Here is a 115343-nt window from a genome sequence, read left to right as displayed (position 1 = left end):
GGAGTTGGTTATAAAATAGCGCCTAATTTTAGTATAGGTGCAGATGCGCACTACAATTTCGGTAAAATAGAAACGAATAGCTTGGAGTTTATTACTAACGTGCCTGTTGGTACCCGTGAGCTTAATACAGCTGATTTATCGGGTGTGAATTTCAATATTGGAACAATGTATCAAGCTAAAATAACCAAAAAACTAAGTCTTTATACAAGTTTGAATTATGCTTTAGAAAGTACTTTAACTTCTAAAAATACTAGGAATATTTCTAGTGTTAGATATAGTTCAGGATTTGATGTGCTTGTTGTTGATGTTCTTGCAGACCAAAATGAGCAAGTAAAATTGAAAATGCCAAGTAAAATATCATTTGGTGCGGGAATAGGTGAATCAAAAAAATGGCTTATTGGAGGAATGGTTTCGTATCAAAAAACTTCGGGTCAGGAAAATAGTTATAATAAAGCTTCTAATGTGGGTTATGGAAAATACGGAAGCGTTAGTTTAGGAGGGTATTATATTCCAAGTTATAACTCTTTTTCAAGTTACGCCAAAAGAATTGTTTACAGAGGAGGGATCAAATATGAAAAAACAGGTTTGATGATTAATTCAGAATCTATTAATGATACGGGGTTCACCTTAGGGTTAGGTTTGCCAATTACGGGTAGTTTTTCTAACATAAATTTAGGTTTTGAATTAGGAAAAAGAGGAACTACAAATGCAAATCTTGTTCAAGAGAATTATGCTAACTTTAGTGTTGGTTTTTCTCTTAATGACAAATGGTTCGATAAAAGAAAATTCAACTAAAAACTCTAATCGAGTACACATAACCACATTACTTTGTTAAGTATAGCGTATGCCTTTACTAAAAAAATATATATTCTTTCCAGTAGTCACAGTTTTAGCTGTGACTCTGTTTTTTGGGTGTGAAAGTAATTTTAAAGAGGTGCAGAAAATAAACTTTTCTGAGTTTGTTCCCAGTGGAGATGCTGATGATGTCAACTTGAAATATACGGATTCGGGATTGATTAAAGCAATTCTGGTTAGTCCTAAAATGTTAGACTTCTCCAGTATAGATTTTCCATTTACTGAATTTCCAAAAGGTATTGATGTTACTTTGTATGATAATAAAGCGAAGAAAACATTTATAACTTCAAATTATGCGGTGTCTTATAAAATGACCGGGATAATTGATTTACAGGGAAAAGTAAAGATTAAATCTGAAAATGGTCAGATGCTAGAAACGGAACAGTTGTACTACGATCAAAAAAACGAATGGTTTTTTACAGAAAAAAAGTTTAAATTTACGGATAGTAAAGGAGCTTCAAATGGACAAGGAATTGATTTCAGTAAAGACTTTAAAGTAATTAATTCACAAAGAATAGCTGGTGAAATTCAAACAGCTGAATAATTGTATAGATTCAAATAAATTATGACTTACTTAAAATACACCCCTTATCTTTATCTTGTTTTTGGAGTCTACTTCATTTATGATGGCGTTACAAAGTTTAATTCACCTGATGGAACTCCTTGGTTGAGTTTTATTATTGCAGGATTAGCAATTTTTATGTTTTTCTTCCGAATGAAATTTGCTAAAAAATTTGAAGATCGAAATAAAAAATCCTAGCACATGGAAATTAGTATTATAATACTGTGTTTAATACTATGTGCCTTTTTTTCAGGAATGGAAATTGCTTTCATTTCTTCGAATAAAATTTATCTTGAAATAGAAAAAAAACAAGATAACTTCGTCTCTAAAATACTTACAAAACTTACCGAAAAACCTTCTAAATTTATTGCTGCTATGCTTATTGGAAACAATATAGCGTTAGTTGTTTATGGGTTTTTTATGGGCGAATTATTAATGAATTGGATTGATAGCTTCGGATATCATTTTTCAAGTTTATTGAATTTGTTTCTTCAAACATTGCTTTCGACATTGATCGTTTTAATAACTGCAGAGTTTTTGCCTAAAGTTTTTTTTCAAATTTATGCGAATACCTTAATAAAGTTTTTTGCTATTCCGGCTTATGTCTTTTATATCCTTTTTTATTTTATCTCTACTTTTTTTATCTGGGTTTCGGATTTTGTATTGAAAAAATTCTTTAAAACAGAAGGAGATCAAGTGCAGCTGTATTTTAGTAAAGTGGAACTTGGCAATTATATTACGGAACAAATGAGTACTGTGGAAAATGATGAAGAAGTGGATTCTGAAATATTAATGTTTCAAAATGCATTAGAATTTTCCGGGGTAAAGGCTAGAGATGTTATGAGTCCCAGGACTGAAATCGTAGCAATTGATTTATATGATTCTATTGAGGAATTGAATAAGTTGTTTATTGAAACAGGGTATTCTAAAATTGTCGTTTATGAAAATTCATTGGATGATATTGTGGGATATGTACATTCATTCGATTTGTTTAAAAAGCCAAATACTATCAAAGAAATTGTAATTTCTGTTGAATTTGTTCCGGAGACAATTTACATTAAAGATGCAATGAATTTGTTGACCAAAAAAAGAAAAAGCGTAGCAGTTGTTTTGGACGAATATGGCGGAACTTCTGGAATTATAACCATAGAAGATATTGTAGAAGAGCTTTTTGGTGAAATAGAAGATGAACACGATTCAGAAGAAGAATTAATTGAAAATGAACTCGGAGACGATACCTATATTTTTTCAACGCGACTGGATGTAGAGTATTTAAATCAGACCTATAAACTTCATATTCCGGAAAGCGATTCTTACGGAACGCTTGGTGGTTTCATAGTGGATCATACGAAAGAAATTCCGCAAAAAGGAGATGTAATTGCAATAGGAATCTTTCATTTTGTTATAGAAGAAGCCACAAACAAGAAAATTGAATTAGTTAAAATGTCGTTAAGAGACTGATTTTTTTTAGAAAATTGAAATTTCTTGTAAAATAAAACGCTACTACTATAATTATTAATTAGATAATTGTATTTTCGCAAACTGAATATAAAAATTAACAACAATAAAAATGGCAGTTTTAGCAAAAATTAGACAACGTTCCGCCTTATTAATAGCAGCTATTGCTATCGCATTATTTGCATTTATAATACAAGATCTTATCGGTAAAGGTGGCCTTGGTCAAAATACCAAAGATGTAGGAAGTATTGATGGAAAAGATATCGCATTTGAAGATTTTAGAATCAAAGTGAGTAATGTTGAGAAAAGTCAAGAAGGAATTACTTCTACGGCTGCGGCTAACAGAGTTTGGGATCAAGAGGTTTCAATCGCTTTACTGACTTCAGAATTTGATAAATTAGGATTAAGAGTAGGTGAAAAACACTTATTGGAAGTTTTGAAAGCAGATCAGAACATTGGAAAAAACCCATTGTTTTTGAATGCAGCAGGAATGTTTGATATTGCAAAATTTAAGGAATATTTCAAATCAAATCCAGCTCAAGCACAATACTTGAAAGACAGAGAAAAAGACGCAGAACTAAATGCGAAATATCAAATTTACAACACTTTGGTAAAAGCGGCAGTTTATACTACTGAAAGTGAAGGAAAGTTGAAATATGAAATGGAAGCAAACAAAGTAAATTTTGCTTACGTTGCAGGTTTGTATTCTACAATAAAAGACAGTGATGTAAAAGTTACGGATACTGAAATTGTAGATTTCATGAAGAAAAATGAAAAAAAATATAAAGCTGATGAATCTCGTGAAGTAGAATATGTTTTGATTGAAGATAAAGCTTCAGCTGCAGATGAAAATGAAGTTAAATCTAAAATTAACGGATTGTTAAGCGGAAGTGTAGTTTACAATCAAGCAACGGGTAAAAATGATACTTTGCCAGGATTTAGAGCAGCTACAAATAATATCGAGTTTGTAAATTCAAATTCTGATGTTCCTTATGATTCAACTTATGTTGCTAAGAAAGATTTGCCTGCAGTTGATGCAGATAGATTGTTTAATCTTGCTCCAGGTGAAGTTTATGGACCTTATATGTTTGGTAAATACTACTGTATTTCAAAATCTATGGGTAAAAAATTAGGTGTAAATGCAAAAGCAAGTCACATTCTAATTAGTTATGAAGGAACACAAGTACCTAATCAAAAAGAAAAAAGAAATAAAGAGCAAGCTAAAGCAAAAGCAGAAGCAATATTAGCTCAGGTGAATGCAAATCCAGAGAGTTTCTTGATGTTGGCTTTCACTAATTCTGATGATTCATCAGCACAACAAGGTGGCGATTTAGGTTATTTTGGTCAAAACCAAATGGTGAAACCTTTTAACGATTTCGTTTTCAATAATTCAATTGGTAAAGTAGGATTAGTTGAAACACCTTTCGGATTTCATATCATCAAAATCACAGATAAACAAGACGGAATTCGTTTAGCAACTGTAGCACAAAAAATAGAAGCTTCAGAAGCTACTTCAGATAAAATATTTACACAAGCAACTAAATTTGAAATGGATGCTACTGATAAAGATTTTGAGAAAGTGGCAAAAGAAATGAAATTGACAATTGCTGCTCCGGTTACTGTAAAAGCAATGGACGAAACTTTTGGTCCTTTAGGAAATCAAAGAACAATCGTAAGATGGGCTTTTGAAGGTGATACTAAAGTTGGTGCTGTAAAAAGATTTGAAGTGGCTAATCTAGGTCATGTTATCGCTAAAGTTAAAAGTATCGATAAATCTGGTTTAGTATCAATTACTTTGGCAAGACCTTATGTAGAGCCAATTCTTAAAAACAAGAAAAAAGCGGAATTGATCAAAGCTAAAATGACAGGAACTTCGCTTGAAGCAGTTGCTAAAGCTACAGGTTCAACGGTACAACAAGCTACAGGAGTTACAATGGAAAATCCAATGTTAGTTGGTGCTGGTCAGGAGCCCCAAGTTGTTGGAAATGCATTTGCATTAACTGCAAACAAATTATCAGCTCCAATTGAAGGAAATACAGGTGTCTATGTAGTGAAAAACGTAAGCACAGTAAAAGCTCCAGCTTTGAAAAGTCATGAAGCTTACGTAGCTAAATTGAAAGCACAAAGCGCTTCAGATGTAAATAGAGTTATTCCTGCATTGAAAGGGAATGCTAAAATTGAAGACAACAGAAAACAATTCAATTACTAATAGTATATAAGTAGTTATTTTTTCATCATAAAAAATCCCGATACTTCAGTGTATCGGGATTTTGTTTTTAATATAATTTTTGTTTGAAAGCTGGATTAGAATTTAAGATGAAAATTGAATTGTAGCATTAAGATAAAATCATTTCGACATAAGGAATAATCGTTTTATATCCTTTTGAGCTAAAATAATCACTAGGATTTTTAGCTGCAATTGCCATTACAAAATCGCCTCCCCAAGCGCCAAGACTTTTGATTACACCATTGAATTCAGGAAATAAAGATTCTTTTACGGTTTCCATTTCCAGAATGATACTCATTTCAGTTTCGTGTTTTTCTAATGCTGTGGCAAATGATTTAACGGTTGTAGCTTTTAAAACTTCGAAAGTTATTTTGTCATTTAAAGCAATAGTTCTGGTTAGATTATTTTTTTTATTGATGTTATAGGTAGCTATTGCACTTTTACTGTTTTGCTTTTTGTTGAGATATACAAAATAAATATTTTCAGTAAATAGCGGATTAAAAGCTACTTTGTCAACAATTGGTTTTCCGTGTTCTAAATGGTATAAAATAGGAGTGTCGTTTTGAGCGCAAGCAATATCATAACCGCTTCCCCCAAAACTGTTTTTAAGCAGTGTAAAGGCATCAATTTGCAACCATTGAGCAATATTGTTTATTAAAGTAGAGGAGGTGCCTAAACCCCAGCTTTTAGGAAATCCAAGTTCTGTAGTAATTGTATATCCTTCGGAATTAGTAATGAAATTAGGATTTAACACAAAAGCTTCGTGGAGAATGGTTGTTAATGTAGATTTAACGGATTCGCTTTCTGAATTGCTATCATTTGAAATATCAGAAAATGAAATGGAATCTTCAAACCAAATGCTTCCATCAGCATCGTAGCTTTTCCAAATGATTTCTTTATTGGTTCCTTTTTCTATAATCAGGTTTTGTCCTAATTTTGTGGGTAATGCAAAAGCTTTTGCACCATCTAAAACAAGGTATTCTCCTGTGATTAAAAGTTTTCCGTTACTGTAAAAGGTTTGTTTCATGTGTTTTTTTTAGCCCCGCTGTACACTATATCTTTTGTGACGGGGTTCGGCACAAAAGATATAGTGTACAGCGGGATTAAGCTCCTGATAAATAGGATTTTATTTTCTTAAATTTTCAATAAAGTCAACTACTGCACTATGTGAAATAGTATGTTTTTTGAAATATTTATGTATCAAAATTCGTTCATCATCATTGGCTTCAAACTGATTGATGATGTTGTTTAAGTGCATTTTCATATGGCCTTCTTGAATTCCGGTTGTTGTCAAAGAGCGCAAAGCGGCAAAATTTTGTGCTAAACCTGCTACAGCGACCACTTGCATTAATTCTTTAGCCGATGGGTTTTCAAGCATTTCTAATGATAATTTCACTAATGGATGCAAAGAGGTTAGTCCGCCAACTGTACCTAATGCCAACGGTATTTCTAACCAAAAAGTGAATATTCCATTCTCTATTTTGGCATGTGATAAACTGGAATATTTTCCGTTTCGTGCTGCATAAGCGTGAATTCCAGCTTCTACTGCACGGAAATCATTACCCGTAGCCAACACAACGGCATCGATACCGTTCATGATTCCTTTGTTGTGTGTTACGGCACGATACGGTTCCACTTCGGCAATTTGAACTGCTTGCAGGAAACGCTCCGCAAATGCTGTAGGATTTGGAATGTGTTTCTCTTTTAAATCTTCAACAGGACACGAAACCTCGGCCCGTACGATGCAATTAGGAACATAATTCGAGAGAATGCTCATGACTATTTGAATGTCTTTCTCGGTTTCAGTGAATAAATCATTGATTAATGCTTCGTCTCTTAATGTTTTGGCAAATTGCTCCAAACACGAATTGATGAAATTAGCGCCCATACTATCTTTGGTTTCAAATGTAGCATGAAGCTGAAAGTAATTCGGTAATAAGTCAGTTTTGTCTTTTAGGACAATATCAAGAATTCCACCACCCCGTTTTTGCATGTTTTTTGTGATGGATTCTGTTTCAGAGAAAAATTTTGTTTTGATTTGAACAAAGAATAATTTTAGTTTTGAAACGTCACCTTTGAAAATAAAATGCACCTGGCCAATTTTTTCCGTGTTGATAACAGTAGCTTTAAAACCTCCTCGAGTGGACCAAAATTTTGCTGTTTTTGAGGCCGCAGCGACCACGGAACTTTCCTCAATTGCCATCGGAATGGCACTGTATTTGTTGTTGATTAGGAAATTTGGAGCGACTCCTAGTGGAATATAGAAATTGGTTATCGTATTTTCTATGAATTCATCGTGTAATTTCTGTAATTTTTCATCTGAATTCCAGTAATTTTTAAGTAATGCTATTGCTTCAGAAGGAGTTGAAAAGTATTCTTTGGCAATCCAGTTTATTTTTTCTTCTTTGGATAATTTAGAAAATCCGGCTACGGCGTTATTCATTCTCAATAGATTATAATATGTATACGTGCAAAGATACGCTTTTAGCCGTTTTATTTACTATCAGATTATCCTCAATAAATAGGTGCGTTTAATATTGTTTTTAACATTTAACACATCAAATGTGAAATAATTGTAAATTTTTCACTAAAATTGACGGTTTTTATATTTAAATGGATATCATGAATTCGAACAAAATTACAGTCTTACTTTTATTCTTGTGTTTTACCGTTTTTGGTCAACAAAAAATCACAATTGATGAAATTTTTAATGGTGCTTTTACTGCCAAAGGAATGGATGAATTAGAGTCCATGAAAAATACCAATCAATATACGGTATTGAATTTTGACCAAACGTCAAGAAGCGCACAAATTGATTTGTATGATTTTGCAACGTTGAAAAAAGTAACTACACTTATAGATACAAAATCGCAAAAGGATTTGTCTAACGGGATTGACAGTTATACGTTTGATACTTCCGAAAAGCTGATTTTATTAGCGTGTAATACCAATAAAATTTTCCGTCATTCTTTTACTGCCGATTATTATTTGTACAATATTGGAACCAAAAAATTAATTAAATTATTCGATTTTCAGGTTCAGGAGCCTACATTTTCCCCAGACGGTAAAAAGATCGCTTACGCAAAAGAGAACAATCTGTATGTCTATGATTTGGCTACAAACAAATCGACTCCTATTACTACAGACGGAAAGAAAAATAATACTATCAATGGAATTACGGATTGGGTTTACGAAGAAGAATTTGCTTTCGTAAGAGCATTCGACTGGAGTAAAGACAGTAAAAAAGTGGCTTATATCCGTTTTGACGAAAGTCAAGTTCCGGAATTTTCCATGTCTGTATTTGGAAAGGATTTATATCCGAAAATTGAAACATTCAAATATCCAAAAGCAGGTGAGAAAAATTCGGTAGTGTCTTTGCATATTTATGATGTTACCGCAAACTCCACCAAAAAAGTAAATCTTGGAAACTACACTGATTTTTATATTCCAAGAATAGAATGGACAAATGACGCCAATGTTTTGTCCGCGAAAGTATTGAACCGTCATCAAGATAATTTGGATTTGTTGTTTGTTGATGGAACAACAGGAGCTGCTAAAGTGGTTTTAAATGAAAAAGACAAAGCGTACGTAGATTTTACTGATACTGATAACCTTACTTTTTTGAAAGACAATAGTTTTATTTGGACTAGTGAAAAAGACGGTTTCAATCATATTTATTTATATGATAAAAACGGAAAATTAAAAAACCAAGTGACCAAAGGAAATTGGGAAGTGACTTCTTATTATGGATTTGATGAGAAAACCAATACTGTTTTTTACCAATCAGTTGAGAATGGATCGATTAATAGAGATGTATATAGAATTGGTCTTGACGGAAAAAATAAAGTGCGATTGTCTAAAAATGTTGGGACAAGTGCCGCTACTTTTAGTCCAAATTTCCAATACTATATCAATACGTTTTCTAGTGCTTCGCAACCAACAATTTATTCTTTGAACGAAGCGAAGACAGGAAAACAAGTTCAAGTTATTGAAAACAATGAAGCATTAGCAGTAAAATTGAAAGCGTACAGTTTACCCGCTAAAGAATTTTTTGTTTTGAAAACTGCAAAAGGAAATGAGCTGAATGCTTGGATTTTGAAGCCGAAAGATTTTGATTCTACGAAGAAATATCCAGTTTTTATGGTTCAATATTCTGGACCTGGATCACAGTCAGGAGCCAATCAATGGAATGCTTCCAATGATTATTGGGCTATGATGTTAGCACAGCAAGGTTATATTGTTGGATGTGTTGACGGGCGTGGAACGGGTTATAAAGGAGCTGAATTTAAAAAATGCACTCAAAAGGAATTAGGAAAATATGAAGTGGAAGACCAAATTGATGCTGCTAAAGTTATAGGAAATTATTCTTTTGTGGATAAATCCAGAATTGGAATTTGGGGGTGGAGCTTTGGAGGATTTATGGCTTCGAATTGTATTATGAAAGGGAATGACGTTTTCAAAATGGCAATTGCAGTAGCTCCGGTAACGAATTGGAGATTTTATGATAGTGTTTACACCGAGCGTTACATGCAAACACCTCAAGAAAATCCAAGCGGTTACGATGAAAACTCTCCAATAAATTATGTAGATAGATTAAAAGGGAAATTTCTTTTAATTCATGGTTCTGGGGATGATAATGTGCATGTCCAAAATTCGATGCAAATGATGGAAGCATTAATTCAAGCCAATAAACAATTTGATTCGCAGATTTATCCCGATAAAGATCACAGTATTAGAGGCGGAAAAACTAGAATTCAATTGTATACTAAAATGACCAATTTTATTAAAGAGAATTTAGGGAATACAAATGCTCCAAGTAAAGAAACGAATTGATCTTCAAATTTATCAGAATAAAAATCAGCATTCAATCAAATAGTAAATAGACTAACTTTATAAAAGAAAATTTATAAATAAATATGGATACAAAGCTAACTATAGAGCAAATTCAGAATTTTAAAGGGAAGTATCCTAAACAATTATGGTACTTGTTTATGGTTGAAATGTGGGAACGGTTTTGCTTTTATGGCATGAGAGGGGTTCTTACTTTTTTTATGGTAGACCAACTTTTATTAAAAGATGAGGCGGCTAATTTGCAATATGGTGCAATACAGGCTTTTGTTTATGCTTTTACCTTTATTGGAGGAATTTTTGCTGATAAAATTTTAGGTTTCAGAAAATCACTTTTTTTTGGAGGTATTGTAATGATATTAGGGAATCTTTTAATCGCTTTTTCTCCTCAAGACATGTTCTATTATGGAATTGCTTTCTCTATTATTGGAACCGGTTTTTTTAAACCTAATATCTCTTCGATGGTTGGGGAATTATATCATGAAAGTGATCATCGTAGAGATGCAGGTTATGGGATGTTTTATGCAGGAATCAATATAGGTGGTCTTTTAGGAGGTGCATTGTGTATTTATTTGGGTAAATATTATTCTTGGAAATTATGTTTCTTGTCTGCGGCAATTGTAATGGTTTTTGGTCTACTTACTTTTTTATTCACAAAAAAACATCTTGGTCCAATAGGCGATTCTCCTTTGCTAAAATTGACTTCAAGCAAAAGAAAAATTAGAGAAATTTCTGTTTATGCCTGTTCGCTATTGAGTATTCCACTTATATTTATAATGGTAAAGAATACGGAATACACCGATTATTTTATGTACACCATCGGGATTATTGCAATTTCATATTTCATTTTCGAAGTGATTAATTTGAAGCAAATCAATCTTCAAAAAAAGTTAATTGCAGCATTTTTGTTCATATTTTTCTATTTCTTATTCAATGCTATTTACGAACAAAGTGGAGGTTCATTATCGCTTTTTGCAAAAGATAATTTGAATACTAGTTTGTTGTTTTTTAATATTGATCCAAACGTTGTCAATAATAGTTCGAATACTTTTTTTGTAGTTGTTTTTAGTCCAATTATTGGATTACTTTGGTTATGGATGGCAAAAAAGAAAATAGAGCCCAATACCGTAATTAAATTTGGAATTGGATTTTTGTTTCTTGGTGCATCATTTTATATCTTTTATTATACTCGTTTTTTTGCAAATGCTAAAGGAATTACGTCTTTGAATGTTTTTACTTTTGCTTATTTAGTCACTACGATTGGGGAACTATGTTTAGGTCCAATAGGGATGTCTATCATTACAAAGCTTTCGCCAAAACGATTGTTTGGGATGATGATGGGTTTATGGTTTTTAGCGAGTGCCTTCGGGCAATTGGCGGCAGGAAAATTAGGTGCTGAAATGTCTAGATCAAATACAGGAACAACTTTAGTTTCTAAACTTCAATCGTATACAGAGGGCTATTATCAATTAGCAATCTATTCGATTGTTGCAGGAGTTTTTTTAATAGTTATGACGCCATTAATTAAAAAATTAATGCAAGAGGTTAAATAATTAAAACTAAATTAAATGTCAGATTCAAATTCAAATGATTTTTTTAGAAACCCAGTTTTAGGTCACCCGGCTGGTTTATTTGTAATCTTTTTTACAGAAATGTGGGAACGATTTTCATACTACGGAATGCGTGCTTTGTTGGTTTTGTTTTTAACATCTTCAATAATGGGTGACAATCCCGGATGGGGCTGGCCTAGAGAACATGCCTTGGCTATTTATGGGTCTTATACTGCATTGGCCTATTTAACGCCTATTTTAGGCGGGTATATTGCCGACAAAATCATTGGATATCGTTGGGCAGTTATTTATGGTTGTTTGTTAATGACTTTAGGGCATTTGTCAATGGCTTTGGAAGAAGCAAGTCATGCTTTTATGTACCTTGGATTGTTTTTCTTGGTCTTAGGAATCGGTTTGTTTAAGCCTAATATGACTTCGATTTTGTCTCACATGTATAAAGATAAAATAGAGAAGAAAGATGGTGCTTTTAGTATTTTTTATATGGGAGTAAACTCGGGAGCATTTTTAGGAATGCTTTTATGTGGTTACATTGGTGAAAGCGAAAATTGGGGCTGGAGTTACGGTTTTGGACTTGCAGGAATATTTATGTTCATTGGGATGCTTCAATTTTATTTTACTCAAAATATTTTTGGAGATATTGGTCTAAAACCTGTTAAAAATGAAATTGTAAACTATAATGAAGATGCATCTATCGCAAAATTAAACCCGTTTTCAGCTTTTGATCTTTCAATAATTGTTTTGGTTTCGGTACTTGGTCTAGCTTGGATTATTAATGACCCAGTATCTAAAATATCCAATTTTAATTTGTTTGATTTTAATGTAGGAAGCCTTTCTGGAAGTAATTTTATAATTCTATTTTCATTATTGCTTTTTGTTTTTGTTTTAATAAAAAGAATTACACAATATACTCCTGTTTTAAGAGACCGAATGATAGCGGTAATAATTTTGGCATTTATAACCGTATTTTTTTGGGCATCGTTTGAGCAAGCAGGTGGTTCAATGACCATTTTTGCGAGTGATTATACAAATAGAATTTTAGTGGGAAACTCTAAAATTATTTTTAATATTGTAAATACCATTTTGACGGTTACCCCAATGGCCATTATTACCTTTGTTTTAATGAAATTATATAAGCAAACGTTCAAAAAATATGCTTTAGGAAATGTTGTTTTAGCGATCGGTTTTGCAATTATTTGGTTTTTGGTAATTTACATGCTCAAAGACCAGTATTCACAAGTTAAAGCTGAAATTCCTGCTACTTGGTTTGGGATTCTCAATTCTTTATTTATCATTACATTTTCACCATTGGTGGCTAAATTATGGGAGAGCAAATACAACCCGCCAGCGACAATTAAAAATGGATTAGGAATGATTCTTTTGGGAATTGGTTTTGGTGTTTTGGCTTTTGGATCAAGTACTATTCCTGCTGGTGCCAAAGTAGCGTCAGTAAGTTTGATTTGGTTGGTTCTGGCTTATTTTTTTCATACTATGGGTGAATTATTTATATCGCCTGTTGGGCTTTCTTATTTAAGTAAATTAGTACCAAGCAGAATGATTGGTATTATGTTTGGAATTTGGTACCTAGCCATTGCAATTGGTAATAAAATTGCGGGTACAATGGGTGGGATGATTGACGAAATTACATCACAATATTCTATGACAACATTTTTCTTAATTTTTACATTAATCCCAATAGGGATAGGTGTATTAATTATGCTTTTAACTCCTGTTGTAAAAAAATTAATGCATGGAATACATTAATTCTGGTATTATTTTTGTTTAAATTTGTATTAAAACAAATCGATTATGAGAAAAATATATTTAATAATAGTATTCTTTATAGGGATCGCTTCTTTGCAGGCGCAAGAACTTAATTGGCATACAAATGTAAAAGAGGCAATTGCCATTGGGAATAAGGAAAAAAAACCATTATTGCTGTTTTTTACAGGTAGCGATTGGTGCGGATGGTGTATCAGATTGCAAAAAGAAGTATTGAAAACGCCAGAATTTGCTGTTTGGGCAAAGGAGAATGTGGTTTTGGTGGAATTGGATTATCCAAGAAGAACACCACAAACAACTGAAATAAAAGCGCAAAATAACGAATTACAACAAGCTTTTTCAATTCAAGGTTTCCCTACAATTTATTTTGCAAATGGAACTGATAAAGAAGGAAAAGTAAATTTTGAAGGACTAGGAAGTACAGGATATGTAGCAGGTGGACCAACCGCTTGGCTTGAAGTTGCCAATGGAATTCTGAAAAAGAAATAATTATCAATTTAATTTATAAAATCCCTTTTCACCAGTTGCGTGAAAAGGGATTTTTTGTTTACTGCAAGTGGCTTTCCAATATTTTTGTACTGTTTTATAATTTGATGCATCAGCGATAACTATTTTAGGCTGTATGGATTGAAACAAACGGTCTAAGTTTATCTTTGGGGATTGTGTAAGTAATAAAATATCAGGTTTTATATTTTTAGGATAAATTCCCAAACTATCCAAAATCAGAATTTTTTTTCCGTTGAAAAAAGCGATGCTTTCAATTCTTCTTTTAGCTTCTAAAGCACTAAAATTTCCAACTAAATAGGAGGTTAGAATGTTGTTTTTTCGGCAAGTTGTCAAAATACTGTCATTAGCATATATCGTAACTTTTTCTCCGTTTCGTTCTGTAATAAGTGTGTTTTTCTTCGAATTGAAAACGACCCATTCTTTTTGGTTTCTTACATCAGATCCGTTTTTTATATATGAAATTTGTAGAACAATTATTGAAATTAAAACCATTACCAGTTTGTTGAAACTTGGTTTTTTGAACCAAAGGACAGTACTTATAATTATCAAATAGAAACTGATTAAAAAATAGAAATTGAAAGGAATGTTCTGAATTATAAATTGTTCCAGTGAAGCAATGGAATTGATGATTTTATTCAGATAAAAGATGCTCCATTCTAATGGTTTGGAAAGAAATAAAGGAACATATCCGAAAGCAGCCAATGCCATAACTAAAACACCTAAAATCATTACAATACTAAGTAATGGAATGATAATTAAATTGGTCACAAAGAATAAACCGGGGAATTGATGAAAATAATAGATACTCAACGGCAAAGTGCCTATTTGTGCCGCAAAAGAAACGGTGAGGATATCCAAAATGTATTTTAAAATTTTATTTTTTGGTAGCCAGATAGAAGCTAAAAGTGGTTGTAGCCAAATGATGAAAAATAGCGCCATATAACTCAACTGAAATCCAACATCAAACAAAAAGGAAGGTTGGAAAAGTAAAATAAGTAGCATCGACACCAAAAGAGTATGGTAAATATTTACACTTCTTCGCAAATGGCTCCCTATTGCAACAAAAGAAAACATAACCACCGAACGAACCACAGATGGCGCTAAACCGGCAATTAATCCAAATAAGGATAACGAACCCAGAATGATTATCAGCTTGATGAAAGAGCCACGTTTTGTATTGGGTAATGGTTTGAGAATGAAAGTGACAAAGAGCAATATAAACCCAATATGCAATCCTGAAACGGATAGAATATGTACCGCACCGGCATATTGATAATCCCGAATAATTTCTGGAGAAATGTCTTGTTGTTGTCCCATAATCAACGCAACAGCTACATTTAATTCGGTTTTGTGGAAGTTGTTTTTCTCTAAGTTATGAATAATTTTTGTTCTTAATCGAGAGGTATAATACCAAATATTCTTGTCTGTTTCTGAACTTATGCTAATCTCATCAGTATCTGCATACAGTTGGGCATAGATTTGTTTGTTCTCCAAATAGTTGCTGTAATCAAATTGGTTGGGATTATTGGGGGGACTGTTTTTATACAAAGTGCCTTTAATTCGTAGTTGAGTTCCAATTTCGAATTGACGATTCAAGCTGTCTTTTCGGATATTTAAGATTATTCTACCCGAACTTTCTGTTTGATCAATGCGGTTTACTATGGCGATATAACGATCGTTAAAATTAGAATTTTTTAATTTTTCGCGTAGCGTGACAGAAATCAGATGTGGTTTTTTAAAAATAGAATTATAATGGGTATAATTACTTTTTTGGTAATAATCAGTATGAACAATTAATGTTATTGCTCCAATAAAAAAGGAAAGTACGTAAGTGGAAATACCGAAATAAGTATTTTGTGTGGAATTCTTTTTGGATAAAAAATAAAAAAAGATAAAAATGATGACGGAAATAAATAGTAAGGCAAAAACAATTTTAGGTTCAGGTTTCAAACAATAAGGAAATAGAATCCCTAAAATAAAACCAAATGTTATTCTCGCTAAAGGAAATTGCAGCACTTTCATTTATCTAAAGTACAATTTTTTAGTAAGAATAACTTTATTTTTTTTATAAAAAATGATTCAGGTATTTATCTGATAATTCTATTTATTTGTGCAAAGGAGCTTTGGTAATAGGGTTCCTTTGTGGAGGAGATTATTACACCTTTGGAAGTAGAAGAATGAATAAATTTTACATCATCGTCAGCAACATCGATTACCATTCCCACATGATTAATTTGAGATTTTCTATTGGTTTTAAAAAATATTAAATCTCCTTTTTTAATATTATCCCTTTCTTTATCAATGATTAAACCCAATTTTGATTGTTCGAAAGAGGAACGTGGAAGTTGAATATTATAAGAATTAAAAACAGAATAAATTAATCCGGAACAGTCAAAACCTGCTTTAGTCGTGCCTCCACTTTTATATTTAATACCAAGATTTTCAGACGCGGAATGAATTAATTGCGCTATTAAATGCTTTGTTCTATCCGTTTCTACCTCTGTTTTTTTTTCAGGAATAATTACTGAAGTTGATTTACAGGCCGTAAAAAAAATAAGAACCAATAAAAGGTAAAGTAGGTGTTTCAAAAGAGTTGTTTTTTGCAGATTTTATAAGAATTGGTGTCAATGCAAATCAGCCACAATCAATTTTGCTGTTTTTTCGCTGGCACCAGTTCCGCCAAGTTTTGCTTCTAGAACGTTATATTTCTCTAAAAGTTGTTTGCGATGACTAGATTCCAGAATTTTTTTCAATTCTTCCCGAATACGTTTTGTTGTGCAGTCTTCCTGAATTAATTCGGTGACTACTTCTTCATCCATAATTAAATTCACTAGCGAAATGTATTTTAGCGTAATGATTCGTTTTGCAATTTGGTATGAAGCCCAGCTCCCCTTGTAACAAACCACTTCCGGAACTTTAAAAAGTGCCGTTTCCAGCGTTGCTGTTCCTGATGTAACTAATGCAGCAGTTGCGTTTTGCAATAAAGCATAGGTTTTATTGGATATGAATTTTATGTTTTCATTGGATATAAAATTCTCATAAAATGAATATTCCTGACTTGGAGCACCAGCAATGACAAATTGATATTCAGGGAAATCATTAACAACGCTTAACATTACCGATAGCATTTTAGTGATTTCTTGTTTTCGGCTGCCAGGTAAAATGGCTATAATAGGTTTTCCATCTAATTTATTTTCTTTTCTAAAAATCGATGCATCTATCGGTGTTTGGTTATGGATTGCGTCAATCAATGGATGACCAACAAATTCAACAGGAAAATGATGTTTGTCTTCGTAAAAACTTTTTTCGAAAGGCAAAATCACATACATTTTGTCTATATCACGTTTGATTTCTGTAATGCGGCTTTCCTTCCATGCCCAAATTTGGGGTGAAATATAGTAATGGGTTTTTATACCTAATCCTTTTGCCCACTTTGCAATTCGTAAATTGAAACCTGGATAATCGATGAATATAAGAACATCCGGTTGAAATTTCAGAATGTCATTTTTGCATATTTTTATATTGTTCAAAATAGTTTTCAAATTGAAAATTACTTCAATAAATCCCATAAAAGCCAATTCGCGATAATGTTTCACCAAAGTTCCGCCAACATTTTGCATCAAATCACCTCCCCAAAACCGAATCTCAGCATTTGGATCTTCTTTGTAAAGCGCTTTCATTAAATTAGAACCATGCAAATCTCCCGAAGCTTCTCCAGCAATTATGTAGTATTTCATGTTTTTAATTTTTGGTATTAGTGACGAATTTGGAGTTTTTAATATTAAAATTTTATGTTTAACAAAGGCATGAATATTGTTTTTTTTTAAATAAATAGTGACACAATAGTCATGATAATTACCGCTAAAACAACTCCGCGAGCCATGAGCTCTTTGTTTAATTTAAGTAAAATTCCAAAAGCTACCAAGTCAAGAATAGATCCCAAAGTGATTATTTTACCTAGTTTGCCTTCAAATCTCATAATTTGGATACCGTTGATAAAAGTGAAGTCAGTGAAGAAAGTGATGAAAAGATAACTTCCCAATATTGAAGCTAAAATCCCAATTATAAATCCTGTTAATAAATCTATTTTATTCATTCCAATTCCAGGTGTTAAGTTGTTGTGTTGCATGATGGGCTGTCAAATCAAATTGGACTGGAACTATAGAAATATATCCGTTTTTTAATGCCCATTCATCAGTATCTTCACCATTGTCTTGGTTTACAAATTCTCCGGTAAGCCAATAATAATCTCTGCCTTGCGGGGTTTTACGTTTGTCGAATTTTTCCATCCAAATTGCTTTAGCCTGACGGCAAATTTTGATTCCTTGGATCTCTTTTTCTTTCAATTTTGGAAAATTTACATTCAAAACAACTCCTTCGGGTAGTTTATTTTCAAGAACTTCCAATGTTATTTTTCGAATAAAGGACTTTATGTTTTCAAAATTGGCATTCCAGTCGTAATCTAACAAAGAAAATCCAATGGCTTGAATTCCTTCGATACCAGCTTCAACAGCAGCACTCATAGTTCCGGAATAGATTACATTTATCGAAGAATTAGAACCGTGATTGACACCTGAAACACACAAATCTGGTTTTCTTTTCAAAATTTCGCTCACAGCAAATTTCACACAATCTACTGGAGTTCCAGAACAACTGTATTCGGTTATGGGATCGTTTTCTTTGGAAATTTTATTTAAATAGAGTGTGTCATTGATTGTGATTCCGTGGCCTGTTGCACTTTGCGGAGCGTCAGGAGCGACTACAACAACTTCTCCTATTTCTGCCATAACGGCTATTAATGCTCTAATTCCCGGAGCAGAAATTCCATCGTCATTTGTAACTAATATTAGTGGCTTGGAGTGTTTTGTCATTTTATGTTTTAAGAAAGGATTTCTAATTAAAGATTTAGATAGCAAATGTACTCACACAAAACGAAATTCTATAAACAAAGAAAATAAAATTTATCAACTTAGAATATTTAACCCAGATGAAAAAAAACAATTTTATATCTTTAACAAAAAATTATGCAGCCCTTGTTATAGTTGGCATAGTTTTTACCGTAATTTAGTTTAAAAATTGATGAATACTATTACTGACTTTATGAAAAGAAATTATAAAATACTTCTTGTTGTTGTTTGTCTCTCAGCAACACTGTTTGCATTTAAAATTAATGCATCAAAAGAGGAAGATCCAGATAAAGATAAGTTGCTATTAGAATTATTAACGTTTGTAATTCAAAAAGGACATTATAATCCCGCAGCTATAGATGACACTTTTTCCAAAGGAATTTACAAAGATTATATCCAGGCTTTAGATCCTTCTAAACGATTTTTCTTGCAGTCAGATATTGATGAATTTTCAAAATATGAGACTGAATTAGATGATGAATTGTTAAATAAAGATTTGACTTTTTTTAATCTTACTTACGATCGTTTGATGAAAAGAATGGAAGAAAGTAAAAAGATATACAAGAGTGTCTTGAGTCAACCATTTGATTATAATGTTGATGAGAATTTTAATACGGATTATGAGAAAGCGCCTTATTCAAAAGATGAAAAAGAGCTCGCTGATAAATGGCGTAAACAAATCAAACTGTCAACACTTTCATCATTGACAGACCGTTTGAAAATTCAAGAAAATAAAAGCAAAGGTATTGTTGAACAGGAAGATAAAGCCGCTTCTGATCTTTTGAAACAAGGAGAGAAGCTCAAAGTTGACATTATTAATCCTGATAAGGAGAAAAGCAATAAAACTGCTGATACCAGCAAGCCTAAAACTTTCGCAGAATTAGAAAAAGAAACAAGAGGTAGTGCTTTGAAATCATTAGATGAGTATTTTGGATTTATGAAAGATTTAGATAGAAATGATTGGTTCTCTGTTTACATCAATTCAATTACTGCACGATTTGATCCGCATACCAGTTATTTTGCACCGGAAGAAAAAGAACGTTTTGATGTAAGTATTAGCGGAAAACTGGAAGGAATAGGGGCTCGTCTTCAAAAGAAAAATGATTTTACTGAAATATCTGAACTTATTTCTGGCGGTCCGGCTTGGAGAGGGAAACAACTTGAAGCAGGGGATTTAGTAATGAAAGTTGCTCAAGGAAATGATGAGGCTGTAGATGTGGTTGGGATGCGTCTAGATGATGTGGTTAAGAAAATAAAAGGACCAAAAGGAACTGAAGTTCGTCTTACCGTGAAAAAAGTTGACGGAACAATTAAAATCATTTCAATAATCAGAGATATTGTCGAAATTGAAGAAACCTATGCTAAATCAAGTATCGTTAATAAAAACGGATTGAAATACGGGGTTATTTATTTGCCAAAATTCTATATTGATTTTGAAAATAAAGACGGTAGAGACGCTGGAAAAGATATTGCTAAAGAAGTGGAACGTTTAAAAAGTGCTGGTGTAAACGGGATTGTATTAGATGTTCGTGATGATGGAGGAGGTTCATTATCAACAGTAGTAGATATTGCAGGTCTGTTTATTGAACAAGGCCCAATAGTTCAAATAAAATCGGCCGGAAGAAAGAAAGAAGTTTTATTTGATAAAGATAAAAAAATTGAATGGGATGGTCCATTAGTAATTATGGTGAATAGTTTTTCAGCTTCTGCATCTGAGATTTTAGCAGCTGCAATTCAAGATTATAAAAGAGGAATTATCATTGGTAGTAAACAAACTTACGGTAAGGGAACGGTGCAAAATGTAATTGATTTGAATCAGTTTGTTCGTAATAGTGCTGTTGGTGATTTAGGAGCGGTAAAAACAACTACGCAAAAATTCTACAGAATCAATGGTGGTTCTACGCAACTTGAAGGAGTCAGCAGCGATATTGTGATGCCAGACAGATACGCTTATTTAAAAATGGGGGAGCGTGATGTAGACAATGCTATGCCTTGGGATAAAATAGACCCTGCTGATTATACTGTTTGGAATAAAAACGCTAATTTTAATCAGGCTATTGCAAATAGTAAGAAAAGAATCTCTCAAAGTTCACAATTTCAGTTGATTGAGGAAAATGCTAAATGGATTGATAGTAGAAGTGAAGATAATAACTATAGTTTGAATATTGATAAATTCAAAACTGCTCAAAATGAAATTGAAGAAAAAGCTAAAAAATACAAACCTTTAGCAGATTATAAAAATACACTTAAGTTTACATCATTGCCTTATGAGGTGGATGAAGTTAATAAGGATGTAGTTTTAAAAGAAAAAAGAGACAGATGGCATGAAGCATTGTCAAAAGATATTTATGTTGAAGAAGCGTTAAATGTTTTAGATGATTTACAATTGAAATCAATAGTAAAAAAGAGTTTGCCTGCTAAATTAAAAAAAGACAAATTAGCTAAGTCATAAGTTTTTAGCATTATAGTTAATTGCTAATGCGCTCCAGTTATTCTAAATAGAATTTCTGGAGCGTATTTAGTTTTATTATGTTTTGTTTTTTCTTTAATTTAGGGTTAATTAATAAAATTAGAAGATATGCGAAATCACCAGTTGTTTTATTCAGTTGCTATTCTGCTTAGTTTGAACTTTTTTTCTTTCTGTAAAAAGAATTTAGATGCCGATAATGCTGTTGATAGTTATAGCTTACAGCAGAATCAAAAGCATCTTGAAATGGCAGATGTATCTTTTGATTTTTTGCCATCTTCAACAACCAATCAAATTGTAAAACACGATTATTTCACTTTATCGTATAATGAAAAGTATGAGTAAGCGGAATGGGTTGTTTATGAATTAAAGAAAAGCTATCTAATCAATAATAGTTTTAAGCGCCCTTTTTTTATTGAAGACCCTAATGTGGAAACGGGATCAGCTGATTGGAGAAATTACAAGAAATCAGGTTTTGATAAAGGGCATTTGTGTCCGGCAGGAGATATGGAATTTTCTAGAAATGCTTATAATGATACTTTTTTTACATCTAATATTTCTCCACAATTGCATGGTTTTAATGATGGAGTTTGGAACAGATTAGAACAAAAAGTTCGTTATTGGGCTGCAAAATACGATGGAATCTATGTAGTTACTGGCGGGATTTTAGAGTCTTCACTTAAAACGATAGGCAGGGAAAAGGTTTCAGTCCCAAAATATTTTTATAAAGTCTTGCTAGATAAATCTAATGGAAAATACAAAATGATTGCTTTTCTTGTTCCAAATGAAGCAAGTGATAAACCTTTGTATGATTTTGTGGTTTCAGTTGATAGGATCGAAAAATTGACCAGAGTTGACTTTTTTTCTAAATTAGAGGATAAGTTAGAAAGTCAATTGGAAAAAAGTAGTGATTATAAAAGCTGGAGTTTTAATTAGCCTTGATATTAATGAAAAACTTTTGATGGCTCGTTTATTAGTTTTTATATTTTTTTAAAGCGACTGGAGGAAGCTCTTGAAAAAATAATTAAAACTTTAACGAGGCGAAAAACTTGAAATGAATAGCAGGATTTAGCTCCCAATATGACATTCCATTTACCACTCATTTACTTTATTGGCATCCATTTTAATAAATATAAAAAGTAAAATGGTAAACCCCCAAAGTCCTGATCCTCCATAAGAAAAGAAAGGTAACGGTACTCCAATTGTTGGGAAAACCCCTATGACCATTGCGATATTTACAAAGAAATGAATGAATAAAATACCGGCTACACAATAGCCATATACTCTACTGAATTTTGTTTTTTGTCTTTCGGCAAGATATATTAATCTCAAAAATAACCCTACAAAAAGTCCGATAACAACAAGAGAGCCTATAAATCCCCATTCTTCACCAACCGTTGTAAATATATAATCGGTATGTTGTTCCGGTACAAAACCTCCTTTGGTTTGTGTGCCTTCAAGAAAGCCTTTGCCTAGCCAACCTCCAGATCCAATTGCTATTTCGGATTGATTAGTGTTATAACCAATCCCTTTCATATCTACAGATTTTCCTAATAATATATTAAAACGGTCCCTGTGGTGTTGTTTAAATACATGCACAAAAACATAATTTACTGATAAGACAAATCCTGAAATTAAGGCAAACAAAATTCCGCTTAGGAGCATATTTCTATCGGATAAGCGTGATTTGAAATGTATAATGATTAGAACTAATAATGCAATCAAAATCACATATTGTGGCTGTAGTACTAATGTTAGTACAAATAAAAGAATGGTAATGAATCCTGTCCAAACGTACCAAGAAGGAAGTCCTTCACGATACAAAACGATGATGAAAATGCTGTAAATAAGTGCGCTTCCCGGGTCAGGCTGTGGTAAAATGAGCATAACAGGTAAAAATACGATGGCAAGTGCCTGTATTTGCCTGTTAACATCTTTCAAATTTATTTGAGGATCACTTAAGTATTTGGCTAATGCTAAGGCTGTAGCTGCTTTAGCAAATTCGGAAGGTTGTATTGTGAAACTTCCAATACCATACCAACAACGTTGTCCCGCTATGGTCTTACCAAAAGCAAATAAACCAACTAATGTTAATAATGATATTCCAAAAATAATACTGGCGTATTTTTCGTAAAATTTACCATCAACATAAAGTACAATAAAAATTAAAGGAATAGTTAATATGATGAATATGAGTTGTTTGTCGGAAGTGCCTTCCATAGAGGATAAGGAAGAGGAATAAATGTTTAACCAACCCATTATTACTAATAAACAATAGATAATGATACATATCCAGTCAAGATTGTTCGTTACGCTTTGGTTTTTCATTTGAAATAGGTTGCTTATTAGTTTTCTTTAGTAGAATCTATTGTAATAATTGGGCCTGCCGTTTTAATTATTGGACTTGCTATTTTTTTACTTAGAAGAGAATCTTTAGGGACTGTTTCTATTAAACTAGCTTCTTTCATTCCGCCTAATTTTGCATATCTATCCTGTAAACTTCTTTCAAGTATTCTCTTTTCTAAATCAGTTCTGGTTATTTTTTTTCTAAGATATTTTTCAATCATTAAACTGGCAATAGGCCCTGCTATTGTTGCCCCAAAACCACCATTTTCTACTAAAATTGCTATTGCAATCTTGGGATTGTCTTTTGGCGCAAAAGCAACAAATATGGAGTGATCCTCAAGTTTTACTCTTTTTCCATCGATTTTTGCATAATTCTCAGCTGTTCCAGTTTTACCACAAATATCAATTCCGGGTACATTTAATCCATGTGCTGTCCCAAAATTATACACATCAAATAAACCGCTAATCATGGGTTTGTAATATTTTTTGTCTATTGTGGTAACATGCTTGGTCGTGAATTTTTTATCAATTTTGTGACCTTCAATTTTTTTGATGATATGAGGGGTGTAATAATATCCTTCATTTGCAACAGTTGCCATCATATTAGCAAGCTGTATAGGAGTCATTAAAACTTCTCCTTGACCGATCGAATTGGATACGATTGTTGTGCTACGCCAACCGCCATTTGGATAGATTTTTTTGTAGGTTTTAGAATCTGGAATATTTCCTTTTTTACCAGTAGGTAAATCATAACCCATAAATTGTCCTAGTCCAAAACTTTTTACGTGATTGCTCCAAACATCAACAGCATAAGCTGGTTTGGCGTATTTATTAATAGTTAACATGTAGGCACTCGCAAAATAGGTATTACAAGAATTGTAAATACCATTATGTAATTGATGAGGGCCAAAACCATGGCATTTCATAAATCGGCCTCTTGCATAACTAAAACCATGATGACACATGAAAGTAGTCTGTTCATTTATAACGCCTTCTTGAAGAGCCACAAGTCCAGTCAGTATCTTAAATGGAGATCCCGGAGGATATTCAGCTAATAGTCCTCTGTCATAAAGTGGTTTTGCAATGGAATCATGATATAGTAACGTGTAGTTTTTAGAACGCTGTCTCCCTACAAGTATTCCTGGGTCATAAGATGGAGCTGTAACTAGAGCTAATATCTCTCCAGTTTTTGGTTCAATAGCTACAATTCCTCCTCTTTTATTGATCATTAATTGCTCGCCATATTTTTGAAGTTCGGCGTCAATAGTAAGGTTTATATCTTCCCCTTGAACAGCAATAGTGTCGTATTTTCCTTCTTTGTAGGAACCAATTTCTCTATTATATTTATCTTTTTGGAAGTATTTTACTCCTTTTATTCCTCGTAAAATATCTTCGTAGCTTTCTTCAACGCCTTGTCTTCCAATTAAATCGCCACTATTGTAATAAGGATTTTTGGCAACTAATTTTTCGTTCACTTGCGTGATAAATCCAAAAACGTTAGCGCCATAGTCTACTTCGTAATCACGTAAAGAACGTTTTTGAAAGTAGAAGCCTTCATATTTTCGTATTTTTTCCTGAAAAGCAGCAAATTCGCTTTTATTTAATTGTGGTAAAAAAACAGAAGGTAATCGGGGACTATATACCTTGGCTTTTGCCATTCTTTTTATAAAATCTTCTTTTGTTACATCTAGCAGTTGACAAAATTCCAATGTGTCAATATTTTTAACATCTCTTGGGATAACCATGATGTCATAAGAAGCTTGATTGGCAACTAATAATTTGCCATGTCTATCATAAATATAACCTCTTTCCGGATAGTCATATTTTATTTTTATGGCATTATTGTCTGATTTTAGTTTGAACGAATCATCTATAATTTGTAAATAGAATATCCGTATTACTAGCAACGATGCTGCAACAATGATTAAGGAAGGCAGCAATAATTTTCTCATCTTTTGTTTGGCTTAATAAGATATATTATTATAATGCAAATTAGTATTGTAAATACGCTACTGAGGAGGGTTCGCAGTAAAACGTCCAAGATAAAACTAAATTGAAATGCTTCTAGTACGAATAATACTAAGTGATGAATTACAACGGACATTAATATAAAAGAGAAACGCTCCGGAGTTAAAACATCATTTAATCGCACCGTTTGATATTCATAGCTTAATCCAAATGAAAATTTAAAGATATAAGGTCTGAAATAGGCTAAAAGGATACATGCAGTCGTATGTATACCTCCAGAATTACTGAACATATCCATAATAAGACCTAAAAAGAAACTAGCGATCAACAATCCAGATTTATTACCGTTTACGGGATATAATATTATAAAAAGCAGGTATGGAAATGGACTTATATAGCCCAAAAAATTCATATTATTGAAAATAATAATTTGAACTGCTAATAGCAAAACAAAACGGAAAATATTGACTAACAACGTGCTATTCATCTTTTTTTCCTTTTTCTAAATTAATAAGTTCGTCGCGTTCTTTACTTTTTATGATGTAAACATGACCTAAATTTGTCATGTCATTAAACAGTTTTACATCTAGAGTATAATAATTGGTTTGATTGTCAATATAAATTTTAGCAATAGTTCCAATATTAATATTCTCAGGAAATATAACGGATTGTCCTCCGGTTACAATTGTGTCCCCTTTTCTGATAGCCGCTAATCTTGGTACATCTATCAATTGAACAAAACCAGTACTTTTTCCATTCCAAACCAAAGACCCAAAATGATTTGATTTTTTAATCTTGGCGTTAATTTGAGATTTTTTATTTAAAATGCTAATTACTGTCGCATAATGTGGAGAAGTATTGTCAATGATTCCTACGATTCCTAAGCTATTTATCACACCCATATCTGGTTTTACACCTTGTAATTCACCTGAATTCAATGTTAAATAATTTTCATAAACATTGTATGAATTGTGTATCACCTTTGAAACGATGATGTCATCTGCTTTTACACCTTTTAAGCTATCTAATTTTTGTACGGCAGTTGTGTCTTTGCGATTAAAGAGAAAACTTTTTAATTCGGCATTTTCTTGTGCTAACGCATCATTTTGAGTTTTTAAATTCAAATACTCATTTACAGAATTAACTTTTTCGTAAACTCCGCCACTTAAAAAGTTAGCAGAACTTATTATTTTACTTCTGTGAAAAGAATGAGATTGAATGGTGAGCACGAGTGAAATGCCCAAAAGCAGCAAAAACAGTAATCTATTACTGTTTTTAAATATAAAATTAAATATTTGCTGCATGTACTATTGGTTATTTTGTTTCAGGTTCTATCTTAAATTTCTACTTACAAAACTAAACCGAGGTTTAAATTATCTAATATTATTTAAATTAGCAATAAAAACCTTATTTTATCAAGATACTTTTAAATTTTGTAATGTTTTTCAGTGCCATACCAGTTCCTCGAACTACAGCTCTTAATGGATCTTCAGCAATATAAACTGGTAAATCTGTTTTTTGAGAAATTCTTTTATCAAGACCTCTTAACATAGAACCGCCACCTGCAAGATAAATACCAGTATTATAAATATCTGCTGCTAATTCTGGAGGTGTTTGAGATAAAGTTTCCATTACGGCATCTTCAATTCGTTGAATCGATTTGTCTAATGCTTTAGCAATTTCACGGTAAGACACTTCTACTTGTTTTGGTTTACCGGTAAGTAAATCTCTTCCTTGAACTGACATGTCTTCTGGAGGAGTTTCTAAATCTTCGATTGCGGCTCCAATTTGGATTTTTATTTTCTCTGCAGTACTTTCTCCAACAAAAAGATTGTGTTGGGTACGCATGTAATATACGATGTCATTTGTAAATACATCACCGGCAATTTTCACCGATTTGTCACATACAATTCCGCCTAATGCAATTACAGCAATTTCAGTTGTTCCACCACCGATATCAACAATCATGTTTCCTTTAGGTTGCATAATGTCAATACCAATACCAATAGCTGCTGCCATAGGTTCGTGTATTAGATATACTTCTTTTCCGTTAACTCTTTCACAAGATTCTTTAACCGCTCTCATTTCCACTTCGGTGATACCGGAAGGAATACAAACAACCATTCTTAATGCGGGAGTAAACATTCTTTTCTTTAATGCCGGTATGCTTTTTATAAACATACTGATCATTTTTTCAGAGGCATCAAAATCAGCAATTACACCATCTTTCAATGGTCTTATCGTCTTAATGTTTTCATGTGTTTTACCCTGCATCATGTTTGCTTCTTTCCCTACAGCAATGATTTTGCCTGAAACTCTATCACGAGCAACTATTGAGGGACTGTCAATTACGACTTTATCATTATGTATGATTAAAGTATTAGCGGTACCAAGGTCTATCGCGATATCCTCGGTCATGAAATCAAAAAATCCCATAAGTTTTTTAAGGGTTAAAAAGTTATAAATTTGTGACGGGCAAAGTTAAACAAATTAATGTTTAAAATGACGAGTTCCTGTAAATACCATTGCAACTTTATTTTCATTACAATAATTGATGCTTAATTCATCTTTAATGGATCCTCCGGGTTGAATTACAGCAGTTATTCCTGCTTTTTTAGCTATTTCCACGCAATCAGGGAAAGGAAAGAACGCATCGCTTGCCATAGACGCACCATGTAAATCAAATCCAAAAGTTTTTGCTTTTTCAATGGCTTGTAATAAGGCATCAACTCTTGATGTTTGCCCTGTACCAGACGCAATAAGTGTGCCGTTTTTTGCAAAAACAATCGTGTTTGATTTTGTATTTTTACAAATTTTAGAAGCAAATATTAAATCTTGAACTTCTTGTTCAGTTGGTGCTGTAGTTGTAACGGTTCTTAAGTCTTCTTTATTGTCAGTTATATTGTTTCTTTCTTGGACTAAAATTCCGTTTAAGCAAGTTCGTACCTGTTTTTGTGGTAAAGCTACTTCGTTTTGAATTAATATAATTCTGTTTTTCTTCTCTTGTAAAATTGCCGCAGCTTCGGTGTCATATTCCGGAGCAATAACTACTTCACAAAATAATTTGTTTATTTCTGTTGCAGTTGCTACGTCAATTTTAGTATTGGAAATTAAAACACCCCCAAAAGCTGAAGTTGGGTCACAAGCCAATGCTACATTATAAGCTTCACTAATAGTTTTTCTAGTAGCTAAACCACAAGCATTATTGTGTTTTAATATGGCAAAAGTAGGGCCGTCATTCTTGAATTCATTAATCAAATTTACGGCAGCATCTACATCTAATAAATTATTGTAAGACAATTCTTTTCCGTGAACTTTTTTGAACATAGCGTCAAAGTCACCAAAGAAAAATCCTTTTTGATGTGGATTTTCTCCATATCTCAAGACTTGACCGTGAGCAATACTTTGTTTATAAACGGTTTCGTCTGTATTGAAATAATTGAAAATTGCGGTGTCGTAGTGTGATGAAACATGAAATGCTTTTGTAGCCAATAATTTTCTGTTGGCAAGAGTAGTAGCTCCGTTTTGATCTGTGATTAAATCTAAAAGTAAACTGTATTCATCAACAGAAGCTACAATTACAGTGTCTTTAAAGTTTTTTGCGGCAGCACGAATCAAAGAAATTCCACCAATATCTATTTTCTCAATAATATCTGATTCACTTGCTCCTGAAGCAACTGTTTTCTCAAATGGATATAAATCAACTATAACTAAATCAATTTGTGGGATATTGAACTCTTGCATTTGTTGCACATCACTTTCATTATCCTGACGGTTTAGGATTCCTCCAAAAACTTTTGGATGTAATGTTTTTACTCTTCCACCAAGAATGGAAGGATAAGAAGTTACGTCTTCAACAGGAACTACAGGGATTCCTAAATTTTTTATAAAATCTTCGGTTCCTCCAGTAGAGTAAAGTATAACATTTTGTTCGTGCAGTTTTCTTACAATTGGTTCAAGACCTTCTTTTGAGAATACCGAAATTAATGCAGATTGAATAGTTTTTGTTGTGTTCATTGTGTAGTTATAATTATAAAGTGCAAAAATAGTTTTTTTTTGATTATAAAATTCAATGAATTTATGTAACATTATCTTAAAAAAATATACCAATTGGTAGGTGGGTTTTTATTAGGTTTATGAAAAATATAATGTAGAATTTTACCTTAACGCAAAAAAGATTTTATGATAGTCTATCTTCGGTTATTAAAAGAGAGTTTTGGTTTTGCAATGAATGCTTTGCAAAACAACAAATTGAGAACTTTGCTTTCTTTATTAGGGGTTACTATTGGTATATTTTCAATAATAGCCGTGCTTGCAGCTGTAGATTCATTGGATAGAAAAATCACCAAAGATTTAAGCAGCCTTGATAAAAACACGATCTATTTGATGAAATTTTCTTTCGGGCCTTCGGATATTCCACAATGGAAAAGAGAACAGTTTCCTAATGTAAAGTATGACGAATATACTTATATGAAAGGGGTTATGACTAATACGGATCAAATGGGATATCAAATATTTACCAAAAGAGAATCTATAAAATACGATTCAAAAACAGTTAGTGATGTTAATATTGTTCCAGTTTCCCATGAATTTATTGATATTCAGGGATTAGAATTTGAAGAAGGGAGATTTTATAATGAGTCTGAAGCTAATTCTGGTGCTACGGTAATTGTTTTAGGGGACGAAATTGCTAAATCCTTATTTGAGAATATTGATCCAATTGGAAAAAACGTACGTTTATATGGTAAAAGATTCACCGTTATAGGTGTTTTGAAAAAACAAGGAGCAGGATTGTTTGGGGATAGTAATGATACTTCTGCTTTTATTCCGGTTAATTTTGTTCGACAATTGTATGGTGATAATAATACTTCATTGACTAATGTAATCATTTTTAAGCCAGAAAGAGGAGTGGATATGGATGCATATAGAGGCGAAATTTCTCAAAAATTAAGAAGTTATAGAGGTTTGAAAGCAGGTGAAATTGATAATTTCTTTGTTAATGTGTTTTCTGGATTTACGGATTTTATAGACGGTATTATAGGACAAATGAATGTAGTAGGGTGGATTATCAGTGGATTTTCATTGCTTGTTGGTGGTTTTGGAATTGCAAATATTATGTTTGTTTCAGTAAAAGAACGTACCAATTTAATAGGAATCCAGAAATCATTGGGAGCCAAAAATAAATTTATATTGTTTCAGTTTTTATTCGAAGCTATAATACTTTCAGTAATTGGTGGAATAATTGGACTTTTATTAGTTTGGATAATTTCAGTGATTTTAACCAGCGCACTGGATTTCGAATTTGTTTTAGGCATGGGAAATATTCTTTTAGGAACTGGACTTGCTGCTATCATTGGTTTGATTTCAGGAATACTTCCAGCAATTGCCGCTTCAAAATTAGATCCAGTAGAGGCAATTAGAACGGGAATGTAAAACTGACTGACTTTGAAAAAGAATCTGAATTTTATATAAAAAAGGCTTTCAAAATTATTTGAAAGCCTTTTTGTTTGAATCTTAAAAAGATGAAATTTAAAGTATAAAAAATCCCGATTGCTCGGGATTTTCGTTTATCTGATATTATTGTTTTGAATCAAATCAATGTACAAGTTAATCTTGTCTTTCAATTCTTTTCTAGGTGTTATAAAGTCTAAGAAACCATGTTCAAGAACAAATTCAGCGGTTTGAAAGCCTTCTGGTAAATCTTTACCGGTTGTGTCTCTTACTACTCTTGGTCCTGCAAATCCAATTAATGCACCTGGTTCAGAAATATTAATATCTCCTAGCATAGCATAAGAAGCAGTTGTTCCTCCTGTTGTTGGATCTGTACATAACGAAATGTAAGGCAATTTTGCTTCAGCAAGTTGAGCCAGTTTAACAGATGTTTTAGCTAGCTGCATCAAAGAATAAGCTGCTTCCATCATTCTTGCTCCACCAGATTTAGAAATCATCACAAATGGTAATTTGTTTTGAATAGCGTGATCGATTCCTCTTGCTATTTTTTCTCCCACAACTGCTCCCATAGAACCACCAATAAAGGCAAAGTCCATACAGCAAATTACTAATTCTTTTCCTTTAGATTTTCCAACTCCAGTGCGCACTGCATCTTTAAGTTTGGTTTTTTCCATAACATCTTTTAATCGATCTGCATATTTTTTTGTGTCAACAAAATGCAAAGGGTCTTTAGAAGTCATGTTTTTATCTAATTCAACAAATTCATTGTTGTCAAATAAAATTTGAAAATATTCTGCACTTCCAATTCTAACATGAAAACCATCCTCGGGACTTACAAATAAGTTACGAGCTAGTTCATCGGCATCAATAATTTTTCCAGTTGGAGATTTGTACCAAAGCCCTTTTGGGATATCCATCTTGTCTTCGGTAGCAGTAGTAATCCCTTTTTCTTTTCTTTTAAACCAAGCCATTTTTCTAGTGTTCAGTGTTCAGTAATCCGTTCCTGTAGTTTCTGGTTTAGATTTCAAATCCCGATGGTTACATCGGGATTCAAAAACTTTAAACTTAATTTTATTATAGTGTATTCACATTGTTTAAGTCAGCAAATGCTTGCTCAAGTCTTGTGTTGAAAGTAACTTCACTTTCACGTAACCATTTTCTTGGGTCGTAATATTTTTTGTTTGGAGCATCAGAACCTTCTGGATTTCCAATTTGAGTTTTCAAATAGTCAATATTTTTCACCATATAATCACGAATACCTTCAGTAAATGCAAATTGCAAGTCAGTGTCAATATTCATTTTTATTACACCGTAGCTAATACCTTCTCTGATTTCTTCCAATGTAGAACCTGAACCACCATGGAAAACGAAATCTACTGGATTAGATCCTGTGTTGAATTTGTTTTGTACGAAATCTTGAGAATTTTTTAAGATTTTTGGAGTCAATTTTACATTTCCGGGTTTGTAAACACCGTGAACGTTACCAAAAGCTGCAGCAATTGTAAATCTTGGACTTACTTTTGAAAGTTCTTCGTATGCGTAAGCAACTTCTTCTGGTTGCGTATATAATTTTGAGCTATCAACATCAGAGTTGTCAACACCATCTTCTTCACCACCTGTAATTCCAAGTTCGATTTCCAATGTCATTCCCATTTTGCTCATTCTTTCTAAATAACCTTTGCAAATTTCGATGTTTTCTTCGATAGGCTCTTCAGATAAATCAATCATGTGAGAAGAGAATAATGGTTTTCCAGTTTTAGCAAAATGTGCTTCTGAAGCGTCTAATAAACCATCAATCCAAGGTAATAATTTTTTTGCACAATGGTCAGTATGTAAGATTACAGTTGCTCCGTAAGCTTCCGCCAAAGTGTGAATATGTAATGCTCCAGCAATTCCACCAGCGATAGCTGCTTTTTCACCTGCATTGGAAAGTCCTTTTCCAGCGTTGAATTGTGCTCCTCCATTAGAAAATTGGATGATAACTGGTGCGTTTAATTTAGCTGCAGTTTCAAGAACACCATTGATGGTATTTGATCCCGTAACATTTACTGCCGGTAATGCAAATCCTTTCTCTTTAGCATAGTTAAAAATTTCCTGAACCTGATCTCCTGTAGCTACGCCTGGTTTTATGTTGTGTGCCATTGTAATTCTTTTAGTTATTTTTTAGTTTTTAGTTTGCAAAAATAAGAATTAATTAGCATTAGAACGGATAATTTATACCAAAATTTAAAACAGAGTGTCCAAAATTGTATTCTTGGAACCATCGTTTGTTAGTTTCATTGGCTGGATTATAGGTTTTAAACCCTAAATCAAACCGAATTACAAAAAAACTTAAATCGTATCGCAACCCAAATCCAGAGCCAATTGCTATATCTTTTAAATTTTTTAAATTTTTAAAAGTTGATTTTTCATCAGTCACATTGTCGAGTACATTCCATATGTTTCCTGCATCTGCAAAAAGAGCTCCTTTTAAACTGCCTAATACTTTAAATCTAAATTCACCGCTAAAGGCAATTTTCATGTTTGCTTCATTAAAATCATTTGAAGCACCGCTGCTTCCGGGACCAAGGCTATAGGGTTGCCATGCTCTGTTGTCATTAGAACCACCTGAAAAATAACTTCTTGAAAATGGAACGTTATTTGAATTACCAAACGGTATGGCTATCCCAAAGAAAGTTCTAACGGCAAATACTTTTTCTTTTGTCAGATCCCAATGTTTAATATAATCGAACTCCGTTTTTATATATTCGGAGTATTCTAAATTAAATATTTGATAATTGTTATCTGAATTTTTAGGCAAATTTGTTGCTTTCGAAAGTAAGGATAATAAAGTTCCGGCAGATTCAATTTTTGTTCTAAAGAGATAAAAATTATTATCCAGTAAGTCAGTTTTAGTGGTTTTGGAAAAACTATAACTTGTAGCCAGGATAAAATCATTCTCGGTAAGTCTAACTCTTCGTTCTTCAATACTTTTTACGTTTTCATAATTTTTATCAGTTGGGACCAATGAAGTGTTTCCAGTCAAAACATCATTAGTGAATCCTAATGTCCCGTCTTCGATTATTAAATCTTTATCTTTGGAATTATTATAATATGATGAGTTTGTATTGTATACTTTTCCTATAGCATTCAAAGCATTATAGGATGATCTATACACATTGAAATAATTTTGTGGATTTAGATTGCGCACAAATTGTGCATTGAATAAATCAAAACGAGCTGTATTATTTTTCTTTGGAGTCCAATTATAGGATAACGCTCCGGTAAAATTCTCTTTATCCAAACCGATATTCCTTTGTTTTGCAAAACCAACAGTAATAAGGGTCGAAGGAATCATGCTTTTTGGAATGATTTTTTCAGTTCCAAAAGGGATGAAAATTCTTGGAAAATTTAATTTTAAATCTACTCCGTATTCTGAAACATTAAAAAAGTTATTATTAGGATTTGCTAAATCTTTAGAAGATCCTATATTTCCACGAGCAGCTATTTCTAACGTTTCAGCGCCATTAAATACGTTTCGTATGGTTTCTGAAGCGCTTAACCCAATACCAATATCTTGGATATTAGAATGTGTCACATCAAACGTGGTACCGAAACTGTATTTTTTTCGTGGTGTCAGGTATACTTTTGCAATTAAAGAATGTGCAGTTGAGTCTCTTTTGTCTATTTCGTATTGTATAGACGGATAATTGAAAATTTTCAAATTATTCAAATAGCGAGTAGTTAAAACAGTTTTAGAATCAGCAAACAATGTTCCTTTTGTAATGAAAATGGCATTCGTTATTGCCCGAGGTTTATATCTTATTTTTTCGTAACCATACAAATTAAAGTTGTTGTAGGTGATGCTATCAGTGATTTGTCTGTTATTGCCATTAGGGGAATAATCAGTATATATATTTACATCACTTATTTTGTACATTTTGAAAGGTTCCGTTTTACTGGAGTCTTGTTGTTGATACGAATAATTATTGATGACTAAATTTACATTTGCTTTATTGACTTTTTTAATCGTGTCCAAGTCAAAAGAGATGTAATTAGGTTGGAAATAATAAACTCCGTTGTTTCTAAAGTGTGTAGTTATTCGGTTTTTTTCATCTTCAAAATCAGATGTTTTATACTGGTTTCCAGATTTAATAAGGGTTTTATTTTTGGTAGCTTCGTACATTGAATCCAATACAGGAGTCGAAATGGAAGTTCTTAATGAATCCAATAAATATGGCTCAAGTGTAGTTATTGCATATTTTATTTTAGCCTTCTTTGTTTTTAAAGTATCTATGGTATAGGTAGCTTTAACATTGAAAAATCCATTATTAAAGTAATAATACTTCAATCGTAATATCGATTTGTCAGTTTTAGTTTTATCAATAATTATAGGTGGTTCCCCTGTTTTTTTTAGGAAATCATGAATGCCGTGGTAAAAAAAAGATTTTCCAAGTCTGTCTACTTGTTTTGCTGAAAGCAATCTTGATTGCCTTTCATATTTTTCGGGATTATTGGTAAACTTTGCTTGATAGGTAGAGTCTGGATTTAGATTGGCTAAATTGTATAAATTCAATCGCAAACGATACCCTAGAAAGGTGCTATTTGGTTTTTGATACAATTGATTGAAGATGATTTCTTCTTTTGTGGCTTTGTTATTTACTGAAATTTCATTTTTAGTAAGTAAATGTTTGCCCTCTGGAACTCTTTTTACAGCGTTACATGCACATATAAATATTGCAATTAGAATAAATGCTGCTATTTTTGTAGAAATCTTTTTCAAGTGTTATAAAATATTTAATTCAAAAGTACATTATTTTATGGTTAGTAAAAACCAAATAAAACTTATAACGAGTTTACAGCAAAAAAAATATAGGTTCACCAATAAATTATTTTTTGCCGAAGGCGTGAAAGTAATTCAGGAATTATTACAGTCAAATTTTGAACTGGATCATTTGTATACGACACAAAACGATTTTGAAGAAGTTTTAAACGGAAAAAAGACGTTGATTGATGACGGTGATTTAAAAAAAATAAGTGCTCTTTCCTCGCCTAATTCTTGTTTAGCAGTTTTTAAGATGCCAATTGAAAAAGAAATGATTGAATCCGGATTGATTCTAGCTCTTGATAGCATTCGTGATCCCGGAAATCTAGGAACCATATTGCGATTATGCGACTGGTTTGGGATTCATCAATTAGTATGCTCAAAGGAAACCGTTGATATTTATAATCCAAAAGTGGTGCAGGCTACAATGGGCTCCATTGCAAGGGTGAATGTTTCTTACGTTGACTTAAATGCTTTTATTTTACAAACTAAATTACCAGTTTTTGGTGCTTTTATGGATGGAGAGAATATTTATAAAACGACTTTGCCGCAGGAAGGAATAATTATTATGGGAAATGAAGCTAATGGCATTTCATCAGAAATTGAAAGACTAGTTCAAAACAGACTTACGATTCCTCGTTTTGGAGAAATTCAAAAAACGGAAAGTTTGAATGTTGCTACTGCAACGGCTATTATTCTTAGTGAGTTTAGAAGAAATTCGCTATAAAATAAAGCGTAATAACTGTTTTTTAATGGAAGGTGAAATTGATAAAAACGGCTCGTGACTTTATTGATTCGATATTACTTGTCCAAGGACTATTTGGATCTTTGTCTCTAATTAATTCATCTTTAAGGCCAAAGACACCTCTTATAGAAGGGGAGAATATAAAATATTCTGAAAATAAATCAATTCCAAAACCTAATTCGTAATTTGTTGTCCAAGGTTTTACTCTAAAACGTTGTTCTAAATTATCGTCTATAGATTTTGAATTGCTCGATAAATTTAAAGTTGTCGATAATCCTCCTTCAATATATGGACGTACATTACCGGTTCTAAGTGAAGAGAATTTCAATAGTAAAGGGAAATGAATATAAGTACTGTTTACTTCTCTTAGCTCGTCTATTTTTTTTGTAAAACCAGGATAGTATAAATCTCTTTTTGTGTAGTATAATCCTGGCTCAAATCGCAAGTTAATGTATTCATGAAGTTTTAAATCACCTACAATTCCAACATTGAAACCTGTTGTTTTTTTTACCTGAATATCAGGGCCAACTGTTTTATAGTCAATTTTAAAATCAAAAGAATTGAAACCTAGATAATATCCAAAATAAAGTCTTTTATTTTGAAAATTTTCCAAGTTAATAATCGGATCCTTACTAAACATACTTTTAGTAAACTGTGAGAATCCGTTCAGAGTGAAGGTTAATAAAATTAAAACAACTATTTTTTTCATCTTATTTTTTAGAAGCAGAATAAATGGTGGCTACGCCAAATGTTTGTGGCATTGCTATAACATCTATAAACCCAATTTTTCTCAAAATATTGTTCAGTTTTTCTCCATAAGGAAATGCTGCTGAGGATTCGGATAAATAGCCATAAGCAACATTATCTTTAGAAAATAATTTGCCTATAATAGGAAGGATGTTTTTGCTGTAAAAATTATAGCCTTGTTTATAAGGTGTTTTTTCAGGAACAGAGGTTTCCAGAATTACAAAGACACCGTTTGGCTTTAAAACTCTTAAAATTTCTGCCAAACCTTTTTCAAGCGTTTCAAAGTTTCTAACTCCAAAAGCGACTGTTATGGCGTCAAAATAATTGTCTTCAAAAGGCATATTCTCAGAGTCTGCCAAAAGCATCTCAATAATATTAGATAAATTTTTAGATGCAATTTTTTTTACACCTACTTCAAGCATACCAGCAGAAATATCTAACCCGATGATTTTTTCAGCATTAGTTTGTGCTAATAGAATAGCTAAATCTCCTGTGCCAGTTGCGATATCCAGAATTATTTTTGGATTAGATTTAGCAACAATTCCTAAAACTTTTTTACGCCATTTAATATCTATACCAAAAGAAATGACACGATTAAGATTGTCATAATTTCCAGATATGGTGTCAAACATTTTTGCAACTTGTTCCTTCTTGCCTAAAGTGGAATCTTTATAGGGTGTTATATTTTTTGACATTTTTTTAATTTCCACAAATATAATACAAACTACACAAACTAAAAATGGGTTTGAGTATTAGGTCGAAACTTTATTTATAATAAGATAAAGAGTACTCTTTTTGGAAAAAAGCTATAAATTCAAAATATCACTAAAAGTGGGTATTGTATCAACGTTTTTAATTGTTCAATTTTGAATTAATATTTTTAAATTATTTTTTCAATGATTAAAAGGGATTCAATGACCCAAATCAAATGGTTGTTTCTTGCGTTAACTTTATCATTTGTTCTTGTAAGCTGTGTTGAAAGTACTATTTTACAAAGTAGTATTGTATTTAAAGCGCAACATACGTTCTTAGGATTAAATTTGTTTTTGGAAATTTTAATTTTCTTTGTCTTTAGTACCTTCGTGGTATTTGGTATTAAAGGCTTTTTTGAGATGTATTCTCAAAAATCATCAAATACTATTATCTTCATTTCTGGAGTATTATTAGTGTTTGTGATTTTTATTTTATGTTATCAAATACTGTTTCAAGAATAGGTCATTCTCTTATCATTGATTAAAAAAAAACATCCCATATGGGATGTTTTTTATTTTCTGGAAAAAGTTTGATATGTATAATCGTAAAGATGCTTTTCATCTTTTTGATTAAATTCAGATGCTATGATTTCCCATTCATCAAGATTAATTTCAGGAAAAAAAGCGTCAGCTTCAAAATTATGATGAACTCTCGTGATTTCAATTTTATCTGTAAAAGTAAGGCCCAAGTTATAAATTTCTCCGCCTCCTATAATGTATGATGTTTCATTTATAGGGCAAATTTCTAATGCCTTTTGCATACTATGAACTACAATACAGCCTTCCGGTTGGTATCCTTCTTGTCTTGAAATAACAATGTGGATTCTGTTTGGTAGTGGTTTAGGGAAACTTTCAAATGTTTTGCGTCCCATTATGATATGATGTCCTGATGTCAGTGTTTTGAATCTTTTGAAATCATTAGGAAGATGCCAAACTAATTCATTATTTTTTCCAAGAGCATTATTTTCGGCAACTGCCGCAATCATTACTATCATAGTTCTTTAAATTTTATGTAGAGGATTCTTCGTTAATCTTTGTTTGTAATTGAGTTATTTTTTTTTGCTGTAAAGTTACAAGTCTATCTATTTGTTCTCTTTCCCAATTTTTATTCATAAAACGGTCTGTAATGTAAACTTTTATAAAATGTAATATGAATATAAAAAACCAGATTGTAATTCCCCAAATGTACCAATCAGCTTCTACATCAATACCAAAAAATTTATTGGCTACAAATAAAAAAAAACTTCCTAAAAGGAATAAAACAAAATGGAAATACAACCTCTTTTTTTGCTTAATTCGTCTTCTAGCATACTCATATTGTTGGTGTTGTTCTTTTTCCATAGGTTAAATTTTGTTTATAAAGATAAATTTTATTTTGAAAAGGCACAATTTTGATTCGGGATTATTTAGTAAGAAAACGTTTTCTTATTTTGGAAATAAAATTATAAACTTGTTAAATTAGCAATTTGTTTAAAAATTAACATAGTTTGTAGCTTTATGCTAAAACTTCATGTGCTTTGTCGAAACTTCAATTGAATTTATTTTCTTTGTCACATAATTCTAAAAATGAAATAGTTATGTCAATAAAGAAACAATTTGTAAAAACAAAACCGGTTTGTAAAGTTACATTTTCGGTAGAAGCAAAGCAAGCTAAAGCAGCGTCTGTGGTTGGTGATTTCAATAACTGGAATTTAGCCGAAGGAGCTTTAAGTAAATTGAAAAATGGTACTTTCAAAGCTACATACGACTTGAATAAAGATGCCTCTTATGAGTTTAAATATGTAATTGATGGAGAGTTTGTTAATGAGCCTGAAGCAGATTCATTTATATGGAATGACTTCGCTGGTGCTGAAAACGGTGTTTTATCTGTCTAAACTAGTATTAAAAAATTCGCTGTAAAGCGGATTTTTTATTTTGTTTTATCGGTAATTGAATTTTAAACAGATGCTGTTTTATACTGCAACAGTTCCTTTTATTAGGGCATGTGGCTCATAGCCTTCTAATGTAAAATCGTCAAAATCAAAATCGAATATATTTTTTATTGCTGGATTCAAAATCATTTTTGGTAATGGTCTTGGCTCGCGTGATAATTGTAATTCCAGTTGTTCAAAATGATTGTTGTAAATGTGTGCGTCTCCAAAAGTGTGAATAAATTCACCGATTTCTAATTCACAAACTTGTGCAATCATCATGGTCAATAATGCATAAGAAGCAATATTAAAAGGAACGCCCAAGAAAATATCGGCGCTTCTTTGGTATAATTGACAGGATAATTTGCCGTCGGAAACATAGAACTGAAAAAAAGCATGGCATGGCGGTAACGCCGCTTTGTTATTGGCTACATTTTCGTCAAATGATTTTTTTGTGTCTGGAAGTACAGAAGGATTCCAAGCTGAAACAAGCATTCTACGGCTGTTTGGATTGGTTTTTAGTTCCGTAATTAGTTCGGTAATCTGATCTATTTCTTCGCTATTCCAGTTGCGCCACTGATGACCATAAACAGGGCCTAAATCCCCATTGGCATCAGCCCAAGCATCCCATATTTTTACGCCGTTTTCTTGAAGATACTTAATGTTAGTGTCTCCTTTGAGGAACCAGAGCAATTCATAAATAATAGATTTTAGATGTAGTTTTTTGGTGGTAACCATTGGGAAACCTTCACTTAAATCAAAACGCATTTGATAACCAAATACACTTTTAGTTCCTGTTCCGGTACGATCTCCTTTTTGGCAACCGTTTTCCATAACGTGTTGCACTAAATCTAAATATTGCTTCATTTTATTTGGGGATTAATCGGTTAATCGGTTTTAGTTTAATCGTGAAACGGATGCTGGATTAACAATTAAACAAATTACGATTCTCTTTTTGAAATTTCATCTCTAATTTTAGCGGCTTTTTCATAATCTTCATGCGATACAGCTTGGTCCAGTAATTCGTTCAATTCTTGTAAACTATGTTTAGAATAGGTTTCACCAGATTTATTGCTTTCTTCTTCATGGCCAAAAGTGTCTGGATTAGAAAGGACATCGTCAATTTCTTGAGAATCTTTATTGGCTTCAAGCGGATTTGCCTTCAAATAAATTCCAGCTTTATCCAAGATGTTTTTATAGGTAAAAATTGGCGCATTAAAACGTAGTGCCAAAGCAATTGCATCGGATGTTCTTGCGTCTATAATTTCTTCAATTTTATCTCTTTCACAAATGATACTGGAGTAAAAAACACCATCAACTAATTTATGGATAATGACTTGTTTTACAACGATATCGAAACGCTCAGCAAAATTCTTGAATAAATCATGTGTCAAAGGGCGAGGTGGTTTGATCTCTTTTTCTAAAGCTATAGCGATAGATTGGGCTTCAAATGCTCCGATTACTATAGGTAGTTTTCTTTCTCCATCAACCTCATTCAAAATTAGAGCATAAGCTCCGTTTTGGGTTTGACTATATGAAATTCCTTTTATAGATAATTTAACTAAGCTCATAGTTGTGAAAATGGGAAAGTACGCTGTACTTGTTTTTTTAATAAAAATCAGCAGCATTTTTTTACAAAAAAATGCTACCTAAAAGCAAAGATACAAATATCTTATTTTTTAGGTAGCAATTTATATAGATTTGTTGAATTATGAGTGCTGAGCTTTAAAAGCTTTAAATTTCTCAATCAATTTTGGTACAATTTCAAAAGCATCTCCTACAATTCCGTAATCAGCTACTTTGAAGAACGGTGCTTCCGGGTCGCTATTGATGACTACTTTTACTTTAGAAGAGTTGATCCCTGCAATGTGCTGGATAGCTCCCGAAATTCCTATTGCAATATACAAGTTAGTTGCAACTGGTTTTCCTGTTTGTCCTACGTGCTCACTATGAGGTCTCCAACCTAAATCTGAAACTGGTTTTGAACAAGCTGTTGCAGCACCAAGTACCGAAGCTAATTCTTCAATCATTCCCCAGTTTTCAGGTCCTTTCAAACCACGTCCACCTGAGACTACGATGTCAGCATCGGCAATAGAAACTTTTCCAGAACCTTTTTCTACGGATTCTACTTTTACGCCAAAATCATTATCTCCAATTGTTGGATTGAAATTTTCTTCGGTTAGAGTGGATGCGTTTTCAAAAACTCCATAAGAGTTTTTCGCAAGACCAAGTACTTTTATATCAGTCGCAATTTCAGTGATATTGAAAGCTTTGTTTGAAAAAGCATTTCTTTTTACTTGAAAAGGAGCTGTGCTTACTGGTAAACCTACCACATTTGAAGCAAATCCAGCTTCCAGAGCTACTGCCACAAGTGATGAAAGGTAAATACTGTCTGTTGTAGATGAAAGCAAAATTAATTTAGCACTTTCTTTTTGAGCAGCTTGTTTGATGACATCAGCATACGCTTTTGCAGTAAACCCGGATAATTTATCATTGTTTACTTTTAAAACTTTGTCTACTCCGTATTTTGATAATTCGGAAACATCACCAGCGTTTACGGTTACGGCTGTAACAGTTGTTCCTAATGATTCGGCTACTTTTTTTGCATAAGAAGCTAATTCGAAAGCTACTTTCTTGAATTTTCCTTCTGCGTATTCTGCATATATTAATATTGACATAATAATTTTAGATTTTAGATTAACGATTTTAGATTTTTGATGTGAATCAAATGTTGAATTTTAGATTTAAATAATGCGTTCTGCAATCTTAAATCTGAATTCTTCAATCTTAAATCACCTTTGCTTCGTTGTGTAGTAAATTGATTAATTCATCTAAATTGTCAGGTGAAATTAATTTCACTGCTGATTTAGGCGCTGGTTTTTCAAATTTCACCGCTTTAGTGTTTACTGGAGATTCAACAGGTTCCAGTATGGTCAATACTTTAGTCCTTGCAGTCATAATTCCTCTCATGTTTGGAATACGCAAGTCCTTTTCTTCCACTAATCCTTTTTGTCCACCAATGATTAAAGGTAAAGAAGTGCTTACTGTTTCTTTTCCACCATCAATCTCACGAACTGCTTTTACATTAGTTCCATCAACAGTAAGGCTTGTGCAAGAATTTAGGAAGTTATAACCTAGAATTCCGGCAATCATTCCAGGAACCATTCCGCCATTATAATCAAGCGATTCTTTTCCGGCTATGATAATATCGTATGCGCCATTTTTAATTACTTCGGCAAGTTGTTTGGCAACAAAAAATCCGTCTGTAGGAGTTGCGTTTACACGAATGGCTTCGTTTGCGCCTATTGCCAATGCTTTTCTTAAAGTTGGTTCGGTTTCTGGTCCTCCTACATTGACAACTGTAACAGTTGCGCCTTGTTGTTCTTGGAACCAAATAGCACGTGTCAAACCAAATTCATCATTTGGATTGATTACGTATTGTACGCCATTAGTGTCGAATTCAGAATCACCATTGACGAAGTTAATCTTTGAAGTAGTATCAGGAACGTGACTGATGCAAACTAATATTTTCATAAGTATGTTTTTTATTATTCTAAATTTCTTTTACAAAATTAGAATAATATTTTGAATAATTTACTATGCGCGCATAATATTTTTAGATACTATTACGATTTCGCAATTTTGTAATAAAAGTGGGATTTTTTTTTCATAAGAGAAAGGTTGCTTATAGATTTGAATGAATTAATGAAAAAAATTAAACAAAAAGCAATCAAATTGTTGCTTTCAGCTTCTCTATTTAATGTCTAAATTAAGGAGGGAAGTTGCTTGAAATGTGCAAATTCCCAATATTACATCGATTTCGTAGCCCGGATAGCAGCGGTATCCTTCCTGTGGTTCCTTTAACCACAGGAAGATATAGCGTATAGCCGGAAATAGCTCCTGATTATTTTAAAGTGATTTATGCTTTTAAGTGGTTTAAAATATTTATTTTTGCTTTTCGAAAATTACACACATACAACATACAACTATGAGAACTATACAATTTAGAGAGGCCATTTGCGAAGCTATGAGTGAAGAAATGCGTCGCGATGAGTCCATATACTTAATGGGTGAAGAAGTTGCAGAATACAATGGTGCCTACAAAGCATCAAAAGGAATGCTTGCTGAATTTGGCGAAAAAAGAGTTATCGATACTCCGATTGCGGAACTTGGTTTTACTGGTATTGCAGTAGGTTCAGCAATGAACGGGTGTAGACCAATTGTGGAATATATGACTTTCAATTTCTGTTTAGTGGGGATTGATCAAATAATAAATAATGCTGCTAAAATGCGTCAAATGACTGGAGGACAATTCAATGTGCCTATCGTTTTTCGTGGTCCAACGGCTTCGGCAGGACAATTAGGAGCGACACACTCACAAGCACTTGAAAACTGGTTTGCTAACACTCCAGGTCTTAAAGTAGTTGTTCCATCTAATGTTTATGATGCGAAAGGATTATTGAAATCAGCTATTCGTGATAATGATCCTGTGATTTTCATGGAATCAGAACAAATGTATGGTGACAAAGGGGAAGTTCCAGATGGTGAGTATACGATTCCAATTGGTGTTGCTGATATCAAACGTGAAGGAACGGACGTAACGATTGTGTCTTTTGGGAAAATCATCAAAGAAGCGTATATCGCTGCCGATGAGTTAGCAAAAGAAGGAATTTCCTGTGAAATTATCGATTTAAGAACGGTTCGTCCTTTGGATTTCGAAACGATTTTGACTTCTGTGAAAAAAACAAACCGATTGGTGATTCTTGAAGAAGCGTGGCCTTTTGCAAGTGTTTCTTCTGAGATTACTTATTTGGTTCAAGAGCGTGCTTTCGATTTTCTGGATGCACCGATCCAACGTATCACTACAGCAGATACTCCGGCACCTTACTCTCCTGTATTGCTTAAAGAATGGTTGCCAAACGCTGGTGATGTTGTAAAAGCAGTTAAAAAAGTATTGTATAAAAAATAGATTTTTGAAGAATTTGATTTTTAAATGAAAATTTAACATTCAACAGTGAATTATAGAATAATCTAGATTTCTAAATACCTATATTTGAAACTTCATCAATTGTTTATTTGATGAAGTTTTTTTTTGAATGATTATGAAAAAACCTCTCTTATTTAGCCTGTTTTTTTTGCTGATTAGCGCAAACTTCCTTTTTGCGCAAACTAAAGTTAGTGGTATAGTTTTGGACAAAACAAATCAGCCTATTCCATTTGCCAATGTTGTTTTTAAAGATTCCAATGAAGGTGTCGTTTCTAATGAAGACGGACGTTTTTACATTGAATCAGCTAAAACCTATACAGCTATAATAATTTCATCGGTAGGATTTTCTGAAAAAGAAATTACTTTAAATAAACCAGTGAATTACAATTTTAAAATTCAATTAAACGAAGCCGAAAGTTTAAAGGAAGTTGTCATTTTTACGGGTAAAACTTCTAAAAAGAACAATCCAGCACTTGATATTCTTAGAAAAATTTGGGAGCACAAGCGTAAAAATGGATTAAATTTATTTGCTCAATACCAAATGGAGAAGTATGAAAAAATAGAGTTTGACATGAATACCATTGATAGTGCTTTTATGAAAAATAAGCTGTTCAAAGGAATGGAATTTATTTTCAAGCAAGTAGATACTTCTAAGATTACTGGAAAAACGTATTTGCCTATTTTTATCAATGAATCATTGTATGATGTGTATGGAGACAATAAACTGAAGAAACTAAAAGAGAAAATAAAAGCCAGTAAAACTTCTGGTTTTAATGGGAATCAACAAATTTTATCTTTTGTAAAAGACTTGTATTCAGATTATAATATTTATGACAATCATCTTACTTTTTTTGATAAAAGTTTCACCAGCCCACTGTCTAAAACAGGAATTGATGTCTATAATTATGTTTTAAAGGATAGTGCAGTCATTGATAAAAAATGGTGTTACAATATTATTTTTTATCCAAGACGAAAAAATGAATTGACTTTCAAAGGTGATTTTTGGGTGAATGATTCTACCTATGCGATCAAAAAAATTAATATGGCAGTCACAAAAAGTGCTAATATTAACTGGGTTAAGGATATTTATCTAGAGCAAGAATTTGAAGTGATGAACGATTCTGTTTTCTTGTTGACTCGTGATTATCTGATGTCAGATTTTGCATTAAATAAAAAAGAGAAGTCAAGAGGAGTCTATGGAAAGCGAACCTCTTTTTATAGAAACCATGAATTCAATAAAGAAAAACCTGTCGCTTTTTATAAAGATGAGGTCAATTATATGGATAATGACGTCTATAATAAATCAGACGATTATTGGCATGAAAACCGATTTGAAAATTTGAGCAAAGATGAATTAGGCGTTTATAAAATGCTGGATACTTTGCAAACAGTAAAGAAATTTAAACAATTATATAGTTTAGTCCAAATACTTGGCAGCGGTTATCTACCCATTGGGCATTTTGATTATGGTCCTATTTTTTCATCGTTTGGTTATAATGAAGTAGAAGGCGTTCGTTTGAGAGCAGGAGGAAGAACCTATTTTGGTCCTAATGATGCTTGGCGAATACAAGGGTATACTGCTTATGGTTTTAAGGATGATAAATTTAAATATGGATTTTCTGGAAAGTGGATGGTCGATAAAAAAAACAGAGTTATTTTGTCAGGAGGAAACAGGCGAGATGTGGAACAGATAGGCGCAAGTTTGACTTCTACAAGCGATGTTTTGGGCAGAAGCTTTGCTTCGTCATCTGTTTTTTCAACGGGTAGCAATGGAAAACTAACTAATATAAATTTGAGTAATATTAGTGTAGAAATAGAGCCGGTTAAAAATCTAACCTTTCAAACCGGATTTTCGTATCGAACATTACAATCGGCATCTAAGACTTTTAGTTTAGATTATTACACTGATGCGGCACATACAATAACAAAAAGTGATGTGAAACAATCAGAGGTGAATTTACAAATTGAATACACGCCTAAGAGAAAGACCATAGGGTTTGCAGTAGAAAGAGAGAATGTAGACAGTCCTTATAGTCGCTTTTTTGTTAACTATAGTCACGGTTTCAAAGGACTTTTGGATAGCGATTTTCAATATGAAAAAGTACAATTGTATTATAAGCAACCTATCATTATTGGGCCATTAGGACGTACGAATATAATTATGGAATTAGGTAAAACTTTTGGAAAAGTTCCTTTGGGATTAATGAGTGTGATTCCTGGAAATCAAACGTATTTTACAATTGAGAATACTTTTAGCAATCTTAATTTTTATGAATTTGTAAGCGATCAATACGCAACTTTAGAATGGAACCATAACTTCAACGGAAGAATTTTTTCCAGAATTCCATTTATGCGAAAGCTCAATTGGAGAGAAATTATTGGTGTCAAAGGAGTTTATGGAACTATTTCGGATGCTAATAAAGCCATTAACGCTTCTGGTTTAATATACAATGCACCCGAAAAAGTGTATTGGGAATACAGTGCAGGAATTGGTAATATCTTCAAGGTATTTCGTATCGATTTTGCTTGGAGAGGAAATTATTTGAATACACCGGATACACAAAAATTTTCAGTAAAAGGATCGTTTGGATTCTATTTTTAATCTGAACTTGTTTCAGATTCTGTTTATACTATTTTTTATTTGAAGCCATTTCCAGCTGTGCACTATATCTTTTTATAAGGCGAAGAAAAATCGCCTTATAAAAAGGATGCCGTTTCCATCCGGGCTAAAAAAAATGAGATTATGCAAAAAGCTATTGAATATCTTTTAGAAAAAGACATCATTTTCAAGTCAATCATTGAACAATATGGGATGCCAACTATTCCCATAAGACCCCAAGGATTTGAAACTTTAGTGTTGTTAATTTTAGAACAACAAGTATCTATAGATTCAGCAAAAGCGACTTTTTTAAAGTTAAAGGCCAAAGAAAAGAACTTTGTCCCTGTGGCACTTCTTGATTTATCAGATGAAGAATTTAGGAATCTTGGCGTAAGCCGTCAAAAAACGTCTTATATCAAAGCGTTGTCAACGGCAATACTGAATAAAGATATTAATTTGGAAAGTTTACCAACCAAAACAGCGGAGCAAGTTCGAGAAGAACTCATTAAGATCAAAGGAATAGGAAACTGGACCATTGATATCTATTTAATGTTTTGTCTTCAAGAGCCAGATTTGTTGCCGTTGGGAGATATTGCGGTCGTAAACACAATAAAAGAATTACTGGATATTCATAATAAAAAAGATATGGAAGTCCATACTATAAGATGGAGTCCGCATCGTTCCGTGGCTACCTATCTTTTGTGGCATCATTATTTGAACAAAAGAAATCGAACGGTGGTTTACTAAAGTGCTGTTTGTTACAATTTAATCCACAGATAACCTAATTTTTTCATTGTTGAAAGGGATTCTTTACTTATTTTTGCAGCCATAAATATAGAAAAGAAAACTAAAATGACTGCAGACAAAATAAACACTTTCGATGTTCTTATCGAAATTCCAAGAGGAAGTAGAAATAAATACGAATATGATTTCGAAATCAAAAGAATGCGTTTTGATAGAATGTTATTCTCTTCCATGATGTATCCGGCTGATTATGGATTTATTCCGGAAACTTTAGCTTTAGATGGAGATCCATTGGATGTTTTGGTATTGATAAATGAACCAACTTTTCCCGGATGTGTTATAGAAGTGAAACCAATTGGGGTTTTCCACATGGCAGATGATAAAGGACCGGATGAGAAAATTATTTGTGTACCGGTTTCTGATCCAATTTGGAATTCATTAAACGATTTGTCAGATATCAATCCACACTTATTAAAAGAAATTGAGCATTTCTTCCAAGTATACAAAGACCTTGAAAACAAACAAGTGGATGTAGAAGGTTGGGGAGATTTGAGCGAAGCAAAAGCGATTATCAAAGAATGTACGGATCGTTTTAATCAAATTGAAAACAAACCAGAAGGATTATTTAGTATTAAATAATTTTCACCTATATTTTTTACAAAAAAAGCAATATTCCGTTAGGAGTATTGCTTTTTTGTTTAAATTCGTTTTGGAACATTATCAATACTAACCAAAAACCAAAAGAAATTTATGAATACAATAATGATTTACTTGCCAATAGTTATGGCAATTGTAGGACTTCTGTACATGTGGATCAAAAGAGCTTGGGTGTTAAAACAAGACGCTGGAGATGGTAAAATGAAAGAGATTTCAGATTATATTTACGAAGGTGCCTTGGCGTTCCTTAAAGCAGAATATAGGTTATTGGCTTTCTTTGTATTGGGAGCAAGTATCGTTTTGGCCGGAGTGTCATTTGTAGTTCCTACAACACATATATTAATAGTGGTCGCTTTTGTTTTCGGAGCATTTTTCTCGGCTTTGGCTGGAAACATGGGAATGAAAATTGCGACAAAAACCAATGTTAGAACCACGCAAGCCGCCCGTACCAGTTTGCCACAAGCCCTTAAAGTTTCTTTTGGTGGTGGAACAGTAATGGGATTGGGTGTTGCTGGTTTAGCCGTTCTTGGTTTAACCTCTTTCTTTATTTTCTTTTTCCATTTTTTTATGAATGGCGTATGGACTTCTTCTGAAGACATGACCAAAGTGTTGGAAACATTAGCAGGATTCTCTCTTGGAGCGGAATCTATCGCTTTGTTTGCGCGTGTTGGCGGTGGAATTTACACTAAAGCTGCCGATGTTGGTGCTGATTTAGTGGGTAAAGTAGAAGCCGGAATTCCAGAAGATGACCCTCGTAATCCTGCTACAATTGCGGATAATGTGGGCGATAATGTGGGTGACGTTGCCGGAATGGGTGCCGATTTATTTGGTTCTTATGTAGCGACAGTTTTGGCAGCCATGGTGCTGGGTAATTATGTTATCAAAGATATGGGCGGAAAAATCGAGGATGCTTTTGGCGGAATCGGACCTATTTTATTGCCAATGGCAATTGCTGGTTTCGGAATATTATTTTCGATCATCGGAACCATGTTGGTAAAAATTACAGATACTAATGCCAAAGAAAAACAAGTCCAAAAAGCATTAAATATTGGAAACTGGGTTTCTATAGCTTTAACGGCAATTGCTTGTTTCTTTTTAGTTCAATATATGTTGCCTCCAACCATGAAAATGGAATTTTTTGGAGAAGGAATACAAAATATCTCATCTATGAGAGTTTTCTATGCGACTATCGTAGGATTAGTGGTTGGAGCTACAATTTCATCTGTTACAGAATATTACACGGGATTAGGGACTAAACCAGTAATGGCAATTGTACAAAAATCGAGTACTGGAGCCGGAACAAACGTAATTGCAGGTTTGGCCACCGGAATGATTTCTACATTTCCAACTGTTTTATTATTTGCTGCTGCCATTTGGATTTCTTACGCTTTAGCAGGATTTTATGGGGTGGCTTTAGCGGCTTCAGCGATGATGGCAACAACGGCGATGCAATTAGCAATCGATGCTTTTGGACCCATTTCGGATAACGCAGGAGGAATTGCTGAAATGAGTGAATTACCAAAAGAAGTGCGTACTAGAACGGATATTTTGGATTCTGTTGGAAACACAACTGCTGCAACCGGAAAAGGTTTTGCGATCGCCTCGGCTGCATTGACTTCATTGGCTTTATTTGCGGCGTATGTAACGTTTACAGGAATAGACGGAATCAATATTTTCAAAGCGCCTGTTTTAGCGATGTTATTTGTTGGGGGAATGATACCCGTAGTTTTCTCTGCTTTAGCGATGAATTCTGTTGGAAAAGCAGCTATGGATATGGTGTATGAAGTACGTCGTCAGTTTAGAGAAATTCCAGGAATTATGGAAGGAACCGGAAAACCGGAATATGCTAAATGTGTCGATATTTCAACCAAAGCCGCTTTACGCGAAATGATGTTGCCGGGAATTTTGACTATCGGTTTCCCAATAGCAATCGTTTTACTTGGTAAATTAGTTTATGGAGACAACAACCAGTTAATTGCTGAAATGTTAGGCGGATATATGGCTGGAGTTACTGTGTCTGGTGTACTTTGGGCTGTTTTCCAAAACAATGCGGGTGGTGCTTGGGATAATGCTAAAAAATCTTTCGAAGCAGGAGTTATGATAAATGGAGAAATGACATACAAAGGTTCAGATGCGCATAAAGCTGCGGTAACTGGAGATACGGTTGGAGATCCATTCAAAGATACTTCGGGGCCGTCGATGAATATATTAATCAAATTGACGTGTTTGATTGGTCTTGTAATTGCACCAATTTTAGGTAACGGAAGTCATACTATTTCTAATAAAGCGTCTTGTTGCGTGGCTTCAGGAAAATGCACCTCAATGTCAGCGGAAGAATGTAAAGCAAAAGGCTGTACAAATCCAACCTGTGAACATATGAATGCAGGAACGATGTCGACTCATATGATTTCTAAAGAAGTTTCAATTCAAAAAACTAGTACCAATGGTGTGGTTGTGGCTACAGTAACGACCACCATAAATGGTAAAGTGGATACGCAAGTTTTCGAGGGAACTGAAAAAGAAGTTCAGGCGAAAATCGATGCTTTGAAATAAAATAATTTATTATTTGATAGTTAAAATGCCCTGTTTTCACAGGGCATTTTGCTTTTTATCAAACGATGAATTGTTGTGCAAATAGGTGTTTTCTAAAGATTCAATGTGCCCCAATCGGTAGTATCCCAATTAGAAAGTTCTATAGCTGCGACAACTAAAAAAACAATCCCTAATGGACCTACAACAATGACCACATTTCCTATTGTGGTTTTTGTTCGGTCTAAAATACGAATTGTTTTTAAATCACTTTCAGTCAACGGTCTTTTTTCAATTTTATGTTTAGTCTTTATATAGCCGTAATAATTGCCGTCAATTTTTTCAATGTCAATGAGCTTTAGTTTAGTATTGTCCGTTTTTACAACTAAAATTTTTCTATTTGGAACTACTGCCTCATCTAAAGTTACAGGCGCTTTTTGATAAACAACGCAACTTTGCAGACTAAGTGCAATAAAAAATAGAAAACAGACAGTTTTGTTCTTTAAGTTGGTGTGTCTCATGATTTTTAGATTTAAATTAATAATCAGGAAAATCAGTTGATTAATGTTTTTATGTGGTAAACTAAGGGAGGAAAAGAAATTAGTTTAATTTGTATTAATATTAACGTGTTGATTTATAAAGGTTTGAAAATAAAAAATACCTCACAATTTATGAAGTATTTTTTTTGTCTTATTGTTTTGTTGATCTAAAATAACCCATTTAGTTCCGCATCGATACGATTAAAAATGTGTCCTAAATCTTCAGGATTGTCAACAAAGTTAATATTATCAACATCAATAATTAATAATTTACCTCTATCGTAAGTGTGAATCCAGGCTTCATAACGCTCATTCAATCGGCTTAAATAATCAATAGAAATGGTAGATTCGTATTCACGACCACGTTTGTGAATTTGCCCAACAAGATTTGGGATAGAGCTTCTCAAATAAATTAATAAATCGGGAGCTTTAACAGTTGATTCCATTAATTCGAAAAGAGAAGAATAGTTTTGAAAATCACGATTTGTCATTAAACCCATAGAGTATAGATTGGGAGCAAAAATATGTGCATCTTCATAAATCGTTCTGTCCTGAATGATTTTTTTACCACTCTCCCGAATTTGCATTATTTGGCGAAAACGACTATTCAAGAAATAAATTTGTAGATTAAAAGACCAACGCTCCATTTGATGATAGAAATCATCCAGATATGGATTGTCAACTACATCCTCAAAATGGGGTTCCCACTTAAAATGTTTAGCCAATAATCGTGTTAAAGTTGTTTTTCCTGAACCAATGTTTCCTGCTACTGCTATGTGCATTACGGTATTGTGATTTTATAATTTGTAATTCCTTCTGATGTAAAAATAGATAAAATTTGGTCTTTGTAGTTGAATTTTTTAAACGTTTTTTCTAAAATTTCAATTTCGAATTTTTGATTCTTTACAATGTCTTCAATAGTAAGAATGGAGTTCTTGGAAATGATAAATTGATAGTCGTTGATGATTTCTATCGAATCAAAATCGGATATTTTTCCCTTCTTTGTTATTTTTCCAAAAATGTCACAGGAGAACCAATTGTTTTTATCATCTATCCAATAAAAAGCATTGAAATTTGATTGATAGTATTTTATGCTTTCCGGGAATGAAGTGGAAATTATTTTATAGTCATTTTTTAAATAATCATAAAGTCCAATTTGCTGATTCAAACTGTTGTAAACCCACAATTGGTTTTGAGAAGCTATTCCTATAGCGTTCACAAGTATTGGGATTATGTTTTCTGAAAAATTTATTTTTTGAGTTTCATTCAGTTGATTGTCAAGTAAGATAACGGTATTGAAATTTTCGTAAAACAAAACAATTTTTAATGGATTCAGTAGATCTACTTTCGTGATTTTGCCCAAAGAAATATTTTTATATTCTAAAGTTTCGTTATCTTTTATTTTAGAAAAAACATTGTTCTTAACAGTGTAATAATATCCAAATTGATCGTATCCTAAAAATTGATCAGCATCAATAGTTACCTGATTTATCTTCGAAGCAAATAGTTTTTGGCTATATGCAGCTGAGGACAAGGCCAAAAAAAATACTATAATAAGGTTTTTCATAATGTAAGCAAATTATAAAAAAAAAGATTGATGTTACCTGATTCGAAAAAGTTCATAAACCCAAAAAACCATTCGCACGTGTCGAATGGTTTTCTAGGTATTAATAATTTCAGATAATTACAATCCGAAAGCTGTTTTAACTTGGTCAACAAAATCTAATTTTTCCCAAGTAAATAATTCAACAGTAACGGTTTTTACGTTTCCTCCTGGAGCAGAAAAAGTTTTAGTTACCGTTTCTGGTGTACGACCCATATGTCCGTAAGCTGCAGTTTCACTGTAAATAGGATTTCTTAATTTCAAACGTTGCTCGATAAAGTAAGGACGCATATCAAAAATTGCTTCTACTTTCTTGGCAATTTCGCCATTGGTCAAATTCACTTTTGATGTTCCGTACGTATCGATAAAAATACCCATTGGTTTTGCAACACCAATGGCGTAAGAAACCTGTACTAAAATCTCGTCAGCAACACCTGCCGCAACTAAGTTTTTAGCGATATGACGGGTTGCATAAGCAGCACTTCTGTCTACTTTACTTGGGTCTTTTCCAGAGAATGCACCACCACCATGAGCTCCTTTTCCACCGTAAGTGTCCACAATAATTTTTCTTCCTGTAAGTCCAGTATCTCCGTGTGGTCCTCCAATTACGAATTTCCCTGTTGGATTAATATGGTATTGGATTGAATCATTGAATAAATGAGCATGCGCAGGATTTTTAGCAATAATCCTTGGAATCAAAATTTCAACGATGTCTTTTTTGATTTTTGCTAACATTGTAGCTTCTTCGTCAAAATCATCGTGTTGTGTTGAGATTACAACAGCATCAATACGAGTTGGCTTATTATCATCACTATATTCTAAAGTTACTTGGGATTTTGCATCAGGACGTAAATAAGTAATTTCGTTGTTTTCGCGTCTTAAAATAGCTAATTCCTGCAATAATTTATGTGATAAATCAAGTGCCAATGGCATGTAATTTTCTGTTTCATTAGTGGCATAACCAAACATCATTCCTTGGTCACCAGCTCCTTGTTCTTCAGGATTTTTTCTGTCAACCCCTTGATTGATGTCAGCAGATTGTTCGTGAATAGCAGAAAGGATTCCACAAGAATTGGCTTCAAACATGTATTCGCTTTTTGTGTAACCAATTTTCTTGATTACGTCACGAGCGATTTGTTGTACGTCTAAATAGGTGTTAGATTTTACTTCACCAGCCAAAATTACTTGACCAGTAGTTACTAAAGTTTCGCAAGCTACTTTTGAGTCAGCATCAAATGCTAAAAAGTTATCGATTAACGCATCCGAAATTTGATCTGCAATTTTGTCTGGATGTCCTTCGCTTACAGATTCTGACGTAAATAAATAGGCCATAATAATTATTAGTTTAAAATTAAGCGAGAAAAAATAATTGCTGAAAAAGACTAAAGAAGAGTTTCTGCTTTAGCATTTTTTCTACTGAAAAATTTTCAGCATTCATAATGAATTCGTTTCATTATGAAGAGGTTGCAATCAGTTCAAATTTTTCCTCTTGTATTCGGGTGCAAATGTATGAAACCATTTTGAATTGCAAATTAATCTTTTGTTTTTTTTAATTTAAATGAAGAAATTTAACATATTCTACTATTTCTATAGAGTTTATAAAATAAATTGATTTTTGTTTGGTAGATTCAAAAAAAGTTTGCAATTTTGCTTCATCAAATAAGGAAAAAATGAAATTAGTTACTATCAATATGTGTTGCATGATGCCGGAATCTTCCGCAGAGCGTACTATTGTATAGTTTTAAATTTTAAAAATATATAAGTAAGACCTCTGCTAACCGCAGAGGTTTTTTTATTTTATGTTGAATCCATGATTTGAAAATTTGAAGAAATAAAAGAAAGATAAATTCAATTTTGTCAAACTGATAAATAAAATCCAATGATTAAAACAGTAGTAAATAAAATGATGGTGTGTTGTATGATGCGTATATGCATCCCAATTTGCTATTGCCAAAAGTGAAAGATATAATCTTTGTTATAGTTCCAACTATAAGTCCTTTTGGTAAGCCATCCAAAAGGACTTTTTTTTTACTCAATAATCTGAAAATACAATAAGTATCACAATCTAAAAATTAATAACAAAATAAATTAATATTAAAATCTAAACATCATGAGCACAAAAAAATTTGCAACAAATGCATTACACGCAGGACACGACGTAACAAAAAACGCAGGAACCAGAGCCGTTCCTATTTATCAAACCAGTTCTTATGTTTTCAATAACTCGGAACATGCCGCCAATCTTTTTGGTCTTGCAGAACCCGGATTTATTTATACCAGATTAAATAATCCTACGAATGACATTCTGGAACAACGGTTGGCGACTTTAGAAGGCGGGATTGGAGCAGTAATTACCGCATCAGGAACTGCCGCAATTGCGACAACATTATTAGTATTGCTAAAAGCCGGAGATCATATCGTGGCTTCAAACAGCTTGTATGGCGGAACGTATAATTTATTAAAAGTTACGTTGCCAAGATTAGGTATCACTGCCACATTTGTAGATCCATCTGATCCGGGTAATTTTAAAAATGCTGTGAAGGAAAATACCAGAGCATTCTTTGTGGAATCTTTAGGAAACCCCAAATTAGACGTGTTGGATTTGAAAGCTATTTCGGCTGAAGCCAAAGCATTTAAAGTACCTTTTATTGTGGATAATACGGTTGCGTCTCCGTATTTACTGAACCCAATTCAATACGGAGCCGATATTGTCATTCACTCTTTGACGAAATACATAACAGGTAACGGAACTTCGCTGGGAGGTGTTATCATTGATGCCGGAAATTTTGATTGGACCAATGGTAAATTCCCGGAATTCACTGAGCCTTCTGCGGGGTATCACGGATTAGTGTATCACGAAGCCCTTGGAAATGCCGCTTTCATTGCTAAAGTTCGTATCGAAGGGTTACGGGATTATGGCGCTGCTTTGAGTCCGTTCAATGCCTTCCAGATTATTCAGGGATTAGAAACGTTGCCTATTCGGGTTCAAAGACACAGTGACAATGCTTTGGCTTTAGCCCAATGGTTAGAAAGTCAGCAAGAAGTGGCTTGGGTGAATTATCCAGGATTAAAATCGAGTAAATATTATCTTCTAGGTCAGGAATATTTGCCGAAAGGGCAAAGCGGAGTAGTCACTTTTGGATTAAAAGGAGGATTTGAAGCTGCCAAAAAAGTAGCCGATGGAACTAAAATATTCTCTCTTCTGGCGAATATTGGCGATACAAAATCACTGATTATCCATCCTGCCAGTACCACGCACCAACAATTATCTGACGAGGAACAAATTGCAACAGGAGTTTCTAAAGATTTAATCCGACTTTCTGTTGGTTTAGAAGACATAGAAGATTTGAAAGGGGATTTGAAAGCCGTTTTCGAAACTATAAAAAAATCTCAATTGGTATAAAAATTTGTTTTTTGGTGGTTAAACTGTCTTCGGTTCTTGGTCAGGCCAAAGGAAGTTTTTCTTAAAAAAGAAATGTGTAGCATGAATTTGTCACCGTCAAAATCAAATTTTAATCCATTCAATCTTAAAAATTATTTAAAATGAAAAATATAGAAAAAATAGATCTCTTTAATTTCGATTTAGAAATAGGGAAGCAGAAGCCATACATTTCTTTATCGTATCAAGTTTTTGGTCAGCCTATTGGCAGTTATCCAATTATTGTAGTGAATCATTCTTTAACCGGAAATTCAAATGTTAGTGGTGAAAAAGGTTGGTGGAATGGCATAATAGGGAAAAACAAAGCCATTGATACTAATTATTTTACAGTTATCACTTTCAATATTCCTGGAAATGGATATGATGATGTCCTAGAGAATCTTATCGATAATTACCGGGATTTCACCGTGCGGGACATGGCTAGGATTTTTTGGGAAGGATTGTCTTTTTTGAAAATAGAAAAACTTTTTGCCGTTATCGGTGGAAGTCTGGGAGGGGCAATTGCATGGGAAATGGCAGTTTTACAACCTGATAAAATTGAAAATCTAATTCCTATTGCTACAGATTGGAAAGCTACGGACTGGGTAATTGCTAATGTTTTGATTCAAGATCAAATACTGAATCACTCTGATGATCCCATTGTTGACGCTCGATTGCATGCTACATTATTGTATAGAACCCCAGAATATGTAAATCAAAGGTTTCAAAGAAATAAACTTGACAGCTCCTCTATTCTCCAAATCGAAAATTGGCTGCTCGATCATGGGTTAAAATTAAAAGACCGGTATCGATTAGCAGCTTATAAATTGATGAATCATTTGCTGAAAACGAATGATATTACCCGCAATAGGAAAGATTTTTTGGCTGTAGCCAATACCATTCAAGCGAATATTCATTTGGTTGCAATTGATTCGGATTACTTGTTTATTGTCGATGAAAGCCGCAAAACCTACTTTGGATTGAAAAATATAAAACAAAATGTTTTTTACCACCAAATCCAATCGATTCATGGGCACGATGCTTTTTTAATAGAATTCAATCAATTGTCCGATATTTTAAACCCCATTTTAAGCAATCACAAACAGCCAAATTACGTCAACGCTTAATAAACGGAGTCATTACAGCAGCTTATGGAAATTCAGCAATACTTTTAAAGAAGAATGTTGCATTGCGTTTTCTAAATAATACCAATTCCAATTTGATTAATTTTTTTTTAAAATTTATTTGGATAATTCAAAAACAATTAGCATATTTGTTACAAGAAAAAAAGACAACGATGAAATTTAATGTGTGCAATATGTCAAAAGCCATTCAGGAAGTATCCTGCGGGTCGCTTATTGCTTAAATTTAAATTAAAAATTTATATAGCAAAAGCCTCCCGCACAACGGGAGGCTTTTTTTTTTGAAATGCATCGGTCGTAATTTTTTAAACATAAAAAAACAAGAATAGAATGAATACATCAAAGCAACAGAAAATAAATAATTTCAAGGTCAAAAACAGATTTTGTGCTAATGCCATTATGTGTATTCACGTCTGTTGATTCCAAAAGTATAAGTTTATAACACAACTTAAAACCCTTTTGGATATGAATCTAAAAGGGTTTTTTCATTTAGTCTGAATTGTTTCAGAGTCTATAATTAATTAAAATAAAAAAATATCATCTAATATCTTTCAATTATGAGCACAGCAAAATATTTCCCAAGAACCTTTCGGTTGCTAAAGAAAATTAATTTCAGCAACAAAACAGAAAACGGTACCGATTCAAGAAACGAATTGATTCATCCGAGATTTGAAATATCAAAAAATGATTCTCTAACGCAAAAAAAAGTGTCCAATTCTTTGCTTTTTTTAATGTATTCAAAAGAAAATGAAGCACTTTTTATTTAAAAAATCGAATTTGAATCGCAGTTTTGATTTGCCTGATATTCGTACTAAAAGTTGTTGTTTCGGCGAAGGGTAAAATCCACTTAATGGGATTCTTCCTTCGTCGAAAAGACAATTGTGAGTTGCTTTTTCTAGATTGTTTTTCAATGAAAGAATTAGAATCAATTCACATAAAATTTGGTTGTTAAAAAAAATAGTAGTTAATTTGTGCCTTTAAGTTCAAAAACGTATTGAAATGTTATAAAGAAAGGCAGAGGGATTAGACCCGATGAAGCCTTAGCAACCCTTCGGTAAATCGAAGAAGGTGCTGCATTCTACCTTTGTTCTGATTTTTTTCAGAAGCTAAAGGAAAGATAACACAAAGAATTCTTCTAGTTTACTTCTAGCTTTCTTTCTAATATTTCCAGACACAAATCAAAAATCATAAAAGATTTGAAATTGGAAAATAAACCAACATCTATTACATTACAAAATTTCACCACCGAAAGTGGGGCTTTTTATGCTACCTTAAACTTAAGTTTTCAAGTTTTTGGTCCAGCTTTACATACCGCTCCAATAGTTTTGGTAAATCATGCATTGACTGGAAATTCCCAGGTTATGGGAGATGGCGGTTGGTGGAATGATTTAATTGGTGAAAACAAAACCATAGATACAAATAAATACACGATACTGGCTTTTAATGTTCCCGGAAATGGTTTTGATGACGCCATCATTGAAAACTACTTGGATTTTAACGCCAGAGATATTGCTAGAATTTTCATAAAAGGGGTTAATTTACTGAAAATCAAACAACTGTACGCGATTATTGGCGGTTCAATAGGAGGTGGAATTGCTTGGGAAATAGCGGCTTTGGAACCAAAAATCACACAACATTTAATTCCTATCGCAACCGATTGGAAATCGACAGATTGGTTGATTGCCAATTGCTTTTTGCAGGAGCAAATTCTTAATAATTCTTCGAAACCTATTGAAGATGCAAGGATTCATGCGATGCTTTGTTATAGAACGCCAGAATCTTTTGCTGCAAAATTTCAGCGAACTACCAATGCCGAATTAGCGGTTTTTAACGTAGAAAGTTGGTTGTGTCATCACGGTGAAAAACTTCAAAAGCGTTTCCAAATTTCGTCTTATAAAATGATGAATCAATTGCTCAAAACAATAGATATCACCCGAAACAGTGGGTCATTTGAAGCAATTGTATCGAAAATTGAAGCCGATATTCACATTATCGGAATCGATTCAGACTTGTTTTTTACGGTAAGTGAAAACAGAGCAACTTATCAGGAATTAAAAAAATATAAAAATAATATTACCTATCAAGAAATTGTTTCCATTCACGGACATGATGCTTTTTTGATAGAATACAAACAATTAGACAATTTGCTGGCCTCCATTTTTTAGGGGCGACACCATAAAAACATGCACAATGAAAATATTAAAATTTGGAGGTAAATCTTTATCGAATGGCGAGGGAATCAACAAAGTAGTCGCTATTATTACTGATAAAGTAAATCAAGGAGAAAAAATTGCTATAGTAGTTTCGGCAAGAGGAAATGCTACAGATGAACTGGAAGAAATTTTAGGAGTTGCTTCTAAAAATGGTAATTATAAAGAATTATTTGAAGACTTTAAAAAATACCAACAAGACGACTATGATGAAGTTGATTTGTCAGAAGAATTCAATGTTCTTGAAAAACTTTTTGAAGGTGTAAGTTTAATTGGTGATTACAGTAATAAAATTAAAGATCAAGTACTTTCTAAAGGAGAGTTGCTTTCTGCAAAATTACTGACGGCTATTTTAATCAAAAATGGAGTTAACGCACGTTTTGCTGATTCACGAGAATTGATTAAAACGGATTCGAAATTTGGAGACGCACAACCTTTGGAACAACTTTCGAAGAAAAACGTAATCAATTATTTCAAGCAAAATAACGGAACAACCGTGAATATTGTTACTGGATTTATTGGTTCAAATAGCAAGAACGACACCACGACTTTAGGAAGAAACGGCAGTAATTATACCGCTTCATTAATTGCGAATTATATTGATGCCGAAGAACTACAGAATTACACGCATGTTGACGGAATTTATACCGCTAACCCGGATTTAGTTCCTGATGCCAAAAAAATAGACCATTTGACTTTTAACGAAGCGAATGAATTGGCTAATTTTGGAGCAACGATTCTTCATGCCAAAACGATCATTCCTTTATTGGAAAAAAACATTCCGCTTCGGATTTTAAATACTTTCAATCACGAAAATAAGGGGACATTAATTACTTCTAATTCTAACAAAGAAGGAATTAAAACGCTTTCAGTTCTTGAAAATGTGTCGTTGGTAAATCTGGAAGGAAGAGGATTACTTGGTAAAACAGGAGTTGATGCCCGTATTTTTAGAGTGATGGGCGATAATGATATCAGTGTAAGTATTATTTCTCAAGGTTCTTCTGAAAGAGGAATTGGGTTGGTAGTTGATGCCGATAAAGCTACAAAAGCAATGATTGAACTGGAGAAAGAATTTGAAAATGATTTCTACTCGAAGGATGTGAATAAAATTACGGTTACTGATAATGTTTCGGTGATTTCTATCATTGGGCAGGATTTAAGTACGTTTCATAAGCCATATACGGCATTGATAAAAAATAAAATTGTCCCTATACTTTTCAATAACACGGTTACGGGTAAAAACGTGAGTTTGGTAGTTAAAAAATCGCAACTTCACAAAGCGTTGAATGTGATTCACGGGGAGATTTTTGGAGTTTCTAAGAAAATTAATATTGCCATTTTTGGACATGGATTAGTAGGCGGAACTTTGATTAATCAAATCCTGGAATCAGCAGCGACGATTGAGAAAAGAAAAGATATAAAACTGAATGTTTTTGCAATTGCAAATTCTAAAAATGTTCTTTTAAATAAAAATGGCGTTACTCCAAATTGGAGAAATGAAATTCAAAATAATGGTTTCTCCTACACAATTGATGATATAATTGCATACGCAAATGAACATCATTTAGAAAATTTAATTGCTATTGATAATACAGCAAGTCCTGCTTTTGTAGAAAATTATATTTCTTTGGTAGAAAGTGGTTTCGATTTGATTTCGTCCAATAAAGTAGCAAATACTTTAAGTTATAGCTTTTATAAAAAACTGCGAAAAGTGTTGACGGATAATCAAAAGAGTTATTTGTATGAAACCAATGTTGGAGCTGGATTGCCATTAATAGACACAATAAAATTATTGCATCTTTCAGGAGAAAATATCACAAAGATTAAAGGAGTTTTCTCCGGTACTTTGAGTTATTTGTTTAATAATTTCTCTGCGAAGGACGTTCCGTTTAGTGAAGTTTTAAAAGAAGCTATCGATAATGGATATACGGAACCAGATCCAAGAGAAGATTTGTGTGGAAATGACGTAGGTAGAAAATTATTGATTTTAGCAAGAGAATTAGACTTGCAAAATGAGTTTGAAGAAATTGAAATCCAGAATTTAATTCCAGAACATTTACGCGAAGGCGATGCTTCTAATTTTTTAAATAAACTGACGGAATTTGATCCAATTTATGCCAAAATAAAAGCGGAGCAAAAACCAAATCACGTGTTGCGATACATAGGTGAATTATCAGGTGATTTGCAAAATGACAAAGGGAATCTAGAAGTGAAGTTAGTTTCGGTACCTTCTGATACGGCTTTGGGTGGATTAAAAGGTTCTGATTCTTTCTTCGAAATTTACACGGAATCGTATGGTGACAGACCAATTGTAATTCAAGGGGCTGGAGCTGGATCTGCAGTAACGGCGAGAGGGGTTTTTGGAGATATTTTGAGATTGTCGGATAAGGGATAAGGATTTAAGATTTCAGATTGCTTCGCCAGTTCGAGCAAGCTCTCGGGTTACGATTTTTGATTTAAGATATATAAAAGTAAAATCTGAGTTTGAAAACCGTTTTATCCGCGTCTGAACAAATATAATTAGTAAAAAAGGGACTGCCTCCAGTCTTGGCTTCTTTCTCTTCGGGGAGGGTTGGGGAGGGGAATAATATGAAAATAACATTAGACAGAGTAAACGAAAACTTCCACTTCGAATTAAAAAACGAACGTGGACATATAGTAAATGTAGATGCCAGACCTGATTTTGGAGGCAATGATATGGGGCCAAGCCCAATGGAGTTAATATTGATGGGTGTAGCAGGTTGCAGCGCAATTGATATGATTTCGATTTTGAAAAAACAACGTCAAGAAATCACTTCTTTCAAAGCTGAGGTAGAAGGTGAGCGTGTACAAGTAGGCGAGGCAAAACCGTTCAAAGATATTTATGTGGTTTTTTCACTTAAAGGGAATATTAAAGAAGATAAAGCTGCAAAAGCGGCTCAATTGTCTTTTGATAAATATTGCTCGGTTTCTAAAACATTGGAACCAAATGCAACGATACATTATAAAGTAGTTTTGAATGGAGTAGAATTAGCCAAAATCTAAATTTGCCCTAGGCATACAATTAAAAACAATTTGAATTCGTGCAAATTTGTGCAATTCGTGTTAAAAATTAAAAAAAATGAACGAACAAGAATTTGGTTTTGAAACCCAAGCGATACGCACCCAATTAGAACGCACTCAATATTTAGAGCATTCAGTGCCTTTGTACTTAACCTCTAGTTTTGTATTCGAAGATGCCGAAGATATGCGTGCCTCATTTGCCGAGGAGAAAGATAGAAATATTTACAGTCGGTATAGCAATCCAAATACCAACGAGTTTGTGGATAAAGTTTGCCAAATGGAAGGCGCAGCGGCTGGTTTTGCTTTCGCTTCTGGAATGGCTGCAGTATATTCTACCTTGGCGGCTTTGTTAAACTCTGGTGATCACGTGGTTTCGGCAGGTAGTATTTTTGGCGCAACGCACTCTTTGTTTGTTAATTATTTTCCAAAATGGGGGATTGAAACTACGTATTTTGATATTAACAAACCCGAAACGATTGAAAGTTTTATTAAACCAAACACTAAAATTCTTTTTGCTGAATCGCCTACAAATCCAGCTGTAGATATCATAGATCTTGAATTGTTAGGTGCCATTGCCAAAAAACACAATCTGGTGTTAATTATTGATAACTGCTTTGCAACACCTTATTTGCAACAACCTATAAAGTGGGGCGCACATTTGGTCGTTCATTCAGCTACAAAATTAATGGACGGTCAAGGTAGAGTTCTGGGCGGAATAACTGTTGGTGATGCCGAATTGATCCAAAAAATCTATTTATTTTCGCGACTTACGGGGCCTTCTTTATCGCCGTTTAATGCTTGGGTATTGTCGAAAAGTTTAGAAACTTTGGCAATTCGTTTAGACAGACATTGCGAAAATGCCTTGAAAGTAGCTGAGTTTTTAGAACAGCATCCGAAAGTTAATAAGGTGAAATATCCGTTCTTGAAATCACATCCTCAATATGCCATTGCTCAAAAGCAAATGAAATTGGGAGGAAACATTGTTGCTTTCGAAATTAAAGGTGGCCTTGAAGCAGGAAGAACATTCTTGGATAAAATAAAATTATGTTCGTTGTCTCCCAATTTAGGTGATACGAGAACCATTGTAACGCATCCAGCCTCTACAACACACAGTAAATTGTCTGTGGAAGAACGTTTGGCAGTAAGTATAACGGATGGTTTGGTCCGTGTTTCAGTAGGTTTAGAAACAGTAAAAGATGTCATTGCTGATTTAGAGCAAGCACTTTCATAGGGATTTTAGAATGATGATTAACAATTTTTGATTGTAGATTTAGTACCTGTCAAAAATCGTTAATCTCCATTCGCCATTCTTAAATCAAAAAGTATATTTTTGTTGTTACAATAAAAGACATGTAGATTTCGGATTACTTTAAAATTTGAAATCAACAATTGTTAATCAACAATCTTAATTCACTTCAATATGCTTTCAAAAAAAACAAAATACGGAATAAAAGCTTTGTCATTTTTGGCTCGGCAAGAGAACCAAACCCCGGTTCCAATTTCGGATATTGCAAAAAGTGAAAATATTTCTATTAAGTTTTTGGAAAGTATTTTATTGCTTTTACGCTATTCTGGTTTTTTGGGAGCAAAAAAAGGAAAAGGTGGAGGTTATTACCTGATTAAAGAACCAAAAGATATTAATATGGCTCATGTATACCGCATTCTTGAAGGGCCTATAGCGCTATTGCCTTGTGTAAGTCATAACTTTTATGAAAAATGTGATGATTGTATTGATGAGGTAAATTGTTCCGTTCATAAGCTAATGACTGAAGTGCGTGACAATACCTTAATGATATTGGAAAACAATTCATTAGCTGATATTACTTTTTAGTCTATTCTGTCAAATAAAATAGCATAAAAAAGACCATTTCATTGGGTTAATTCAATGAAATGGTCTTTTTTTATAAAAGATTAAGGTGGCTAAAAATGGATTATTGGACCATTTTTATATCAATTTCAATTAAAATATTTCGTCATAAAACCTAAAAAACCAATTTATACCCCACGAAAAATAACATTATTGCAATGGCATTTCGAAGGAACAAATCAGGTACTTTTCCACTCAACATACTTCCTATAAAAATCCCAGGAAGTGATCCTATTAATAACTGTCCTAGTAGCCCTAAATCTAAATTTCCCATTGAGGCGTGCCCTATTCCTGCAACAAGAGTTAAAGGAACAGCATGAGCAATCTCCGTTCCAACCAATCTCGGAGTTGGCAAAAGCGGGTACAAGAAAAATAAAGTAACGGTGCCTAAAGCGCCCGCTCCTATCGAAGTCAGGGTCACAGTTGCTCCCAGCATTACACCGATAGCGACAGTTAATACATTTTGTGTAGTGCTCTGACTATGGAATTTATCACCAGCATGTTTTTGAGAAAAAACTAAGAGTTTCTTTTTGAACAAAATGGCTATAGAAGTAAAAAGTAGCGCCCAACCCAAACTGTATTTTATTACGGCATTTATAGTTGAAATGTCTGTTTTAATACTATTTAATATCCATAAAGTTAGTAAAGCCGCAGGAACACTGCCTAAAGTAAGCCAACCGGTGATAGACCAATTTATATTGCCTTTTTTATGATGTACAAACACGCCACCCATTTTTGTAAAAGCCGCATACAATAAATCGGTTCCAACGGCAGTTGTTGGTGGAATACCAAACCATAATAAAATTGGAGTCATCAAAGATCCGCCTCCCACACCTGTCAACCCAACGATGCAACCAACTATTAAACCTGCAACTATTAAACCTAATTGAAAATCCATAAAATATTTTTTACAAAAATAAAAACTATTTTATTATTATCCTATAGAAATGGTAGACTTTATGAAATATATTTTAAAAAACTAAAGTTGGACTTGTTATAAGGGTAAACTTGGTGTGCAATTCAAAGATGATTTGCGGTGTTAAATCCAATATTTTTTTTAAACGTCTTTAAATGTGTAGGATGCTATTGTTTTTTAAGGTAAAAAACCCAAATATAGTTTTGTTATTTAGAAACTAAGTAGTACTTTTGCATAATTAATCTACTAAACCGATAGGGTAATAGATTTAAATAAAAATCAATTCCACTTTTCTCCTTTTCTTTCGGAGAGGGTTGGTGAGGAAAACAAAGATAAAATGAGCGCAGTAATAGTAAATACTTTATTAGAAAAAACAGCAAATTTCTCGATTGAAGAGACTTTGGCTTTTTTGGCTAATGAATACAAAGACAAAGTGGTTTTTTCAACTTCTTTTGGGCAGGAAGATCAAGTGATAACGGCTTTAATTGCAAAAAATAATTTACCGATTACCATTTTTACGTTGGACACAGGAAGATTATTTCAAGAAACATATGATGTTTTTCATAAGACATTGAAAAAATATAAAATAGACATTAAAACCTATTTCCCGGAAACCACCGCAGTAGAAGCATTATTGAATAAAAAAGGTCCAAACAGTTTCTACGAATCAGTTGAGAATAGAAAAGAATGTTGTTTTATTCGAAAAGTGGCTCCGTTGACTAAAGCATTAAAAGGAAATGAAATCTGGATTACCGGTTTGCGTGCGGAACAATCAGAAAATAGAAATGATTTGGCAGCCTTTGAATACGATGCTAATTTTAAACTTATAAAATTCAATCCCTTATTGAAATGGACTTTGGCCGAAGTTCAAAAATATATTGATGATAATAATGTACCGCAAAACACATTGCACAAAAAAGGATTTGTAAGCATTGGTTGCGCACCTTGTACGAGAGCCATTGCTGAAGGAGAAGATATCAGGGCTGGAAGATGGTCATGGGAATCGAGTCATAAAGAATGTGGTTTACACCAGAAGTGATTTTAAATTATGAATTATAAATTATAAATGATTGTTAGAATTTTTCAAATCATTTAAATCTTTAAATTAAAAAAATGAGTACCATATTAAAAACAAACGCTTTAGAAAGCGAAGCGATATACATTTTTAGAGAAGTTATTTCTCAATTTGACAAGCCGGTTTTGCTTTTCTCTGGTGGAAAAGATTCCATTACATTGGTACGTTTAGCACAGAAAGCTTTTTTTCCTGCGAAAATTCCTTTTCCATTGTTACACGTAGATACAGGACATAATTTTCCTGAAACGATTGCTTTTAGAGACAAATTGGTTGCTGAATTAGGATTGGAATTAATCGTTCGTAATGTTCAGGATGCTATTGACGAAGGAAAAGTGGTGGAAGAATCTGGGAAATATTCGAGCAGAAACAGTTTGCAAACGACTACATTACTGGATGCTATCGAAGAATTTAAATTTGACGCTTGTATTGGTGGTGCTCGTAGAGACGAGGAAAAAGCAAGAGCTAAGGAACGTATTTTCTCTGTTCGTGATGATTTTGGTCAATGGGATGAGAAAAACCAACGTCCTGAATTGTTTGATTTATTGAACGGAAAAATTGAAAACGGTCAAAACGTACGTGTTTTTCCAATTTCAAACTGGACCGAACTTGATGTATGGAGTTATATCGAACAAGAGCAAATCGAAATTCCATCGATTTACTTTTCACACAAACGAAAAGTATTCTTGAGAGACGGTATGATTTGGTCGCATTCTCCATTTGTGTATCAAGAAGAAGATGAGGAAATCGAAGAAAGAATTGTTCGTTTTAGAACAGTTGGAGATATGAGTTGTACCGCAGCTGTTGATTCTTATGCAGCAACTATTCAAGAAGTGGTTGGTGAGATTAGATCTTCAACTATTTCCGAAAGAGGGGCCAGAATTGATGACAAACGTTCTGAAGCCGCGATGGAAAAAAGAAAACAACAAGGGTATTTTTAGAAAATAATTATAAGTTATGAATTCTAAATTATGAATTGTTCCGAGACATTTAAAATTTAGAATTCAACATTTAAAATAAAAAAATCAAATTTAGAAGTTTATATAAGGTGTTTTGAAAACCTTTAACTTTTAAACTTCAAACAAAAAACAAGGAATGGAAGTTTTAAAAATAGCAACAGCAGGAAGTGTAGATGACGGAAAAAGTACTTTAATCGGAAGATTGTTGTACGATACAAAATCGTTAACTACCGATAAGATTGAAGCAATAGAAAAAAGCAGCAAGCAAAAAGGATACGATTATTTAGATTTTTCATTGGCTACTGATGGTTTAGTTGCTGAGAGGGAACAGGGGATCACGATTGATGTGGCGCATATTTATTTTTCGACAGCGAAAAAAAGTTACATTATTGCCGATACTCCAGGTCACGTAGAATATACACGTAACATGGTTACCGGAGCTTCGACTTCACAAGTTTCAATTATTTTGATTGATGCTCGTAAAGGAGTTATTGAGCAAACCTACCGTCACTTTTTTATCAATAATTTATTGAGAGTAAAAGATGTGATTGTTGCGGTAAACAAAATGGATTTAGTTGATTATTCAGAAGAAGTATACAACAAAATCAAAGCAGACTTTCAGGCATTAAATGCAAAAAGTGCTTTCAAAGAACAAAATGTAAGTTACATTCCGTTAAGTGCAATCAATGGGGGTAATGTTGCCGATAAATCGGAGAATATGCCTTGGTACACCGGACAGACGGTTTTGGAACATTTGGAATCATTGGAACCAAATGATATCTATGAAAATGGGATCGCACGTTTTCCTGTTCAAACAGTAATTCGACCAAAAACGGAGGAATACCACGATTTTAGAGGATATGCAGGAAAATTATACGGGAACACTATTAAAGTTGGAGATGCTGTAACGGTGCTTCCTTCTTTGACAGAATCTACCGTAACGAATATTCACTTTTTTGATAAACAATTTGATGAAGCTGCGGCTGGTTCTTCGATCACTATCGAATTAGATAATGATATCAATGTAACCAGAGGCGATATGATTGTAAAATCGAATGAACTTCCTAAAATTGAAAAAGACATCACAACAACTGTTTGTTGGATGGACACTAAAAAATTAGTGGCAGGTGCAAAATATTATGTGCAACACAACAGCAATAGAGTTTTGGCAAAAATTGATAGTGTAAAAAACGTAATCGCTACGGATTATTCTGGAACAACTCCAGCGACTCAATTAGCGATAAATGAAATTGGAGAAGTAACTATTAAATTGAGCAAAGCCATTTATTTTGATGCTTACACGGATAATAAATCTAACGGAGCGTTCATCTTAATAGATGCTGCAACCAACACAACAGCTGGAGTTGGTTTTATAAAATAGTCCCCACCCCAGCCCTCCCCGAAGGGGAGGGAGACATACTGGATAAAAGTTTCCAGTAGTAAGGGTAAGAATATAATAATAATTGATTAAAAATATAATATAACATTCCCCGTTTTGGCTCCCCCTCCTTCGGAGGGGGCTGGGGGGAGGATAAACATAACTAAAGATGCAAAGTTTTAGAACCGAAATAGAAGATCCGATTGTCCAAAAAGAGATTATCGATTTAGAGAAAAAAATTCATTCCTTCCGAAGTGGACAAATTGATGATGAGCGTTTTCGCAGTCTTCGTTTGGCACGTGGTATTTACGGTCAACGTCAAGAAGGCGTGCAAATGATCCGTATTAAATTACCATACGGAAAAGTGACTAGCGAGCAATTGAAGCGTATTACGGAAGTGTCTGATAAATATTCTACAGGTCGTTTACACATTACAACCCGTCAGGATATTCAAATTCACTATGTGAGTTTAGACAGAACACCTGAGCTTTGGTCTGAGTTGGCCAAAGATGATATCACTTTGAGAGAAGCGTGTGGAAACACGGTGCGTAATATTACCGGAAGCGAATTAGCGGGTGTAGATGTTGACGAACCTTTTGACGTGTCGCCTTATGCACACGGTTTGTTTCAATATTTATTGCGTAACCCAATTTGTCAGGAAATGGGACGTAAGTTCAAAATATCATTCTCTTCTTCGGATAAAGATACCGCTTTGAGTTATTTACACGATTTAGGATTTATTCCAAAAATTGTAAATGGCGAAAAAGGGTTCAAAATAATGTTTGCCGGTGGTTTAGGTTCTCAACCAAGTCACGCTGAATTGCTTTCAGAATTTGTACCGGTGAACCAAATTATTCCAACTGCCGAAGGTATAATTAGAGTTTTTGACCGTTACGGGGAAAGAGCAAAACGTTTGAAAGCACGTATGAAGTTTTTAATCAAGGACTTGGGTCGTGAAGAGTTTTTGCGTTTGGTTGACGAAGAGAAAAAAGCTCTTCCGTTTCATACTTACGAAATAGATACTACCGCTTTTGAAGGACCAATTACAGAACCTTTGTTGGCAGTACCATCAGTAACAATTGAGGATGTGGAAGCTTTTGAAGCTTGGAAAAAATCAAATGTGATTGCGCAAAAACAAACGGGTTATGTTGCGATTGGTATCAAAGTGCTTTTAGGAGATTTTTATACAGATAAAGCAAGATTATTAGCTGATTTGATTAAAAATTATGGTGCTAATGAATTGCGTTTTTCACTAAGACAAAACATCGTTTTACGTAATATTAAAGAAGAAAATCTAGCGTTCTTTTACCAAGAATTAGCCAAATTAGATTTTGTTGCTTTAGGATATGATACTATCGGAGATATCACTGCTTGTCCGGGAACGGATACGTGTAATTTAGGTATCGCAAGTAGTACTGGTATTGCGGATGAATTAGAAAGAGTATTAAAAACAGAATACCCACAATACAGCAACAATCAACAAATCGCAATAAAAATTAGCGGTTGTATGAATGCTTGTGGACAGCACAATATGTCCGAAATTGGTTTCCAAGGAATGTCAATTAATGCAGGAAAACTAGTTGCTCCAGCGCTTCAAGTATTATTAGGTGGAGGAAATTTAGGAAACGGAAACGGAAGATTTTCTGATAAAGTAATCAAAATTCCAAGTAGAAGAGGACCAGATGCGTTGCGTTTTATCCTAAATGATTTTGATGCCAATGGAAACGGACAATCATTCTTGAATTATTACGATGCCAAAGGAGAGAAATATTTCTATGAATTTTTGAAACCATTAGCAGATATAACAAACCTTACTGAGGCTGATTTTGTAGATTGGGGAAATGCTGATAACTACGTAAAAGCAGTTGGAGTAGGAGAATGTGCAGGTGTGGTAATTGATTTAGTGGCTACTTTAATATTAGAAGCCAAAGATAAAATGACTTTTGCACAGGAAGCTTTCGAAGATAAAAAATGGTCGGATGCGATTTATTTAGCCTACGCAGGTTTTGTAAACGGAGCGAAAGCAATATTATTGGCTGAAAACGAAAAAACAAATCACCACGCAGGAATTATCGATTTGTTTGATACTGTTTTTGTCGAAAGCAAAAAAATAGAATTGGACTCAAGCTTTAAAGATTTGGTTTATCAAATTAAAGCCAATGAGCCTTCTGCAGAATTTGCACAAAAGTACATTCAAGAAGGAGTTGCCTTTTTTGATAAAATAGAAAAATACAGAGCCAAAGATTTAGCTGATGCATAATACAATACAACCAAAAGTAACTTTAGTGGGTGCTGGTCCAGGTGATCCAGATTTGCTTACTCTGAAAGGAGTAAAAGCACTAGCTGAAGCGAACGTGGTTTTGTATGATGCGCTGGCCAATGAAGAAATAATGAAGCATGCGCCAAAAACTGCCATAAAAATATTTGTGGGTAAAAGAATTGGCGCACATGAATATTCGCAAGACCAAATCAATCAGTTGATTGTAGATAATGCGCTTACGTATGGAAATGTGGTTCGGTTAAAAGGGGGAGATCCCTTTATTTTTGGCCGTGGAAGCGAAGAAATAGAATATGCAGAAAGTTTTGGAATCCCTACATTTGTGGTGCCTGGAATTTCATCAGCGATTGCAGTTCCCGCTTATCAAGGAATTTCTTTGACAAAAAGAGGTGTTTCCGAAAGTTTTTGGGTCATAACAGGCACAACTTCCGATAGGAATTTGTCAAATGACGTAGCGCTCGCAGCACAATCATCAGCTACAGTTGTGATTTTGATGGGAATGAGTAAACTATCGCAAATTGTTTCTTTATTCCAAAAAGAATCCAAAGGAGAAACTCCAGTTGCGATTATTCAAAACGGAACTACTCCACAAGAAAAAGTGGGAGTTGGAACGATTAACAGTATCCAAGAAGTTGTGGCGAAGAACAAGTTAAGTTCACCAGCGATAATTGTCATTGGAGAAGTGGTAAAAGAAAGTAGAAAGTTAAAAGGATTTTACGAAGAATTCATTTTAAGTAACATTGCATAAAAAATAAGTATAAATTATTCAAGCTCTGGCTCCCTCTCCTTCGGAGAGTCCCGAAGTTTCGGGAGGCGAGAGGAAAATAAGATAATAATGGAAAGGAACGAATTATATCCAATATTTTTAAAATTACACAACCTCAATGTACTTATTGTAGGCGGAGGAAATGTGGGTTTAGAAAAGTTATCGTTTATGCTAAAATCCAGCCCCAATGCAAATGTTGAGGTGGTAGCACCAAAATTTTTACTTGAACTGGAAGCGTTGGTAGAAAAGCATCCTTCGGTGAAATTGACGAAAGCCAAGTTCAAGAAAAAGATGTTGAAGAAACGGCACATGGTTATTGCCTGTACCGATGATTTGAAAGTCAATAAACGCGTGTTCGACTTGTCGCGAAAAAGATTCCTGATTTGCAACATTGCCGATACACCGCCATTATGTGATTATTATTTGGGCGGAATCGTAACCAAAGGAAATGTCAAAATAGCCATTTCAACAAACGGGAAATCTCCGACAACGGCCAAAAGATTGCGGGAGTTTTTCGAAGAAATAATTCCGGACGATATTAATAAAATGGTCGAAAACCTAAATGAATATCGCAAAACGCTGAAAGGAAATTTCGAAGAAAAAGTCCAAAAAATGAATGAAATCACCGAGTCGTTAAAAAATAAAGAATAAAAGCATTGCAAAAGAACGAATGATATTTATCATTTAAAGCAGTAAAAAGCAATCGTTACTTTGTATTAAATAATTACATAAAGAAAAAAAAATGATTAAAACAGACATACTTATAATAGGAGCCGGACCAACAGGTTTATTTGCAGTTTTTGAAGCAGGATTATTGAAATTAAAATGTCATATTTTAGACGCGTTGCCACAACCGGGTGGACAGCTTTCAGAATTGTATCCCAAAAAGCCTATTTATGATATTCCGGGTTTTCCAGAAGTATTAGCGGGTGATTTAGTGGATAATTTGATGGAACAAATCAAACAATTCGAGCCAGGTTTTACGCTTGGAGAACGTGCTGAAACTATCGAAAAACAAGAAGACGGAAGTTTTATCGTGACTTCAAATAAAGGAAAAAAATTCCATGCGCCAGTTGTTGCTATTGCTGGTGGTTTAGGAAGTTTTGAACCAAGAAAACCATTGATCGAAGACATCGAATTTTACGAAGATAAAGGAGTAAAATATTTCATTAAGAATCCGGAGAAATTCAGAGACAAAAGAGTTGTAATTGCCGGTGGTGGTGATTCCGCTTTGGACTGGAGTATTTTTTTGTCTAAAATTGCTTCTGAGGTGACTTTGATTCACCGTAGAAATGAATTTAGAGGCGCTTTAGATTCTGTGGAGAAAGTACAAGAATTGAAAGATTCTGGAAAAATAAAAATGATCACACCAGCGGAAGTAGTTGGTTTGAATGGTGCCGAACATTTAGAATCAATTGATATTGAAGAAAATGGGGCACATAGAAACATTCCTACGGATTATTTTATTCCGCTTTTTGGATTAACGCCAAAATTAGGTCCTATAGGAGACTGGGGATTGGATATTGAAAAAAATGCTATTAAAGTAAACAATGCCTTGGATTACCAAACGAATATTCCGGGAATTTTTGCCATTGGTGACGTAAATACCTACCCAGGGAAATTAAAATTGATTCTTTGTGGATTCCACGAAGCGACTTTAATGTGTCAGGCAGCATACCAAATCATCAATCCAGGTAAGAAATATGTATTGAAATATACAACAGTTTCTGGTGTTGACGGATTTGACGGAACTCGTAAAGAGGCTCCCAAAGCAGTAGTAAAAGCCATAATATAACTAGTAAAAAAATATAGCGTTAATACTTGCAAGTATTAACGCTATGTCTTTACTTTGCAGTGTTCCTATTTTTATTGAAAGTTATCACGAAAGGCGGAGGGAAAGACCCGATGAAACCTTAGCAACCCTTTATCTTTAAAGAAGGTGCTACATTCTACTTTATACTGGATTATTCAGCATTTAAGATAGATAACACAAGAATACTTCCACAGTATTTCTCAAACCTTTTCTTGACAAACATATCGATATTTACTTACTGAATTTATTTCAGTATCAGGAGCGAATGATTGGCGCAATTTTTGCCGTCATTGTTCCCGCTTTTCTTTGCAATCTTTCTAGTCCTGAACTAGTTTCAGGATCCTGAAACTAGTTCAGGACTAGAAAGGATTTACACTGCAATCGGGGCTAAAGAGTAAAAATTTGTGTTTTCTTGGTTTTATTTCAACCATCAAAACACAACAATAAAAAAATAAAATGTCAAGTATTCAAGAAGCCATTAAAAGAAACATACTCATACTCGATGGAGCTATGGGAACGATGTTACAACGTTACAATTTTTCGGAAGAAGACTTTCGTGGAGAACGTTTCAAAGATTTTCCACATTCCTTAAAAGGGAACAACGATTTATTGTCAATCACGCAGCCGAAAGCTATTCGTGCGGTACACGCAGCCTATTTTGAAGCGGGAGCTGATATCGTTGAAACCAATACGTTTTCAAGTACCACTATTGGAATGGCAGATTATCATCTTGAAGATTTGGTATATGAACTCAACTACGAATCGGCACGAATTGCCCGTGAAGCAGCCGATGAGTTTACAGCCAAAAATCCAGACAAACCTCGTTTTGTAGCAGGTTCAATAGGACCAACAAACAGAACGGCAAGTATGTCGCCAGATGTAAATGATCCGGGTTATAGAGCGGTAACTTTTGATGATTTGCGCATTGCGTACAAACAACAAGTGGAAGCCTTGATCGACGGAGGAAGTGATTTATTATTGGTGGAAACCATTTTCGACACTTTAAATGCTAAAGCAGCACTTTTCGCCATTGAAGAAGTCAAAGACGAACGTAATATCGATATTCCAATCATGGTTTCCGGAACAATTACCGATGCATCAGGAAGAACACTTTCTGGTCAAACCGTGGAAGCTTTTTTAGTTTCGGTTTCGCACATTCCTTTGTTGAGTGTTGGTTTCAATTGTGCTTTAGGAGCCGATTTGTTAAAACCTTATTTGCAAACCTTATCACAGAACACTTCTTTCAACGTGTCGGCACATCCTAATGCAGGATTACCAAATGCTTTTGGAGAGTATGATGAAACACCAGAACAGATGCAAGCTTTTATCAAAGAATATTTAGACGATAATTTAGTAAATATCATAGGCGGTTGTTGCGGAACAACGCCAGAACACATCAGGTTAATTGCTGATATCGCCAAAGAGTATAAACCTAGAGTTTCAACAGCGACGATGTAAAACGTAGAGATGCGATTTATCGCGTCTAACACGAATAGGGATTTGATAAGAGCAAAGCAATAATAAATTGTAGAGATTGCAATTATGAATTGTATATATTTATGAGTTAGTGGAAAGCAAACACCAAACGATAAGCATATTTAATGGAAAACGAAAATAAAACAACAAAATTAATTCAGACTGGCGCCGAGATAGTAGGTGCAGTAATTGCCGGTGCAATAGGTTTAATTGGTGGGCCAGTTTTTGCAATTGGTGGTAATATTGCTGGAGTGGCAGTATCCAAAGGTATTGGTGAATTTGCTGAAAGAATTTTATCAAATAGAGAGCAAGTAAGGGTTGGAGCTTCTGCTGGTTTAACAATAGTTGGAGTACAAGAAAATTTAGATAATGGATTAGTATTACGACAAGATGGTTTTTTTGACAGTGACGAAATTAATCGAAGCAAAGCAGAAGAACTTTTTGAAGGTGTTTTAATGAAATGTAAGAATGAATTTGAAGAAAAGAAAATTAAATTCATTTCTAATATTTATAAAAATGTCGCATTTGACAGCTCTGTAAATCCAGACAATGCAAATCAAATTTTGAATGTAGTTCAACAATTAAGCTATAGGCAGTTAACAATTTTAGCAATGGTTGGGCAAAATATAAGTAACAAATATTCTTTAAGAATAAATGATTTTCGTGAAGATTATGATAACGTAACTACAGATATTGAATTTCTGCTACAAGACTTTATTTTGTTAGATAGACAAGGCTTAATATGTAGGAATGATGAAACTACATTGCTTGATATATCAGACGTTGTTCCAGGAATAATGAAATTAACTCAAATTGGAACTGATTATTTTAAACTTTTAGACCTTAATTTTATGGACGAAAGAGAATTTAATTTTATAGACCAAATAAAATAATAACCCCCGCTAGTGCGAGCTTTTAGCTCGTGCCCACAAACAAAGGCGGGTTAAAGATTTTGAACAATATAACTTAGAATGGGCACGAGCGGGACGCTTGCGCTCGCGAAGTACGAGTTCCGTAGGAACGACCCATTTTGTAGCAACGGAATTTATTCCGTTGATGTGGTAGCAAGCAGGGTTTTGCGTGAGGGATAGTAGTGAAAAGCCCACAGGCAAATGAAGCGAAAGCGTAATTTGACGAAGACTTGCAACGAATAGCCCGACCCTTGTGGTCACGCCCAAAATAATAAGAAACGAAACGAACTACACGTTTTAAAAAATGTAGAAGTAAACAAAAAGCTAAACCTACACGGTTTCTAAAACGGTGCAGGATTAAATAAAACAAAATGGCACACGCAGAAAAGAGAAGAAACCTTGTATTATCGGGATTAGAACCTTTAATCATTACGCCGGAAAGCGTTTTTGTAAATATTGGTGAACGAACGAATGTTACCGGTTCCAGAAAATTCCTTCGATTAATTAAGGAAGAAAAATACGAAGAAGCACTCAGTATCGCTAAAGAACAAGTGGAAGGTGGCGCGCAAATCATCGATATTAATATGGATGAAGGGATGCTTGATGGCGAATATGCCATGACAAAATTCCTGAATTTAATCGCTGCAGAACCTGATATTTCCCGAGTTCCAATCATGATTGATAGCTCGAAATGGGATATCATCGAGGCGGGACTAAAAGTGGTGCAAGGAAAAAGTGTCGTAAACTCGATTTCTTTAAAAGAAGGCGAAGAGCAATTTATTCATCACGCCAAATTGATTAAGCGCTATGGTGCTGCGGCAATTATTATGGCTTTTGACGAAACGGGACAAGCTGATAATTACGAACGCCGGGTAGAAATTTGCCAACGTTCGTATGATATTTTGGTGGATAAAGTTGGTTTTCCTCCGCAGGATATTATTTTCGATTTGAATATATTCCCCGTTGCGACAGGAATGGAAGAACACCGGGAGAATGCATTGGATTTCTTTAGAGGGACTAAATGGGTTAGAGAAAATCTTCCGCATGCACATATTAGTGGTGGTGTGAGTAATGTTTCGTTTTCGTTTAGAGGAAATGACACGGTTCGGGAAGCGATGCACTCGGTATTTTTATATCATGCGATTCAAAACGGGATGACGATGGGAATTGTAAACCCAGAGATGCTTTCCATTTACGATGAAATTCCAAAGGATTTATTAGAACATGTTGAAGATGTTATTCTAAACAGACGCGATGATGCAACCGAAAGATTATTGGATTTTGCAGAGAATGTAAAAGGGGATGTAAAGAGTAATGAAAAAGCGGTTCAAGAATGGCGTTCGGGAACCGTTCAAGAACGAATTACACACTCCCTTGTAAAAGGGGTTGATGCCTTTATAGAAATAGATGTTGAAGAAGCCCGATTGGCAGCTACAAAACCTATTGAAGTTATCGAAATTAACTTGATGACAGGAATGAATGTTGTGGGTGATTTGTTTGGTTCCGGTAAAATGTTTTTGCCACAAGTAGTAAAATCGGCGCGGGTAATGAAAAAAGCCGTGGCCTATTTGTTGCCTTACATTGAAGCCAGCAAACAGGCGGGTGACAAGCAAGGAAATGGAAAAATCCTGATGGCAACCGTAAAAGGCGATGTACATGACATTGGTAAAAATATTGTTAGCGTGGTGCTGGCGTGTAATAATTATGAGATAGTAGATTTGGGCGTAATGGTGCCACCTGAAAAAATTATTGCAGCTGCCATTGAGCACAACGTAGATATTATTGGATTAAGCGGATTAATCACGCCATCACTGGACGAAATGGTTTATCTCGCCAAAGAATTAGATAAACGAGGGATGAAAATCCCAGTAATGATTGGTGGAGCAACGACTTCTAGAGCACATACTGCCGTGAAAATTGCGCCTCAATATAGAGAAACGGTAATTCACGTAAACGATGCTTCGAGAGCTGTGACGGTGGCTGGAAGTTTATTAAACAAGGATAGAAAGATATACGCAAGCGATATTAGAGCAGAATATGATGCTTTTAGAGAGACATTTTTAAATCGTTCACGTGATAAAAATTTCCTAACTATTGAGCAAGCACGTAAAAATAAATTACAGTTGGATTGGGATAATTTCACTCCTGTAAAACCAAATGTAATTGGAGAACAAACCATCGAAGTCGATTTGGATGTTTTGGTTCCGTATATTGACTGGACTCCATTTTTTAGAACATGGGAATTGTTTGGTAAATACCCAGCGATTTTAACGGACGAGGTAGTAGGAGAACAAGCAACGTCTGTTTTTGCTGATGCACAAGAAATGTTGGAAGTTATTTTGAGAGAAAAGAAACTAACCGCTAAAGGAATTTACGGAATTTTCCCAGCGAATCAAATCAACGACGATGATATTGAATTGAGTGATGAAAACGGAAAACCATTGCAGACATTCTTGACTTTACGTCAGCAATCGCAAAAAACAAAAGGAGCTCCAAATATCGCCTTATCTGATTTTATTGCTCCGAAAGACAGCGGTAAAACTGATTATATGGGTGCATTTTGTGTAACCACCGGTTTTGGTGTGGATGAATGGGCGGCTGAATTCGAAAGAGATTTAGACGATTACAATTCAATTATGGTTAAAGCATTAGCAGACCGTTTTGCGGAAGCTTTCGCCGAATATTTGCACGAAAAAATCCGTAAAGAAATTTGGGGTTATTCATCCGATGAAGCTTTGAGTACTGAGGCAATGATTGCTGAAGATTACAAAGGAATTCGTCCGGCACCGGGGTATCCAGCTTGTCCAGACCATTTAGAAAAACCAACGATTTGGAAATTGCTAAATGTAGAAAAAGAAATAGGAGTGACGCTAACCGAAAGTATGGCGATGTGGCCAGCTTCTTCGGTTTCAGGATATTATTTTGGAAATCCGCAAAGCAAGTATTTTGGACTCGGAAAAATAAAAGACGACCAAGTTATTGATTATGCCAAACGTAGGAGTGTCCCAACCGAAGTAGCCATGAAATGGTTGAACCCGAATATAGCAGATTAAAAAAATGTTTAAAGTTGAAATTTTGTTTAAAGTTTAAAGTTTAAAGTTGTTCGAGAGAACCTTAAACCTTAAACCTTAAACTTCAAACTAAAGAAAATGAAAGTAACACAACATATAGAAGCCGCCAAAGGAGAAACATTATTTTCTTTTGAAATTATTCCGCCTCAAAAAGGCAAAAGCATTCAGGAATTATATGATAATATTGATCCGTTGATGGAGTTCAAACCGCCTTTTATAGACGTAACGACTTCTCGCGAAGAGTATATTTATATAGATAAAGGCAACGGTTTATTAGACAAAAAATTGACCCGAATGCGTCCGGGGACATTGGGAATTTGTGCTTCCATAAAACACAAATACAATGTAGATACTGTTCCTCACTTGCTTTGTGGCGGGTTTACCCAAGAAGAAACCGAGTATATGTTAGTGGATTGTCATTATTTAGGAATTGATAATGTGATGGCATTGCGTGGTGATGCGATGAAACATGAGCAGTCTTTTGTGCCAAAAGAAGGAGGAAATAATTTTGCCGTAGATCTGGTTAAACAAATCAACGAGTTGAATTGCGGAAAATACTTGCATGATGTGATGGATATTGATAACAAAGCCAATTTTTGTATTGGAGTTGCAGGGTATCCAGAAAAACATTTGGAATCTCCTTCCTTAATTTCAGATCTAAAAAGACTGAAAGAAAAGGTAGAAGCAGGTGCTGATTATGTGGTGACTCAGATGTTTTTTGACAATGCAAAATACTTCGAGTTTGTTGCCAAAGCTAGAGAAATGGGAATTACGGTTCCTATTATTCCGGGCATTAAACCTATTGCAGTGCAAAGACACTTACAAGTATTGCCACAAATTTTCAGAATCGATTTGCCGGAAGACTTGATTCATGCAATAGATCAATGCAAAAATAATACTGAAATCAGACAAGTAGGGATTGAATGGGCGATTCAACAATCTTTAGAATTGAAAGCGGCCGGTGTTCCCGTGTTGCACTATTATTCTATGGGAAAATCAGAAAATATTCGACAAATAGCGAGTAAGGTTTTTTAATTCTCCAATCGTATTTCATAAAAAAAGCTCGTTTAAAATCAATTTTAAACGAGCTTTTTTTTAGTTTTAAACTACTTCGTAATCTCTCTAAATACGGCCTCCAAGTTTTTATTCTTCTGATTGAGTTGCAACGTTTTTAAGCCATTGGCATTCGCAAAGTCAAAAACAGCGGGACGCATGTCTTTGCCTGCTTTAAAAGTTAATTCCCAAATCATATCGTGCGTATTTTTATAAGAAACAAGATTTTCGATTTTGGAAATGGCTTGTTCTTCGATTTTATAATCAAATTCCACTTCAATAACTTGCTCTTTGTCTTCAGAAATTAAGTTGTCCAGTTTTTTATCAGCTACAATTTTTCCGTTATTGATGATGATCACACGGTCGCAAATAGCTTCTACTTCCTGCATAATGTGCGTAGACAGGAAAACGGTTCTGTCTTTTCCTACGTTTTTAATGACATTACGAATTTCCATTAATTGATTCGGGTCTAAACCAGTTGTTGGTTCGTCGAGAATCAAAACATCGGGGTTGTGTAATAAAGCATTGGCCAGTCCTACACGTTGGCGGTATCCTTTAGATAATTGTCCTATCTTTTTATGACTTTCGGTGCTTAAGCCAGTCAATTGAATTACTTCTTCAATGCGAGATTTAGCTACTTTATAGACATCGGCATTAAAAGTTAAATATTCCCGCACATACAAATCCAAATACAACGGATTGTGTTCCGGTAAATAACCAATAGAAAGCTGCACCGCTTTTTGTTGGCTGTTTACATCATGCCCATTTACCAGTGCTGAGCCTTCGTCGGCATTGATGTACGTTGTCAATATTTTCATCAAAGTCGATTTTCCGGCACCATTTGGACCTAAAAAACCAACAATTTCTCCTTTATTTACAGAAAATGAAATGTTGTCGAGTGCTTTTTGAGCACCATAACTTTTGGATATGTTATTAACCTCTATTGACATGGAATTTTATTTGTTGCAAAAGTAAACAGAATAATCATTGATTTATTGTTTTTGTAGGTCAATAAGTAAAAAGACCTTCGTCAAAGTTTCCTCAGTAAGATGATATTCTCTTTTAGATTTATATATTTACGATAAACTATATGGATATGAATTTAAAAAATACACAATCGGGCAGTTTCTTAAAAAACTACAAAAGTATTTTATTGCTACTTGGAGGGATTCTGGTAGGAAGTATATTGGGTTTAGTTTTTGGAAAAGGAGTAGAAGTGATTAAACCTTTGGGAGATATATTTCTGAATTTATTGTTCACTGCAATCATTCCTTTGATATTTTTTACCATTTCATCTTCGATAGCCAGTTTAGAAAAGTCAGAGAAACTAGGACGATTATTTGTGATTGTAATTGGTGTGTTTTTAAGCACCGTATTGATTTCGGCTATTTTAATGATTATTGGTGTATTGTTATTTCCAATTCAGCAAGATATTATCATTTCAAAAATTCCGTTAGAATCGATTCAGGCAAGTTCAGCAGGTTCACAAATTACACAATTGCTTACCGCTAATGATTTCTTCGAATTGTTATCTCGTAAGAATATGTTAGCGCTTATCATATTCTCTTTTTTAATAGGATTTGCCAGTTTGCATTCGGGTGAAAAAGGGAAAGATTTCAGTCGGTTCTTGAATTCAGGAAACGAAGTGATGAAACAATTGCTGCATATGATTATGAAAACAGCTCCAATAGGTTTGGGGGCATATTTTGCGTATCAGGTTGGGATTTTTGGACCACAATTATTTGGGGCATATGCAAAACCTTTAGGGCTGTATTATGCAGTTTGTGCTTTTTACTTTGTCGTGTTTTTTAGTTTGTATGCTTTTATTGCTGGAGGACGAAAGGGATTGAATGTGTTTTGGAAAAATAATATCACTCCATCATTAACTGCATTGGGAACTTGCAGCAGTATTGCAACAATTCCTGCTAATTTGGAGGGAGCGGAACGTATGAATATTCCAAGTCATATAAGGAATGTAGTTATTCCATTAGGTGCGCCTTTGCATAAAGATGGTTCCAGTATGTCGTCTATTATAAAAATCGCTGTTGTTTTTGCGATGTTTGGTAAAGATTTTACGGATCCGTATACCTTGCTCACCGCTATCGGGATTACGGTGATTGTTTCAGTTGTCGAAGGCGGAATCCCAAATGGTGGTTATATAGGCGAAATTCTGGCGATAACTGTTTATGGATTTCCAATGGAGCAGGCTTTGCCGGCGGCGATGATTGTGGGAACTTTAGTAGATCCCATGGCGACCTTATTGAATGCTAATGGCGACTTGGTTTCGGCGATGCTGGTAACCCGAATTGCGGAAGGAAAAAAATGGATTTTGGTGAAAATGGCTACTTAATTTGTTTTCCGAATAGGAATTGGTTAAAAAGGCATTTTGAAATCGGTAAAAAAGAGACATTTTTTTATTTATTTTGTAATATAAAGCAGTTTTAACAAAGAATTCTTTTTTTGTTACATAAAAATAAATATTTTTTTTGGTTGACTTGAAATAAGTTATACATTTGCATAGAAATTATTAAAAAACAGAGAATACAATGTCTAATAACCGTTTTTACTTTAGCAATACTTATTATTTCTTCTTTAGGAAGTAAGGGATTGTGCTATGGTTATTTGAAAAACAACAAACAAATAAAACTAATATACAATCCTGATGAAAATCAGGATTTTTTTTTGAATATAAATGAAATAAGCATGACGAATTGATGGAACACAAACCATGATTTATGTAAATTTCATTTTCAAATAAAATAAATAATAACTTAGAATGAGAACTAAGATTGCAATACAAGGTATAAAAGGCTCTTTCCATCATCAGGTGGCACAAGATTATTACTATCAGAATGTTGAAGTAGATGAGTGCTTGTCTTTTGAAGAATTGGTGGATAGTTTATTGTCTGGAAAATCAGACGAAGCAGTTATGGCTATAGAGAATTCTATTGCAGGACCAATTATTCCGAATTATGCCTTGATCGACAAAAATAATTTGCACATCGTAGGAGAACATTATTTGGATATTCATCAAAATTTAATGGCGTTGAAGGGGCAAAAAATTGAAGATATTCAAGAGGTACATTCGCATCCAATGGCATTATTACAGTGTATGGAATTTTTGAAAAAATATCCAAACATAAAATTAGTTGAAGATAAAGATACGGCTGAAACGGCCAGAAGAATACATCAAAATCAGTTGAAAGGAATAGCTGCAATTGCGAGTAAAACAGCTTCTGAAATGTATGAATTAGAAATTTTGGCTCCGGAAATTCAGACGATAAATAATAACATGACACGATTTGTTATTATTAAAAAGGAGAATTCATTTGTTGAAGAAAACGAAATAAACCGAGCTTCCATTAAATTTGAATTGGATCACAAACGCGGGAGTTTAGCGGCGGTTCTGAATGTAATGAGTGATTGTAAATTGAATTTGACCAAAATACAATCGTTACCAAAAATAGAAACGCCTTGGAAATATTCCTTTTTTGTGGATGTTACTTTCGAAAAATACGACGATTATGCTAAAGCAAAAGCATTGCTGACCATTATGGCGGAATACTTTAAAGTTTTAGGCGAATATAAAAACACAAAACCATGATTACTACAGCAAAACGTCTGGATATAATTGAAGAATACTATTTCTCCTCAAAACTGAGAGAGGTTAGACAATTGGCTTCTGAAGGGAAACCAATTATCAATATGGGAATTGGAAGTCCGGATTTACAACCTTCACAAGCAGTTGTTGATGCGGTAGTTTTGGCGATGCAAGAAGAAAGTGCGCATCAATACCAAAGTTATCAAGGGTTGCCGGAATTGAGAAAAGGAATGGCTGATTTTTATCAGAACAACTTTCAAGTGGAGTTGAATCCAAATACTGAGATTTTACCTTTGATGGGTTCGAAAGAAGGGATTATGCATATTTCACTAGCTTTCTTGAATGAAGGGGATCACGTTTTGATTCCAAATCCAGGATATCCAACCTACACTTCGGTGACGAATCTTGTTGGAGCTGTTCCCGTTTATTACGATTTAAAAGAAGTAAATAACTGGGAACCGGATTTTGAAGCTTTGGAGAAATTAGATTTATCGAAAGTGAAAATCATGTGGATGGGTTATCCGCACATGCCAACAGGAGCAAGAGGAAGTTTACAGTTATTTGAAAAATTGGTGGCTTTCGCCAAAAAACATCAGATATTATTAGTCAACGACAATCCGTATAGTTTTGTTTTGAATGACAATCCGATGAGTTTGTTGCAAGTGGAAGGTGCAAAAGAAGTGGCTTTAGAATTGAATTCTTTGAGTAAGACTTTCAATATGGCAGGCTGGAGAGTTGGAATGGTTTTAGGAAATGCAGCTTGTATTGACGCCGTACTAAAAGTAAAAAGCAACATGGATAGCGGTATGTTTTATGGGATTCAAAAAGGAGCTATTGAAGCTTTGAAAAGTGACAAGACTTGGTTTGAATCGATGAATGCGATTTATAGAAAACGCAGAATTCTTACCGAACAACTTGCTGAGAAATTGGGTTGTAAAGTATACAAAGAAGGTGTTGGATTATTTGTTTGGGCAAAATTGCCGGACGGAATCACATCGGCAGAGAAATTTATTGATGAAATTTTATACGATAAATCTATTTTCATTACGCCGGGAACAATTTTTGGTAGTAATGGTGAAGGTTACATCCGATTTGCGCTTTGTGTAAAAGAAGAAAAAGTACAAGAAGCTATAAATAGATTTTAGATTGTTGATTAACGATTCTAGATTTCAGATTTCAGATTTTCCTGCAAGTTTTAAATTTTTTTGTAGGTATAAAAATAAAACGATGAAAGTATTTGTAATAGGAATAGGATTAATTGGTGGTTCGATGGTATTGGACATCAAATCGCTACATCCGGATGCGACTATTTATGGAATTGACACTAACGAAAGTCATTTGCAGGAAGCAATTGCTTTAGGAGTTGTTGATGCTGGTGCGACTTTTGATGCTTTAGTAGATGCAGATTTTGTAATCGTTTCTGTTCCGGTTGACGTTGCTTTGACTGTTTTGCCAAAAGTGTTGGATGTTATTGGTGATACTACAATTGTTTTTGAAGTGGGTTCGACAAAGACGCCTATCTGCGAAGCGGTTGCCAATCATTCTAAGAGGCGGCATTTTATTGCAACGCATCCTATTGCAGGAACGGAGTTTTCAGGACCTTCGGCGGCGATAAAAGGATTGTTTCAAGGGAAGACGAATATTATTTGTGAGGTGGAGAAAACGACTTTCAAATTACAGGAAAAAGCATTGCAACTTTTTACTGCTATGGGAATGAGAATTCGTTATATGGATCCAAAATCGCATGATAAACACATTGCTTATGTATCGCATTTATCGCATATCAGTGCATTTATGCTGGGAAAAACGGTAATCAATAAAGAGAAAGACGAGCAGGATATTTTTGATATGGCCGGTTCTGGTTTTGAAAGTACGGTTCGTTTGGCCAAAAGTTCACCGGCAATGTGGACGCCTATTTTTAAACAAAACAGGAAACAAGTGGTGAAAACATTGGATGAGTATATTTCTAATTTATCAAAGTTTAAGGAATTATTAGAAAAGGAAGATTACGATGCAATTTATAATGAAATGCAAAGTGTGAATAAAATAAAAGAAATATTAAACGGAATAAATATAAAAAAGTAATCAGCATTTATACCGAAGCTTCAGAAGCTGGTTACAGTTAAAGAAAACAACACAGAATAAAATAAAAAAAAGTAAAAATTAGAAAAGATGGAAAACAAGAAAGAAATGAGAAATTGGTTGAATGAATTCAATTTGACTCATCCATTTGTGATCGCAGGACCTTGTAGTGCTGAAACAGAAGAACAAGTATTGAAAATTGCACATGAATTGAAAGATTCAGATGTGAGTGTTTTTAGAGCAGGAATTTGGAAACCAAGAACGCGTCCGGGAGGATTTGAAGGTGTTGGAGAAATAGGATTGAAATGGTTGCAAAAAGCAAAAGCAGAAACAGGTTTACTAATGGGAACTGAAGTTGCCACTGCAGCGCATTGTAAATTAGCTTTGGAACATGATATTGATGTATTATGGGTGGGTGCACGTACAACTGCAAATCCATTTGCGGTTCAAGAGATTGCTGATACTTTAAAAGGTACTGATAAAATTGTATTGATTAAAAACCCTGTAAATCCAGATATGGCTTTATGGTTAGGTGGAGTAGAGCGTTTATATGCTGCTGGAATCAAGAATTTAGGAGTTATTCATAGAGGTTTTTCAACATACGAAAAAACAAAATACAGAAACATTCCAGAATGGCAGATTGCGATTGAATTGCAAAGCAAATTTCCTGATTTACCATTAATCATTGACCCATCACATATTACAGGAAACCGTGAGATGATTCTTGAAGTGACTCAAGAAGCATTGGACTTGAATTATGACGGTATGATTATCGAAACGCATACTGACCCAGACAATGCTTGGAGTGATGCTGCGCAACAAGTAACGCCAGACGCTTTGAAACAAATTTTCAAAGATTTGAAAGTGAGAAAACATGACGATGCATCGGATGAATTTACCAATAAAATGACAAAATTGAGAGCGAATATCGATGTTTTGGATGCTAATTTATTGGAATTGTTAGGGAAACGTATGAAAGTTGCTGACGAAATTGGTCAAGTGAAAAAAGACGCTAACGTTGCCGTATTGCAAAACAATCGTTGGAACGAAATCCAAGAGAAAATGATTTTGGAAGGTGGTAAAAAAGGATTGACAGAAGAATTTATAGTTAAATTATTCAAAAACATTCACCAAGAAAGTATTGGACACCAAGAAAAAGTGTTGAACGCATAAAATGATTTAGGATTGTAGATTAACGATTTCTGATTTTAGATTTCGGTGATCAGAATTTAAATTTTATGAAATCCCAAGACGTTATGTTTTGGGATTTTTTTGTTTTTAGAGTCTTCTTATATCAAAAATCAAAGTGCCTTTATCTTTGCAGCGTCTTAGATTTTAAATCTGAAATCTAAAATCGTTAATCTTCAATCAAAAATCCTTTATCTTTGCAAAGTCTACGGTTTTAAATCAAAAAATCGAATTCGTAAATTGTAAATTAAAAAATGACAGGACTCGTATACAAATCTACAGGAAGTTGGTACACAGTAAAATCCGAACAAGGTGATTTTATTGAATGCCGTATGAAAGGGAAATTCAGAATTAAAGGAATCAAAAGTACCAATCCTATTGCTGTAGGCGATGTTGTGGATTATGAACTCGAAGAAACATCAGACACTGTTACCGGAACCATTTATAAAATTCACGACAGGAAGAATTACATCGTTCGGAAATCAGTGAACTTGTCGCATCAGATGCATATTATTGCATCGAATATCGATAGGGTTTTTTTGTTAGTTACCATCAATAATCCACCAACGACATTCAATTTTATTGACCGTTTTCTGGTTACCGCCGAAGCATACGGAATTGAAACGATATTGGTTTTTAATAAAATAGATACTTTTGACGATGCTACCCTTGATGAGCAATTGTATATGCAGCATATATATCAAGAAATTGGATATAAATGTTTACGCGTTTCTTCTACTGAAATGAAAGGAATAGAGGAGTTGAAAGAAATGATGATTGGTAAAGTGAGTATGTTTTCGGGGCATTCTGGAGTGGGGAAATCAACTTTAGTAAATGCTATGGAACCTTCTTTACATCTAAAAACAAAAATGATTTCTGAAGCAAGTAAGCAAGGACAACATACAACAACTTTTGCAGAGATGTATGATTTGTCATTTGATGCCAGAATAATTGATACGCCAGGAATCAAAGGTTTTGGAATCGTGGATATGGAAAAAGAAGAAGTGAGCGGTTATTTCCCTGAGTTTTTCAAATTGAAAGACCAGTGTAAGTTTAATAATTGCTTGCATAAAGACGAGCCGAATTGCGCCATTAAAGCAGCTTTGGAAAAAGACGAAATTGCTTGGTCTCGTTATAGAAGTTACCTTAAAATTCTGGAAGGGGATGATGAACATTACCGCACCGATATTCATAATGAAGACCGAATAATTAGTGATAAAACGAGGGAATAGTTCTGAATTATGAATTATGGCAGATAATATTATAAAAACAAAGTCATTTGATTTTACTTTACGAATTGTAAAATTATATCAATTTTTAAGTACTGAAAAGAAGGGATTTGTTTTAAGTAAACAATTATTGCGAAGCGGCACTTCAATTGGTGCGTTAGTAAGAGAGTCAGAACACGCTGAAAGTAAACCAGATTTTATTCATAAACTTGCAATAGCACAAAAATAAGCTAATGAAAGTGATTATTGGTTGGAATTATTGTTTCAATCTGAATATTTGAAACAATCTCAGTTTAAATCTCTAAATTCTGACATAATCGAGATTAATAAAATCCTAGCTTCCATAATTATTTCAACCAAAAATAACTTAAAAAAGTAACTATGAATATTTATGATAATTCACAATTTATAATTTATAATTTATAATTATTTTGAAAGTTGTAATTCAAAGAGTTTCCTCAGCCTCTGTAACCATTGATGAAAAAATTGTAGCCAATATCCAAAAAGGTTTATTGGTCCTAGTTGGAATAGAAGACGCCGATACGCAAGAAGACAGTAATTGGTTAGTTGGTAAAATTGTAAACCTTCGTATTTTTGGAGATGAAAATCAGGTCATGAATTTATCCGTAAAAGATATTGATGGTGATATAATTGTGGTAAGTCAGTTTACACTTCATGCTTCCACCAAAAAAGGAAATCGTCCTTCCTATATTAAAGCTTCAAAACCAGAAGTTGCCATTCCATTGTATGAAAATTTTGTAAAACGTCTAGAAATGGAGCTGGGCAAGAAAGTTCAAACAGGTATTTTTGGTGCGGATATGAAGGTGCTTTTGTTAAATGATGGACCGGTAACAATACAAATGGACAGTAAAAATAAAGAATAAGATGAACTTAAAAAATTCCCAACTAGACGTTGACACTTGGATAAAAGAACACGGCGTTCGTTACTTTAATGAATTGACAAATATGGCACAGCTTACTGAAGAAGTAGGGGAAGTAGCCCGAATCATTGCCCGTCGTTACGGAGAACAATCCGAGAAAGAGAGTGATAAAAATAAAGACCTTGGCGAAGAACTAGCCGATGTGGTTTTCGTAGTCTTATGTTTGGCAAACCAAACGGGAATCGATTTACAAGCTGCTTTCGACAAGAAAATGGATCTGAAATCCGTTCGCGACAAAGACCGTCACAAAAACAACGAGAAACTCAAATAATTTGTGAATTATAAATTATGAATTATAAAGGAGGAGTGGTAAATTGCGCCTCTAAAGTATTTGAGTAGAAAGCTAAAGCTATAACTCATAACTCATAACTCATAACTCATAATTAAAAACATGAATTTACTGTTACAAACTTCCCAATCTGATTTACAAGCACAAATTGCAGTCACCGGCTCAAAAAGTGAAACGAACCGATTATTATTGTTGCAAGCGTTGTTTTCGAATATTACTTTGGCCAATACTTCGAACTCAGATGATAGTGAAGTAATGCAAAAAGCATTGAAAGGAAATGAGGAAATAGTAGATATTCATCACGCAGGAACAGCAATGCGTTTTCTTACTGCTTATTTTGCGGTAAACGAAGGTCGTGAAGTAGTGTTGACTGGTTCGCAAAGAATGACAGAGCGTCCAATAAAAGTTTTAGTGGAAGCATTGCAACAATTGGGTGCGCAAATCTCTTATGAAAATGAAGTAGGTTATCCGCCTATTCGAATCAAAGGACAAAAAATAACTGCTTTTAAGGTAAATATTCCGGCAAATGTAAGCAGCCAATACATTTCGGCATTGTTATTAATTGCTCCGAAATTGCAAAACGGCATCGAAATTACTTTGGTGGGTGAAATTACATCCATTCCTTATATCAAAATGACCTTGGCCTTGCTAAACGATTTAGACATTCAAACCAGTTTTGAAGGCAATGTAATAAAAGTATATCCAAAACAAGAAGTGGAATCGAAAGTAATGACTGTAGAATCCGATTGGAGTTCTGCTTCTTACTTTTTCAGTTTGGCTGCTTTGGCGGAGAACGCTGCTATTTCATTGACGAGTTATAAAGAAACTAGTTTGCAAGGTGATTCCGCTTTGGTTGAAATCTACAAGCAAATGGGAGTTGATACGCATTTTGAAGAAAACAAAATAACGCTTACTAAACAAGCGGACTTTATTCCTCAAACCGTAAATTTTGAGCTTAATAATACGCCTGATATTGCACAAACGATTGTCGTTACCTGCCTTGGATTAGGAATTGGTTGTCATCTTACCGGTCTTCATACGTTGAAAATTAAAGAGACAGACAGGCTGGAAGCACTACGAATTGAAATGACAAAACTTGGGGCTAACATAACAGTTACCAATGATAGCTTGACGCTCGTGGCTTCAAATACGATTAATCACAATGTGCCAATCGCTACGTATAACGATCACAGAATGGCAATGGCGTTCGCGCCTTTAGCTTTAAAAGTGCCAATAATCATCGAAAATGCCGAAGTAGTTTCAAAATCATATCCTGATTTTTGGAACGATTTAAAAAGTTTAGGCTTCGAAATTTCTGAAAATAAGAGTTCTAAAGGCTAGTCAATCAGCTGCTTTTGAAAATAAACAGCAAAACACTTGACAACGCCTATCTCACAATCGTATATTTGCACACGATTTAAAATTATGGCCTCAAAAATCATAATTCACAATCCATAACTCATAACTTTATCAAATGAAATTATCACATTTTCAATTCGATTTACCAAAAGAACTTCTTGCCGAATATCCAGCTGAAAACAGAGACGAATCACGTCTAATGGTTATTGATCGTAAGAAGCAAACTATAGAACACAAAATGTTCAAAGATGTTATCGATTATTTTGATGACGGTGATGTTTTAATTCTGAATAATACGAAGGTTTTTCCAGCACGTTTGTATGGAAACAAGGAAAAAACAGGAGCAAGAATCGAAGTTTTTTTACTTAGAGAATTAAACTCTGAGCAAAGACTTTGGGATGTTTTGGTTGATCCGGCCCGTAAAATCAGAATTGGGAACAAATTATACTTTGGAGATGACGATTCATTAGTTGCCGAAGTTATCGACAATACCACTTCTCGTGGTAGAACATTGCGTTTCCTTTACGACGGTTCTTACGAAGAATTCAGAAATAAATTAACGGAACTTGGAGAGACTCCAATCCCAAAATACATTTCAAGAGACGTAACTCCGGAAGATGCGGAACGTTACCAAACTATTTATGCTAAAGAAGAAGGAGCTGTTGCGGCACCAACTGCAGGATTGCACTTCTCGAAACATTTATTGAAAAAACTGGAAATCAAAGGAATAAAATTTGCCGAAGTAACGCTTCACGTTGGTTTGGGGACTTTTAATCCAGTTGAGGTTGAAGATTTATCAAAACACAAAATGGATTCTGAGGAATTAAAAATCACTCAGGAAGCGTGTGATATCGTTAACGATGCCAAAGTGAAAAAGAAACGTATTTGTGCAGTAGGAACTACTTCTATGCGTGCCGTAGAAAGTTCAGTTTCATCACAAAGTACGCTAAATCCTTTTGATGGTTGGACAAATAAATTTGTATTTCCTCCTCATGATTTTAGTATCGCGACGTGTATGATCACAAATTTCCACACACCAAAATCTACTTTATTAATGATGGTTTCCGCATTTTGTGGACATGATTTAATGAAAAGAGCCTATGCAGAAGCAATCAAAGAAGGATACAAATTCTATTCTTACGGGGATGCCATGTTGATCATATAATCTGAATTTATTTCAGATTCTAAATAATAAAATCTCGTCAGTAATGGCGAGATTTTTTTTTGGGTGTGTCCCGCTGAAAAAGCGGGTCGGGCTATTCGCTACAAATTAAATTCACCGAATTCCAATTAAAATAAGAGTAAAGTGAGGTAATCTTTTCCCCGCTAAAGAAGCGGAGAAAAAGGATTTTCGCTGCTATCCCCCACACGCGTTTTTTAATATTTAATACTTCTCATTATAACTATTGTCTATCTGTTTATCCGCTAAAAGTCTTTTATCTATCCGTGTTTTTTTATTACTTTTACCAAACAAAATACAAACAATGACTTTCGAAAACACTCTTGAATTTGCAAAACAACTTGATTCACAAGATCAATTAAATAAATACCAAGATGAATTTATTTTTCCGCAAATAAATGGAAAAAAAGTGATTTATTTTACAGGAAATTCATTAGGATTACAGCCTAAACGCACCAAAGCATACGTAGATGAGGTGATGAATGACTGGGGAAACCTTGCCGTTGAAGGGCATTTTTATGCTCAGAAACCGTGGTGGGATTACCAAGAACGATTTGCAAATCCGTTGAGTAAAATTGTGGGTGCTTTGCCAAGTGAAGTTACTGTGATGAATACATTAACGGTCAATCTTCATTTGCTGATGGTTTCTTTTTATAGACCTACAACAACAAGATATAAAATTATTTGCGAGGAAAAAGCGTTTCCTTCAGATCAATATATGTTTCAAAGTCAAGTGCATTTTCACGGGATAAAACCCGAAGATGCTATTCTTGAAATCAAGCGTCGCGAGGGTGAACACAATATTCGTTTAGAAGATGTGTTGGCCAAAATTGAAGAAGTAGGAGAGGAATTGGCTTTGGTTTTAATTGGGGGTGTGAATTATTACACAGGACAAGTTTTTGACATGAAAACGATAACTGCCGCCGGTCATAAAGTAGGTGCTAATGTTGGTTGGGATTTAGCGCACGCCGCAGGAAATATTAAATTAGAATTACACGATTGGGATGTAGATTTTGCTGCTTGGTGTAGCTATAAATACATGAATTCAGGACCTGGAAATGCTTCAGGATGTTTTATTCATGAAAAACACCACAACAATTCCGAGTTGCCAAGATTTGCCGGTTGGTGGGGACACAATAAAGAACGCCGTTTCAAAATGGAACAAACTTTCGATCCAATTCATGGAGCCGATGGTTGGCAAATCAGCAATTTACCAGTGCTTTCTTTAGCGCCTTATCTGGCATCAGTTGATATGTTTGATGAAATAGGAATGGACGCTTTAATCCAAAAAAGGGATACAATCACGTCTTATTTAGAATTTATCCTCCACGAAATAGATAAAGAAGTCGATAGTAGCTTCGAAATTATAACACCGTCAAATCCATCCGAAAGAGCATCACAATTATCTGTGTTGCTTCATGGAGAAGGGCGTAGTTTGTTTGACTATTTAATGGAGCATGGTGTGATTACTGATTGGCGCGAACCTAATGTTATTCGATTAGCCCCCGTTCCATTATATACTTCTTTTGAGGATATGTATCATTTTGGTCAAATATTGAAAGCTGGAATTTTAGGGTAACAAAACCATGAAATTATATAAGAAATAGTTTGAATTATATAAGTTTTATTTGATATATTGGATGTTTCTTTGTAGAATTATAAATTCTAAAATTTAAAACCATGAAATATATATATCTTATAGCATTGTCATTAGTTATTTTTTCTTGTCAAAATCAAGGGAAGATGGAAATTCAAAAAGCGAAACTAGCTATTGTGGATTCCATGAAGCAAGTTACTGCGGATTCCATGACTGCGGAATTTGAGAAACAAAAAGTCATCGATTCCATGCAAATTGAAATGGCTAAAGTTGAAGAAGCCAAGATAGTAACCCAAAAAGAAGTTGTTGTGGTCAATCATCAAGCAGCTGCTAGTACGACTACAACAACCACAAAAAAGAAAGGTTGGAGCGGAGCTGCAAAAGGAGCCGTTATTGGAGCTGGAGTTGGAGCCGTTACTGGAGCAATTATCAGTAAGAAAAAAGGCCAAGGAGCAATAATTGGTGGTTTGGCAGGAGCAGGAGTTGGAGCGGGTACAGGCGCTATTATTGACGGAAGCAAAAAATAATAAATAAAATTGTTATACAAAAAAGAGTGTTTAAGTTCTAATTGAATTTAAACACTCTTTTTATTTGTAGCCGTCTTTACGTTTAATACGAATCCATATTTTCAATAATAGCATTGGCCTTAACCTTGATTTTATACAATTCTTCGGGATTCATTTTGTTCAATAAATTCAGCATCATTCCCATGCGTTGGTTTCCTTTGAAATACTCTTTTTTTTCATCTAGAAAATTCCAGTATAACGTATTGAAAGGACATGCTTTATCCCCAAATTTCTCTTTGACATTGTAATGGCATTTGGCACAATTATTACTCATTTTATTGATGTAACTTCCGGAGGAAACATAGGGTTTTGTCGCAATAATTCCTCCATCGGCATATTGTGACATACCGCGAGTGTTAGGCATTTCTACCCATTCTATGGCATCTATATATACGCCAAGATACCAAGCATCTACTTCATCAGGATGAATTTGTGTCAGCAAAGTGAAATTTCCTATCACCATGAGGCGTTGAATATGATGTGCGTAAGCTTCATCTAAACTTTGATTGATGGCGTGACTCATGCAATTCATTTTGGTTTTACCCGTCCAGAAAAAATCCGGTAACTTGTTGTGGTTTTCCAAGACATTCATTTGAGCATAATTGGGCATTTCTTTCCAATAAATCCCCCGAATGTATTCCCGCCAACCCAGAATTTGACGCACAAATCCTTCTACTTGCGAAAGGGTTATTTCAGCTTCATTTGCATGATAAAAAGAAATAACGGTCTCTATTACCTCTTTTGGCGAAAGCATTTTACTATTCATGGCAAAAGACAAACGAGAATGGAAAAGGAATTTTTCTTCGGTATGCATCGCATCTTCATAATCACCAAAATATTTCAGCAGATTTGTACAGAAATAATCTAAAACCTCCAGCGATTGCTCACGGGAAATAGGCCAGCTGAAATTATTTTCATCAATGTTTCCAAAAGTGATGATGCTGGCTTCTTTTATTTGAGTTACAACTTCCGAAACGTTTGCATGAAAATTTTTTTCCGGCGGAACTGGCACTTCGCCTTTGTATTTTTTACGATTATCGGCATCAAAATTCCATTTGTTTCCCAAAGGAGTTGATCCGTCCATTAAGAGATGGTGTTTTTTGCGCATGTTGCGATAGAAATTTTCCATCAACAGCAACTTTTTACCTTCAAAAAAATCGGTGAGTTCGTGACGCGTGGTATAAAAATGTTCCGAGTCAAAAGCTTCTGTCTCAATTTTTAGATTGGAACAAATTGTTTTTAATTGTTGATCCAGTCGGTATTCGTCGGGTAACTGGTATTCGAATTTTTCTATTTTGTAGTTTTCGATGCAACTGGCAATGATTTTTTCTAAATCCTGAGGATTCTCGGCATCGGTAATATGAAAATATACCGCTTGATGTCCATGTGATTGTAGTGCTGTATAAAAATTCCTCATTGACAGAAAAAACGCTGCCACTTTTTGGATGTGATGTTTTACATAATCAGTTTCCTGACGCATTTCTGCCAAGACATAAATCGTGTTGTTGTCACATTCCTGAAACCAGGAATGTTGAAAATTTAACTGATCTCCAAGTATTAACCGCAATTTTTTCATTTTCTATTTTTTGAAAAATGAAGTAGTGGGCATTTCTTTTCGGGCATATTGAAACCGATCCACTAATTTGGGTAAACAATACCCGTCGAGTCCATTTAGTGCCACAACATTTCCTTTGTCAATTTGTAGCCAGCCATCTTTATGTTGCAATTCTTCTTCAAAAAACAAATTTTCGATAGCAGCAATAATGTGAATGGTATCATTTTCCTTGATATAGTATTCATTTACGTATTTGCAATACAGTTGAACGGGGCTTCCTTTTACGAACGGGATTTCAATATCGTTTTTATATTCTTCTTCAAGATTCGTTTTGTCAAATTCAGAAATTCCCAATTCATAATTTGCCGAGGTGTGATGCGCAGCTTCAATCATATTCACCGTAATGTGATTCACGGTAAAATATCCCGTTTCCCGTATGTTTTTGTACGTATCTCTTGGAACAGTGGTGGGTCTCATAATGAATCCAATTAGGGCAGGATTGCTGCCTAAATGAGTAATACTGCTAAAAATTGCCACATTAGGTTTTCCATCAATGGATTTTGTAGCAAGTAAATTGGCTGATTTATATCCGGTGCAAGAATTGATTAAATTTAATCTTTCGATTTTTTCCATTTGGGAAATGGCATCTTTAGAAATGTGTTTCATGTCTTTTTAAATTTAGAACAAATATACTTTTTGTTTAATAAAATATGAAATAAATTAAACGAAATAATTACAAGAAGCGTTTTCGAACTCAAAAGCAATGAAAATAAATAATTTTAAATAACTTTCAAATCCTATATATTTGTTTACCAATTTATCCAAAAATGAAAATACTTAAAAAAGTCCTTGTCGTTTTAATTTCGTTAACAGTGATTGTAATACTAGCTTTAATTGGTTATGGTTTTTATCTAAAACCTCAATATGAAGGTAAAGTTAAGCTGAAAAACATTCAAAAAACAACAACAGTATATTTTGATGAATTTGGAGTACCTCATATTTATGCCAATAATTCAAAGGATGCTATGGAAGCTTTGGGTTATGTACATGCGCAAGACCGATTGTGGCAAATGGAATTGATGCGGCGTATTGCTCCAGGACGTTTGTCCGAAATATTTGGCTCAGTTGCGTTGAAAAATGATAAATTCTTTGCAGGAATTGGAATAGAAGAAGCTTCAGCAAAAGCGATTGCAGCATTGGATAAAAACAGCCCAAGTTACCAATTGACGATGGCATATTTGGATGGAATTAATCAATATATTGATGAAGGAAAAACACCAATAGAGTTCAGTTTAGTTGGAGTGAACAAAGAGAAGTTTACCCTAAAAGACGTTTATAATATCTTTGGATACATGTCTTTTAGTTTTGCAATGGCTCAAAAATCAGATCCGTTATTGACCGATATTCGAAATAAATATGGAATGGAGTACCTCAAGGATTTTGGAATTGACGGCTCTTTTAATACCACTCGAATAAAAAATGCCAAAGAAAAACCACAGGAATATATCACAATTGCAAAATCGATAGCTTCGCTTTTAGATCAGTCGCCAATTCCTCCATTTGTAGGAAGTAATAGCTGGGTTATAGCACCAAAGAAAACTAAAAATGGGAAGGTTATTTTTGCCAATGATCCTCACATAGGGTTTTCGCAACCGGGAACTTGGTACGAAGCACATTTGGTAACGCCTGATTTTGAATTATACGGCTGTTATTTAGCAGGAACTCCTTATCCTTTGTTGGGGCACAATCGCGAATACGCCTATGGTTTGACCATGTTTGAAAATGACGATATTGATTTGTACCAAGAAGAGAATAATCCAACAGATGCCAATGCGTACAAAACGCCAAATGGTTTCAGTCGCTATGAAATTAGAAAAAAAACTATAAAAATAAAAGATACTGTAGCCGTAGTTTTAAATGTAAAAGTGACGCGTCACGGTCCTATTATGAATGATCTTATTGATGGTTTAAATAAAAAGACACCTGTTGCGATGTGCTGGATTTATACGCAACAACCCATACAGATACTGGATGCGGTTTACAGACTTTCTCATGCTAAAAATAGGACCGATTTCCAAAAAGGGGTGGCTTTGATAGCTGCGCCGGGATTGAATATCATGTACGGGGATGCCAAAGGGAATGTGGCTTGGTGGGCGACTGGGAAATTATACAAACACAATATGGGGGTGAATACTAATTTTATTCTGGATGGAGCAAGTGGTAAAGACGATATTACCGAATATTTGGATTTCTCCAAAAATCCTTCGGCGGTGAATCCAAATTGGAATTATGTATATTCTGCGAACAATCAACCGGAACCAATAGACGGTTTTTTATATCCGGGGTATTATCTGCCAGAAGACAGAGCCAAAAGAATCACCCAGTTATTAGATCCAAAATCCAATTGGGATAAGGAGTCTGTTAGTAAAATGATTTTTGATAATACTTCATTAGCAGCGCCACAAGTTCTGTCAAATTTATTTTCGAGTGTAGACTATAATACACTTTCTAAAAATGAAAAAGAAGCCATTACTATTTTAAAATCTTGGCAAGGATCTAATAATCTTCATGACGTCGCTCCAACAATTTACAACAAATGGATTTATTTTTATTTGAAAAATACCTTTGAGGACGAACTCGGTGAAACTGATTTCAAACAATTTCTTGGAACGCACATCATGAAGCAAATTGTTGCGAAACAAATGGCTAATGAAAATTCACTTTGGTGGGATAATATTACCAGTAAAAGTGTAAAAGAAACTAGATCTCAAATTCTTTCACAATCGTTTAAGGAAGCTATTGTTTCATTAGAAAAACAATTAGGAAATTCAGTACCAGCTTGGACTTGGAATAAGGTGCATATTTTAGAACATCAGCATCCATTGGGCAAAGTGGCTGCATTACGAAGAATTTTCAATGTAGGGCCTTTTGAGGTTCCGGGGTCCAATGAGGTAATCAATAATCAGTTTTTTGATTATACTGATGAAGCAAATTATGTTGTAAAAGGTGGACCTTCAACGAGAAGAATTATTGATTTTTCGGATATAGAAAACAGTTGGAGTATTCTGCCAACAGGACAATCAGGGAATCCATTGAGTTCGCATTACAGTGATCAAGCGGAACTTTACAATACAGGAAAATTTAGAAAAATGAAACTAAATAAGGATGAGATTGTTAGAACTTCAACAAAATTGGTCTTTGTTCCCTATAAAAATTAATAGTTTTAAAGTCCTTAGTCTAATAAAATCAGTAATTTTGCCTAACTTTTTATAAAAAATTAATGCAAACTCCCAAAAAAATAGCGGTTGTAGGTTCTGGATTAGTAGGATCTTTATTAGCTATTTACCTTCGCAAAGTAGGACATATAGTTCATGTTTATGATAGAAGTCCAGATATTAGACAAATTCAGTTTTCAGGACGTTCCATCAATTTAGCCATGTCTAACCGGGGTTGGAAAGCACTGGATGGAGTAGGAGTGGGTGATGCGGTACGTGAGATTGCAATTCCTATGGATAAACGTGCCATTCATCTTGTGGACAAACTTAATTTTCAAAATTACGGACAAGAAGGGGAGTCTATTTATTCGATTTCGAGAGGAACTTTAAATAGAAAAATGATCGACTTGGCCGAAGCTGCTGGAGCTCAATTCTTTTTTGATCATAAAATTTGGGATGTAACTTTAGATGATGCGACCCTGCATATTGGAGAAACTGAAAGAGGAGCTTGGCAAGAAAAAAAATACGATATGGTCTTTGGTGCCGATGGGGCTTTTTCTAGAATCCGTCACCGCATGCAACGTCAAAGCATGTTTGATTATTCACAAGAATTTCTGCCTATTGGATATAAAGAATTAAATATTCCTGCAAATACTGATGCCACACATAAATTAGACAAGAATTCTTTTCATATTTGGCCACGAGGCGAATACATGTTGATTGCATTGCCTAATTTAGACGGTAGTTTTACGTGTACCTTGTTTATGCCTTTTGAAGGAGAAAATTCTTTTGCAGCATTAAAAGATCAAAAAGAGGTCGAAGCTTTTTTTGAAAAGAATTTACCAGATACGATTGATGTAATTCCAAAATTGACAGAAGATTTCTTTAATAACCCAACAAGTACATTGGTAACCATGAAATGCTTTCCTTGGACTTATGAAGATAAAATTGCCTTAATTGGAGATGCCTGTCATGCAATTGTGCCATTTTATGGGCAGGGAATGAATGCGGGTTTTGAAGATATTTCGGTGCTATATGAAATGATTGAAAAGTATGGTGATGATTGGAAAACTATTTTTTCTGAATATCAAAAATCCCGTAAACCAAATGCGGATGCAATAGCAGAACTTTCCTACCGTAATTTTATGGAGATGAGTTCAAAAACTGCTGATGAAAAATTCCTATTGCAAAAGAAAATTGAAAAATCCTTCTCGGATAAACATCCTGACAAATGGATTCCGCTTTATAGTAGAGTAACGTTTAGTGATCGTCCTTATGCCGAAGCTTTGGCAATTGGGGATTATCAAAACGCCATTATGGAAGAAGTTTTAAAAATGGAAAACATTGAAAATATTTGGAATGGCGAACTAGTTGAGAATAAAATATTGGAATTACTACAGTAGAATTCAATAACAATATCAAAATTCAATTGCAATGCCAATCTCAAAATTATTTCCAATTAATTATTGATATTGCCATTGAATTTTGATATTGAAAACTATTTTTTGAACATTTTTGTTAAAATACCAAAAGCGCCTCTTATAAAAGTTGCACTAGTCAATACTTTTAAAACGGATTTTCCAACGACACTCGCAGTGCTTGGTCCACTATTTTCTTCTTTTTTAATTGTTTTCTCTTGTTCTTGTACAGCAACTTTTTTATTGAGCATTTCGTAAGCACTTTCACGATCAATAAGTTCACTGTATTTCTTTACCAGTTTTGATTTAGTGTTGATTTCTTGAATCTCACTTTCAGTTAAAATATCCATTCTGCTCATCGGTGCACGCATCATGGTAGCTGCAAGCGGAGTAGGAATTCCTTTTTCGTTCAGAGCGGTAACCAAAGCTTCTCCAATTCCAAGGCTAGTCAACACTTCGTCGGTTTTGTAATATTCTGATGTTGGATAATTATCGGCTGTTTGTTTTATTGCTTGTCGGTCATTGGCAGTAAAAGCCCTTAAAGCATGTTGTATTTTTAAACCTAATTGTGCCAAAACGCCACTTGGAATATCCATTGGATTTTGAGTAATAAAGTAAATCCCAATTCCTTTTGAACGTATTAATTTTATGATAGTTTCTATTTGTTCTAATAATGCTTTGCTGGCTTCATTAAATATTAAATGGGCTTCATCAATAAAAATCACTAATTCTGGTTGATCGGCATCTCCTTTTTCAGGCATTTGTTGGTATATTTCAGCCAATAAACTAAGCATAAATGTCGAAAATAATTTTGGTTTATCTTGAATATCTGTCAAACGAAGGATGTTGACATATCCTTTGCCATTTTCATCAATTCGCATCAAATCCTTAATATCAAAAGACATTTCTCCAAAAAATAAGTGAGCGCCTTGTTGCTCTAATTCAATTATTTTTCTAAGAATAATTCCAGTGGTTGAAGTTGAAATTTTACCATAATCTGCCGTAATCTCGTCTTTTCCTTCTTCAGTTATATAATTGATTACTTTTTTGATGTCTTTAAGATCTAATAAAGGCATTTTATTGTCATCACAGTATTTGAATATAACAGCAATAACGCCTGCTTGAGTATCGTTTAATCCTAATATTCTTGAGAATAGTACAGGACCAAATTCTGATATCGTTGCACGAAGGCGTACTCCATTTTGTTCGGACAAAGTCAGTAATTCAACCGGAAAGCTGGATACACTGTATGGGATGTTAATTTTAGCATGGCGTTCGGTAATAAAAGGCTTTTCCTCCCCTTCTTTTGCAATACCACTAAAATCACCTTTTATATCCATCATCAATACTGGAATTCCAAAAGAGGACAACTGTTCTGAAAGGACCTGAATAGTTTTAGTTTTTCCTGTTCCGGTAGCACCGGCAATTAAGCCATGGCGATTCATTGTTTTTAAGGGTATTTTTACATGTGCATCCGCCAAAGCCTCGCCGTCTAATATTGCCCCACCTAAAATAATGCTTTCTCCTTTCGAAATATAACCGTTTGTAATGTGTTGTGTGAAATCTTCTTTTCTGCTCATAATAAGGGCCTGATTTAAATGATTTGCAAGGTATTAATTGTTGTAATTTGTGTAAATAAAGCGTTAACTGCAGTTTTCCTGCTTTTTTATTGTTAATAATAAAAAAAATTTTTTTTAGCTATTTCAATCTGGATATTAAAAAATTATCTCAATATGTCATAAAACAATATGTTTTTTTTTATAAAACAACTGATTTACTTATGAATTCTGATATAAATGCAAATTTTAAATTAACAAATTATTTTTCGGAATAAAATTAATGAGAATAAAATTAAAAAAAGTTTTTTTATTTAAACTAAAAATATAAATTTGCTCCACTACAAGTTTATTATAACTAAAGAATAAATTATTTAAAACTATTAAAATTAAAAAAAATGGCAAACGTTAAAAAAGAAAACGGTTCAAAAGGTGGAGGAATGATTTCAGGAATCATTATTGTAGCATGTGTTTTTGTTGGATGGATAGTATGGAATTTTATAATGGGTAATGGTGCTAATTTCGAGGGTGGAATTAATACAGGTCATCCACTACCAGGAAATTACTTGGCAATGGTTTATAAAGGAGGTCCTATTGTACCTATTTTATTAGGTTGTTTATTAATGGTTATTGTGTTCTCATTCGAGCGTTTTGCAGTTATTTCAAAAGCAGCTGGTAAAGGAAATCTTGATCAATTCATGAAAAGTGTACAAGGAAATATTACTACTGGTGATATCGATGGTGCTATCGCTTTATGTGACAAACAAAAAGGATCAGTTGCAAATGCGATTAAATCTGCTTTATTGAAATACCAAGATGTTAAAAAAGAAGGTTTAGATAGCGAAGCTGCTGCTGAAACAATTCACAAAGAAATTGAAGAAGCTACTTCATTAGAAATGCCAATGTTAGAAAAACATATGACTATTCTTTCTACATTAGTTTCATTAGGAACTCTTGCAGGTTTGTTAGGGACAGTAACAGGGATGATTAAAGCGTTTGGTGCTTTGGCTTCTGCTGGAACTCCAGATCAAGCTGCACTTGCAAATGGTATCTCTGAAGCCTTGATTAACACTGCAACGGGTATCTCTACTTCTGCATTAGCAATCGTTGCTTACAACTTTTTTACTTCTAAAATTGATACTTTGACTTATTCTATTGATGAGGCAGGTAATACAATTGTAAATACTTACAGACACTACAGAAGTACACAAAAATAATTAATAATTTAATTTATAAGAAAATAGTAATCTTGTAAAAGAGCTATTTTCTTATAAATATTAAAAAATATATTAATGGCTATAAAAATGTCCAAAAAAGCAGCGTCTATTGACATGACTGCTATGTGTGATGTGGCTTTTCTTTTGCTTACGTTCTTTATTTTGACCGCTACAGCTAAGATTCCAGAAGCATTGCCGGTAGATACGCCAGCCTCAACAGTTCAGACTAAGTTACCGGATTCGGACTTGGCTACAATTACTATTGGAAAAGGGAAAGTGTTTTTTGATTTAAAAGGTAGAGAGGTTCGTAAAAGAACACTTGAATTAATGGGTCAAAAATATGGTGTAGCATTTACAGAGGATGAATCATCAAAATTTTCTTTAATGGAAGGAATTGGAGTGCCAGTTTCAAATTTAAAGCAGCTTATTGCTATGAAAACTGCAGAGCGAAGTAAAGAAGGTGTTCAGCCGGGAGTTCCTAAAGATTCACTTGACAATCAATTAAAAGATTGGATTTACAATGCTCGTATTGCAAACATTGAGGTCGATGACAAAGAATTGCAATTTGCTATAAAAGGAGATGCAAAAGAAGAATATCCAGCTATATTGAAAGTTATGGATATTTTACAAGAGCAAAAAATCAATAGTTTCAATCTAGTTACTGGTTTGAGAGCAAAAGATAAATAACTAAAAAAATACACTAAAATGGCTGAATTAAATACCGGCGACGGTGGTGGCAAGAAAGGTGGAAAAGTAAGAAGTAAAAAGGCAAATTCAAAAGTAGATTTAACTGCTATGGTGGATTTGGCATTCTTATTGATTACTTTCTTTATGCTTACTACTACGTTGTCAAAGCCCCAATCGATGGATTTGGCATTGCCAGATAAAGAGAAAGATCCTAAAGAAAAGAATGATATTAAAGTTGATGAAAATCGTACAATGACTATTTTGTTAGGAGATAATGATAAACTAATACGTTATGTAGGTTTGCTTGCAACTCCAGTTGTTGGAGGAGCTCCTAAGGATTTTACTTATGGTAAAGAAGGTATTCGTAAAGAGCTTTTTTCTAGAAGTAAATTAGTATTAGAGTATTCTACAGCTAAGGGAAAACCAAAAGACGGTATGATTGTTATTATCAAACCAAGTAAAAAATCAAATTATCGTAATTTGGTTGATATACTTGACGAAATGGCAATTGTTGGAGTTGGTAAAAACGGTGCTTATGCAATAGTAAATGAATTTACTCCGGAAGAACAAAAATTGTTAGAAGGTAAGTAAGATTTGTCTTATTACTCAATAACCTAATAACTAAGAAAAATGAAATTAGATATATTCACAAACCAATGGCTTGATATTGTATTCGAAGGTCGTAATAAGGCCTATGGTGCTTATGAGCTTAGAAAAACAAATACAAAGACAACGGTTAAAGCTCTTGTGCTTGGCGCAATTGTTTTCGCTCTTGCTGTTAGTGCGCCACTTATCATGAGTCTTATTCCTAATTCTTCAGATGGTTCTGATAGTTTGGATACTAAGATTACTACTATTAAGTTGCCACCTAAGAAAGAAGAAGTAAAAAAAGATCTTCCACCACCTCCGCCGCCACCTCCAAAAGTAGATCAGGTGAAGTTTGTTAAGCCAGTTGTGGCTAAAGCAGAAGAGATTACAGAAGAGCCACCAAAAATGGAAGCTATTAAAGACAAGAAAATTGGTGCTGAAACTATTAAAGGGGATCCAGATGCTGAATTATCTGTAGAACCAGTTGGAAACGGACCTAGTGCTGTAGTTGAAGAAGATAACCAAATTTACAACACAGCAGGTATCGAAGTAAAACCTGATTTTCCAGGTGGTATGGAGAAATTCTATAAGTATGTTGGTAATAATTACCAAACTCCTGAAGAAGAAGGTTTAAAAGGTAAAGTTTATGTTACTTTTGTTGTAGAAAAAGATGGTTCATTAACTGATATCAAAGTAATCAGAGATATTGGTTACGGTACAGGAAAAGAAGCAATCCGTGTTTTGAACAAATGTCCTAAATGGAATCCAGGAGAGCAAAATGGTAAAAAAGTAAGGGTGCTTTATTCTCTTCCAATTACTATTCAATCTGCTGAATAATGTTAAATAACATAGTAAATAATATTAAGAAGAAATCGCTTAAAGAGCGATTTCTTCTTGTTTTAGGAATTTTGTTTTTTCTAGTTTACCTTGTTTTAGGTTTATTTATTATCTTTATGAAGAATTTTCCTTTGGCAATTCAACCTAATTACAGGATTGCTTTTGGCGTATTACTGATTGTATATGCTTCTATTAGATTCTTCAGAATTATTAATAATAACAAAAACTAGATTATGAAAAATTATGCTAAAATTTCGTATTTTGTTTTTCTTGCAGTAATTGTATTCTTCTTAGCTTGTAACCAATCTAAAAGTTCAAAGGATAATGAAACCATACTTAAAGGTTCCGTTTCAATTTTTGTAGATGAAACTTTGAATCCTATTATTGAGGATCAAGTTGCCGTATTTGAAAGTAGATATGATGCTAAAATAAAACTTATTTCAAAATCTGAATCTGAAACGGTTAATTCATTGTTTAATGAGAAAGCTGCAATAGCTATTTTGGCTAGAAATTTGACAACAGAAGAATTGAAGATTTTTGATCAAAGAAAAATTATTCCTAAAGTAACAATATTTGCTACAGATGCGATTGCGCTGATTTCAAATAAGAACAATAAGGATACTATTATAGCGTTAAAAGATGTTATTGATTATATGCAAGGGAAATCTGTTCCATCCATTAAAGGGTTAGTTTTTGATAATCCAAACTCAAGTACAGTTCGATATATAAATTCTCTTGCAGGTTTAAAGGCTATTCCAGAAAAAGGTGTTTTTTCATTTAAAACCAATGATGAAGTTATTAAATATGTTTCTGAAAATGATGGGATGATTGGGATTGTAGGAGTTAATTGGCTTTCTCAACCAATGCCTGCGATGCAAAAATATGTTGATAACGTAAATACGTTAAGTGTTAAAGGACTTAATACTGATAATTCATTTTCTCCTTCCCAAAATAATATAGCAGAAGGGAAATACCCTTTGGCACGCGATTTGTATATAATCAATTGTCAAGGATATTCAGGTTTAGGAATGGGCTTTGCTTCATTTGTAGCAGGAGATATTGGACAAAGAGTAATTTTAAAGTCTGGTTTGCTTCCTGTTCGTATTCCTGGCAGGAATATTACAATAAGGAATAAAATTGAAAATGATAAAAAATAAATTAACTACAATAAAGATGAATAAATTTAAAATTTTTAGTGTTGCTTTATTGGCTTCGGTAACCGTAAGTCAAGCGCAAGATTTGAATCCGGCCAAAAAAGCAATTGACGCAGAACAGTTTGATAGTGCAAAATCGATTTTAAAATCAATTGTAAACTCTAAACCATCTAACGGGAGAGCTGCTTTCCTTTTAGGGAATGTATATCTTACTCAAAACATAGCAGATAGTGCTAAAATTTATTTTCAAAAAGGATTAACTGGTTCTGATGGAGCAAAACTTAATTATATTGGGTTAGGTCAATTAGACTTAGATAATGGAAATGTAGCTGCTGCTCAAGCGAATTTTGCATTGGCTGCGAAAGACATGAAAAAGAAAGATGTAGAAGAATATATCTACATTGGAAAAGCATATATGGCGGCTAATAAGCCTGATTATAAAAGTGCATTGTCTATTTTGACAAGAGCAAAAATTAACAATCCTCAAGATGCACAAGTTTTACTTGAACTTGGAAATGCTTTTTATGGAGATAAAAATCAGAATGAGGCGTATGTTGCTTATCGTGATGCCTTTCAAGCGGATCCAACTTTAATTAGAGCTAAAATGCAATTAGGTGTTTTGCTTAAAGGGGCAAAAGCCTATACTGAAGCAGTGAAAGCATATGATAACGTAATAGCTACTAATGCAAGTTATGGACCTGTTTACCGTGAATTGGCCGAAACATATTATTTATGGGGAAGAAATGAGCCATCAAAAGGTAAAGATTACTTGCAAAAAGCTTTAGGTTATTATGAAAAATACATGACATTAACGGATTATTCGTTAGCTTCTCGTATGCGTCATGCTGACTTTTTAATCTTAGCAGGTGACTACAAAACGTTAGAAGTTGAAGCTAATAAAATGAAAGAATTAGATAAAGTAAATCCTAGAATTTTACGTTATTTAGGTTTTGCTGCATATGAAAATGGAAATGTTGATGTTGCAATTCAATCGTTAGAAAGTTTTATTGCAAATCCTGCTAATAAAGTACTTGCTTTAGATTATCAATATTTAGGTTTTTCTAAAATTAAAAAAGCAATAAGTGCAGACGGTAAAACAGTTGATGCTACTCTTTTTAATAATGGGGTTTCAGATGTTAAGAAAGCCGTTGAAATGGAAATTTCTATCACTAATAACCTTGCTGATATTGGTAAAAAATTATATGAGCAAAAATTATTCAAAGAAGCAGCTGCGATTTATGAAATAGCAACTACGAATAAAGAATCTAGAAATTACTTGCTTGATAATTTCTATTTAGGTAACTCATTGTATTACGACAACACTAAAAAGGATGTTGTTAAGCCAGATCCTATTGCACTTCAAAAAGCGGATGTAGCTTTTGGAAATGTTATTGAAGCTTCGCCATCTACTCAAGATGCTTATATCTTTAGAGCTAGAACTAATAGATTGCTAGAAAAAGATGACATGATGGTTAAGTATTATGAAGCTTATATCGCAGTTGTTACTGAAAAAGGTGCTGAAGAATTAGCTAAACCAGCAGTAAAAACTAAATTGATTGAATGTTATAATAACATGGCAGCTAGTTTCGCTAATACAGATAAATTAAAAGCAAAAGAATATTTTAATAAAACTCTTGCATTAGATCCTACAAATAATTATGCAACTGAATCATTGAAAACGTTAAAATAATTGTTTTTTTAAAGATATAAAAACCGATAACTTTAAAAAAGTTATCGGTTTTTTTGTGCGTAATCGGGACTATTAATTACTTAAGATTAATAGAGTTTTAGCCCTAAATTGGGTGAAGTTATCTAACTAAAGGCTTTTATTGGTGATTTTCAGAAAGCATTTTCTAAATATCAAATTAACTCATTTTCTAATTAACTATCTTTGCACTTTAAAATTAAATAATGTTATCAAAAGAAATACAATTAGAAGTTAATAAAGGAGCCTTGCTTCCGTTGATGGAAGAATTTTATACGATTCAAGGGGAAGGATTTCATACAGGAACTGCGGCATACTTTATTAGAATTGGTGGATGTGATGTAGGGTGTCATTGGTGTGATGTTAAAGAAAGCTGGAATGCCGAATTGCATCCTCCAACAGGGATTGATTTGATTGTTTCAAATGCAAGTAAATATTCGGAGACTGTTGTAGTAACTGGTGGAGAGCCTCTAATGTGGGATATGTCTTTGCTTACGCAAAAGCTAAAAGAAAATAACAGAAAAGTTCATATAGAAACTTCAGGGGCATATCCATTAACAGGGGTCTGGGATTGGATTTGTTTGTCTCCAAAGAAAAATAAATTACCTACGGAAACGGTTTATGATAATGCACATGAGTTGAAAGTAATCATTTATAATAAACACGATTTTATTTTTGCTGAAGAGCAAGCTGAAAAAGTGAATAATAATGCTATTTTATTCCTGCAACCAGAATGGAGTAAAAAAGAAGAAATGACTCCACTTATAGTTGATTATGTGATGAACAATCCAAAATGGCGTGTTTCTTTACAAACTCACAAATATTTGAATATTCCTTAAAACATAAAACCTCAAATAACAGTTTGTTATTTGAGGTTTTATGTTTTAAGGAATATAGTTGATATGCAATTACAGGGGGATTTAGTCTTGTTTACCTATTGCCCTAGCCCAGATAGCAGCGGTATCCTTTATTTTCTCATTTTTTCAATGAGAAAATAAAGATATAGCGAATAGCTGGAAAAAGCTCCTAAAACTACCAACCTTTTTGTTTTTTAAATTCCGTAATATGTGCTAAGTGGTGGTTTCCATGCCAAGCATAAGTTCCTATTATTTCTTTCAATTGAAATTCTGCGTTATGCTCCGGATGTATAAAGGATTTTTCTAAATCAGCTTCGGAAAGACTATTCATTAAATACGCTAAACGAAAGTGTAAACCCTCTAGAAAGGAAAGAGTAGCCTGAATAGGCATTGTTAAATTATCATGCATTTCTGCCCAACGATCTTCGTGATAAAATTTTATTACGGGTTTATCCTCAGTCAGTGTCCATTTGATTCTAATGAAACAATTCATATGACTGTCTGAGCAATGGTGAATGACTTGACGAATCGTCCAACCGCCGTTACGATATGGCGTATCAAGTTGTTCCTCGGTTAAATGAATTACCTCTCTTTTTAATCGTTCTGGGAAATGTGCGATTTCTGCTATTTTATTAGTTAGATAATCGCTTGAATAGATTTCTGGCGCGATAAATTTTCCAATTGGATAACGTAATTTTTCTAATGCTGTATTTTCCATATTATAATTTATTTTTTTAAATCGAAAGTTTAGCTAAATAGTCATAATGCTCCCCTTCAAGAACTAATTCGCATTGTAATCCATTGGCGAAAGCCGCATTTTGTAAGGTGTTGTAATCTAGGTAAAGCCAAGGGAATTCCTCTTCTTTTTCTTTTTTATAGCGTATTGTAAAAGTCAATTCGCCATAATAGCCTTTGCTGGGAATCCATTTTCCGCCATCTTCATCATTATCAAACATATAAATAATATCCGAAGAATCTATAAGGATTTGTCCATTTGGATTAAGCAAGCTTCTTAGTTTCTGTAAAAAGCTAGTTGTTTCTTTTAGTGTTCCAAATATGCCGGTGCCATTCATCAATAATAAAATGGTGTCAAATTTATTTTTAGGATTATCAGAGTCCATTTCAAGAATATTTTGAACTTGAGCATTTTTCAAACCTCTTAGTTGACAGGCTTGAACTGCATTTTTAGAAATATCAATCGAATGGACATCAAAATTTCTTTCGTCCTGTAAAAACAAACTATGACTTCCTGCACCACAACCTACATCAAGAATTTTACCTTTGGCAAGTTGTAAGGCTTTTTGTTCTAATTTTGGCATTTCATTATAAGAACGAAATAAATACGCAACGCTCATTTCATCCTCTTCAGAAATAGAGGTTTCAGTGATTAAATCTTCAGGAGAATTATTAGTTTGAAAATCAAGTATGGCTTTGCCAAAAAGGTCTTTCATCTTTTTTGTTTAAAGTTTAAGGTTTCAGGATTCAAGTTTGTTACTTTTGTGGTTCCAACTTTAAATTTTAAACTTGAAACATATTTTAAACAATCTTCCTAAAGAAGCCAAAGATAAGCATATCGAAAATAAAAAGTATTTCGATAAGCTGAAAAAGAAGACGCCTAAGAATTTAGATTACGTGATGCAGGATTTGCATGACGCCGAATTCAAGAAAACGGATTGTTTGAAGTGTGCAAACTGCTGTAAAACTACTGGGCCATTATTTACGGATGCGGATATTGAGCGTGTTTCAAAATATCTTAGACAAAAGCCACAGCAGTTTATCGAGCAATATTTGAGAATCGATGAAGATAGGGATTATGTGTTACAAAGTGTGCCGTGTACTTTTCTGGATAATGAAAATGCATGCATGATTTATGATGTTCGTCCAAAAGCGTGCAGAGAATTCCCGCATACGGATCGGAAAAAATTTCAGCAAATTACAGATCTAACGTTAAAAAACGTAGCAATATGTCCAGCTGCTTTTAATATTGTAGAGGAAATGAAAAAGAAGTTGCCTCTTTAAAAATTTATGTATCGTTTCCTTCTCCTTTGGAAAGTCCTGTCCCGACGCTTCGGGATCGGGAGGGGTGAGGACTAATAAATCAAATATTTCGTTCTCATTTTTTTAAACTCAATTAACCCTTTCTTCCAGCTTTCTCTGATTTCCTTTTCTGAAGTTCCATTTTCTATTTGTTGCTGCAGTTTTTTAGTTCCTGCTAATTTTGTGAAAAAAGAATTGAAGAATTTTGATTTATCTGATGTGGTCTGATAAGCTTTAATTAGCCATTTTAATTCCAGTTGATTTACTTTTGCACATGCTGATAAATCTTCTCCATAACATTCGATACCATTGTAAACTGGATTTTGTGCGCCGAAATTCGGTTTCGGAATAAAACTAAAGCTGCTTTTTGGTAGGTAAGGCGAGCCATAAATTTGGAATTGTTTTTCAGTTCCCCGCCCCACACTTACATTCGTGCCTTCAAAAAGACACAAACTCGCGTAAAGATTCACGGCTTGATCATTTGGAAGATTAGGCGAAGGTTTTACAGGTAAATTATAATTCATTTTTCTGTTGTAATTAGTACACGGAATTACGGTCAATTTGCATTGCACGCCGTTTTTCATCCATTTCTGGCCATTTATCATTTTAGCATATTCGCCAATTGTCATTCCGTGAAGTAATGGAATTGGATGCATACCCACAAAACTGGAGAATGCAGTTTCGAGAACGGGTCCATCAATAATATTTAGGTTAGGATTTGGCCGGTCAAGAAGTATAAGCGGAATATTATTTTCGGCACACGCTTCCATAATATAATGCAACGAAGAAATATAGGTGTAAAATCGTGCGCCAACATCTTGCAAATCAAAAACCATGATTTCAATTCCGGCTAATTGCTCTGATTTTGGTTTTTTATTATCGCCATACAATGAAATAATTGGCAATCCAGTTTTTGAATCTTTTCCATCAACCACATGTTCGCCTGCATCTGCAGTTCCGCGAAAACCGTGTTCTGGGGCAAATATTTTTTGGATAGCAATATTTTTTTCTAATAGAAAATCTATCAAATGAGTTTTGTTGGAGAGAATTCCAGTCTGGTTGGTTACAATTCCAATTTTCTTGTTCTGTAATAATGAGAGATATTTTTCATAATTGTCAGCTCCAGTCTTTATTGTTGCGGAAGAATTGTTATTATCTTTTTCTAAATCTGATTTTACATTTTCTCTTAAATCTGTTTTTCTGGCAGAACAGGAAGTCGGAATGATTGTTAAAAATATAAAACAAAGCAGTTTTTTGAAAAATGGTTTCATATAGCGGTTCAAATAAAATTAAGGCCAATTAGTGTAATTCGTGTTTTAGCTGTATTTTTGGCGCAAGCGACGCGAACTGGCGAAGCAAATCCAAATTAGAAATCGAATCAAATTGAATTTAGAATATTTCATAGCCAAACGACTCATAACTGCTAAAGATTATAAAAGTAGCATATCTGCGCCAATTATAAAAATTGCAATTTCGGCAATTGCCATTGGTATGATTATGATGATTGTTTCGGTAGCAACAGGAATCGGGTTGCAGCAAAAAATCAGAGAAAAGATTTCAGCATTCAATGGACATATCATTATTTCCAATTACGATAACAATCAATCCGAAGTCACATTAGTTCCAATTTCTAAAAAACAAGATTTTTATCCAAAGTTCACATCGGTTCCTGGGGTAAGTCATATTCAAGCCATCGCCAGTAAAGCAGGAATTATCAGAACCGAAACCGCTTTTGAAGGAATCATCTTCAAAGGAGTGGGCAGTGATTATAATTGGGATAATATAAAGGAGTATCTGGTTTCTGGAAAACTTCCTGATTTTTCAAAAAATGTCAATCAAGAAGTATTGATATCACAGTTCCTTGCCAATAGATTGAATCTAAAAGTAGGTGATTCCTTCAATACATTCTTTATAAAAGAAAGTCAAAATCAATTGCCCAACATCCGAAGATTTAAAATCACAGGAATATTCAACTCCGGTTTTCAAGAATTTGACGCTACCTATATAATAGGGGATATTCGCCACATGCAACGCATCAATAAATGGGCGTCAGATCAGGTAGGTGCATTTGAAGTTTTTGTAAATGATTTTAATAATATTAAAACTATTGGCGAGCAAGTCTATGAAAAAACATCGTCAACACTAGACAGTAAAACCATAATCGAAAAATACAGTTATATATTCGAGTGGCTTCAGCTATTTGATTTCAACATCATAGTTATATTAGTAGTCATGATTCTTGTTGCGACCATTAACATGGTTGTTGCGTTATTAGTACTTATCTTGGAGCGAACCCAAATGATAGGAATACTAAAAGCATTAGGTGCTAATAATTGGTCAGTCCGAAAAATATTTCTCTACAATGCCTTTTACCTTATAGTAAGAGGATTGTTCTGGGGGAACGTAATCGGTATTTCTTTATTGTTAATCCAGCAACAGTTTGGCGTAATTCAATTGAATCCGGAAAATTACTACGTCAATCAAGCACCGGTCTATTTAAATTGGGGATACATCCTTTTACTAAACCTGCTCACAGTCATCGTTTGTTTCTTGGTGTTATTAATTCCTTCCTATATAATAACCAAAATTTCACCGGTGAAAGCGATTCGTTTTGACTAAATAATAATTTGGGCGTTCCCCATTATAACAAAAGAGGCAATTATCTTTATGGATAGTTGCCTCTTTTGTCATAATGGGTCGGGCTATTCGCTGCAAGTCCTCGTCCCGCAAAAAAAGCGGGACTGCGGGCTTTCCGCTGCTATCCCTAACGCGGGCAAGCGTTTTAGCAACTTTGTTATTTAGTCCAAAGAGCCAACAGGTCAGTTTATCAACAGGCTTTTAGCAGTAATCCCAAAAAACGCGTGGATTCTGTTATTTCGACAAAAGATAAATCTCATTTCTAGGTATTCATTTGTTATCCTATATATAGGACTGTAGCTTTCGTAGCGTACGTAGAATTTATTACCTATATAATAATCCCCATGTTTTTTATCCATTTCGTCACCCTCTCGTTCGGAGAGGGTCGGGGCGAGGAAAATAGTTTTGTTGCAATATTCATGTTTCCAGCGATTTAAAGAATAAGTTAAGAAAACATCAAAAAAAAGGTTTAAAAAAGCTTGTAAAAGCGAATAAATGGGCTACTTTTGCACCCGCAATGGCGTAGAAGTTCTTTAACAAACTGGCAAGTAAAACGAATTAGATTAGAGGATTTATTTTCTAAAAAAAATTGTATAAAGCTTGTGAGATTAGAAAACGGATGTTACATTTGCACCCCGCAAAACAAGCAAAGTTCCTTGACAAACTGATAAGAAAAGAAGAAGTAATTGGAGATAAAAATTTCCAAAAAAAACTTCAAAAATTTCTTGCCAGTTAAGAAAAGAAGTTGCACTTTTGCACCCGCTTTGAGAAACACTTTAACGAGTGTTGACGAAACGAAAAACAAGCAGAACACGTTCCTAGACATATTGAATTGACAGCCGTTTTGAAAGAGATTTCAAGACAAAAGAATAAGAGTAATAGAATCGAGAGATTTGAAAAAACCACTAGAATTT

Annotated in this window: 96 protein-coding genes, 2 pseudogenes and 2 riboswitches (1 of these 100 running past the window's edge); of the genes and pseudogenes, 62 read left to right on the top strand and 36 right to left on the bottom strand. The window is 33.9% G+C overall.

Annotated elements, in window-relative coordinates:
* The 5 genes from ACM55I_RS05030 to ACM55I_RS05010 form a co-directional block, all read left to right on the top strand.
* Window positions 1-795, top strand: the 3' portion of a protein-coding gene (locus tag ACM55I_RS05030) for a hypothetical protein (protein WP_416845676.1). It extends 456 nt beyond the left edge of the window; the window shows 795 of its 1251 coding nt (coding positions 457-1251); the start codon falls outside the window, past its left edge; it ends in the stop codon at window positions 793-795.
* Between the two features lie 49 nt (window positions 796-844).
* Window positions 845-1399 (top strand): LPS export ABC transporter periplasmic protein LptC, encoded by a 555-nt coding sequence (gene lptC / locus ACM55I_RS05025; RefSeq protein WP_416845675.1) that lies wholly within the window; start codon window positions 845-847, stop codon window positions 1397-1399.
* 21 nt (window positions 1400-1420) lie between these two features.
* On the top strand, window positions 1421-1615 hold the full coding sequence (locus tag ACM55I_RS05020; RefSeq protein WP_416845674.1) for a hypothetical protein: 195 nt from the start codon (window positions 1421-1423) through the stop codon (window positions 1613-1615).
* A gap of 3 nt (window positions 1616-1618) precedes the next feature.
* Window positions 1619-2878, top strand: a complete 1260-nt coding sequence (locus ACM55I_RS05015; RefSeq protein ID WP_416845673.1) for a hemolysin family protein — start codon at window positions 1619-1621, stop codon at window positions 2876-2878.
* Between the two features lie 109 nt (window positions 2879-2987).
* The gene (locus ACM55I_RS05010) at window positions 2988-5084 is read left to right on the top strand and encodes a peptidylprolyl isomerase (RefSeq protein ID WP_416845672.1); all 2097 of its coding nucleotides are present in this window, start codon (window positions 2988-2990) and stop codon (window positions 5082-5084) included.
* Window positions 5085-5211: 127 nt separating this feature from the next.
* Here the strand turns inward: ACM55I_RS05010 and ACM55I_RS05005 are convergent, their stop codons facing one another.
* Both ACM55I_RS05005 and ACM55I_RS05000 read right to left on the bottom strand, forming a co-directional pair.
* Window positions 5212-6129, bottom strand: a complete 918-nt coding sequence (locus tag ACM55I_RS05005; protein WP_416845671.1) for a GYDIA family GHMP kinase — start codon at window positions 6127-6129, stop codon at window positions 5212-5214.
* A gap of 99 nt (window positions 6130-6228) precedes the next feature.
* Entirely contained in the window at window positions 6229-7545 is a 1317-nt protein-coding gene (locus ACM55I_RS05000) for a hydroxymethylglutaryl-CoA reductase, degradative (protein WP_416845670.1), read from the bottom strand.
* A 179-nt stretch (window positions 7546-7724) separates the two neighbouring features.
* Between ACM55I_RS05000 and ACM55I_RS04995 the strand changes: the two genes are divergently transcribed.
* The 4 genes from ACM55I_RS04995 (at window position 7725) to ACM55I_RS04980 (ending at window position 13789) form a co-directional block, all read left to right on the top strand.
* Window positions 7725-9935 carry a S9 family peptidase gene (locus ACM55I_RS04995; protein ID WP_416845669.1) on the top strand — a complete coding sequence of 737 codons (2211 nt, stop codon included), beginning with the start codon at window positions 7725-7727 and terminating at the stop codon, window positions 9933-9935.
* 83 nt (window positions 9936-10018) lie between these two features.
* The gene (locus ACM55I_RS04990) at window positions 10019-11503 is read left to right on the top strand and encodes a peptide MFS transporter (protein WP_416837203.1); all 1485 of its coding nucleotides are present in this window, start codon (window positions 10019-10021) and stop codon (window positions 11501-11503) included.
* A 15-nt stretch (window positions 11504-11518) separates the two neighbouring features.
* Window positions 11519-13282, top strand: a complete 1764-nt coding sequence (locus ACM55I_RS04985) for a peptide MFS transporter (protein ID WP_416845668.1) — start codon at window positions 11519-11521, stop codon at window positions 13280-13282.
* 45 nt (window positions 13283-13327) lie between these two features.
* The gene (locus ACM55I_RS04980) at window positions 13328-13789 is read left to right on the top strand and encodes a thioredoxin family protein (protein ID WP_416845667.1); all 462 of its coding nucleotides are present in this window, start codon (window positions 13328-13330) and stop codon (window positions 13787-13789) included.
* Between the two features lie 3 nt (window positions 13790-13792).
* On the opposite strand, the gene ACM55I_RS04975 is transcribed toward ACM55I_RS04980, so the two are convergent.
* The 5 genes from ACM55I_RS04975 to surE all read right to left on the bottom strand — a co-directional run bounded on the left by ACM55I_RS04975 (window position 13793) and on the right by surE (window position 18678).
* Window positions 13793-15829, bottom strand: a complete 2037-nt coding sequence (locus ACM55I_RS04975) for a ComEC/Rec2 family competence protein (RefSeq protein WP_416845666.1) — start codon at window positions 15827-15829, stop codon at window positions 13793-13795.
* 65 nt (window positions 15830-15894) lie between these two features.
* The gene (locus tag ACM55I_RS04970; RefSeq protein ID WP_416845665.1) at window positions 15895-16395 is read right to left on the bottom strand and encodes a C40 family peptidase; all 501 of its coding nucleotides are present in this window, start codon (window positions 16393-16395) and stop codon (window positions 15895-15897) included.
* A 36-nt stretch (window positions 16396-16431) separates the two neighbouring features.
* The gene (gene lpxB, locus ACM55I_RS04965) at window positions 16432-17544 is read right to left on the bottom strand and encodes a lipid-A-disaccharide synthase (RefSeq protein WP_416845664.1); all 1113 of its coding nucleotides are present in this window, start codon (window positions 17542-17544) and stop codon (window positions 16432-16434) included.
* A gap of 86 nt (window positions 17545-17630) precedes the next feature.
* Window positions 17631-17903, bottom strand: a complete 273-nt coding sequence (locus tag ACM55I_RS04960) for a hypothetical protein (protein WP_416845663.1) — start codon at window positions 17901-17903, stop codon at window positions 17631-17633.
* Window positions 17896-18678 (bottom strand): 5'/3'-nucleotidase SurE, encoded by a 783-nt coding sequence (surE, locus tag ACM55I_RS04955; RefSeq protein WP_416845662.1) that lies wholly within the window; start codon window positions 18676-18678, stop codon window positions 17896-17898. Before surE ends, ACM55I_RS04960 begins: the two co-directional genes overlap by 8 nt.
* 208 nt (window positions 18679-18886) lie before the next feature.
* Between surE and ACM55I_RS04950 the strand changes: the two genes are divergently transcribed.
* On the top strand, window positions 18887-21166 hold the full coding sequence (locus ACM55I_RS04950) for a carboxy terminal-processing peptidase (protein WP_416845661.1): 2280 nt from the start codon (window positions 18887-18889) through the stop codon (window positions 21164-21166).
* 261 nt (window positions 21167-21427) lie between these two features.
* Window positions 21428-22117: pseudogene (locus tag ACM55I_RS04945) on the top strand (DNA/RNA non-specific endonuclease).
* Between the two features lie 156 nt (window positions 22118-22273).
* On the opposite strand, the gene rodA reads toward ACM55I_RS04945, so the two are convergent.
* The 6 genes from rodA to purH all read right to left on the bottom strand — a co-directional run bounded on the left by rodA (window position 22274) and on the right by purH (window position 29512).
* Window positions 22274-23509, bottom strand: a complete 1236-nt coding sequence (gene rodA / locus ACM55I_RS04940; protein WP_416845660.1) for a rod shape-determining protein RodA — start codon at window positions 23507-23509, stop codon at window positions 22274-22276.
* 17 nt (window positions 23510-23526) lie between these two features.
* On the bottom strand, window positions 23527-25479 hold the full coding sequence (mrdA, locus tag ACM55I_RS04935; protein ID WP_416845659.1) for a penicillin-binding protein 2: 1953 nt from the start codon (window positions 25477-25479) through the stop codon (window positions 23527-23529).
* Window positions 25476-25982, bottom strand: coding sequence for a rod shape-determining protein MreD (gene mreD / locus ACM55I_RS04930; RefSeq protein WP_416837190.1), 507 nt, complete (start codon window positions 25980-25982; stop codon window positions 25476-25478). Before mreD ends, mrdA begins: the two co-directional genes overlap by 4 nt.
* Window positions 25975-26799: a rod shape-determining protein MreC gene (gene mreC / locus ACM55I_RS04925; protein WP_416845658.1), complete on the bottom strand. Its 825-nt coding sequence runs from the start codon at window positions 26797-26799 to the stop codon at window positions 25975-25977. The genes mreD and mreC overlap by 8 nt, the downstream gene beginning before the upstream one ends.
* A 103-nt stretch (window positions 26800-26902) precedes the next feature.
* Complete coding sequence (locus ACM55I_RS04920) at window positions 26903-27931, bottom strand: rod shape-determining protein (protein ID WP_035668436.1); 1029 nt, start codon at window positions 27929-27931, stop codon at window positions 26903-26905.
* Window positions 27932-27985: 54 nt separating this feature from the next.
* Window positions 27986-29512: a bifunctional phosphoribosylaminoimidazolecarboxamide formyltransferase/IMP cyclohydrolase gene (purH, locus tag ACM55I_RS04915; RefSeq protein ID WP_416845657.1), complete on the bottom strand. Its 1527-nt coding sequence runs from the start codon at window positions 29510-29512 to the stop codon at window positions 27986-27988.
* A gap of 165 nt (window positions 29513-29677) precedes the next feature.
* Between purH and ACM55I_RS04910 the strand changes: the two genes are divergently transcribed.
* Complete coding sequence (locus ACM55I_RS04910) at window positions 29678-30928, top strand: ABC transporter permease (RefSeq protein WP_416845656.1); 1251 nt, start codon at window positions 29678-29680, stop codon at window positions 30926-30928.
* 134 nt (window positions 30929-31062) lie between these two features.
* Here ACM55I_RS04910 and accD read toward each other — a convergent pair whose 3' ends face one another.
* The 3 genes from accD to tamL form a co-directional block, all read right to left on the bottom strand.
* Window positions 31063-31917, bottom strand: a complete 855-nt coding sequence (accD, locus tag ACM55I_RS04905) for an acetyl-CoA carboxylase, carboxyltransferase subunit beta (protein ID WP_039110788.1) — start codon at window positions 31915-31917, stop codon at window positions 31063-31065.
* Window positions 31918-32020: 103 nt separating this feature from the next.
* Window positions 32021-33088, bottom strand: a complete 1068-nt coding sequence (gene fbaA, locus ACM55I_RS04900) for a class II fructose-bisphosphate aldolase (RefSeq protein WP_039110789.1) — start codon at window positions 33086-33088, stop codon at window positions 32021-32023.
* Window positions 33089-33146: 58 nt separating this feature from the next.
* On the bottom strand, window positions 33147-35708 hold the full coding sequence (gene tamL, locus ACM55I_RS04895) for a translocation and assembly module lipoprotein TamL (RefSeq protein ID WP_416845655.1): 2562 nt from the start codon (window positions 35706-35708) through the stop codon (window positions 33147-33149).
* Window positions 35709-35745: 37 nt separating this feature from the next.
* Here tamL and ACM55I_RS04890 point away from each other — a divergent pair, with 37 nt between their 5' ends.
* Window positions 35746-36477, top strand: a complete 732-nt coding sequence (locus tag ACM55I_RS04890; protein WP_416845654.1) for a TrmH family RNA methyltransferase — start codon at window positions 35746-35748, stop codon at window positions 36475-36477.
* Window positions 36478-36499: 22 nt separating this feature from the next.
* Here ACM55I_RS04890 and porT read toward each other — a convergent pair whose 3' ends face one another.
* From porT to ACM55I_RS04870, 4 genes are all read right to left on the bottom strand, one after another.
* A complete protein-coding gene (gene porT, locus ACM55I_RS04885) occupies window positions 36500-37204 on the bottom strand; it encodes a type IX secretion/gliding motility protein PorT/SprT (protein ID WP_416845653.1) in 705 nt (234 codons plus the stop codon).
* 1 nt (window position 37205) lies between these two features.
* Window positions 37206-37937: a bifunctional demethylmenaquinone methyltransferase/2-methoxy-6-polyprenyl-1,4-benzoquinol methylase UbiE gene (gene ubiE / locus ACM55I_RS04880; protein WP_416845652.1), complete on the bottom strand. Its 732-nt coding sequence runs from the start codon at window positions 37935-37937 to the stop codon at window positions 37206-37208.
* Window positions 37938-38506: 569 nt separating this feature from the next.
* A complete protein-coding gene (locus ACM55I_RS04875) occupies window positions 38507-38989 on the bottom strand; it encodes a dihydrofolate reductase (RefSeq protein WP_416845651.1) in 483 nt (160 codons plus the stop codon).
* 13 nt (window positions 38990-39002) lie between these two features.
* Entirely contained in the window at window positions 39003-39335 is a 333-nt protein-coding gene (locus tag ACM55I_RS04870; RefSeq protein ID WP_416845650.1) for a 2TM domain-containing protein, read from the bottom strand.
* Between the two features lie 236 nt (window positions 39336-39571).
* On the opposite strand from ACM55I_RS04870, the gene ACM55I_RS04865 reads away from it, so the two are divergent.
* The gene (locus ACM55I_RS04865; protein WP_416845649.1) at window positions 39572-39868 is read left to right on the top strand and encodes an isoamylase early set domain-containing protein; all 297 of its coding nucleotides are present in this window, start codon (window positions 39572-39574) and stop codon (window positions 39866-39868) included.
* A gap of 78 nt (window positions 39869-39946) precedes the next feature.
* On the opposite strand, the gene ACM55I_RS04860 is transcribed toward ACM55I_RS04865, so the two are convergent.
* The 4 genes from ACM55I_RS04860 to ACM55I_RS04845 all read right to left on the bottom strand — a co-directional run bounded on the left by ACM55I_RS04860 (window position 39947) and on the right by ACM55I_RS04845 (window position 43438).
* The gene (locus ACM55I_RS04860; protein WP_416845648.1) at window positions 39947-40771 is read right to left on the bottom strand and encodes a thymidylate synthase; all 825 of its coding nucleotides are present in this window, start codon (window positions 40769-40771) and stop codon (window positions 39947-39949) included.
* Window positions 40772-40845: 74 nt separating this feature from the next.
* Window positions 40846-41475 carry a bifunctional nuclease domain-containing protein gene (locus tag ACM55I_RS04855; RefSeq protein WP_416845647.1) on the bottom strand — a complete coding sequence of 210 codons (630 nt, stop codon included), beginning with the start codon at window positions 41473-41475 and terminating at the stop codon, window positions 40846-40848.
* A gap of 138 nt (window positions 41476-41613) precedes the next feature.
* The gene (locus ACM55I_RS04850) at window positions 41614-42582 is read right to left on the bottom strand and encodes an electron transfer flavoprotein subunit alpha/FixB family protein (protein WP_416845646.1); all 969 of its coding nucleotides are present in this window, start codon (window positions 42580-42582) and stop codon (window positions 41614-41616) included.
* Between the two features lie 109 nt (window positions 42583-42691).
* Window positions 42692-43438: an electron transfer flavoprotein subunit beta/FixA family protein gene (locus ACM55I_RS04845; RefSeq protein ID WP_416845645.1), complete on the bottom strand. Its 747-nt coding sequence runs from the start codon at window positions 43436-43438 to the stop codon at window positions 42692-42694.
* A 454-nt stretch (window positions 43439-43892) separates the two neighbouring features.
* Between ACM55I_RS04845 and ACM55I_RS04840 the strand changes: the two genes are divergently transcribed.
* The 5 genes from ACM55I_RS04840 (at window position 43893) to ACM55I_RS04820 (ending at window position 51444) form a co-directional block, all read left to right on the top strand.
* Complete coding sequence (locus ACM55I_RS04840; RefSeq protein ID WP_039110800.1) at window positions 43893-44873, top strand: pyruvate dehydrogenase complex E1 component subunit beta; 981 nt, start codon at window positions 43893-43895, stop codon at window positions 44871-44873.
* 133 nt (window positions 44874-45006) lie between these two features.
* A complete protein-coding gene (locus ACM55I_RS04835) occupies window positions 45007-47493 on the top strand; it encodes a DUF5686 and carboxypeptidase-like regulatory domain-containing protein (RefSeq protein ID WP_416845644.1) in 2487 nt (828 codons plus the stop codon).
* A 141-nt stretch (window positions 47494-47634) separates the two neighbouring features.
* The gene (locus tag ACM55I_RS04830) at window positions 47635-48237 is read left to right on the top strand and encodes a DNA-3-methyladenine glycosylase family protein (protein WP_416845642.1); all 603 of its coding nucleotides are present in this window, start codon (window positions 47635-47637) and stop codon (window positions 48235-48237) included.
* 105 nt (window positions 48238-48342) lie between these two features.
* On the top strand, window positions 48343-48873 hold the full coding sequence (locus tag ACM55I_RS04825; RefSeq protein ID WP_416845641.1) for an inorganic diphosphatase: 531 nt from the start codon (window positions 48343-48345) through the stop codon (window positions 48871-48873).
* A gap of 111 nt (window positions 48874-48984) precedes the next feature.
* On the top strand, window positions 48985-51444 hold the full coding sequence (locus ACM55I_RS04820) for a sodium-translocating pyrophosphatase (RefSeq protein ID WP_416845640.1): 2460 nt from the start codon (window positions 48985-48987) through the stop codon (window positions 51442-51444).
* A gap of 92 nt (window positions 51445-51536) precedes the next feature.
* Here the strand turns inward: ACM55I_RS04820 and ACM55I_RS04815 are convergent, their stop codons facing one another.
* The 4 genes from ACM55I_RS04815 to metK form a co-directional block, all read right to left on the bottom strand.
* Entirely contained in the window at window positions 51537-51941 is a 405-nt protein-coding gene (locus ACM55I_RS04815; protein ID WP_416845639.1) for a hypothetical protein, read from the bottom strand.
* A gap of 185 nt (window positions 51942-52126) precedes the next feature.
* Complete coding sequence (locus tag ACM55I_RS04810; RefSeq protein WP_039110805.1) at window positions 52127-52741, bottom strand: deoxynucleoside kinase; 615 nt, start codon at window positions 52739-52741, stop codon at window positions 52127-52129.
* Entirely contained in the window at window positions 52741-53526 is a 786-nt protein-coding gene (locus ACM55I_RS04805) for a hypothetical protein (protein WP_416845638.1), read from the bottom strand. Before ACM55I_RS04805 ends, ACM55I_RS04810 begins: the two co-directional genes overlap by 1 nt.
* A gap of 117 nt (window positions 53527-53643) precedes the next feature.
* On the bottom strand, window positions 53644-54894 hold the full coding sequence (gene metK / locus ACM55I_RS04800) for a methionine adenosyltransferase (protein WP_416845637.1): 1251 nt from the start codon (window positions 54892-54894) through the stop codon (window positions 53644-53646).
* A 778-nt stretch (window positions 54895-55672) separates the two neighbouring features.
* On the opposite strand from metK, the gene ACM55I_RS04795 reads away from it, so the two are divergent.
* The 8 genes from ACM55I_RS04795 (at window position 55673) to ACM55I_RS04760 (ending at window position 65205) form a co-directional block, all read left to right on the top strand.
* Window positions 55673-56965 (top strand): O-acetylhomoserine aminocarboxypropyltransferase/cysteine synthase family protein, encoded by a 1293-nt coding sequence (locus ACM55I_RS04795; protein ID WP_416845636.1) that lies wholly within the window; start codon window positions 55673-55675, stop codon window positions 56963-56965.
* 140 nt (window positions 56966-57105) lie between these two features.
* Window positions 57106-58107 carry an alpha/beta fold hydrolase gene (locus tag ACM55I_RS04790; RefSeq protein WP_416845635.1) on the top strand — a complete coding sequence of 334 codons (1002 nt, stop codon included), beginning with the start codon at window positions 57106-57108 and terminating at the stop codon, window positions 58105-58107.
* Window positions 58108-58679: 572 nt separating this feature from the next.
* Complete coding sequence (locus ACM55I_RS04785) at window positions 58680-58889, top strand: hypothetical protein (RefSeq protein ID WP_416845634.1); 210 nt, start codon at window positions 58680-58682, stop codon at window positions 58887-58889.
* Between the two features lie 232 nt (window positions 58890-59121).
* A riboswitch (SAM riboswitch) is annotated at window positions 59122-59246 on the top strand.
* 78 nt (window positions 59247-59324) lie between these two features.
* On the top strand, window positions 59325-60287 hold the full coding sequence (locus ACM55I_RS04780) for an alpha/beta fold hydrolase (protein ID WP_416845633.1): 963 nt from the start codon (window positions 59325-59327) through the stop codon (window positions 60285-60287).
* Window positions 60288-60312: 25 nt separating this feature from the next.
* Window positions 60313-62727, top strand: a complete 2415-nt coding sequence (gene thrA / locus ACM55I_RS04775) for a bifunctional aspartate kinase/homoserine dehydrogenase I (protein ID WP_416845632.1) — start codon at window positions 60313-60315, stop codon at window positions 62725-62727.
* 194 nt (window positions 62728-62921) lie between these two features.
* Window positions 62922-63356 carry an OsmC family protein gene (locus ACM55I_RS04770; RefSeq protein WP_416845631.1) on the top strand — a complete coding sequence of 145 codons (435 nt, stop codon included), beginning with the start codon at window positions 62922-62924 and terminating at the stop codon, window positions 63354-63356.
* 76 nt (window positions 63357-63432) lie between these two features.
* Window positions 63433-64605: a trans-sulfuration enzyme family protein gene (locus ACM55I_RS04765; protein WP_416845630.1), complete on the top strand. Its 1173-nt coding sequence runs from the start codon at window positions 63433-63435 to the stop codon at window positions 64603-64605.
* 189 nt (window positions 64606-64794) lie between these two features.
* The gene (locus ACM55I_RS04760) at window positions 64795-65205 is read left to right on the top strand and encodes an RrF2 family transcriptional regulator (protein ID WP_416845629.1); all 411 of its coding nucleotides are present in this window, start codon (window positions 64795-64797) and stop codon (window positions 65203-65205) included.
* Between the two features lie 151 nt (window positions 65206-65356).
* On the opposite strand, the gene ACM55I_RS04755 is transcribed toward ACM55I_RS04760, so the two are convergent.
* Window positions 65357-66139, bottom strand: a complete 783-nt coding sequence (locus ACM55I_RS04755; RefSeq protein WP_416845628.1) for a sulfite exporter TauE/SafE family protein — start codon at window positions 66137-66139, stop codon at window positions 65357-65359.
* A gap of 355 nt (window positions 66140-66494) precedes the next feature.
* Here ACM55I_RS04755 and ACM55I_RS04750 point away from each other — a divergent pair, with 355 nt between their 5' ends.
* The 11 genes from ACM55I_RS04750 to metF all read left to right on the top strand — a co-directional run bounded on the left by ACM55I_RS04750 (window position 66495) and on the right by metF (window position 80916).
* Entirely contained in the window at window positions 66495-67196 is a 702-nt protein-coding gene (locus ACM55I_RS04750; protein ID WP_416845627.1) for a phosphoadenylyl-sulfate reductase, read from the top strand.
* A gap of 74 nt (window positions 67197-67270) precedes the next feature.
* Window positions 67271-68170 (top strand): sulfate adenylyltransferase subunit CysD, encoded by a 900-nt coding sequence (gene cysD, locus ACM55I_RS04745; protein ID WP_114755087.1) that lies wholly within the window; start codon window positions 67271-67273, stop codon window positions 68168-68170.
* A 154-nt stretch (window positions 68171-68324) separates the two neighbouring features.
* Window positions 68325-69569 (top strand): sulfate adenylyltransferase subunit 1, encoded by a 1245-nt coding sequence (locus tag ACM55I_RS04740; protein ID WP_416845626.1) that lies wholly within the window; start codon window positions 68325-68327, stop codon window positions 69567-69569.
* A gap of 166 nt (window positions 69570-69735) precedes the next feature.
* Complete coding sequence (locus ACM55I_RS04735; RefSeq protein WP_416845625.1) at window positions 69736-71826, top strand: nitrite reductase; 2091 nt, start codon at window positions 69736-69738, stop codon at window positions 71824-71826.
* Window positions 71819-72592: a uroporphyrinogen-III C-methyltransferase gene (gene cobA, locus ACM55I_RS04730; RefSeq protein ID WP_416845624.1), complete on the top strand. Its 774-nt coding sequence runs from the start codon at window positions 71819-71821 to the stop codon at window positions 72590-72592. The genes ACM55I_RS04735 and cobA overlap by 8 nt, the downstream gene beginning before the upstream one ends.
* Window positions 72593-72679: 87 nt before the next feature.
* Entirely contained in the window at window positions 72680-73261 is a 582-nt protein-coding gene (locus tag ACM55I_RS04725; protein ID WP_416845623.1) for a precorrin-2 dehydrogenase/sirohydrochlorin ferrochelatase family protein, read from the top strand.
* Between the two features lie 91 nt (window positions 73262-73352).
* The gene (locus ACM55I_RS04720) at window positions 73353-74405 is read left to right on the top strand and encodes an NAD(P)/FAD-dependent oxidoreductase (RefSeq protein ID WP_416845622.1); all 1053 of its coding nucleotides are present in this window, start codon (window positions 73353-73355) and stop codon (window positions 74403-74405) included.
* 78 nt (window positions 74406-74483) lie between these two features.
* A riboswitch (SAM riboswitch) is annotated at window positions 74484-74601 on the top strand.
* A 278-nt stretch (window positions 74602-74879) separates the two neighbouring features.
* Window positions 74880-75881, top strand: coding sequence for a homocysteine S-methyltransferase family protein (locus tag ACM55I_RS04715; protein ID WP_416845621.1), 1002 nt, complete (start codon window positions 74880-74882; stop codon window positions 75879-75881).
* Window positions 75882-76024: 143 nt separating this feature from the next.
* Window positions 76025-76792 (top strand): hypothetical protein, encoded by a 768-nt coding sequence (locus ACM55I_RS04710; protein WP_416845620.1) that lies wholly within the window; start codon window positions 76025-76027, stop codon window positions 76790-76792.
* Between the two features lie 389 nt (window positions 76793-77181).
* Complete coding sequence (gene metH / locus ACM55I_RS04705) at window positions 77182-79863, top strand: methionine synthase (protein ID WP_416845619.1); 2682 nt, start codon at window positions 77182-77184, stop codon at window positions 79861-79863.
* A 96-nt stretch (window positions 79864-79959) separates the two neighbouring features.
* Window positions 79960-80916 (top strand): methylenetetrahydrofolate reductase [NAD(P)H], encoded by a 957-nt coding sequence (gene metF, locus ACM55I_RS04700; RefSeq protein ID WP_416845618.1) that lies wholly within the window; start codon window positions 79960-79962, stop codon window positions 80914-80916.
* A gap of 71 nt (window positions 80917-80987) precedes the next feature.
* Here the strand turns inward: metF and gldA are convergent, their stop codons facing one another.
* Window positions 80988-81884, bottom strand: coding sequence for a gliding motility-associated ABC transporter ATP-binding subunit GldA (gene gldA / locus ACM55I_RS04695; RefSeq protein WP_416845617.1), 897 nt, complete (start codon window positions 81882-81884; stop codon window positions 80988-80990).
* Window positions 81885-82030: 146 nt separating this feature from the next.
* Here gldA and ACM55I_RS04690 point away from each other — a divergent pair, with 146 nt between their 5' ends.
* The 13 genes and pseudogenes from ACM55I_RS04690 (at window position 82031) to ACM55I_RS04630 (ending at window position 94927) form a co-directional block, all read left to right on the top strand.
* Entirely contained in the window at window positions 82031-83284 is a 1254-nt protein-coding gene (locus ACM55I_RS04690) for a dicarboxylate/amino acid:cation symporter (protein ID WP_416845616.1), read from the top strand.
* A gap of 426 nt (window positions 83285-83710) precedes the next feature.
* The gene (locus ACM55I_RS04685) at window positions 83711-84538 is read left to right on the top strand and encodes a prephenate dehydratase (RefSeq protein ID WP_416845615.1); all 828 of its coding nucleotides are present in this window, start codon (window positions 83711-83713) and stop codon (window positions 84536-84538) included.
* Window positions 84535-85680 carry an aminotransferase class I/II-fold pyridoxal phosphate-dependent enzyme gene (locus ACM55I_RS04680; protein ID WP_416845614.1) on the top strand — a complete coding sequence of 382 codons (1146 nt, stop codon included), beginning with the start codon at window positions 84535-84537 and terminating at the stop codon, window positions 85678-85680. The genes ACM55I_RS04685 and ACM55I_RS04680 overlap by 4 nt, the downstream gene beginning before the upstream one ends.
* A gap of 82 nt (window positions 85681-85762) precedes the next feature.
* Window positions 85763-86620, top strand: a complete 858-nt coding sequence (locus ACM55I_RS04675) for a prephenate dehydrogenase (protein ID WP_416845613.1) — start codon at window positions 85763-85765, stop codon at window positions 86618-86620.
* Between the two features lie 87 nt (window positions 86621-86707).
* The gene (locus ACM55I_RS04670; RefSeq protein ID WP_416845612.1) at window positions 86708-87790 is read left to right on the top strand and encodes a chorismate mutase; all 1083 of its coding nucleotides are present in this window, start codon (window positions 86708-86710) and stop codon (window positions 87788-87790) included.
* Window positions 87791-88059: 269 nt separating this feature from the next.
* Window positions 88060-89037 carry a ribosome small subunit-dependent GTPase A gene (gene rsgA, locus ACM55I_RS04665; protein ID WP_416845611.1) on the top strand — a complete coding sequence of 326 codons (978 nt, stop codon included), beginning with the start codon at window positions 88060-88062 and terminating at the stop codon, window positions 89035-89037.
* A gap of 16 nt (window positions 89038-89053) precedes the next feature.
* Window positions 89054-89413: pseudogene (locus ACM55I_RS04660) on the top strand (four helix bundle protein).
* Between the two features lie 52 nt (window positions 89414-89465).
* Entirely contained in the window at window positions 89466-89918 is a 453-nt protein-coding gene (gene dtd / locus ACM55I_RS04655; RefSeq protein WP_416845610.1) for a D-aminoacyl-tRNA deacylase, read from the top strand.
* Between the two features lies 1 nt (window position 89919).
* Entirely contained in the window at window positions 89920-90246 is a 327-nt protein-coding gene (locus ACM55I_RS04650; RefSeq protein WP_039110839.1) for a nucleotide pyrophosphohydrolase, read from the top strand.
* Window positions 90247-90366: 120 nt separating this feature from the next.
* Window positions 90367-91605, top strand: coding sequence for a 3-phosphoshikimate 1-carboxyvinyltransferase (gene aroA, locus ACM55I_RS04645; protein WP_416845609.1), 1239 nt, complete (start codon window positions 90367-90369; stop codon window positions 91603-91605).
* Window positions 91606-91738: 133 nt separating this feature from the next.
* Window positions 91739-92788: a tRNA preQ1(34) S-adenosylmethionine ribosyltransferase-isomerase QueA gene (queA, locus tag ACM55I_RS04640; protein ID WP_416837137.1), complete on the top strand. Its 1050-nt coding sequence runs from the start codon at window positions 91739-91741 to the stop codon at window positions 92786-92788.
* A 319-nt stretch (window positions 92789-93107) separates the two neighbouring features.
* Entirely contained in the window at window positions 93108-94382 is a 1275-nt protein-coding gene (gene kynU / locus ACM55I_RS04635) for a kynureninase (protein ID WP_416845608.1), read from the top strand.
* A gap of 101 nt (window positions 94383-94483) precedes the next feature.
* A complete protein-coding gene (locus tag ACM55I_RS04630; RefSeq protein ID WP_416845607.1) occupies window positions 94484-94927 on the top strand; it encodes a YMGG-like glycine zipper-containing protein in 444 nt (147 codons plus the stop codon).
* An 82-nt stretch (window positions 94928-95009) separates the two neighbouring features.
* Here ACM55I_RS04630 and ACM55I_RS04625 read toward each other — a convergent pair whose 3' ends face one another.
* Both ACM55I_RS04625 and ACM55I_RS04620 read right to left on the bottom strand, forming a co-directional pair.
* Complete coding sequence (locus ACM55I_RS04625) at window positions 95010-96542, bottom strand: cryptochrome/photolyase family protein (RefSeq protein WP_416845606.1); 1533 nt, start codon at window positions 96540-96542, stop codon at window positions 95010-95012.
* A gap of 3 nt (window positions 96543-96545) precedes the next feature.
* Window positions 96546-97187, bottom strand: a complete 642-nt coding sequence (locus ACM55I_RS04620) for a flavin reductase family protein (RefSeq protein ID WP_416845605.1) — start codon at window positions 97185-97187, stop codon at window positions 96546-96548.
* A 161-nt stretch (window positions 97188-97348) separates the two neighbouring features.
* Between ACM55I_RS04620 and ACM55I_RS04615 the strand changes: the two genes are divergently transcribed.
* Both ACM55I_RS04615 and ACM55I_RS04610 read left to right on the top strand, forming a co-directional pair.
* Complete coding sequence (locus ACM55I_RS04615) at window positions 97349-99739, top strand: penicillin acylase family protein (RefSeq protein ID WP_416845604.1); 2391 nt, start codon at window positions 97349-97351, stop codon at window positions 99737-99739.
* Between the two features lie 62 nt (window positions 99740-99801).
* Window positions 99802-101139: an FAD-dependent oxidoreductase gene (locus ACM55I_RS04610; RefSeq protein WP_416845603.1), complete on the top strand. Its 1338-nt coding sequence runs from the start codon at window positions 99802-99804 to the stop codon at window positions 101137-101139.
* Window positions 101140-101234: 95 nt separating this feature from the next.
* On the opposite strand, the gene ACM55I_RS04605 is transcribed toward ACM55I_RS04610, so the two are convergent.
* A complete protein-coding gene (locus tag ACM55I_RS04605) occupies window positions 101235-102734 on the bottom strand; it encodes a helicase HerA-like domain-containing protein (RefSeq protein ID WP_416845602.1) in 1500 nt (499 codons plus the stop codon).
* A gap of 374 nt (window positions 102735-103108) precedes the next feature.
* Between ACM55I_RS04605 and ACM55I_RS04600 the strand changes: the two genes are divergently transcribed.
* From ACM55I_RS04600 to ACM55I_RS04570, 7 genes are all read left to right on the top strand, one after another.
* Window positions 103109-103927, top strand: a complete 819-nt coding sequence (locus tag ACM55I_RS04600) for a MotA/TolQ/ExbB proton channel family protein (protein ID WP_039110850.1) — start codon at window positions 103109-103111, stop codon at window positions 103925-103927.
* Between the two features lie 75 nt (window positions 103928-104002).
* Window positions 104003-104614, top strand: coding sequence for an ExbD/TolR family protein (locus ACM55I_RS04595; RefSeq protein ID WP_416845601.1), 612 nt, complete (start codon window positions 104003-104005; stop codon window positions 104612-104614).
* An 18-nt stretch (window positions 104615-104632) separates the two neighbouring features.
* Entirely contained in the window at window positions 104633-105205 is a 573-nt protein-coding gene (locus ACM55I_RS04590; RefSeq protein ID WP_416845600.1) for an ExbD/TolR family protein, read from the top strand.
* A 39-nt stretch (window positions 105206-105244) separates the two neighbouring features.
* Window positions 105245-106039 (top strand): energy transducer TonB, encoded by a 795-nt coding sequence (locus ACM55I_RS04585; protein ID WP_416845599.1) that lies wholly within the window; start codon window positions 105245-105247, stop codon window positions 106037-106039.
* A gap of 233 nt (window positions 106040-106272) precedes the next feature.
* The gene (locus ACM55I_RS04580; protein WP_416845598.1) at window positions 106273-107196 is read left to right on the top strand and encodes a PstS family phosphate ABC transporter substrate-binding protein; all 924 of its coding nucleotides are present in this window, start codon (window positions 106273-106275) and stop codon (window positions 107194-107196) included.
* A gap of 16 nt (window positions 107197-107212) precedes the next feature.
* Window positions 107213-108883, top strand: coding sequence for a tetratricopeptide repeat protein (locus ACM55I_RS04575; protein WP_416845597.1), 1671 nt, complete (start codon window positions 107213-107215; stop codon window positions 108881-108883).
* 221 nt (window positions 108884-109104) lie between these two features.
* Entirely contained in the window at window positions 109105-109737 is a 633-nt protein-coding gene (locus tag ACM55I_RS04570; RefSeq protein ID WP_416845596.1) for a 7-carboxy-7-deazaguanine synthase QueE, read from the top strand.
* Window positions 109738-109930: 193 nt separating this feature from the next.
* On the opposite strand, the gene ACM55I_RS04565 is transcribed toward ACM55I_RS04570, so the two are convergent.
* The gene (locus tag ACM55I_RS04565) at window positions 109931-110473 is read right to left on the bottom strand and encodes a YfiT family bacillithiol transferase (RefSeq protein ID WP_416845594.1); all 543 of its coding nucleotides are present in this window, start codon (window positions 110471-110473) and stop codon (window positions 109931-109933) included.
* 16 nt (window positions 110474-110489) lie between these two features.
* Window positions 110490-111206, bottom strand: coding sequence for a class I SAM-dependent methyltransferase (locus tag ACM55I_RS04560; protein WP_416845593.1), 717 nt, complete (start codon window positions 111204-111206; stop codon window positions 110490-110492).
* Between the two features lie 73 nt (window positions 111207-111279).
* Between ACM55I_RS04560 and ACM55I_RS04555 the strand changes: the two genes are divergently transcribed.
* Window positions 111280-111774 (top strand): YkgJ family cysteine cluster protein, encoded by a 495-nt coding sequence (locus ACM55I_RS04555; protein WP_196852905.1) that lies wholly within the window; start codon window positions 111280-111282, stop codon window positions 111772-111774.
* Window positions 111775-111845: 71 nt separating this feature from the next.
* On the opposite strand, the gene ACM55I_RS04550 is transcribed toward ACM55I_RS04555, so the two are convergent.
* A complete protein-coding gene (locus ACM55I_RS04550; protein ID WP_416845592.1) occupies window positions 111846-113063 on the bottom strand; it encodes an exo-beta-N-acetylmuramidase NamZ family protein in 1218 nt (405 codons plus the stop codon).
* A gap of 112 nt (window positions 113064-113175) precedes the next feature.
* Here ACM55I_RS04550 and ACM55I_RS04545 point away from each other — a divergent pair, with 112 nt between their 5' ends.
* The gene (locus tag ACM55I_RS04545) at window positions 113176-114411 is read left to right on the top strand and encodes an ABC transporter permease (protein WP_416845591.1); all 1236 of its coding nucleotides are present in this window, start codon (window positions 113176-113178) and stop codon (window positions 114409-114411) included.
* The last annotated feature ends 932 nt before the right edge of the window (window positions 114412-115343 follow it).

It is taken from the genome of Flavobacterium algoris (assembly GCF_048158525.1).
Taxonomy (GTDB): Bacteria; Bacteroidota; Bacteroidia; order Flavobacteriales; family Flavobacteriaceae; genus Flavobacterium; species Flavobacterium algoris.
Note: the sequence above shows the minus strand (reverse complement) of the source record. Positions and strands in the feature narration are given on the sequence as shown.

Excerpts from the sequence above, each read along its gene's own strand:
- ACM55I_RS04840 (WP_039110800.1), top strand. The coding sequence starts at position 43,893 with ATGAGAACTATACAATTTAGAGAGGCCATTTGCGAAGCTATGAGTGAA.
- ACM55I_RS05015 (WP_416845673.1), top strand. The coding sequence starts at position 1,619 with ATGGAAATTAGTATTATAATACTGTGTTTAATACTATGTGCCTTTTTT.
- ACM55I_RS04680 (WP_416845614.1), top strand. The coding sequence starts at position 84,535 with ATGATTACTACAGCAAAACGTCTGGATATAATTGAAGAATACTATTTC.
- lpxB (WP_416845664.1), bottom strand. The coding sequence starts at position 17,544 with ATGAAATACTACATAATTGCTGGAGAAGCTTCGGGAGATTTGCATGGT.
- ACM55I_RS04770 (WP_416845631.1), top strand. The coding sequence starts at position 62,922 with ATGAAAATAACATTAGACAGAGTAAACGAAAACTTCCACTTCGAATTA.
- metH (WP_416845619.1), top strand. The coding sequence starts at position 77,182 with ATGGCACACGCAGAAAAGAGAAGAAACCTTGTATTATCGGGATTAGAA.
- ACM55I_RS04580 (WP_416845598.1), top strand. The coding sequence starts at position 106,273 with ATGAAAAATTATGCTAAAATTTCGTATTTTGTTTTTCTTGCAGTAATT.
- ACM55I_RS04815 (WP_416845639.1), bottom strand. The coding sequence starts at position 51,941 with ATGAGACACACCAACTTAAAGAACAAAACTGTCTGTTTTCTATTTTTT.
- ACM55I_RS04820 (WP_416845640.1), top strand. The coding sequence starts at position 48,985 with ATGAATACAATAATGATTTACTTGCCAATAGTTATGGCAATTGTAGGA.
- accD (WP_039110788.1), bottom strand. The coding sequence starts at position 31,917 with ATGGCTTGGTTTAAAAGAAAAGAAAAAGGGATTACTACTGCTACCGAA.
- ACM55I_RS04675 (WP_416845613.1), top strand. The coding sequence starts at position 85,763 with ATGAAAGTATTTGTAATAGGAATAGGATTAATTGGTGGTTCGATGGTA.
- ACM55I_RS04685 (WP_416845615.1), top strand. The coding sequence starts at position 83,711 with ATGAGAACTAAGATTGCAATACAAGGTATAAAAGGCTCTTTCCATCAT.
- ACM55I_RS04570 (WP_416845596.1), top strand. The coding sequence starts at position 109,105 with ATGTTATCAAAAGAAATACAATTAGAAGTTAATAAAGGAGCCTTGCTT.
- cobA (WP_416845624.1), top strand. The coding sequence starts at position 71,819 with ATGCATAATACAATACAACCAAAAGTAACTTTAGTGGGTGCTGGTCCA.
- ACM55I_RS04715 (WP_416845621.1), top strand. The coding sequence starts at position 74,880 with ATGTCAAGTATTCAAGAAGCCATTAAAAGAAACATACTCATACTCGAT.
- ACM55I_RS04990 (WP_416837203.1), top strand. The coding sequence starts at position 10,019 with ATGGATACAAAGCTAACTATAGAGCAAATTCAGAATTTTAAAGGGAAG.
- ACM55I_RS04620 (WP_416845605.1), bottom strand. The coding sequence starts at position 97,187 with ATGAAACACATTTCTAAAGATGCCATTTCCCAAATGGAAAAAATCGAA.
- ACM55I_RS04565 (WP_416845594.1), bottom strand. The coding sequence starts at position 110,473 with ATGGAAAATACAGCATTAGAAAAATTACGTTATCCAATTGGAAAATTT.
- ACM55I_RS04590 (WP_416845600.1), top strand. The coding sequence starts at position 104,633 with ATGGCTGAATTAAATACCGGCGACGGTGGTGGCAAGAAAGGTGGAAAA.
- ACM55I_RS04765 (WP_416845630.1), top strand. The coding sequence starts at position 63,433 with ATGAACGAACAAGAATTTGGTTTTGAAACCCAAGCGATACGCACCCAA.
- purH (WP_416845657.1), bottom strand. The coding sequence starts at position 29,512 with ATGAACACAACAAAAACTATTCAATCTGCATTAATTTCGGTATTCTCA.
- kynU (WP_416845608.1), top strand. The coding sequence starts at position 93,108 with ATGACTTTCGAAAACACTCTTGAATTTGCAAAACAACTTGATTCACAA.
- ACM55I_RS05000 (WP_416845670.1), bottom strand. The coding sequence starts at position 7,545 with ATGAATAACGCCGTAGCCGGATTTTCTAAATTATCCAAAGAAGAAAAA.
- aroA (WP_416845609.1), top strand. The coding sequence starts at position 90,367 with ATGAATTTACTGTTACAAACTTCCCAATCTGATTTACAAGCACAAATT.
- mrdA (WP_416845659.1), bottom strand. The coding sequence starts at position 25,479 with ATGAGAAAATTATTGCTGCCTTCCTTAATCATTGTTGCAGCATCGTTG.
- ACM55I_RS04795 (WP_416845636.1), top strand. The coding sequence starts at position 55,673 with ATGAGCACAAAAAAATTTGCAACAAATGCATTACACGCAGGACACGAC.
- ACM55I_RS04595 (WP_416845601.1), top strand. The coding sequence starts at position 104,003 with ATGGCTATAAAAATGTCCAAAAAAGCAGCGTCTATTGACATGACTGCT.
- ACM55I_RS04720 (WP_416845622.1), top strand. The coding sequence starts at position 73,353 with ATGATTAAAACAGACATACTTATAATAGGAGCCGGACCAACAGGTTTA.
- ACM55I_RS04865 (WP_416845649.1), top strand. The coding sequence starts at position 39,572 with ATGTCAATAAAGAAACAATTTGTAAAAACAAAACCGGTTTGTAAAGTT.
- metK (WP_416845637.1), bottom strand. The coding sequence starts at position 54,894 with ATGGCCTATTTATTTACGTCAGAATCTGTAAGCGAAGGACATCCAGAC.
- ACM55I_RS04830 (WP_416845642.1), top strand. The coding sequence starts at position 47,635 with ATGCAAAAAGCTATTGAATATCTTTTAGAAAAAGACATCATTTTCAAG.
- lptC (WP_416845675.1), top strand. The coding sequence starts at position 845 with ATGCCTTTACTAAAAAAATATATATTCTTTCCAGTAGTCACAGTTTTA.
- ACM55I_RS04615 (WP_416845604.1), top strand. The coding sequence starts at position 97,349 with ATGAAAATACTTAAAAAAGTCCTTGTCGTTTTAATTTCGTTAACAGTG.
- ACM55I_RS04875 (WP_416845651.1), bottom strand. The coding sequence starts at position 38,989 with ATGATAGTAATGATTGCGGCAGTTGCCGAAAATAATGCTCTTGGAAAA.
- ACM55I_RS04985 (WP_416845668.1), top strand. The coding sequence starts at position 11,519 with ATGTCAGATTCAAATTCAAATGATTTTTTTAGAAACCCAGTTTTAGGT.
- ACM55I_RS04760 (WP_416845629.1), top strand. The coding sequence starts at position 64,795 with ATGCTTTCAAAAAAAACAAAATACGGAATAAAAGCTTTGTCATTTTTG.
- ACM55I_RS04550 (WP_416845592.1), bottom strand. The coding sequence starts at position 113,063 with ATGAAACCATTTTTCAAAAAACTGCTTTGTTTTATATTTTTAACAATC.
- ACM55I_RS04740 (WP_416845626.1), top strand. The coding sequence starts at position 68,325 with ATGGAAGTTTTAAAAATAGCAACAGCAGGAAGTGTAGATGACGGAAAA.
- ACM55I_RS04670 (WP_416845612.1), top strand. The coding sequence starts at position 86,708 with ATGGAAAACAAGAAAGAAATGAGAAATTGGTTGAATGAATTCAATTTG.
- mreC (WP_416845658.1), bottom strand. The coding sequence starts at position 26,799 with ATGCAGCAAATATTTAATTTTATATTTAAAAACAGTAATAGATTACTG.
- ubiE (WP_416845652.1), bottom strand. The coding sequence starts at position 37,937 with ATGTCAAAAAATATAACACCCTATAAAGATTCCACTTTAGGCAAGAAG.
- ACM55I_RS04625 (WP_416845606.1), bottom strand. The coding sequence starts at position 96,542 with ATGAAAAAATTGCGGTTAATACTTGGAGATCAGTTAAATTTTCAACAT.
- metF (WP_416845618.1), top strand. The coding sequence starts at position 79,960 with ATGAAAGTAACACAACATATAGAAGCCGCCAAAGGAGAAACATTATTT.
- ACM55I_RS04805 (WP_416845638.1), bottom strand. The coding sequence starts at position 53,526 with ATGAAAAACCTTATTATAGTATTTTTTTTGGCCTTGTCCTCAGCTGCA.
- ACM55I_RS04810 (WP_039110805.1), bottom strand. The coding sequence starts at position 52,741 with ATGCACATAGCAGTAGCAGGAAACATTGGTTCAGGAAAAACAACTTTA.
- ACM55I_RS05020 (WP_416845674.1), top strand. The coding sequence starts at position 1,421 with ATGACTTACTTAAAATACACCCCTTATCTTTATCTTGTTTTTGGAGTC.
- ACM55I_RS04950 (WP_416845661.1), top strand. The coding sequence starts at position 18,887 with ATGAATACTATTACTGACTTTATGAAAAGAAATTATAAAATACTTCTT.
- queA (WP_416837137.1), top strand. The coding sequence starts at position 91,739 with ATGAAATTATCACATTTTCAATTCGATTTACCAAAAGAACTTCTTGCC.
- ACM55I_RS04835 (WP_416845644.1), top strand. The coding sequence starts at position 45,007 with ATGAAAAAACCTCTCTTATTTAGCCTGTTTTTTTTGCTGATTAGCGCA.
- ACM55I_RS04975 (WP_416845666.1), bottom strand. The coding sequence starts at position 15,829 with ATGAAAGTGCTGCAATTTCCTTTAGCGAGAATAACATTTGGTTTTATT.
- cysD (WP_114755087.1), top strand. The coding sequence starts at position 67,271 with ATGAGTACCATATTAAAAACAAACGCTTTAGAAAGCGAAGCGATATAC.
- ACM55I_RS04710 (WP_416845620.1), top strand. The coding sequence starts at position 76,025 with ATGGAAAACGAAAATAAAACAACAAAATTAATTCAGACTGGCGCCGAG.
- ACM55I_RS04790 (WP_416845635.1), top strand. The coding sequence starts at position 57,106 with ATGAAAAATATAGAAAAAATAGATCTCTTTAATTTCGATTTAGAAATA.
- ACM55I_RS05010 (WP_416845672.1), top strand. The coding sequence starts at position 2,988 with ATGGCAGTTTTAGCAAAAATTAGACAACGTTCCGCCTTATTAATAGCA.
- rsgA (WP_416845611.1), top strand. The coding sequence starts at position 88,060 with ATGACAGGACTCGTATACAAATCTACAGGAAGTTGGTACACAGTAAAA.
- ACM55I_RS04910 (WP_416845656.1), top strand. The coding sequence starts at position 29,678 with ATGATAGTCTATCTTCGGTTATTAAAAGAGAGTTTTGGTTTTGCAATG.
- ACM55I_RS04600 (WP_039110850.1), top strand. The coding sequence starts at position 103,109 with ATGGCAAACGTTAAAAAAGAAAACGGTTCAAAAGGTGGAGGAATGATT.
- ACM55I_RS04610 (WP_416845603.1), top strand. The coding sequence starts at position 99,802 with ATGCAAACTCCCAAAAAAATAGCGGTTGTAGGTTCTGGATTAGTAGGA.
- ACM55I_RS04755 (WP_416845628.1), bottom strand. The coding sequence starts at position 66,139 with ATGGATTTTCAATTAGGTTTAATAGTTGCAGGTTTAATAGTTGGTTGC.
- ACM55I_RS04785 (WP_416845634.1), top strand. The coding sequence starts at position 58,680 with ATGAGCACAGCAAAATATTTCCCAAGAACCTTTCGGTTGCTAAAGAAA.
- ACM55I_RS04825 (WP_416845641.1), top strand. The coding sequence starts at position 48,343 with ATGACTGCAGACAAAATAAACACTTTCGATGTTCTTATCGAAATTCCA.
- ACM55I_RS04575 (WP_416845597.1), top strand. The coding sequence starts at position 107,213 with ATGAATAAATTTAAAATTTTTAGTGTTGCTTTATTGGCTTCGGTAACC.
- ACM55I_RS04995 (WP_416845669.1), top strand. The coding sequence starts at position 7,725 with ATGAATTCGAACAAAATTACAGTCTTACTTTTATTCTTGTGTTTTACC.
- ACM55I_RS04845 (WP_416845645.1), bottom strand. The coding sequence starts at position 43,438 with ATGAAAATATTAGTTTGCATCAGTCACGTTCCTGATACTACTTCAAAG.
- ACM55I_RS04860 (WP_416845648.1), bottom strand. The coding sequence starts at position 40,771 with ATGAAGCAATATTTAGATTTAGTGCAACACGTTATGGAAAACGGTTGC.
- ACM55I_RS04630 (WP_416845607.1), top strand. The coding sequence starts at position 94,484 with ATGAAATATATATATCTTATAGCATTGTCATTAGTTATTTTTTCTTGT.
- surE (WP_416845662.1), bottom strand. The coding sequence starts at position 18,678 with ATGACAAAACACTCCAAGCCACTAATATTAGTTACAAATGACGATGGA.
- ACM55I_RS05005 (WP_416845671.1), bottom strand. The coding sequence starts at position 6,129 with ATGAAACAAACCTTTTACAGTAACGGAAAACTTTTAATCACAGGAGAA.
- ACM55I_RS04750 (WP_416845627.1), top strand. The coding sequence starts at position 66,495 with ATGAGCGCAGTAATAGTAAATACTTTATTAGAAAAAACAGCAAATTTC.
- ACM55I_RS04650 (WP_039110839.1), top strand. The coding sequence starts at position 89,920 with ATGAACTTAAAAAATTCCCAACTAGACGTTGACACTTGGATAAAAGAA.
- ACM55I_RS04960 (WP_416845663.1), bottom strand. The coding sequence starts at position 17,903 with ATGAATAAAATAGATTTATTAACAGGATTTATAATTGGGATTTTAGCT.
- gldA (WP_416845617.1), bottom strand. The coding sequence starts at position 81,884 with ATGTCAATAGAGGTTAATAACATATCCAAAAGTTATGGTGCTCAAAAA.
- mreD (WP_416837190.1), bottom strand. The coding sequence starts at position 25,982 with ATGAATAGCACGTTGTTAGTCAATATTTTCCGTTTTGTTTTGCTATTA.
- fbaA (WP_039110789.1), bottom strand. The coding sequence starts at position 33,088 with ATGGCACACAACATAAAACCAGGCGTAGCTACAGGAGATCAGGTTCAG.
- ACM55I_RS04920 (WP_035668436.1), bottom strand. The coding sequence starts at position 27,931 with ATGGGATTTTTTGATTTCATGACCGAGGATATCGCGATAGACCTTGGT.
- porT (WP_416845653.1), bottom strand. The coding sequence starts at position 37,204 with ATGAAAAAAATAGTTGTTTTAATTTTATTAACCTTCACTCTGAACGGA.
- ACM55I_RS04890 (WP_416845654.1), top strand. The coding sequence starts at position 35,746 with ATGGTTAGTAAAAACCAAATAAAACTTATAACGAGTTTACAGCAAAAA.
- ACM55I_RS04980 (WP_416845667.1), top strand. The coding sequence starts at position 13,328 with ATGAGAAAAATATATTTAATAATAGTATTCTTTATAGGGATCGCTTCT.
- rodA (WP_416845660.1), bottom strand. The coding sequence starts at position 23,509 with ATGAAAAACCAAAGCGTAACGAACAATCTTGACTGGATATGTATCATT.
- ACM55I_RS04560 (WP_416845593.1), bottom strand. The coding sequence starts at position 111,206 with ATGAAAGACCTTTTTGGCAAAGCCATACTTGATTTTCAAACTAATAAT.
- ACM55I_RS04735 (WP_416845625.1), top strand. The coding sequence starts at position 69,736 with ATGCAAAGTTTTAGAACCGAAATAGAAGATCCGATTGTCCAAAAAGAG.
- ACM55I_RS04690 (WP_416845616.1), top strand. The coding sequence starts at position 82,031 with ATGAATTTAAAAAATACACAATCGGGCAGTTTCTTAAAAAACTACAAA.
- ACM55I_RS04725 (WP_416845623.1), top strand. The coding sequence starts at position 72,680 with ATGGAAAGGAACGAATTATATCCAATATTTTTAAAATTACACAACCTC.
- ACM55I_RS04585 (WP_416845599.1), top strand. The coding sequence starts at position 105,245 with ATGAAATTAGATATATTCACAAACCAATGGCTTGATATTGTATTCGAA.
- ACM55I_RS04605 (WP_416845602.1), bottom strand. The coding sequence starts at position 102,734 with ATGAGCAGAAAAGAAGATTTCACACAACACATTACAAACGGTTATATT.
- ACM55I_RS04850 (WP_416845646.1), bottom strand. The coding sequence starts at position 42,582 with ATGTCAATATTAATATATGCAGAATACGCAGAAGGAAAATTCAAGAAA.
- ACM55I_RS04855 (WP_416845647.1), bottom strand. The coding sequence starts at position 41,475 with ATGAGCTTAGTTAAATTATCTATAAAAGGAATTTCATATAGTCAAACC.
- ACM55I_RS04870 (WP_416845650.1), bottom strand. The coding sequence starts at position 39,335 with ATGGAAAAAGAACAACACCAACAATATGAGTATGCTAGAAGACGAATT.
- thrA (WP_416845632.1), top strand. The coding sequence starts at position 60,313 with ATGAAAATATTAAAATTTGGAGGTAAATCTTTATCGAATGGCGAGGGA.